Annotated in this window: 115 protein-coding genes, 1 tRNA gene and 1 pseudogene (2 of these 117 only partly in view); 46 read left to right on the top strand and 71 right to left on the bottom strand. The window is 45.5% G+C overall.

What is annotated here, in order from left to right:
• Positions 1-144, top strand: the final stretch of a protein-coding gene (locus F551_RS0113100; RefSeq protein ID WP_018997975.1) for a TorF family putative porin. The gene continues 528 nt to the left of window position 1, outside the view; the window shows 144 of its 672 coding nt (coding positions 529-672); its start codon lies off the left edge, out of view; its stop codon occupies positions 142-144.
• A 232-nt stretch (positions 145-376) separates the two neighbouring features.
• Complete coding sequence (locus tag F551_RS0113095; protein WP_018997974.1) at positions 377-1048, top strand: TorF family putative porin; 672 nt, start codon at positions 377-379, stop codon at positions 1046-1048.
• A gap of 42 nt (positions 1049-1090) precedes the next feature.
• Here F551_RS0113095 and F551_RS0113090 read toward each other — a convergent pair whose 3' ends face one another.
• A complete protein-coding gene (locus F551_RS0113090; protein WP_018997973.1) occupies positions 1091-1540 on the bottom strand; it encodes an Lrp/AsnC family transcriptional regulator in 450 nt (149 codons plus the stop codon).
• Between the two features lie 117 nt (positions 1541-1657).
• On the opposite strand from F551_RS0113090, the gene ald reads away from it, so the two are divergent.
• Positions 1658-2773, top strand: coding sequence for an alanine dehydrogenase (gene ald / locus F551_RS0113085; RefSeq protein ID WP_018997972.1), 1116 nt, complete (start codon positions 1658-1660; stop codon positions 2771-2773).
• 119 nt (positions 2774-2892) lie between these two features.
• Here the strand turns inward: ald and F551_RS0113080 are convergent, their stop codons facing one another.
• The 17 genes from F551_RS0113080 to F551_RS0113000 form a co-directional block, all read right to left on the bottom strand.
• A complete protein-coding gene (locus F551_RS0113080) occupies positions 2893-5103 on the bottom strand; it encodes a TonB-dependent receptor (protein WP_018997971.1) in 2211 nt (736 codons plus the stop codon).
• Positions 5104-5265: 162 nt separating this feature from the next.
• A complete protein-coding gene (locus tag F551_RS0113075) occupies positions 5266-6678 on the bottom strand; it encodes a M28 family metallopeptidase (RefSeq protein ID WP_018997970.1) in 1413 nt (470 codons plus the stop codon).
• A 114-nt stretch (positions 6679-6792) separates the two neighbouring features.
• Entirely contained in the window at positions 6793-8487 is a 1695-nt protein-coding gene (locus tag F551_RS16735; RefSeq protein ID WP_018997969.1) for a methyl-accepting chemotaxis protein, read from the bottom strand.
• Between the two features lie 112 nt (positions 8488-8599).
• A complete protein-coding gene (locus F551_RS0113065) occupies positions 8600-10654 on the bottom strand; it encodes a TonB-dependent receptor plug domain-containing protein (protein ID WP_018997968.1) in 2055 nt (684 codons plus the stop codon).
• A 48-nt stretch (positions 10655-10702) separates the two neighbouring features.
• Positions 10703-11209: a hypothetical protein gene (locus F551_RS0113060; RefSeq protein ID WP_018997967.1), complete on the bottom strand. Its 507-nt coding sequence runs from the start codon at positions 11207-11209 to the stop codon at positions 10703-10705.
• Between the two features lie 479 nt (positions 11210-11688).
• A complete protein-coding gene (locus tag F551_RS0113055) occupies positions 11689-12375 on the bottom strand; it encodes an HTTM domain-containing protein (RefSeq protein ID WP_018997966.1) in 687 nt (228 codons plus the stop codon).
• Positions 12365-12814 (bottom strand): hypothetical protein, encoded by a 450-nt coding sequence (locus F551_RS0113050; protein ID WP_018997965.1) that lies wholly within the window; start codon positions 12812-12814, stop codon positions 12365-12367. The genes F551_RS0113055 and F551_RS0113050 overlap by 11 nt, the downstream gene beginning before the upstream one ends.
• Positions 12815-13061: 247 nt before the next feature.
• Positions 13062-15716 carry a 2-hydroxyacyl-CoA dehydratase family protein gene (locus F551_RS0113045; RefSeq protein WP_018997964.1) on the bottom strand — a complete coding sequence of 885 codons (2655 nt, stop codon included), beginning with the start codon at positions 15714-15716 and terminating at the stop codon, positions 13062-13064.
• Positions 15709-17478 carry a DNA methyltransferase gene (locus tag F551_RS0113040; RefSeq protein WP_018997963.1) on the bottom strand — a complete coding sequence of 590 codons (1770 nt, stop codon included), beginning with the start codon at positions 17476-17478 and terminating at the stop codon, positions 15709-15711. The genes F551_RS0113045 and F551_RS0113040 overlap by 8 nt, the downstream gene beginning before the upstream one ends.
• Positions 17478-20363 carry an ATP-dependent helicase gene (locus F551_RS0113035; RefSeq protein WP_018997962.1) on the bottom strand — a complete coding sequence of 962 codons (2886 nt, stop codon included), beginning with the start codon at positions 20361-20363 and terminating at the stop codon, positions 17478-17480. The genes F551_RS0113040 and F551_RS0113035 overlap by 1 nt, the downstream gene beginning before the upstream one ends.
• A 70-nt stretch (positions 20364-20433) precedes the next feature.
• Positions 20434-20997 carry a hypothetical protein gene (locus F551_RS0113030; RefSeq protein ID WP_018997961.1) on the bottom strand — a complete coding sequence of 188 codons (564 nt, stop codon included), beginning with the start codon at positions 20995-20997 and terminating at the stop codon, positions 20434-20436.
• A gap of 189 nt (positions 20998-21186) precedes the next feature.
• Positions 21187-21591 carry a helix-turn-helix domain-containing protein gene (locus F551_RS0113025; protein ID WP_018997960.1) on the bottom strand — a complete coding sequence of 135 codons (405 nt, stop codon included), beginning with the start codon at positions 21589-21591 and terminating at the stop codon, positions 21187-21189.
• Between the two features lie 21 nt (positions 21592-21612).
• Positions 21613-21822, bottom strand: coding sequence for a helix-turn-helix transcriptional regulator (locus tag F551_RS0113020; protein ID WP_018997959.1), 210 nt, complete (start codon positions 21820-21822; stop codon positions 21613-21615).
• Positions 21823-22190: 368 nt separating this feature from the next.
• Positions 22191-23378: a tyrosine-type recombinase/integrase gene (locus tag F551_RS0113015; RefSeq protein WP_018997958.1), complete on the bottom strand. Its 1188-nt coding sequence runs from the start codon at positions 23376-23378 to the stop codon at positions 22191-22193.
• A 187-nt stretch (positions 23379-23565) separates the two neighbouring features.
• Positions 23566-23652: transfer RNA gene (locus F551_RS0113010), tRNA-Leu, on the bottom strand.
• A 96-nt stretch (positions 23653-23748) separates the two neighbouring features.
• The gene (locus tag F551_RS0113005; protein WP_018997957.1) at positions 23749-24792 is read right to left on the bottom strand and encodes a cupin-like domain-containing protein; all 1044 of its coding nucleotides are present in this window, start codon (positions 24790-24792) and stop codon (positions 23749-23751) included.
• Positions 24793-24859: 67 nt separating this feature from the next.
• Complete coding sequence (locus F551_RS0113000) at positions 24860-25618, bottom strand: competence/damage-inducible protein A (RefSeq protein WP_018997956.1); 759 nt, start codon at positions 25616-25618, stop codon at positions 24860-24862.
• 232 nt (positions 25619-25850) lie between these two features.
• Here F551_RS0113000 and map point away from each other — a divergent pair, with 232 nt between their 5' ends.
• The 3 genes from map to F551_RS0112985 all read left to right on the top strand — a co-directional run bounded on the left by map (position 25851) and on the right by F551_RS0112985 (position 28934).
• On the top strand, positions 25851-26675 hold the full coding sequence (map, locus tag F551_RS0112995) for a type I methionyl aminopeptidase (protein WP_018997955.1): 825 nt from the start codon (positions 25851-25853) through the stop codon (positions 26673-26675).
• A gap of 21 nt (positions 26676-26696) precedes the next feature.
• Positions 26697-27509 carry a RadC family protein gene (gene radC, locus F551_RS0112990; RefSeq protein WP_018997954.1) on the top strand — a complete coding sequence of 271 codons (813 nt, stop codon included), beginning with the start codon at positions 26697-26699 and terminating at the stop codon, positions 27507-27509.
• 273 nt (positions 27510-27782) lie between these two features.
• Positions 27783-28934: an ATP-binding protein gene (locus F551_RS0112985; protein ID WP_233355254.1), complete on the top strand. Its 1152-nt coding sequence runs from the start codon at positions 27783-27785 to the stop codon at positions 28932-28934.
• Positions 28935-29028: 94 nt separating this feature from the next.
• Here F551_RS0112985 and F551_RS0112980 read toward each other — a convergent pair whose 3' ends face one another.
• Positions 29029-29994 carry a peptidoglycan-binding domain-containing protein gene (locus F551_RS0112980; protein WP_018997952.1) on the bottom strand — a complete coding sequence of 322 codons (966 nt, stop codon included), beginning with the start codon at positions 29992-29994 and terminating at the stop codon, positions 29029-29031.
• Positions 29995-30352: 358 nt separating this feature from the next.
• On the opposite strand from F551_RS0112980, the gene purB reads away from it, so the two are divergent.
• Complete coding sequence (purB, locus tag F551_RS0112975) at positions 30353-31657, top strand: adenylosuccinate lyase (RefSeq protein WP_018997951.1); 1305 nt, start codon at positions 30353-30355, stop codon at positions 31655-31657.
• 202 nt (positions 31658-31859) lie between these two features.
• Complete coding sequence (locus F551_RS0112970; protein ID WP_018997950.1) at positions 31860-32342, top strand: thioredoxin family protein; 483 nt, start codon at positions 31860-31862, stop codon at positions 32340-32342.
• 49 nt (positions 32343-32391) lie between these two features.
• On the opposite strand, the gene F551_RS0112965 is transcribed toward F551_RS0112970, so the two are convergent.
• Positions 32392-32706 (bottom strand): ATPase inhibitor subunit zeta, encoded by a 315-nt coding sequence (locus tag F551_RS0112965; RefSeq protein WP_018997949.1) that lies wholly within the window; start codon positions 32704-32706, stop codon positions 32392-32394.
• A gap of 301 nt (positions 32707-33007) precedes the next feature.
• Here F551_RS0112965 and F551_RS0112955 point away from each other — a divergent pair, with 301 nt between their 5' ends.
• Positions 33008-33451 carry a thioredoxin domain-containing protein gene (locus F551_RS0112955; RefSeq protein ID WP_018997947.1) on the top strand — a complete coding sequence of 148 codons (444 nt, stop codon included), beginning with the start codon at positions 33008-33010 and terminating at the stop codon, positions 33449-33451.
• An 83-nt stretch (positions 33452-33534) separates the two neighbouring features.
• On the opposite strand, the gene F551_RS0112950 is transcribed toward F551_RS0112955, so the two are convergent.
• On the bottom strand, positions 33535-33861 hold the full coding sequence (locus tag F551_RS0112950) for a DUF1476 domain-containing protein (RefSeq protein ID WP_018997946.1): 327 nt from the start codon (positions 33859-33861) through the stop codon (positions 33535-33537).
• A gap of 290 nt (positions 33862-34151) precedes the next feature.
• Here F551_RS0112950 and purC point away from each other — a divergent pair, with 290 nt between their 5' ends.
• The 4 genes from purC to F551_RS0112930 are packed head-to-tail and all read left to right on the top strand — an operon-like array spanning position 34152 to position 36542.
• Positions 34152-34934 (top strand): phosphoribosylaminoimidazolesuccinocarboxamide synthase, encoded by a 783-nt coding sequence (gene purC / locus F551_RS0112945; protein ID WP_018997945.1) that lies wholly within the window; start codon positions 34152-34154, stop codon positions 34932-34934.
• Positions 34935-35177: a phosphoribosylformylglycinamidine synthase subunit PurS gene (gene purS / locus F551_RS0112940; RefSeq protein WP_018997944.1), complete on the top strand. Its 243-nt coding sequence runs from the start codon at positions 34935-34937 to the stop codon at positions 35175-35177.
• Positions 35178-35222: 45 nt separating this feature from the next.
• Entirely contained in the window at positions 35223-35897 is a 675-nt protein-coding gene (gene purQ / locus F551_RS0112935; RefSeq protein ID WP_018997943.1) for a phosphoribosylformylglycinamidine synthase subunit PurQ, read from the top strand.
• A 36-nt stretch (positions 35898-35933) separates the two neighbouring features.
• Positions 35934-36542: a hypothetical protein gene (locus F551_RS0112930; protein ID WP_018997942.1), complete on the top strand. Its 609-nt coding sequence runs from the start codon at positions 35934-35936 to the stop codon at positions 36540-36542.
• Here the strand turns inward: F551_RS0112930 and F551_RS0112925 are convergent, their stop codons facing one another.
• Positions 36543-36932 (bottom strand): BRCT domain-containing protein, encoded by a 390-nt coding sequence (locus tag F551_RS0112925; protein ID WP_018997941.1) that lies wholly within the window; start codon positions 36930-36932, stop codon positions 36543-36545.
• A gap of 155 nt (positions 36933-37087) precedes the next feature.
• Between F551_RS0112925 and purL the strand changes: the two genes are divergently transcribed.
• Positions 37088-39358: a phosphoribosylformylglycinamidine synthase subunit PurL gene (gene purL / locus F551_RS0112920; protein ID WP_018997940.1), complete on the top strand. Its 2271-nt coding sequence runs from the start codon at positions 37088-37090 to the stop codon at positions 39356-39358.
• 1 nt (position 39359) lies between these two features.
• Here purL and F551_RS17200 read toward each other — a convergent pair whose 3' ends face one another.
• Positions 39360-40160 (bottom strand): ORF6N domain-containing protein, encoded by an 801-nt coding sequence (locus F551_RS17200; RefSeq protein WP_018997939.1) that lies wholly within the window; start codon positions 40158-40160, stop codon positions 39360-39362.
• Positions 40161-40172: 12 nt separating this feature from the next.
• Here F551_RS17200 and F551_RS0112910 point away from each other — a divergent pair, with 12 nt between their 5' ends.
• Positions 40173-40658, top strand: coding sequence for a thiol-disulfide oxidoreductase DCC family protein (locus tag F551_RS0112910; RefSeq protein ID WP_018997938.1), 486 nt, complete (start codon positions 40173-40175; stop codon positions 40656-40658).
• Positions 40659-40718: 60 nt separating this feature from the next.
• Here F551_RS0112910 and F551_RS0112905 read toward each other — a convergent pair whose 3' ends face one another.
• Together F551_RS0112905 and F551_RS0112900 are read right to left on the bottom strand one after the other, a co-directional pair.
• A complete protein-coding gene (locus F551_RS0112905; protein WP_026296830.1) occupies positions 40719-41159 on the bottom strand; it encodes a hotdog fold domain-containing protein in 441 nt (146 codons plus the stop codon).
• A gap of 169 nt (positions 41160-41328) precedes the next feature.
• Positions 41329-41619 carry a putative quinol monooxygenase gene (locus F551_RS0112900; protein ID WP_018997936.1) on the bottom strand — a complete coding sequence of 97 codons (291 nt, stop codon included), beginning with the start codon at positions 41617-41619 and terminating at the stop codon, positions 41329-41331.
• A 203-nt stretch (positions 41620-41822) separates the two neighbouring features.
• Here F551_RS0112900 and F551_RS0112895 point away from each other — a divergent pair, with 203 nt between their 5' ends.
• The 6 genes from F551_RS0112895 (at position 41823) to F551_RS0112870 (ending at position 48081) form a co-directional block, all read left to right on the top strand.
• The gene (locus F551_RS0112895) at positions 41823-42065 is read left to right on the top strand and encodes a BolA/IbaG family iron-sulfur metabolism protein (protein WP_018997935.1); all 243 of its coding nucleotides are present in this window, start codon (positions 41823-41825) and stop codon (positions 42063-42065) included.
• A 22-nt stretch (positions 42066-42087) separates the two neighbouring features.
• Positions 42088-42972: an aldo/keto reductase gene (locus F551_RS0112890; RefSeq protein WP_018997934.1), complete on the top strand. Its 885-nt coding sequence runs from the start codon at positions 42088-42090 to the stop codon at positions 42970-42972.
• Between the two features lie 43 nt (positions 42973-43015).
• Positions 43016-43351: a Grx4 family monothiol glutaredoxin gene (gene grxD / locus F551_RS0112885; RefSeq protein ID WP_026296829.1), complete on the top strand. Its 336-nt coding sequence runs from the start codon at positions 43016-43018 to the stop codon at positions 43349-43351.
• 241 nt (positions 43352-43592) lie between these two features.
• Positions 43593-43949, top strand: a complete 357-nt coding sequence (locus F551_RS0112880; protein WP_018997932.1) for a hypothetical protein — start codon at positions 43593-43595, stop codon at positions 43947-43949.
• 199 nt (positions 43950-44148) lie between these two features.
• Positions 44149-45498, top strand: coding sequence for a 30S ribosomal protein S12 methylthiotransferase RimO (rimO, locus tag F551_RS0112875; protein WP_026296828.1), 1350 nt, complete (start codon positions 44149-44151; stop codon positions 45496-45498).
• A 261-nt stretch (positions 45499-45759) separates the two neighbouring features.
• Complete coding sequence (locus F551_RS0112870; RefSeq protein WP_018997930.1) at positions 45760-48081, top strand: DUF4332 domain-containing protein; 2322 nt, start codon at positions 45760-45762, stop codon at positions 48079-48081.
• Positions 48082-48128: 47 nt separating this feature from the next.
• On the opposite strand, the gene F551_RS0112865 is transcribed toward F551_RS0112870, so the two are convergent.
• The 3 genes from F551_RS0112865 to F551_RS0112855 all read right to left on the bottom strand — a co-directional run bounded on the left by F551_RS0112865 (position 48129) and on the right by F551_RS0112855 (position 51057).
• Complete coding sequence (locus F551_RS0112865) at positions 48129-48497, bottom strand: hypothetical protein (protein ID WP_018997929.1); 369 nt, start codon at positions 48495-48497, stop codon at positions 48129-48131.
• A gap of 74 nt (positions 48498-48571) precedes the next feature.
• Positions 48572-49153 (bottom strand): uracil-DNA glycosylase family protein, encoded by a 582-nt coding sequence (locus F551_RS0112860; protein WP_018997928.1) that lies wholly within the window; start codon positions 49151-49153, stop codon positions 48572-48574.
• On the bottom strand, positions 49144-51057 hold the full coding sequence (locus F551_RS0112855) for a toll/interleukin-1 receptor domain-containing protein (RefSeq protein ID WP_026296827.1): 1914 nt from the start codon (positions 51055-51057) through the stop codon (positions 49144-49146). Before F551_RS0112855 ends, F551_RS0112860 begins: the two co-directional genes overlap by 10 nt.
• Before the next feature lie 242 nt (positions 51058-51299).
• On the opposite strand from F551_RS0112855, the gene F551_RS0112850 reads away from it, so the two are divergent.
• The gene (locus F551_RS0112850) at positions 51300-52415 is read left to right on the top strand and encodes an FRG domain-containing protein (RefSeq protein WP_018997927.1); all 1116 of its coding nucleotides are present in this window, start codon (positions 51300-51302) and stop codon (positions 52413-52415) included.
• Between the two features lie 11 nt (positions 52416-52426).
• Here the strand turns inward: F551_RS0112850 and F551_RS0112845 are convergent, their stop codons facing one another.
• The 3 genes from F551_RS0112845 to flgB are packed head-to-tail and all read right to left on the bottom strand — an operon-like array spanning position 52427 to position 53627.
• The gene (locus tag F551_RS0112845) at positions 52427-52738 is read right to left on the bottom strand and encodes a flagellar hook-basal body complex protein FliE (protein WP_018997926.1); all 312 of its coding nucleotides are present in this window, start codon (positions 52736-52738) and stop codon (positions 52427-52429) included.
• A gap of 11 nt (positions 52739-52749) precedes the next feature.
• Complete coding sequence (gene flgC / locus F551_RS0112840; RefSeq protein ID WP_018997925.1) at positions 52750-53166, bottom strand: flagellar basal body rod protein FlgC; 417 nt, start codon at positions 53164-53166, stop codon at positions 52750-52752.
• Positions 53167-53189: 23 nt separating this feature from the next.
• Entirely contained in the window at positions 53190-53627 is a 438-nt protein-coding gene (gene flgB, locus F551_RS0112835; RefSeq protein ID WP_155826019.1) for a flagellar basal body rod protein FlgB, read from the bottom strand.
• A 234-nt stretch (positions 53628-53861) separates the two neighbouring features.
• On the opposite strand from flgB, the gene F551_RS0112830 reads away from it, so the two are divergent.
• The 3 genes from F551_RS0112830 to F551_RS0112820 all read left to right on the top strand — a co-directional run bounded on the left by F551_RS0112830 (position 53862) and on the right by F551_RS0112820 (position 55975).
• Positions 53862-54248 (top strand): FliO/MopB family protein, encoded by a 387-nt coding sequence (locus F551_RS0112830; RefSeq protein WP_018997923.1) that lies wholly within the window; start codon positions 53862-53864, stop codon positions 54246-54248.
• Positions 54248-55015 (top strand): flagellar type III secretion system pore protein FliP, encoded by a 768-nt coding sequence (gene fliP, locus F551_RS0112825; protein ID WP_018997922.1) that lies wholly within the window; start codon positions 54248-54250, stop codon positions 55013-55015. Before F551_RS0112830 ends, fliP begins: the two co-directional genes overlap by 1 nt.
• A gap of 159 nt (positions 55016-55174) precedes the next feature.
• Complete coding sequence (locus F551_RS0112820; protein WP_155826016.1) at positions 55175-55975, top strand: DUF3800 domain-containing protein; 801 nt, start codon at positions 55175-55177, stop codon at positions 55973-55975.
• A 122-nt stretch (positions 55976-56097) separates the two neighbouring features.
• Here F551_RS0112820 and F551_RS0112815 read toward each other — a convergent pair whose 3' ends face one another.
• The 3 genes from F551_RS0112815 to F551_RS0112805 form a co-directional block, all read right to left on the bottom strand.
• Positions 56098-57540 (bottom strand): M20/M25/M40 family metallo-hydrolase, encoded by a 1443-nt coding sequence (locus F551_RS0112815; protein WP_033405095.1) that lies wholly within the window; start codon positions 57538-57540, stop codon positions 56098-56100.
• A 249-nt stretch (positions 57541-57789) separates the two neighbouring features.
• Positions 57790-58146: a hypothetical protein gene (locus F551_RS0112810; RefSeq protein ID WP_018997919.1), complete on the bottom strand. Its 357-nt coding sequence runs from the start codon at positions 58144-58146 to the stop codon at positions 57790-57792.
• 354 nt (positions 58147-58500) lie between these two features.
• Positions 58501-58914, bottom strand: a complete 414-nt coding sequence (locus F551_RS0112805) for a hypothetical protein (RefSeq protein WP_018997918.1) — start codon at positions 58912-58914, stop codon at positions 58501-58503.
• A gap of 216 nt (positions 58915-59130) precedes the next feature.
• Between F551_RS0112805 and ttcA the strand changes: the two genes are divergently transcribed.
• From ttcA to F551_RS17195, 4 genes are all read left to right on the top strand, one after another.
• The gene (gene ttcA, locus F551_RS0112800; protein ID WP_033405093.1) at positions 59131-60015 is read left to right on the top strand and encodes a tRNA 2-thiocytidine(32) synthetase TtcA; all 885 of its coding nucleotides are present in this window, start codon (positions 59131-59133) and stop codon (positions 60013-60015) included.
• A gap of 93 nt (positions 60016-60108) precedes the next feature.
• Complete coding sequence (locus tag F551_RS0112795) at positions 60109-61218, top strand: ParA family protein (RefSeq protein WP_018997916.1); 1110 nt, start codon at positions 60109-60111, stop codon at positions 61216-61218.
• A 173-nt stretch (positions 61219-61391) separates the two neighbouring features.
• Complete coding sequence (locus tag F551_RS0112790) at positions 61392-61784, top strand: hypothetical protein (protein ID WP_155826013.1); 393 nt, start codon at positions 61392-61394, stop codon at positions 61782-61784.
• A gap of 77 nt (positions 61785-61861) precedes the next feature.
• The gene (locus F551_RS17195; protein ID WP_018997914.1) at positions 61862-62350 is read left to right on the top strand and encodes a hypothetical protein; all 489 of its coding nucleotides are present in this window, start codon (positions 61862-61864) and stop codon (positions 62348-62350) included.
• A gap of 47 nt (positions 62351-62397) precedes the next feature.
• On the opposite strand, the gene F551_RS0112780 is transcribed toward F551_RS17195, so the two are convergent.
• The 6 genes from F551_RS0112780 to F551_RS0112755 all read right to left on the bottom strand — a co-directional run bounded on the left by F551_RS0112780 (position 62398) and on the right by F551_RS0112755 (position 69767).
• The gene (locus tag F551_RS0112780) at positions 62398-63234 is read right to left on the bottom strand and encodes a hypothetical protein (protein WP_018997913.1); all 837 of its coding nucleotides are present in this window, start codon (positions 63232-63234) and stop codon (positions 62398-62400) included.
• A 71-nt stretch (positions 63235-63305) separates the two neighbouring features.
• Positions 63306-66860 (bottom strand): tetratricopeptide repeat protein, encoded by a 3555-nt coding sequence (locus F551_RS0112775; protein ID WP_018997912.1) that lies wholly within the window; start codon positions 66858-66860, stop codon positions 63306-63308.
• A 5-nt stretch (positions 66861-66865) separates the two neighbouring features.
• The gene (locus tag F551_RS0112770; RefSeq protein WP_018997911.1) at positions 66866-67594 is read right to left on the bottom strand and encodes a MotE family protein; all 729 of its coding nucleotides are present in this window, start codon (positions 67592-67594) and stop codon (positions 66866-66868) included.
• Between the two features lie 12 nt (positions 67595-67606).
• Positions 67607-67924: a DUF6468 domain-containing protein gene (locus F551_RS0112765; RefSeq protein WP_018997910.1), complete on the bottom strand. Its 318-nt coding sequence runs from the start codon at positions 67922-67924 to the stop codon at positions 67607-67609.
• The gene (gene fliM, locus F551_RS0112760) at positions 67921-69054 is read right to left on the bottom strand and encodes a flagellar motor switch protein FliM (RefSeq protein ID WP_018997909.1); all 1134 of its coding nucleotides are present in this window, start codon (positions 69052-69054) and stop codon (positions 67921-67923) included. The genes F551_RS0112765 and fliM overlap by 4 nt, the downstream gene beginning before the upstream one ends.
• Positions 69055-69065: 11 nt before the next feature.
• Positions 69066-69767, bottom strand: coding sequence for a flagellar basal body-associated FliL family protein (locus F551_RS0112755; protein WP_018997908.1), 702 nt, complete (start codon positions 69765-69767; stop codon positions 69066-69068).
• Positions 69768-70069: 302 nt separating this feature from the next.
• Here F551_RS0112755 and F551_RS0112745 point away from each other — a divergent pair, with 302 nt between their 5' ends.
• The 4 genes from F551_RS0112745 to flgH are packed head-to-tail and all read left to right on the top strand — an operon-like array spanning position 70070 to position 73232.
• Complete coding sequence (locus F551_RS0112745; protein ID WP_018997906.1) at positions 70070-70840, top strand: flagellar hook-basal body complex protein; 771 nt, start codon at positions 70070-70072, stop codon at positions 70838-70840.
• A 57-nt stretch (positions 70841-70897) separates the two neighbouring features.
• A complete protein-coding gene (gene flgG / locus F551_RS0112740; protein WP_018997905.1) occupies positions 70898-71683 on the top strand; it encodes a flagellar basal-body rod protein FlgG in 786 nt (261 codons plus the stop codon).
• Positions 71684-71706: 23 nt separating this feature from the next.
• Positions 71707-72456, top strand: a complete 750-nt coding sequence (gene flgA / locus F551_RS0112735) for a flagellar basal body P-ring formation chaperone FlgA (RefSeq protein WP_018997904.1) — start codon at positions 71707-71709, stop codon at positions 72454-72456.
• 26 nt (positions 72457-72482) lie between these two features.
• A complete protein-coding gene (gene flgH / locus F551_RS0112730; protein WP_018997903.1) occupies positions 72483-73232 on the top strand; it encodes a flagellar basal body L-ring protein FlgH in 750 nt (249 codons plus the stop codon).
• A 4-nt stretch (positions 73233-73236) separates the two neighbouring features.
• Here flgH and F551_RS0112725 read toward each other — a convergent pair whose 3' ends face one another.
• The 3 genes from F551_RS0112725 to F551_RS0112715 all read right to left on the bottom strand — a co-directional run bounded on the left by F551_RS0112725 (position 73237) and on the right by F551_RS0112715 (position 75493).
• Entirely contained in the window at positions 73237-74334 is a 1098-nt protein-coding gene (locus F551_RS0112725; protein WP_018997902.1) for a threonine aldolase family protein, read from the bottom strand.
• A gap of 158 nt (positions 74335-74492) precedes the next feature.
• Positions 74493-74906: an RNA polymerase-binding protein DksA gene (gene dksA / locus F551_RS0112720; RefSeq protein ID WP_026296825.1), complete on the bottom strand. Its 414-nt coding sequence runs from the start codon at positions 74904-74906 to the stop codon at positions 74493-74495.
• 137 nt (positions 74907-75043) lie between these two features.
• A complete protein-coding gene (locus F551_RS0112715) occupies positions 75044-75493 on the bottom strand; it encodes a flagellar assembly protein FliX (RefSeq protein WP_018997900.1) in 450 nt (149 codons plus the stop codon).
• Positions 75494-75650: 157 nt separating this feature from the next.
• Between F551_RS0112715 and F551_RS0112710 the strand changes: the two genes are divergently transcribed.
• Genes F551_RS0112710 through F551_RS0112700 form a run of 3 tightly spaced genes read left to right on the top strand, consistent with a single transcriptional unit; the run spans position 75651 to position 77532 of the window.
• The gene (locus tag F551_RS0112710; protein WP_026296824.1) at positions 75651-76760 is read left to right on the top strand and encodes a flagellar basal body P-ring protein FlgI; all 1110 of its coding nucleotides are present in this window, start codon (positions 75651-75653) and stop codon (positions 76758-76760) included.
• A gap of 2 nt (positions 76761-76762) precedes the next feature.
• Positions 76763-77077: a rod-binding protein gene (locus F551_RS0112705; RefSeq protein ID WP_018997897.1), complete on the top strand. Its 315-nt coding sequence runs from the start codon at positions 76763-76765 to the stop codon at positions 77075-77077.
• Positions 77078-77079: 2 nt separating this feature from the next.
• Positions 77080-77532, top strand: coding sequence for a hypothetical protein (locus F551_RS0112700; protein ID WP_018997896.1), 453 nt, complete (start codon positions 77080-77082; stop codon positions 77530-77532).
• Here the strand turns inward: F551_RS0112700 and F551_RS0112695 are convergent.
• The 4 genes from F551_RS0112695 to trmD form a co-directional block, all read right to left on the bottom strand.
• A complete protein-coding gene (locus F551_RS0112695) occupies positions 77529-78017 on the bottom strand; it encodes a hypothetical protein (protein WP_155826010.1) in 489 nt (162 codons plus the stop codon). The genes F551_RS0112700 and F551_RS0112695 overlap by 4 nt on opposite strands.
• A 69-nt stretch (positions 78018-78086) precedes the next feature.
• The gene (locus tag F551_RS0112690) at positions 78087-79712 is read right to left on the bottom strand and encodes an AbgT family transporter (RefSeq protein WP_051089169.1); all 1626 of its coding nucleotides are present in this window, start codon (positions 79710-79712) and stop codon (positions 78087-78089) included.
• A 152-nt stretch (positions 79713-79864) separates the two neighbouring features.
• Complete coding sequence (rplS, locus tag F551_RS0112685) at positions 79865-80260, bottom strand: 50S ribosomal protein L19 (RefSeq protein ID WP_018997893.1); 396 nt, start codon at positions 80258-80260, stop codon at positions 79865-79867.
• Positions 80261-80264: 4 nt separating this feature from the next.
• A complete protein-coding gene (gene trmD / locus F551_RS0112680; RefSeq protein WP_018997892.1) occupies positions 80265-80987 on the bottom strand; it encodes a tRNA (guanosine(37)-N1)-methyltransferase TrmD in 723 nt (240 codons plus the stop codon).
• A gap of 359 nt (positions 80988-81346) precedes the next feature.
• Between trmD and F551_RS0112675 the strand changes: the two genes are divergently transcribed.
• From F551_RS0112675 to F551_RS0112665, 3 genes are all read left to right on the top strand, one after another.
• Positions 81347-83086, top strand: coding sequence for a toll/interleukin-1 receptor domain-containing protein (locus F551_RS0112675; protein ID WP_018997891.1), 1740 nt, complete (start codon positions 81347-81349; stop codon positions 83084-83086).
• Between the two features lie 167 nt (positions 83087-83253).
• Positions 83254-84009 (top strand): glycosyltransferase family 2 protein, encoded by a 756-nt coding sequence (locus F551_RS0112670; protein ID WP_018997890.1) that lies wholly within the window; start codon positions 83254-83256, stop codon positions 84007-84009.
• A 12-nt stretch (positions 84010-84021) separates the two neighbouring features.
• Complete coding sequence (locus tag F551_RS0112665; RefSeq protein WP_018997889.1) at positions 84022-85722, top strand: hypothetical protein; 1701 nt, start codon at positions 84022-84024, stop codon at positions 85720-85722.
• A gap of 2 nt (positions 85723-85724) precedes the next feature.
• Here the strand turns inward: F551_RS0112665 and rimM are convergent, their stop codons facing one another.
• From rimM to F551_RS0112625, 7 genes are all read right to left on the bottom strand, one after another.
• Positions 85725-86297, bottom strand: coding sequence for a ribosome maturation factor RimM (gene rimM / locus F551_RS0112660; RefSeq protein ID WP_018997888.1), 573 nt, complete (start codon positions 86295-86297; stop codon positions 85725-85727).
• Positions 86297-86812 (bottom strand): GNAT family N-acetyltransferase, encoded by a 516-nt coding sequence (locus F551_RS0112655; RefSeq protein ID WP_018997887.1) that lies wholly within the window; start codon positions 86810-86812, stop codon positions 86297-86299. The genes rimM and F551_RS0112655 overlap by 1 nt, the downstream gene beginning before the upstream one ends.
• A 126-nt stretch (positions 86813-86938) precedes the next feature.
• Entirely contained in the window at positions 86939-87364 is a 426-nt protein-coding gene (rpsP, locus tag F551_RS17640; RefSeq protein ID WP_018997886.1) for a 30S ribosomal protein S16, read from the bottom strand.
• A 57-nt stretch (positions 87365-87421) separates the two neighbouring features.
• On the bottom strand, positions 87422-87724 hold the full coding sequence (locus F551_RS0112645) for a chorismate mutase (protein ID WP_018997885.1): 303 nt from the start codon (positions 87722-87724) through the stop codon (positions 87422-87424).
• Positions 87717-88025: a hypothetical protein gene (locus tag F551_RS0112640; protein WP_018997884.1), complete on the bottom strand. Its 309-nt coding sequence runs from the start codon at positions 88023-88025 to the stop codon at positions 87717-87719. The genes F551_RS0112645 and F551_RS0112640 overlap by 8 nt, the downstream gene beginning before the upstream one ends.
• Before the next feature lie 391 nt (positions 88026-88416).
• The gene (gene ffh / locus F551_RS0112630; RefSeq protein ID WP_018997882.1) at positions 88417-89919 is read right to left on the bottom strand and encodes a signal recognition particle protein; all 1503 of its coding nucleotides are present in this window, start codon (positions 89917-89919) and stop codon (positions 88417-88419) included.
• Positions 89920-90211: 292 nt separating this feature from the next.
• Positions 90212-90763: a TIR domain-containing protein gene (locus tag F551_RS0112625; protein ID WP_018997881.1), complete on the bottom strand. Its 552-nt coding sequence runs from the start codon at positions 90761-90763 to the stop codon at positions 90212-90214.
• 641 nt (positions 90764-91404) lie between these two features.
• Here F551_RS0112625 and F551_RS0112615 point away from each other — a divergent pair.
• A complete protein-coding gene (locus tag F551_RS0112615; RefSeq protein WP_018997879.1) occupies positions 91405-91821 on the top strand; it encodes a TerB family tellurite resistance protein in 417 nt (138 codons plus the stop codon).
• Positions 91822-91909: 88 nt separating this feature from the next.
• On the opposite strand, the gene F551_RS0112610 is transcribed toward F551_RS0112615, so the two are convergent.
• The 7 genes from F551_RS0112610 to cobA all read right to left on the bottom strand — a co-directional run bounded on the left by F551_RS0112610 (position 91910) and on the right by cobA (position 97636).
• Positions 91910-92635 (bottom strand): hypothetical protein, encoded by a 726-nt coding sequence (locus F551_RS0112610; protein ID WP_018997878.1) that lies wholly within the window; start codon positions 92633-92635, stop codon positions 91910-91912.
• A gap of 270 nt (positions 92636-92905) precedes the next feature.
• Positions 92906-93649, bottom strand: a complete 744-nt coding sequence (locus tag F551_RS0112605) for a phosphoadenylyl-sulfate reductase (protein WP_018997877.1) — start codon at positions 93647-93649, stop codon at positions 92906-92908.
• Positions 93650-93660: 11 nt separating this feature from the next.
• A complete protein-coding gene (locus F551_RS0112600) occupies positions 93661-94182 on the bottom strand; it encodes a DUF934 domain-containing protein (protein ID WP_018997876.1) in 522 nt (173 codons plus the stop codon).
• Entirely contained in the window at positions 94169-95824 is a 1656-nt protein-coding gene (locus F551_RS0112595; RefSeq protein WP_018997875.1) for a nitrite/sulfite reductase, read from the bottom strand. Before F551_RS0112595 ends, F551_RS0112600 begins: the two co-directional genes overlap by 14 nt.
• Positions 95825-95826: 2 nt before the next feature.
• Complete coding sequence (locus tag F551_RS0112590; RefSeq protein ID WP_018997874.1) at positions 95827-96471, bottom strand: glutathione S-transferase family protein; 645 nt, start codon at positions 96469-96471, stop codon at positions 95827-95829.
• Positions 96471-96791 (bottom strand): DUF2849 domain-containing protein, encoded by a 321-nt coding sequence (locus F551_RS0112585; protein ID WP_018997873.1) that lies wholly within the window; start codon positions 96789-96791, stop codon positions 96471-96473. The genes F551_RS0112590 and F551_RS0112585 overlap by 1 nt, the downstream gene beginning before the upstream one ends.
• Positions 96788-97636, bottom strand: a complete 849-nt coding sequence (cobA, locus tag F551_RS0112580) for a uroporphyrinogen-III C-methyltransferase (RefSeq protein WP_018997872.1) — start codon at positions 97634-97636, stop codon at positions 96788-96790. The genes F551_RS0112585 and cobA overlap by 4 nt, the downstream gene beginning before the upstream one ends.
• Before the next feature lie 170 nt (positions 97637-97806).
• On the opposite strand from cobA, the gene gcvA reads away from it, so the two are divergent.
• The 3 genes from gcvA to F551_RS0112565 all read left to right on the top strand — a co-directional run bounded on the left by gcvA (position 97807) and on the right by F551_RS0112565 (position 102813).
• Complete coding sequence (gene gcvA, locus F551_RS0112575; RefSeq protein WP_018997871.1) at positions 97807-98748, top strand: transcriptional regulator GcvA; 942 nt, start codon at positions 97807-97809, stop codon at positions 98746-98748.
• Between the two features lie 151 nt (positions 98749-98899).
• On the top strand, positions 98900-102271 hold the full coding sequence (locus F551_RS0112570; protein WP_018997870.1) for a superantigen-like protein SSL4: 3372 nt from the start codon (positions 98900-98902) through the stop codon (positions 102269-102271).
• A gap of 155 nt (positions 102272-102426) precedes the next feature.
• Positions 102427-102813, top strand: a complete 387-nt coding sequence (locus F551_RS0112565) for a chorismate mutase (RefSeq protein ID WP_018997869.1) — start codon at positions 102427-102429, stop codon at positions 102811-102813.
• On the opposite strand, the gene F551_RS0112560 is transcribed toward F551_RS0112565, so the two are convergent.
• The gene (locus tag F551_RS0112560) at positions 102777-103148 is read right to left on the bottom strand and encodes an Hpt domain-containing protein (protein WP_018997868.1); all 372 of its coding nucleotides are present in this window, start codon (positions 103146-103148) and stop codon (positions 102777-102779) included. The two genes, F551_RS0112565 and F551_RS0112560, sit on opposite strands and share 37 nt — an antisense overlap.
• Positions 103149-103510: 362 nt before the next feature.
• On the opposite strand from F551_RS0112560, the gene F551_RS17405 reads away from it, so the two are divergent.
• Positions 103511-103648 (top strand): hypothetical protein, encoded by a 138-nt coding sequence (locus F551_RS17405; protein WP_155826004.1) that lies wholly within the window; start codon positions 103511-103513, stop codon positions 103646-103648.
• A gap of 176 nt (positions 103649-103824) precedes the next feature.
• Positions 103825-105741 carry a coiled-coil domain-containing protein gene (locus F551_RS0112550; RefSeq protein WP_018997866.1) on the top strand — a complete coding sequence of 639 codons (1917 nt, stop codon included), beginning with the start codon at positions 103825-103827 and terminating at the stop codon, positions 105739-105741.
• Positions 105742-105800: 59 nt separating this feature from the next.
• Here the strand turns inward: F551_RS0112550 and F551_RS0112545 are convergent, their stop codons facing one another.
• The 7 genes from F551_RS0112545 to F551_RS0112515 form a co-directional block, all read right to left on the bottom strand.
• Complete coding sequence (locus F551_RS0112545) at positions 105801-106175, bottom strand: VOC family protein (RefSeq protein ID WP_018997865.1); 375 nt, start codon at positions 106173-106175, stop codon at positions 105801-105803.
• A 133-nt stretch (positions 106176-106308) separates the two neighbouring features.
• Positions 106309-107067: an ABC-type transport auxiliary lipoprotein family protein gene (locus F551_RS0112540; protein WP_018997864.1), complete on the bottom strand. Its 759-nt coding sequence runs from the start codon at positions 107065-107067 to the stop codon at positions 106309-106311.
• 15 nt (positions 107068-107082) lie between these two features.
• A complete protein-coding gene (locus F551_RS0112535; RefSeq protein WP_018997863.1) occupies positions 107083-108027 on the bottom strand; it encodes an MlaD family protein in 945 nt (314 codons plus the stop codon).
• A 14-nt stretch (positions 108028-108041) separates the two neighbouring features.
• Positions 108042-108821, bottom strand: coding sequence for an ABC transporter ATP-binding protein (locus tag F551_RS0112530; RefSeq protein ID WP_018997862.1), 780 nt, complete (start codon positions 108819-108821; stop codon positions 108042-108044).
• Positions 108818-109960: an MlaE family ABC transporter permease gene (locus tag F551_RS0112525; protein WP_033405036.1), complete on the bottom strand. Its 1143-nt coding sequence runs from the start codon at positions 109958-109960 to the stop codon at positions 108818-108820. The genes F551_RS0112530 and F551_RS0112525 overlap by 4 nt, the downstream gene beginning before the upstream one ends.
• A gap of 71 nt (positions 109961-110031) precedes the next feature.
• Positions 110032-111189 carry an MFS transporter gene (locus F551_RS0112520; RefSeq protein ID WP_018997860.1) on the bottom strand — a complete coding sequence of 386 codons (1158 nt, stop codon included), beginning with the start codon at positions 111187-111189 and terminating at the stop codon, positions 110032-110034.
• 43 nt (positions 111190-111232) lie between these two features.
• Positions 111233-111874: a hypothetical protein gene (locus tag F551_RS0112515; protein WP_018997859.1), complete on the bottom strand. Its 642-nt coding sequence runs from the start codon at positions 111872-111874 to the stop codon at positions 111233-111235.
• Positions 111875-111997: 123 nt separating this feature from the next.
• Here F551_RS0112515 and pip point away from each other — a divergent pair, with 123 nt between their 5' ends.
• Entirely contained in the window at positions 111998-112969 is a 972-nt protein-coding gene (gene pip, locus F551_RS0112510) for a prolyl aminopeptidase (protein WP_018997858.1), read from the top strand.
• Positions 112970-113044: 75 nt separating this feature from the next.
• Here the strand turns inward: pip and F551_RS16715 are convergent.
• Together F551_RS16715 and rodA are read right to left on the bottom strand one after the other, a co-directional pair.
• A pseudogene (locus F551_RS16715) lies at positions 113045-114391 on the bottom strand (sodium-dependent transporter); the annotation flags it as partial.
• 145 nt (positions 114392-114536) lie between these two features.
• Positions 114537-115343, bottom strand: partial view of a rod shape-determining protein RodA gene (gene rodA / locus F551_RS0112500; RefSeq protein ID WP_018997856.1) — the 3' portion only. Its footprint extends 336 nt past the window's final position; the window shows 807 of its 1143 coding nt (coding positions 337-1143); its start codon lies beyond the right edge, outside the window; the stop codon is at positions 114537-114539.

Raw genomic sequence — 115343 nt, 5'->3', positions numbered from 1 at the left:
CTTGATGGTTTCGATGAGTACACAAACTACAACATCGGTGGAACATTCTCTGTTGAAGGTTTCGACCTAGACCTTCGTTGGTATGACAACGACTCTGATGGCGCAGACGACAACATCGTTTTCTCTATCGCAAAATCTCTATAATTCAGGGGTTTTAGAGGCTTAACGTCTCTATATCGGGGAATTAAGGGCACAACATTCATTGTTGTGCCCTTTTCATTTATTAACAAAACACAACCACAAATTTACCGTTCTTTATGATAGTAAGTTCTTCTTAATCATAAAAAGCGAACATGCGCCCACCTTTCAATGATTATCAGTTGGCAATCAAACCGTGGCCACCATAATGCCACTTACTCTATGGAGTGCAGTTCGCATGAGTAAATTTTTTACATTAGGTGCATTTGCGCTTGTTGCAGCAACAACCAATTCCAATGCATTGGCTGAAGAAAGCCAATCTGGTGTTTCTCTTTCGGGAAATGTTGCACTGACAACTGATTATCACTGGCGTGGTGTAACTCAATCAAACCAAGACATCGCAATTCAAGGCGGTTTTGATCTAGCAACAGACGTTGGGTTCTATGCTGGAGTATGGGCATCCTCTGTGGACTTTAATGATTCATCTGACACAAATGTAGAAGTTGACTTCTACGCTGGATATGCCGGCGAATTTGGAGAAGGCTTTGGATTTGATGTCGGTGTCGTCAACTACCAATACCCTGATGCTGATAACGAAGATCTAGATTTTACTGAAGTTTACGCTGGTGTTTCCAAGTCTGCTGGCATCGCAGACTTTGGCGCAACAGGTTACTATGACGTCGACAACGAAACTTTCTACCTAGATACTTCAGCTGGTATTTCTTTTAACGAACACCTCAGCGCGAGTGTAGGTGTCGGAAAGTATCTCGATGGTGCCGGTGAATACACAAACTACAATATCGGTGGAACATTTACTGTTGAAGGTTTCGATTTAGACCTTCGCTGGTACGACAACGACACTGACGCTGCAGACGACAACATCGTATTCACTATCGCTAAGTCACTTTAAAATACGTTCCGTAATAAAGCATTTTCTTCATTGTGATGCCTCTTACAATCCCGATTTTTGAAAAACGCGGCGAATGGTGAATTGCGACATCACTCGCTCCACACCAGGCAATTGAGTCAGTGTTTCATGGTGAACACGTTCATAATCCGCTGCGTCTTGCACGACTACGCGTAATAAATAGTCCATTTCTCCAGTCATCAAAAAGCAATCAACCACCTCTGGAGTTGTGGCTACTGCTCGCTCAAATTCATCCAACTGGGGCTTACGCTGGGTTTTGAGTGTCACCTGAACAAACACACTCGCTCCCTTCCCCATTTTCTTACCGTCCAAAACAGCTGCATACCCAGAAATCACGCCGTCTTGTTCCAAAATCTTGATGCGTCGGTTCACAGCAGACGTCGATAATCCAATCTTTTCTCCTATTTCCGCATGACTAACGCGCGCATTGGATTGCAAAATAGACAAAATTTTTCGATCTGTAATATCAACCATTATTTACACCAAAATTCGGTAAAATTCCCATTTTATCTACAATATACGCTTATTTTCGTGAGATTTACAACCAATATTAGTATATATTATCATACATGAAATCAGGGAGAAATAATCATGATCATCGGGGTTCCAAAGGAAATTAAAGTCGAAGAATACCGAGTAGGTATGACACCAGAAGCCGTTGCAGAAACAGTCCGCAATGGACATGAAGTCATTGTTGAAACCAATGCAGGGATTGGTATCGAAGCTTCTGATGCTGACTATGAAGCTGCTGGTGCAAAGATTATTGCAACCGCTGAAGAAGTTTTCGAAAATGCCGAACTGATTGTAAAAGTAAAAGAGCCTCAAGCTATTGAGTGCGCTCGCTTAAAGCCTCACCAAACACTTTTCACTTATCTTCACCTTGCCGCAGACAAGCCTCAGGCTGAAGCTCTCATGAAATCTGGCGCGACATGTATCGCTTATGAAACAGTGACAGACCATCAAGGTCGCTTACCACTGCTTATGCCTATGTCACAGGTTGCAGGTCGTATGGCCACACAAGCTGCAGCGACAGCTCTACAGCGGAGTGAATATGGTGGACGCGGCACACTTATGGGCGGCGTGCCCGGTGTGCGCCCGGCAAAAGTCATTATTCTAGGTGGTGGTGTATCTGGTACACATGCTGCTGAAATGGCCATAGGTATGCGCGCTGATGTTACGGTGTTCGACAAATACATGCCACGCCTTGCAGAACTTGATGTTCAGTTTTCTGGCGCACTTAAAACAGCCTACTCACTTCCTTCATACATTGAAAAAGAAGTAGCTGAAGCGGATGTTGTTATAGGTGCTGTACTTATCCCAGGGGCTTCTGCGCCTAAGCTTGTTACCAAAGACATGCTCAAAACAATGAAGCCAGGTGCCGTATTGATCGACATCGCGATCGACCAAGGTGGTTGTTTTGAAACATCACGCCCAACCACGCACCAAGATCCTATTTTCGTTGAAGATGGCATTCTGCACTATTGTGTAGCTAACATGCCAGGTGCTGTACCTCGTACATCTACGTACGCGCTCAACAACATGACACTTCCATTCATTCTAAATCTTGCAAACAAAGGCAGCAAGAAAGCACTGAATGACGATAGGCATTTGGCTGAAGGTCTTAATGTTGCTGATGGTTTCATTACGTATGAAACAGTCGCAAATGACCTAGACCTGCCATACAAAAAGCCTGAATGGCTTAACTAGCAGACACTCTTCCCCCCGAAACGTCGAATAATAATGCCCACCTAAGAATGTTCGATGTTTAAGAAAAAAGGCGGTTGATCTTATGATCAACCGCCTTTTTGTATTCTGGTTAGAACAAACTAGAATTGCGTTTTGAGAGTCGCACCAATAATGCGTGGCTCATTCACAAACGCAGTATTGTTGTTGAAGTCGATACCACCTTTGATGTTCTCTTCATCAGTAATATTGCGCGCAAATACAGCAAACTCCCAAGAACCATCATCTTGAGCGTAACCAAGCTTCAAACCACCTTCAAACTGACCATCTGTTTGATATTCAGTTGATTCATATAAGAAAATATTTGTTTCACCTTGGTAAGCCCAATCGGTAAACGCAAAGAATTCTCCATCACCAAACGGGATTGAATAGCGCGCAGTGAAGTTTGCAATGGTTTCAGGTGCGTTCGGGAATGGGTTGCCATCCACTAGCGCAAATCCATTCGCATTTAGAGGATCAAGAACGCTACATTGTGCACATGTTCCTACAGCAAGATCTGAATCTTTCAATTCTGTGTCTGTATAGCTAAAACCAGCTGTCAAAAGCAGGTTCTCAACAGGCAGATATTCAACATCCATTTCAAATCCGGTTGCCGTCGCTTCATCTGCGTTGATCAATTGAACTGAATTTCCAGCTCCACCCACAGCAGTTAGCTGCATGCCGTCTACAGTATACGTGTATACAGCTCCATTTAAGCGCATTCTGTTGTCGATCAAAGTTGCTTTCCACCCTGCTTCAAAAGACAGGATTGTTTCGGAATCTGCAACTGAAGGATCTGCAAAGAATGCAACGTCACGTCCTTGAATAGAAGGACCGCGGAAACCATCAGCAACACGCCCATAAACGCTGAAGTCTGGCGTAATGTCGTAAAGCGCGCTCAATTCCCAGCTAAGGTATTCGTCAGATACATTGCGCGCCTGAGCTGCATTGGCAAAAACAGTCAAATCTTTTTCGTCAGACGTATAGCGCAATCCACCAGTCAGTTTAAACTTGTCTGTAACCTGATAGCTCGTTTGTCCATAAACAGCCCACGCTATGTTTTCATGTTCAAGCGTTGAAGCTGGCGGGAATGGGAAACCTCCAATTCCTTTAGTGGTCACTGTAAATGCACCATCGAAGTAGTACACACCTGCCTGCCAAAATAATTTGCCATCTGAATTCGAGGCTAACCGCACTTCTTGCGTAAGCTGCGTTAATTCATCGATTGCATCTTGCGTAGCTGATGCGAATGGAAGCTCAGGATAAGTAAAAGGACCGGCGAAGTTGAAAGTATATGGTCCCGCACCGCCATCAATATCTCCACCTGAGAACCCGTTTAGAGACTCATATCCTGTGATAGATGTTAGGGTTACTGGACCGAAATTATACTCCAAAGTCGCGGAACTACCCCAACCGTTATAACCTTGTTGATTGTCATTTCCTTCATCGAAGGAAACTCTATCACGATCGAAATTCTCATTTAATTCATTGGATCCAGGCGTCAGAACATTCGCGCGGAAAATGGCTGATGTACCCTCAAGATCGCGAGTGCGCACATTGAGAAGCGCAGAGAAGTCATCATTGGGTGTGTAGAGTAATTGCACACGGCCTGCGAGTTCTGTGAACTCTCCTAGATCATCGCTACCCGGGTTTTCTGTGTTATCAATCCAATCTTCACGGCGTTGCCCCAATGCAGACACGCGCACAGCAAGAACATCTTCAATCAATGATCCGCCCACTGCACCTTCAAGATTGACAGTCCCATACGAACCTACTGTCGCATTGGCATATCCGCCAAATTCATGCGTTGGACGCGCAGTGGAGATTTTGATGATACCCGCAGTTGTGTTGCGACCAAACAGTGTTCCTTGCGGACCACGCGATATTTCAATTTGCTCAACATCAAAAAGCGGGAAACTTTTCAACGCGACGTTTTCCATCACCACATCATCCATGATGACCGAAACCGGTTGTGACGCTGCGAGATCAAAGTCTGTGTTTCCTAGTCCACGTATGTAAAAACGTGGAGCTGCGCGACCATTAGAAGATTCCGCATATAACCCTGGCACACGTGCACCAAGAGCCAGAATGTCTTCTCCGTTTGCAAACATAGAATCCAGAAGACCATCTGGAAGCGTTGCCACCGAAATCGGCACATCTTGAAGATCTTCATCTCTTTGCTGTGCTGTCACGGTGATTGTTCCCAAGGTTAGAGAATTTTCACCATTTTCCTGAGCAGTTGCTGTGTAAGACGCGCTAGCCATCAGTGCGAGCGCACTAACGGCCATTGTTTTCAAACCAATGTTGGATGACATGTCAGATCCTGAATTTTTCGCTGATAGACTTTGTGGCGAAAATAGTCAGAATGATCCTTGCAGCAACATTGCAATTCACATTTCGATAATCAAATCCCTGATTACTTCACTTGTGAAACATTTATGACACGCCTTGCCCAACAATTTGGCTATTGTGTCCAATCATTCTCCAAAATTGCCGGCATACCCCGGAAAAACAACCGGGCTTTCTGCCCCATTTTTTGCAACAGATGCCACACCGAAAAGATAGTTATCAATTACAACTCCTTTCAGCGTGTAATTATCTACTTTCCCAACATAGCGCGACCATTGCCATTGCGATTGATCCGTGAGGCGCCAATAAACTTTATATCCAGCCAGATTTTGAGCTTCTGGCCCTTCGGCTTTCGTCCATGAGAGTGTTGTATGCGGCTTGACCGCTCCCTCCACTTTCACCCCTTTGGGAAAAGGAGGTGCCGCAGCCAAATTTGCAAGTGAAGCAATGTTCAAGCTTGTGAGCTTGGCGGCGTAATCAAAATTCACACCTTCCACAACGTCCCCATATTCAATTCCTTCTTCAGTACGAATATCTTGGTGCTGCCTATTATAGTTTTCATGAGTTTCCATGATCCGCACTCCCGGAATACGAAAATCATTGAATGGCCTGTGATGACCACCGCGTCCAAAACGATCGAGACGATAAATCATCATCACATCCAGATTTGAAATGAATAGATCCGCCATTTTATCTACGTAACGCGCAAGATTGCGAGAGGCTGAATCCACTTCACCACCGCGGAAACGGCGAAACCTTGCTTCTTCGGCCGTTTCATCAACCAACGTACCTTCGGAAAAAACACGTGCTGTTGAATTGTCTATAACACCGTCAACACCTTCTATGTTTCCGATCATGTCGTTGTTAAGAATAGCCTTTACGCGCCACCCCTGTTCGATTGCATATTCGGCTAAAATACGACCACCAAACAACCCCTGCTCTTCGCCAGACAAACCAGCATAAACAACAGTACCTGGGAATTCGTGCTGACACATCACACGAGCGGCTTCCATCGTGCCAGCCATGCCCGATGCATTGTCATTTGCTCCAGGATTATCATCGACTGCGTTCATAACGTCAGAAATACGGCTATCGATATCACCAGACATTATCACGACCCGGTCTGGATCGATGGAACCGCGTTGTATTGCAATCACATTCACGATTTCAGTATCTTCCGGAATACGAAAGTCTGGCCGCACAATGTCTGACACAGTAACAACATCGAGCTTCGTTTTACATTCTTTGGAGATTTCTTTGAACTCAGCTTCAATCCAGCGACGCGCAGCTCCAATACCTCTGGTGTCACTCTCTGTATCTGACAATGTGTGACGCGTTCCAAAGCCCGCCAGTTTACGAATATCGTGTTCTATTCGATCAGCGGAGGTCGCCGCCACCATATCATGCGTCTCAGAGTACTCACTCGCAGGATTGATAAACTCGGTATCTGATTTCTCGATCGTTTGTGGTTTATCAACGCGATCCGCAAACGCACATGATGGAAACATTACACCGGCAAACAAAGCAGCTAAAATACGCATAAAACCCTCCAGACTTTCATCTAGAGGGTTGCAGAGAATTTTCGATTAATAAAGACTATCAGCCAATATATTCCAATTTAGCGAAATCAATTAAAATTGATATCGGCCTATTGGTTATGCTGCGCGAATTCCTTGCAAGAAACGATCAACGCTTGCTCTCATGTGTTCCGCTTGGTCTTGCAGTTCTGAAGCAGCATTCAAAACATCATCAGCAGATTGCCCCGTGCTAGTCGCTGATGACTTCACTTCTGTCATTGTGTCAGAGATGCTTCCAGTACCAGCTGAAACTCTCGTCACACTTTCCGAAATCTCTTGTGTTGCTTGCCCTTGCTGCTGCACTGACATCGCAACTTCTTGTGAGATAGTATTCACACTAGAGATTGTTTCAATGATGTTCGACATAGCTTTGGCTACATGGTTCGTGACACTTTGAATATCGCGCACACTTGCTGCCACTTGATTAGTTGCTTGCGAAGTTTGGTTGGCCAATGTTTTCACTTCCGATGCAACAACTGCAAACCCTTTACCGGCATCACCAGCGCGCGCTGCCTCAATAGTTGCATTCAAGGCAAGCAAGTTTGTTTGTTCAGCAATATCATTGATGAGCTTCACAACATTATCGATTTGCTGAGCGCTCGCAGTTAACTCAGCCATAGTTGAATTTGCTCTGTCAGCAGTCTCCGCTGCATCCGTCACGGCGTTCATCGATGTATCGACAGAGTTTGAAATCTCTTGAATTGAACATGACAACTCTTCTGATGCAGCTGCAACAGCTTGAACATCATGTGCAGCTTGACCTAGCGCATTTGCCGCCACTTCAGATTGGGATGTTGTACCTTCTGCATTCTGGCGCATTCCTTCTGCAGTCGACTTCATCTGTGAAGAAGCGCTCGATACCAACTCCAAAAGGTGACCGCTATCTTTTTCAAACTGATGAATCAATTTTTCGATCTGAGCAGTACGTTTCTCGCGAGCTTCTAGATCTGCATTTTGTTTTGCAGCCAGTCGAACCTTTTCTAGACCATTCCCGCGGAAAGTCTCCAAAGCTTTTACGATTGCACCTAATTCATCTTTGCGCTGCATGCTAGTCATGTCTACGTCAAAATCGCCGGCAGCCAAACGTTCAGTTGTTTCAGAAATACGACGTATGGACCCCGTTGTTGCATTTCCGACCAAGAAAGCAAAAATACCTGCTCCCGATAACCCGAGAACTGCAGCAGCCATCAAAATCAACCCGGATCTTGATGCAGCACGCGCACCAGCTTCCGCACTTGCTTGAGAAGCTGCAACGGTAGCGTTTACAAGACCATCAAACTGGCTTTTTAAGTTATCATAGTTTTGCTCAAACGGCTCAGCGAACGAAACGGCAGATGCGAAATCAATTTCCATCATTGAAGCAACGACTTCAATTGTCTCTTTGTATGTTGTTAATTCCGCTTCAATCGCTTCAACGGCGTTGATTTTACTCTGTTCTGACAGGCTCGACTTAAAGCTCGCTAATTCAGCTAGCACCGCATCAACTTGCCCGCTCAATCCCGCAACATTCGTGGCTGCTTCGGCGGCATCCACACTCCCTGCACCTTGCGCGGTCAGGAACTTGTACAAACTACCATTTATATTTTGAATATCGCTGTTTGCTCGCGTCAATCGCAGAGCCGCATCGACGTCTACCTCTACAATTTGCTCAGTTCGTTCTGTCGCACTTTGCAAAGACACGTGACTTATTCCGGTAAGCGCAGCAATTACAGTGAGAGAAACTGCTGTGGGTACACCAAACTTTGTTGCAAATGACCAATTCCGGATTTCCATAACGTCGTCCTGTCTAAAACTTACGTGTTCACTCCATGGGAACACGTAAAGCTTAAAAAAAATCTATCAAAACCGGCGACCATTTATTGAAAATGACCGCCGATTTTCTATTCTAAAAGTCTACCGATAAACCAACGCGGTAACGTGTTTCCATGCCACCACCTGGCACTTCAATTTCACCGTCGTTTGTTATGTTATCGGCGCTAAAGGTTAGTCGTGCTTTGTCCGTCATTTTGTATGAAACATGTGCATCCATAGCGACGTGTGCATCGATATCGAAGAATTCATATTGAACCGCCCCAGCATCCTGCGTCCAAAGTGTTTGAATGTCCGAAACATAGCGTGCATTAGCACCAATTTGCCAATCACCAATCGTATACTTACCATTGAACTTCAATTCGTGTTCTGGCGTCGAATTTTCATAATCAAGCACTGTATTTGTTAGCAATCCACCGAAGTGAACTCCTTGGATGAGTTCATCCTCAACACTCAAATAAGTGTATGATGCATCCCAATCAAAACGATCGCTCACCAAACCAGAGACTGCCAGTTCAAATCCTGACATTTTAGACTCACCAAAAGTTTGAGCATTTGCAAGCTCTAGCCCAGGCATAATCCCTCGATTGTAGGTGCTGTGAATATCTTCATTTACCTGATGAAATACGCTTGCACGGAAACTACCATTGGTGGCTTCCAGTGGGCGGTCATAATCCACGCCATAATTTTGCACATATCCAGACTCGATTGCAGGATTCAGCCAGAATTCAATCAAACTTGGTGTTTGAACACCGCGTGCGACTTGAAAGCGAACAGTATCTTGGTCTGTTACACTCCAAACTAATCCGGCATTGTAACTAAACTCTGTCGTATCGCCATCGATATTTGGTGCTCCAAAGTAAGCATTACCTAGCGAATCACCTTCATATTCCATTTTGTCAGCTCGCAGAGCCAAGGTCGTAGAAACAGCATCTGATACAGACCAATTCCACATTCCTGATGCCGAAAGAACAGTGTATTCAACATCAAAAGCAAGCGGCCCAACATTCGTGCTCATTGCACTTTTGCGATATTCACCGGCTACACGAAAAGTATTTTTTGTTCCTACTTTAAAGAGGTTCTCCGCCATAAAAGTAGTTAAATCAGCTTCAACATCAAAAGGATTTACAGTTGCTGTCGCAGGTGACTCCAACGTCACTTCATTTCTGTAAAGAGTTGCCTTAAATAGCCCGAACAGGTCTTCCGATTCCACAGACCCGCGATAACTTGTATTCTCGAAATTATCTTCATGGTATTCAGTAACCGGATAACGCTCGAACAAACTGTTTTCAGAGTATGTTGCTTCAAACGTAGCTTGTGTTTTTTGTGTCGCCTGAACTCTTACCTCACCCACATATGCCATGCGTGTGTTTTCTGCGCCTGGGCCACGCGGATCACGTGTTACATTTGAGTATTCATCCTTTGTGTATCCACCCGCAGACAGGCGCACGCCCATTTTCTCATGAGGTTTAAAAGACACAACGGCTGAAGCTTGGTTTCCGCCTTCATTATCTACTGAAACAGAAACCGTATCAGCATCATCATAAAGCGGATTAAAGGTAATAATGTTTACAACACCACCAACAGCATTGAACCCGAAGAGCGCTGTGTTTGGCCCTTTAACAACTTCAATCTGACGAATTTCTTCAAGTTGAACAGGAATTGAATCCCACTGCGTCAAACCATAAAAATCTTGATAAACCTGACGTCCATTCACCAACACTAGTAGACGTGGTGACATTGTCTGATTGTATCCGCGAACCGCGACATCAGATGATCCTGAACCGATTTCTTGTACGTTCACACCTGAAACACGAGACAGAAGAGAAGATAGGTTACGCGCACCAGACGATTTGATCTCGTCTGCTGAAATAATCTCCATTGTCACAGGTGCTTCCGTGGACCGTTGAGGCGCTCCTGTAGCACTCGTTGTAACGGGTTCACCAAACAACATTTCCAATGAACCGTAATCAATTGACTGCGCTTCAGCAGCGCCAGTCATAACAATTGCTGCTGGTGTAGTGACCGCGGCAGCTGCAATGGCTTTTTTCAGACTGGCTGAAGAGTTGAGTTTTTTCTCTTCCTGAATTTCAGTGGCGATTGCTTTAAAATCTGGTTTTATATATTTCATTTTTTTATTCCCTATGAGGAGGTGTTAGGCGCTTAGAGCTGCCCTCTCCTAAACTTCCTTGATCATCATTCTGAAAGCTGCTGCGAATGAAACTGATGAGGCTGCTGCTGCTGCTTGGCTCACCAGAATTTCAACTTTGGGGCTGCTTTGAACGAACACGACGCATGCTCCATCTTGCACACAAGCTTTGTCTGTTGTGGCAGTTAGCTTTCCTGAGCCTTTAATCGCGTCATAGTGAGAAGCCATTCCCGATGGGACGAATACAGCGGCTGCGTCTCCCGCAGAACCTAGTTCAGAAACTGAGATCAATTTAGCTGACATATTCACTTTACCAGCTTTGATGCCGCCATCCATCAATGCGACCACAGATTCAGCTTCAGCTTTATTTCCATCATCATAAACAACTGCGACTGTGATATCTCCGGTTGCCCCGCCTTCAACAAATGAAAGCGCTCGGCCTATCACCTGAAGATCTTTTGCGTCGGTTGCATGAGCTTGGGGTGCAATCAAACACGCACTGGCCATGAGAGCCGTTGCTAGAAATTTGAACTTCATTTTCGAAAACCTTGCCTGACTTACTTTTACTCTTTTACTTTAATTTAAGGTGTTGGGAGCCACCTCAAATTTGATTTCAAAGTTAAAACTAAGTGCCAAAAGTTAATGAAATTCGGCCAAAAATTCGTTTTCAATCTTTACAATCTGGAAAACATCTAAAGTAAGTTGTGACGTTAACACATTACCCTGCGACGGCTTAATCACGTAGTTTTGAGCTCACAAACAATGTTCAGCCATGCAATTTATTCGGCAATGTAAAAAACAACACGATTTCAATTCTATAAATGCACAGACATTGTAAACTACATTTTTTCTACTACTAACTTCCTCAAAAATTAAGTTAAGACTCATTTGCAGGTAGCCTATTTTGTTAACAAAAAAAATTTTGCACAAAAATGCTTATTTTTGAAAGACAATCCACACAAACTCGCTCTGGTTGCACGAATACATTCTATAATTGTAGCAAATACGCAGCTCCATCAGCCCAAGACAAACCTATCCTGAAACCAAATTAAAGATGGATATGAAGCAATCCAAACCCATACAAATCTGTTCAATCCCCAAAAACAAGCATTCATAAGATGAAAGAATGCTGTGCAAACCAGCCCAAACAATAAGGCACTCTTCGAGAGCAGCAGGAAGGGAAATATCAACTCGAGTAACATTACCCCCCAAGAAGCAGATAACAATAACTTGGGGCGATTGGCGAAACCTCGCAAATCTTCACTTACCGGATAAGCAGAAAACAAAAACACATCCTGCAATGCTCTGCCATTTCGCCAATCCGGATTTACTATTTTCACCCAACCGGAGACAAAATATGACAACACAACTTGCAAGGCCAAATATCCAAATGCCAACTCTTTAAAGGGGCTAGCCGGAAGAACATGAAACGCTGCGAGGCAGTACAAAATCAAAAGCCCCATACGATCGCTACCGCCATTATAGGGACCTTGAAATGCCTTAAGTAGGATTAGAGATACCCCTACCAACCCAAGCAACACCCATTGCGTCGCTACACCAACCATCAGCAAAACACTCAACGCTAACCGGCTTACAAATAGCAAACGCAATTGACGGATTGAACTGAGGGATTCCAAACTCTGCTGAATTAAGGCTATAGCCAACAAAATTTCAGTCCAACGAACTGCAGCTTCAATCGACATCTGCATCACCCAAAAGAACTTTATGCTTTTCGGAAAGGAAGTGCTGTTCTCTGACAACTTGATTTTGTTCGCGTTTCACAAACATCAATCGAAACTGCACTAAACATATCTGATTACCTTTCTGCCCTCCCTCAATTAAATCATACTGAATGCGCTGAATGATTTCACCTTCACTGTGAAATGTCGGATTAGCGGCATGCCGCTCGGCAAGGCTGACGAGATACAAGTTTTCATTCCATCGCGGGTTCCAAAGCAGTCGCCTTGTCATTGTGAAAATTGAAATTGATTGAGGACGTGGCCTCAGTTCCTGCCAATCTTGCACCGGTTTTTCATCGATATCCCAACAGGCAAACTCAATCCGCGGAGATGGAGCAATAATATCAAAAAAATTCCACGATGGTATAATCGCAGGCAAGGCCAATTTCAAAACATTGAACATAAAAGACGACCTGACAGACTAAGAATCGCCTCGATTCAATCCGGTTTCAGTTCCAAAAGCAATTGGCACTTTATTCACGCATTGAGTTTCACAGAAAATTCGATGGTACGACGGCCGGAATCGAAATGCATATCAAGAGTGTTGATTTAATTAATTATTTATCAAGAAAAAATTCTACATACCAACAAATATACCAACACTTTGTTTTGATCATAATTGTAATCTATATAAACAAAAATCAAGAAAATCACTGCACCAAAAATTTAGTATTATGAATATCGGCATCGCTACTTCTTACTATTCTGTATTCCATGCCAGATGCTCCCGCCATTTGCTCAGCATATTCACGCTTTGCCTGCACGATTGGATCATCGATCATGTTGTCACCCTTCACCTCAACAATCACGTAAGTCCCGTCGTTCTTTTCAAACAAAAAATCAGGATAATAACTTCTAACCATTCTTGATTCCGGGTCTACATACTGGATGAAAAACTCAGACTGGCCATGGGTGAGCATCCCGGTGAAGTACAGTTTTTTAACGGCTCCTTCCCGGATCAAATCCCAAAAGAGCGTCTGCTCCGGTCGCGAGTCAAAAGCATATGTGTCAAGGTGAAATGATTTCGAGGAAACAAGCTCATCGTCGACGTCGTCATCTCTCACTACCAGCTTTGGATCAGCCAATACGGAGTAAGAGCCGCACTCTGGCACACGCACGAGTTCAACTTCATGCTCTTCCGTGATCTCGTGCTGCTCCAAATCATACAGTAACCCAAAGAGACGCGGGATCACCACGTCACAGAGCAATTCGTTATACTCATTGATCGCGTCGAGGATATTTTGGATGCCTTCACCGGTGGATTGTAGAATAGCTTCGATTTCCAACGGGCTGCGTCCCAAATACCTAGCAACTTCGGAAACAAGCATGATCTCTGAGAATTCGACTTTCTGCCTCAGTTCCGTCCGGTCGATGGTTTTGGAGGAAGCCGTTTTACCAATCTGAGAGGGTTCGATGCCGCTTTGTACGGTCTCGAGAAGGTTGTACTTCCCGGTCAGCATTTGCCAAGCGCTCTTATCAGTACGATTGATTCCAAGTTCCTGATTTGGAAGCAATTCCTTTTCGATCAGTTCAAACGAACGGCGAACGCGTTGCAGCTTGATCCGCTCAACGGGTTCCTTGACCAGGATGTAGTACCGTTGCTTGTGGCTGTTTGCATTGTTCAGGTCGTCCGCAGAAAGCCTGAAGTTTTGGCTGAGCTCATCGTTCAGAATCTGAAGGTTGTCAGCGGAAAGATATACGTGAGCAGTATGCTGGGTTTCGCCGATTGCACGAAAACAGCGCATCGTTGCCTGCAGGACAAAGACCTTCGACTTTGGTGTGCGGAACATCGCGACGCTGAATAGCGAACGACAGTTCCAACCCTCGCGCCCCTTGTTTACCAGTAGGATGAACTGCTTCTTGGAACCCGGCGTATCAAGACGAATGAACTCGCGAATATCGTCGTTCGTTGTCTTATCGTCTCCGAGGTTCACCAGGATGCTGTCCGTCGGGAGCCCTTTCTCTTCAAGAATTTTTGCGACAAGCGGTTGGAGTTCGTTGCGTACCTCGTCAATGGTGGTGGCAAAGATCGCCATCTTTGGGAGCAAGCCTTCAGGTCGCAATCCGTCGGTTTTCTTCAGAAAGTCATCGATGGCAATGCGCAAGAACTCTTCAGACTTGGTGTTCGAATAGCCGTGCAAATCAGCCTTCTTTAGGTACTCGTTGGCGATCGCGTCACTCAAACCGTAGGCATAAACAACTTCGGGCAGCACAGTTTGACCGATATACGGCGTGCCGGTGTAGTTGAAACAAGCAACAACGCGCGTACCCGCCCGCTCGAGGCGAGAGGCCAGCTTGTCGATGGTCGTGCGCAAGCTGTTATCGGTTTCCTTCGCGCCGATACCCATGTCCTTGGCCAGCTTCTTGCCGAAGGCGTGGTGAGCCTCGTCCACGTAGATGCCAAGCTGGCCAAGGCGCGTGAGCTTCTCAAACCGTTGGTTGGTGGTCAGCTCGCCTTCTTCTTCCGGCGTGTCGAAATCGTATAAGTCGGCGGCGTCGGCGTAGACGCTCCCGCTTTCCTCGAACGTGTCCGGCGTTGCGCCAAATAGATCGTCAATCGCGGTCTTTTCCTTGTTCTTCCGCTTCAGAATGATCTTCTGCGTGTTGGACACGATGACGTTGAACATGGACTGGTCGAGTGTGTCGAGCGACGTGCCTGCCTCTTCGAGGAAGTGGAACCGAATGTGGGACGTCAGAAAGTTCACGTATTCCGGCGGCACGACCTTGGACAGATCAAAGGTCTCAAGCTCACGGAGCGACAACAGAACCGTCTTGTCAGGCGAAAACACCAGCGCGTTGTGGCAGTATTTCGGGTCCTTCTTCCATTTGTTGGCCAAGATGAACTCGTAGAAGATACAAGTTGCCATCAGGATGGTTTTGCCGGTGCCCATAGTCAGCGCGAAGATGTAGTTCGGATAGGCCCGCGCGTTCTTGCGCATGGCCTTGAACACGTCCTCATATTGCTTTTGCGAGAAGTCCTCGAAGAGGCTGATTTGCCCGTCGTCCCTGGCCACGCCACCCTCGGCGCGGTCGGCGAAAACGCCCCCTTTCTCGTACCAGTCCTTGAAAATCTGTTCGATGCGCTTGTTGTCGAGGAACTCTTTCAGAAAGACGTAAATCTCGAGCGCCTCAAACTGGGGCGTGCGTAAGAAAGAGTGCGCATTTTCGGGATCGTTGAAGTCGAGGAACTTCTTCGACAGGTCGCGATAGCTGATCCTGATCCGCTTCTTGTTCTGTTGGTAGAACGTCAGAAGGAACTTGAAGAAGGCGAATTCGCCAAGGGCGGCGTCGGTCTTTTTAGGCATCGATGCTGCCTTCCCAGGATTCCGACAACAGGTCGGTGATCTTTACGCGCACCGTGCCTGCGTCCTCGGGCACCTTGTAGCGGCCGCTGACCAACTCGTTCTTTTCGGGCACGTCCAACTCAACCGGCTGCAAGATCGCGCCGTCGTAGTTCCAATCCACAATGATGCTTTCCACCATCTCGCGCCAATCGCTGACTTGTTCCTTCTGGAGCGAGAGCTTTTGCAACAGGTTCATCGGGTAGAAGCGTTCGATTTCCAGATGGCCGTCTTTGATGGCCAAGCGCGCCTCGGAGTCGCGCTTGAATTCGAGCTGGGATTTGTCGCGCAGGATGTCCACGACCTCCACATCAATTTTGTGGGGCTTCACTTCGAGTTCAAGCTGCGCCTTCAGATCGGGCTCGTGGCCCATGCAGACGAGAAGGATTTTTTCGACCGGCTGGTTCGGGCTCGCGTTTTGGCGGCGATCAAAGGCCTTGTAGTCAAAGCCCGCGATCAGTTCAGACAAGTCTGCCTTGGTTGCAATGCGATTGACCGGCATGATCTTGACCATGCGCCCGTCTTTTTCGCCGTCATAGATGGAGCTGGTTTCGATTTTCTGGATTTCGAGAGCATCAATCAAAAGGTCTTTTGCCTGAACTGGGTTATGGAAAACGTCATAATTATTAACGTTGTATACTTCGAAGCCAGGAACAGGTTTTTTGCCCAGTTCGGGTGTTTTTTCGAGGATGTTAATCAAACGCTTGGTCGTAGTTTGCACAGCTCCAAGATTGATGTCTGCACCAATAAAACGCCGATCCAATTTCGCCGAAACTGCCTGCGTCGTTCCCGATCCCATAAAGCAGTCCAGCACCAGATCGCCAGGGTTTGTGAGCACCTCCACAAATCGGGTGATCAATTTTTCGGGTTTCTGAGTCGGGTATCCCACACGTTCATTTCCTGAGGGTGCAACGATGGGGAAGTTCCAGATGCAGTTTAGAGGGCTGCCCTTACTTTCGTCTCCACCATAGTCCGAAGGCACTCGCGCCCCTGTTTCATCGTGGCTGGCCACGATAGCTTGCCCTTTCCAGCGGCGCTCTGTTGCCTCAGAACGTTCCATGTATTGCTTATTAAACGTGTGTTTACCTTTGTTTTGGCAATACAAGTAGATGTTGTCGTGCATCTTCTGAAACTCTGCAGCCGGTGTTGGCCAGCGCCGATAATCCCATATCACTTCGTTGAGGAAATTTTTCGCACCGAAAATTTCGTCAAGCAGTGCCCGAAGCATATGACCTTTAGTTGTGTCGCAATGCAGAGCAATCACGCCATTCTCAGACAAAAGCTCACGCATTAGCACTAGGCGCTCGTACATGAACTGTAGGTATTCGTCGTTCGACCAAATGTCTGTGTACTGTTTCTCTTCAAAAACTGCCTGGTCCGACTGGTACTTCTTACCTCTCACCTTGATTTTTTTCCGGTAATCCGCTCCAGAGTCGAATGGCGGATCGATGTAAATGAAGTCGACTTCACCTCGGAATGTCTTCAGCAAATGTGCGAGCACCTGAAGGTTGTCCCCCCAGAAGATCTTGTTGCGCCAACCGTCCACCTCTTCGCCATAGGTTTCCTTCAGCTGCGCCGGATAGAACTGGGTCGAGGTAAAGGGCCGCTTGCCGCGCCAGTTGATCATTGGGTAGCCCTTGATCGGCTGGAACTTGTACCCCTCGACCGAAGAGACCTCTCCCGCCGCGACGGCACCCAAATCCATGTCTTTTTGTTCGTCAGCCATCACACACCGCCCGCCTTAAATTTCCAGTTCTTCATATCGCAATAGGCCCGCATATCGCAGTTCTCACACAGCTTTGCGGGACGTGCCTTGATCGCATAGTCGCGACCTTCAATCCGGTCCACGACGGCATCAAACGATGCGATAGTTTTGCCTATAGCCTTACCGTCCTTTTCGAACGAAATAAACGGGTTACTGTCCTGTTCACCGGTATAGTAGAGATGCGTCTTGCTGACCGTCTCGCCCGTCCGCTCCTCGACCAAGTGGGCGTAAACCTCAAGCTGACGCTGATATTGGCGCAATCGGCTACGGTCCTTTTCCATGTCCGGCTTGCGTTCAGACTTGAAGTCTATCAGCTCGACCGTACCGCCTTCACCCCTGATCAGGTCCACGCTGCCCTTGAGGATGTAGCTGTCCTTGACCAGCGAAATATCGACCTCGGCCTCTTTCAGCCGGTCAAAGTGCTTCCGCTCGCGGTCGACATACCGCTCAACATGGCTTTGCGCCGCCCTGAGCGATTGAGGGGCCAGATATTGCCGCTCGCGCTTGGACAAATAGTGGTAGTTCGTGTCGAACCACCCTTTGATCTGATCCTCGGTGACGAGATGCGGTTCGCCGCGCAAGACAGCCTTGTGAACGTCCTCAATTGTCTGGTGCACCAACGTACCAAAGAGCTGCGCCCCTGCGCGGATCGGCTGGAACTCAAGCTCTTTGAAGAAACGGTACTGCTCGGCACAGTTTTCGAACAAGGTGATGTGCGAGGTGAAGGAATACTCCCGCTTGAGGTTCACGTCCTTGACCTGCTCCAAGTCGAAGTTCTCGAACACAAATTTCGGATCACGCCAATGGGGCAGATCGTGGAAGAAGTCGTCGAAGTACCGCGACGGAGACCGCCCGCGTCCTTTTTTAACTTCGGTGGCCAGCACCAAGAGGTTCTGCGCTCGCGAAAAGGCTGTGTAGTAAAGCCGCCGGAAGTCAAAAAACTTTGTCCGCTCTATCGGCTCGAAAGGCGGTTTGTTCAGGTATGGCTCAAGAAGCTCATCAATGTCCGTCCACTGTTTGCGCGGCGTGGCCTCGAGCGATCCGCAGATCACAATCGGGAACTCGAGCCCCTTGGACTGGTGGATGGTCAGGAAGGAGACGCACCCACTGGGCGCGTATTCGCTGTCGTCCTCGAATTCGTTGATCCCGCCCTCGTGCAAAAACTTGAAGTAACGGTTGAACAGATCCCGGATGTTCTGATCCAAGAAGCGCGGGTTCAGAACCGTGATGTAGTGAAGGTATTCAAACTTCACCAAAAGCTGGGAAAACGTCGCAAGGTTGCGCGCCGCGCGGCCTTTGTCGACGCCGGTCAGTTGGTCTTCTTCCAGAAACCTGCTGAAGAGAGGGAACTGGAGAAGCTGATAGAACAGCCCGGAAAACGCATAGTCAGCGTCCACGGTTAGGTTCAAATGCCGCTTGGCCAGAGGTCGCGCCCATTCCAGCAACCGCTTGTTCTCGAGTTTTCGTAGTTCCTGAACGAACAGCTTGAAACACTGCTCATCATAGTATTCCCAAACACGCATCTCGAGGTCTACACGCTCTTGCCGAACGTCAGCAAACTGCGGGAACAAGAAGATCAGCGCACCGATCATCAACCTGACCTCTTCGCGTTCAAAATAGAGGTTGGAGCGCGGCGAGTAGACGGGGATGCCGTTGCTCTCAAGGTGCCGGGCAAGCGCAAGCACTTTGCCGTTTTTCACAGACCTGAACAGAAATGCGACTTGGTTCCAGTCTGTCAGTTCGCCTGACGCCTCGAGATGGCGCAAAAACTCGTACACTTCGTCCTGAAAGTCATTGTCGTCAGTTTGTGTGATTTTCAGAACCGAGCTGACGTCCGCAAAATCGTCGGGGCGCGGTTCAATAACCTTGTCATATCTGTATTGCGCATCCTCATCGCTCCATTCTTCATCCGCGATCCAAGAGTTGTAGAAGTCGATAATTTTGGAATCCGAGCGATAGTTGACCGTAAGGGATACTTGTTCGCACTCGCCCTTCACGAAATTTCTGGGGTACTCCAGAATATTTCGAATGGTCGCACCTCGAAACCGGTACAAGCCCTGATCATCGTCGCCCACGACGCACAGATTTTTCGTGTCACCGGCCAGGAGAAAGAGTATCTGCTCCTGAATTGTGTTCGTGTCCTGGTATTCATCGACCATCAAGTGGGAGAACTTCGATTTCAAGCTTTCCAAGACATCGGGGTTTTCCCTCAACAACCGCAAAGCTTCGAACTGAATTCCCGAAAAATCCAGCGAATTCGCGTCTTCCAGCAGGTTCTGATAAATCGTGAAACACTCAGCAATCGCCTGAAGTGACGCTTGTTCTGAGCCCTCGAGCGCGTTGAGGTCCAGCGTCTCCTCTGTGACTTTGTTCAGCCACTTTAAAAGCTGCGTCGATTGATACCAACGCCCAGAGCGGTCTTCGCCGATCAGTTCGGTTATTCCTTCGATGCCTTTGAACTCATTTAGACGTTGATAGAGGAAGTATTGCTGATCGAATTGGTCGAGAAGATTGAAGCTGCGCTTTAACCTAGTGTACTCACTGTGATCTTTTAGGATGCGAAGACATAGAGAATGAAAAGTACCAATGTACATCTCGTTGACATTGAAACTAAGCCCGGCAGAAATCAATCGGTTTGAAATTCTGGTTGTTAGCTCGTGAGCCGCTTTTTCTGTAAAAGTGACCACCAAAAGAGATTCAGCCGTAGATTTTCCAGCTTTGATCAACGCCACAACGCGCTCCACAAGGGTGTACGTCTTACCTGAGCCCGGCCCAGCTATTATCAATACTGGCCCATCGGTAGTGCCGATCGCTTTGCGTTGGCTCTCATTTGCAGACAAATACACTGATACCCCCAACACAAAATAGAATTTCTAATTTTTCTAGTTAATACGAGTCGTGGAACAATTCACCCCCTCATACAAACCTTTGAATCAAAGCCCAATACGTTCGGTCCTCCGCTTCCTCATACATTCGCTCCCAGCGTCGATAGGTGTTCCAGTGCATGCCTTTAGGTTTGTTGGGAAACGGATAGGCAAACCCCGATTCACCGCCTAATTTGTCCTTTAAGGAAGTTGCTGTACTAAGGCCCGGGACGCGAATGTCCTCATACTGACTTGGATAGGTTAGCTCATAACATTTTCTGCATCTAAAGAGTTTAGCGCCATATAGCACACGGCACCGCCGCTCACATCCTCTACATATGATCCAGCGACGCTTTCCTCCAAAGTGCTGCTTTGTCATCTCGAAAGCAAAAGTTTCATTAACGGCTTCTCCCCCGCTAGAATAGCTTAGGCATAAAAACTTCGGCGAGAGACGATATCCAATGCTTCCCGTTGTACAACCTGCTTTTGACCAAGTGACAGTGCCTGACCAATTACGTTCAAACCATTCCGATTTGAAAGAAGCCAAATCAAGCTTGTGAAACTCATCTGACTGAGCTGCCGCTCTATAACGTCTTCCCGAACCAAGACAGCCCATCGAAAGAATTCCTTTTTCGCAATCATGTGGAAAGTGGACGATATGCTATCAATTCACACTAACTATATACGGGTGGTCGTGAGTCTTTCTGATTTCAGTTCCCTCCTCCTTAACACCTGTTTCCACACAGAATATTTTGCTTTACGTATTTGAAAATCTTTTTCCACACGCCATAAATTCAGGGCGTGATTAGCTCTTATCTAGGGCGTGCTTTTCACGCCAAACCATCAATGGCAAGTCTGGGTCACCTGTACATGTAACTGTATCAAATCTGGTCAACGACACAACGCGTTCACGCGTCCGGCTATCCCCGAAAGGACGTCCTTTACGTTCAAGCTTCAAATGCCCTTTTTCAATCAGTTCATCTATTGCGTTTTTCACAGAGGCGCGGCCAACTCCGCAAGCCTCACTTAGCCGCCGCTCTCCAACAGGAAAAAAATTACCTTTTGTTGGTCGATAACTCGCGAACAAAAAGAAGATGATTTTGAACGCAACTGCTGACAATTCAATCCACGCGGCATGTTTACAATGATGATCATAGCATCGCCCATGGGGTCTATCATGTTGACTGTTGGGATAAAGTGTTTGAGACATAAGCTCATGCCCTCTCTCACACTAATCTTGCGAAACCGATTCATACAAAGCACGGATATCTTCAACCCGCCAAACAGTGACTCGACTCCCTAATTTGCGGGGCTTTGGAAAGCGACCATCTTTCACACCTGCCCACCAAGTCGATTTAGAAATGGGTATAGGACCATGAGGCGCGATGATTTGTTTAAGGCGTACAAAGCCAGTTTGTGGGAATTCATCATAATCGGACATAATGTGTCTCCATTAGTCCCTGCTACAAAAGAAAACTATGCGCACAGAATGCGCAATTCTATCGCCAAAGTTTCACCCCTATTGATTAAGGAGCTTTGGCTTTCTCGGTATACGATTTCTGTTTTCTTGGTCAGGAACTTCGCTGTTATACAGCGCTCGGTTCAACCTTTTCTACCAAGAGTTATAACTCTTAGTGACGATTTGATCTTCCGTGTATTTTAACACAGAAAATCTATACATAGAGCGATAATTCGCTCACAAGCTTGTCATAAAATGGTTCGAGCCAATTTGTACAGCATAAAACTTAAAAAAACTGCATTGAACAAATTTAGCCTCCTCTTTGTCGTGCCGAAACTTGAAATTTACAGTTACAACAATATGTTAGAGATCTCTCCAGCCCACCAATTAGACATATTTACACGTTCGTCCCAATATTTTCCGCGATGATAGGCGCGGCGGATTTCGTCTGAACCGACATGCGCTAACTCGGCTTCAATTGCGTCAGCATCCCAATTGCCGCTTTCGTTTAGCAATGTCGACGCAGTGGCTCTAAAGCCATGAGATACCATTTCAGTTGAGCCATAGCCCAACCGCCGCAAGGCTTGGTTCATCGTATTTTCACTTATCGGCTTACCGCGCCCAATATCAGATTTGAAAGGCAGCTCACAATCGCCCGACCATTCGTGAAGTTCTTTGAGGATAGTTATTGCAAGCGGCGGTAAGGGCTTTTGATGAGGCCGCCGCATTTTCGTGCGTTCTTTGGGTATTTCCCAAACGCCTCTGTCCAGATCAAATTCATCCCAACGCGATAAACGCAACTCACCTGGGCGCGGGTATAGAATAGCCATGAGCTTTAAAGCAGCGCGTGTTGCAGGCGATGCACCTTCATATGACCAAACGGCACTCAACAGCTCTTTAAACGCCTTCCAATCGGTAACCGCCGCCCTATGCGTCACCGGCACCGCAACCAAAGCGCCTTTTAGAGCAAATGTAGGATCATAGTCCGCCCGCCCCGTTGCAATGGCATAGCGAAACACTTCACCGATTAGGCCGCGCACACGATGCGCCGTCTCATAGTTTCCCTTAGCTTCGATAACGCGCAAAGCGTCTAACACTTCCGGCGACTTTATTTCAGCAACCGCTCTTTGGCCTAAAGCATCATCAACCAGACTAAAGCACCATTTGATCTTGGTAATCGTTGAAGCCGCGCGCCCCTCTTTAATCTTCTTTTCGATAAGCTCGTTCTTTAAATTACTAAAGGTATTTTGGGTTTCAGCGATTGCCTGCTTACGCTCTTCGTTCTTCTTCGCTTGTGGATCAACTCCATCCGCAAGCAGCGTCTTTGCATCTAAACGTTTTTGACGCGCTTTCGCCAATGAGACTTCAGGATACTTTCCAAAAGATAAAAGCTTTTGCTTGCCTTCAAATCGGTAAGCCATACGCCAAAGCTTGGAACCATTGGGTTTAACTTCGATATATAATCCCTCACCATCCGACTTTTTGATGGGTTTCTCACCTGCGCGCAAGCTTTTGATTCGCAAATCATTTAGTGGCATTTGTTGGTATCACTTTGTCTAGAAAGGCAGCAATTCGTCCCCGATACCAAGAATTCTACCAACAAATGAGCTGGATACCAACACTCTTTGCCGGATGGCATCGGACTAAGAATTTCTTATTTTAGGGTGTAATTTATTGTTTTTTATAGTATTTTTAGATCGTCTCGGATCAAGAAAAACAATTAAATGGTACGGACGGCCGGAATCGAACCGGCACGGCCTTACGGCCAACAGATTTTAAGTCTGGCGCGTCTACCAATTCCGCCACGCCCGCACATCGAGCGGCATTGTTACCCAAACCTTCACATAAAATGCAAGTTGTTTGTGAAGTAAATCTCAAAAAAAGTTGATTTAGGTATCTGTGCTCGTTTTAAACCTGCTCATAAGTCGAATACATGCTGTAAAAATCATTATCGACGACAAAGTTTGTGAATGACATCCCAAAGGTCATGTCCAGTCCTTTGACATAATGCCACCATCCAACTGGAATGAAGAGAACATCACCGGGTTCAATCACACATTCAACCAATCCTGGACGACGATTCATCTCGGCACGTCCGGCCGCTTCTACATCAATACTCCAGTCCGAAAAGCAATGCCTAGAATTGCGCATTCGATCAACTTCGAACCCAGGAGACAGAAACACTTGTTTTCGGCCGACAATTTGAAGCAAAAAGTTATTCGTTAGGTCATGATGAAATGGGGTGAGTGTCCCCTTTGGCCCCATCCATAAAAAGCCAGGTGTTTTCTCTTTTGTCAGATAGCCTTGCATATGCTCGGTATCGTCCCAAAGCCTGGAGAGAGCTTGTGCATTCGTATTGCCGTTATTTGCTGTCACATAATAATTATTGGTTTCTTCGCCTTTACGCAGCAGCGAAATATATTCCCCAAACGACATCACTTTTTTATGCTTGATGCTATCCAGCTCATACTTACTATTTGAATCACGATCGAATTGAACCTCAATTTTGGCATCACCCAAATTTTCTTCAAAATAATCCAAATTCCATCGCCTCATTGCTGGCCAATGTGACACCATATTTTTGATGAGTACCGGAGTATTATTCGCGTAAAATTCTTCAAAGAACCTCTTAGAGTTCATATCTTTGCTATCAATTATTGGAATCGCTTTTGAAGCCTCTTTGTTTCGCCAAAGCTTAGCTTGAATTTCCAAAAACCAACTTCTTTTCTTTGCACGATTTACATATCGATGCCCTGCCTGAAGGTATGGACTGGATGATGCTTTATTGACTTCCGATCTGGCGACAGGCAACCCAAAACCTCGATCCACCAATATTTGGATCACTTGCTCTGGCGCATATCCACTTAGCAGGTATTCCGCGATTTGTTCGCGAACAGCTTTATCAAGCTTTGGCTTTGCTCGACCGCCCATGTTTTGAGGAATACGCGCCACAATATCACCTGTTTTTCAATTAGTTTTTAAGTTGTCTTATACAAAGTGAACGAAAATTTATACAGCACTAATTTCGTGTGATTTCAGGTATCATTCCTTGGTTTTGAGCCAACTCAATAAGAGCTGTTTCGGCTTCTGCCAATCGATCACTATCGCTTCCCCGCACAACCAAAGCAACTCCAACATTGTCCTCTAAATACCAAGGATAGGAACCAAAGCTCAAATCGGGCATTTTCTCAGCCAATTCTCCCAAGGGTTGGGCTATATCGCCTTCTTTTAAACCTGCTGCGCGAAGTGTTCTACTTTGAACAACCGATCCACCTTTTAGTGTCGGACCAATATTATGTAGCATCGCATTCATAATACGTGGAACGCCTGCCATGACATGCACATTTTGTATGATGAAACCCGGTGCTCCGGACACTGGATTGTCAATCAATGTCGCGCCGTCAGGAATTCGCGCCATACGCAACCTCGCTTCAGTAACTTCTCTATCTGTTTGAGCATACCAATCTTCCAACACTTTACGCGCATCATCGCGAATCGAAATTGGAGTATTGAAAGCTTTGGCTACACATTCGGCGGTAATATCGTCATGCGTCGGGCCAATCCCTCCCGTGGTGAACACATAATCATAAGCTTCTGACAGTGTGCGCACAGCATCTATGATCGTACCCTCTTCATCAGCGATGATCCGTGCTTGCGCCACACTAATTCCTATTGGTGCTAGGAACTTGGCTATTGTTTGGAGGTTAGTATCCTGAGTCCGGCCAGATAAAATTTCATCTCCGATTAGCAATACACCTGCTGTAACTGTCTTTTCCATATTCTCTGTAATCCTAGCACCTAAATATCACTTTGTCTCAACCGATTCCTACATTGAATTCTAGTTAAGTCTTCACAAAGCTTGAACTTGGATGATAAGCCTACAATCAAGAAACTTGAAAAGCTTTGCCTTTGATCAATAAAGTATTATTTTTACGTTATAGATCCTACTGATCTACGTTTTTTACTGATTAAATGAGCATAGCTCAACACCGCATCGGAATACATTAAGAATGAACTATATCGACGCCAACACAATGCCTCTTCGTAACACCGGCGCAATCAGATTGCACGGACCAGAAGGTTTTGAGGGCATGCGAAAAGCTGGCAACCTTTCTGCGCGCTGCTTGGATATGCTCGTCGATGAAGTTAAACCAGGTGTCACAACAGGATATCTAGACGACCTTGCACGTGAATTCTTATTTGATCACGATTCCTACGCTGCAACCATGTTGTATCGCGGATATCGCCACTCTTTATGTACATCAATCAATCATGTGGTCTGCCACGGCATCCCAACTCACAAAAAGCCGCTGAAAGATGGTGATATTCTAAATATAGATATCACATCAATGGTGGATGGTTGGCATGGCGACACTTCTCGCATGTTCGTAGCCGGAGAAGCCAAACGTAAGGCATCTCGTCTTATGGATATTACCTATGAATGCCTCATGCGCGGTATTGCTGAAGTAAAACCCGGTGCGACCACAGGCGATATCGGTGCAGCTATTCAGGAGTATGCAGAATCCCAACGATGTTCAGTTGTTGAAGCCTTCTGTGGCCATGGCCTAGGAAAGCTTTTTCACGATGCGCCTAACATTCTGCACTATGGAAAACGTGGAACCGGCCCTGAGTTAAAAGCCGGCATGATTTTCACAATCGAGCCAATGATTAATCTAGGCAAAAAAGATGTGGCTCTTCTACCGGATGGATGGACAGCCGTAACACGAGACCGTTCCCTCACTGCTCAATTTGAACATTCAATTGGTGTGACAGAAGATGGATGTGAGATATTCACTAAATCGCCCACAGGGATAGATACTCCACACACAGTTTAACTTTTCGCAATCGGGGGATGCATGAAAAAAGGAAAACCAAGCTCAGACTCTGCCGTTCAAAGAGACAGAAAGCCAACCGGCGTAGAAGATAGCCTCAATGGGTTGTTCTCTTCATCCAGATTGGAAAAAACAACACCATCAAAGCCGCCCCCAAAACCTACGGCCAAACACTATCATGGGCACCGCGACCGCCTGAGAGAAAAAGTTGCCAATAGGCATGGTGAAACTCTGCAAGATTATGAATTGCTAGAACTTTTGTTGTTTGCATTTATTCCACGCCGCGACGTTAAACCAATCGCAAAAGAACTAATTGAGAAATTTGGCGGCATTTCGGGCGTCATGGCAGCACCAATAAAAAGGCTATTGGAAGTCAATGGTGTTGGAGAGAACTGCGCCACATATATTCATACAACGCATCTGCTCAATCAGCGTTGCTCCCTTGAGGAAGTAAAATCTCGTCCAGTAATATCAAATTGGGGCGCTTTGCTTTCACATGTCAGGCTTTCATTGCAGCACGAAACCGAAGAGCAATTTCGAGTATTATTTCTAGATCATAAAAACCAATTAATTGCTGATGAGCGTCAATCTCAAGGTACTATAAATCATGCTCCGGTTTATCCAAGAGAACTGGCTAAACGTGCACTAGAATTGTCAGCATCGGCCCTCATTCTCGTGCACAACCACCCATCGGGCGATCCCACCCCTTCACGTGCAGATATTGATGTTACGCGGGAAATAATGGATGCATTTGAGCCATTAGAGATCGCTATTCACGATCATCTCATTGTTGGCAAAAACGGCATAACCAGCCTCAAAGCCAAGAAACTCATATAGCTAAGATTCAGAACTCGACATCCTTCAAGGAATTTTTGAGCCTATTTGTGATTATAAGCTTTTACTTATCATGACAATTTATTGACAAATCAAAATACAAAGTAAAACCCGATTGCTATAGTCTTAATCAAGAACAAGAAACTACAATCAACTTCAAATCTATATTTAATGTGTTTATTCTACACTGTACTTTGGTTTAAAAGCAGATAATCTGAATACTCGTATATGACTACTCGTAAGAAACATACCATTTTGCTTATCGGCGATTCTCGCATGGCATTTCCTGTAGCCAAAGCGATGAGTAAAGCTGGACATGAAGTACATGCGGGCGTTTCTCTTTATAGTAATTACCTTGAATGGTCGCGATACGTTTCAAAATATTATCGTCATGAGCCATTGGAACCCGGCACCGATGAAGCCTTTCCAACCATCCAAAAATGGATAGAAGATCATCCTGAAATAGACACCATTCAGCCAGTTGGTGAAGCGTCAGCTCGGTTTGTCGCAAAGCATGATGCGTATTTGAGCAGTAAAGCTCAAATCATTTCGCCCGGTAAAAACATTGTCGATCTTGTTTATGACAAAAGCAGAATGTTTGAAATTTGTGAGTCTATAGGCACACCCGTGGCGAACTTTAAAGCCATTGGAAACATGAAAGAATTAGAGGAAGCTATTCCAGAGATTGGCTACCCTTTCATTTTAAAACCTTCAAAAGTCGATGCTTATATATTCAATGAAAAAGCTCTAATTATCCGCACTAAGCAGGATTTAGACAGGCTGTTTCCCGAATGGCCAGAAATTCATCCCGAACTCATCATCCAACGGTATGTCACTGGGCCTCGTCACAGTATTATTTATTCAGCCCATAAGGGCCACCTGCTGGGAGCCATCGAGGTCTGTGCAGCAAGAACTCATATAAATAATGGAACCGGTAATACGACCTACGGAATCACGGTAAAGCCAAACAAAAAACTCAAATCATCCACCGAAAAAATTGTGCGTTCTCTGGGCTATTCTTCAACAGGGTGCATTCAATACATCGTCGACCCAATCACTGGTGAAATCACATTCATGGAGCTGAACCCAAGAATAAGTTTAGCTAGAATAGCTGAAGCTGCCGGACTGAATCACAGTAAGCTGGGGCTTTCAATTGCACACAACGAGCCAATCAAAATACCATCAGACCCTTGGGATTTAAAACTTGGGGTTCAATATGTTTGGACCAAAGGTGAGTTGGACCTTCTTCTGAAACTCATAAAAAACAACGATATTTCGAAATCAGAATTTTGCACCCGTTTGAGGCAATCTCTAGCGGATTTATTCGTATCTCATCACGCAATATTTGACCTTACTGACCCCCTACCGGCTGTAGGGGTGTACGCAAATAAGCTAATCAAAATGATTAATCCCAAAATTGCCCACTAATCTTACAAATCAAACCGCAAAAGAAAAAGCCCCGCTATGTTTCCATAACGAGGCTTAAACATTTTCACCTTAGATAAGGCTTATTCAAAAAGTCTTAGAAAGAAAGACCTAGAGACTCAACAGTGCTCATTGTTAGGTAACCAACTGGCAAACCGTTTGAACGCTGGTATGACTCCATTGCATTCAATGTAGCTGGACCGAACTCACCATCAGCAGGAACAGAGTAACCTGCAGCTGTTAGAGCGCGTTGAACAGCAGCAATTTCAGTTGCAGATGTGTTAGTGTCACAAAGAACTTCGCGCCACTCGATACCACCGCCACCAGTTACCTGACGCTTTTCGATAGTTTTGTAAGTTGCAGGAATAGCGATCACTTCTTCACGAGCTGGTGATACCATTTTGCGAACTTGAACTGTTTCTGTCACAGCTGGGATAACTTGCTCAACAACTTGAGCAGGCTGAGCAACAACTTGCTTAGTTACTGTTTCATAACGAGCAGGAATAACGCGAACGTCTGTTGTTTCAGGTGAAGCAACACGTGTGCGAGTCACAGTTGTGTATTCAGCTGGAACTTCAACCTTACAAAGTAGCTCACCAGTTGAAGCTGTTGTTACAGCACCTGGTCCGAAACCAGCGTTTCCACGACCAAACAAACCAGCACCTGGTTTCCAAGTTGTGTAAGCAGGACGAACTAGAACTTGCTCTGTGTAAGTTTCGATTTGAGCTGGGATAACAATTGTTTCTGTTTTCTCTGGCTCAACAATAACTTGCTCAGTCACTGTTTCATATGTTGCAGGAACAACATTGAATTGAGTCGTAGCTTCTTTAACAACAACTGTTTCAGTAACAGTTTCGTATTGAGCTTGAATAACTTTGATTTCAGAACGCTCTGGTTGGTCAACAACTTGCTCTGTTACGATTTCAGTTGTTTCTGGAATCAACACACGAGCAAAACATTCGCCCGGCTGAGCTTCTGGTGGGTAACCAGCGTTTTGCGCTTGCGCGACACCAGTTAGACCTGCAACTGCAGCTGCAGAAAGCATAAGAGTTTTGGTAGCCATCTAGACTTCTCCCCTAGTTTAAAAGCAGCACGCGCTGCGTTCTACCCATTAGCTAATACCCGTTTCCTGTATGAACACAGACTGAACAGGACTATCGTCAGCACGGCACGCACTAAGCTCAATGCCCCCAAAGCCGACTCTAAGCTCCGGCAATATTAACTATATTGTTGAGCCTCACCAGTGTTTTTAGCAGCTTTTTTGCAAATTTTATTAAAATTCATCTGAAATTTCATAAAAATTTCCGATGCATAAAATTTTTCTGACAATTTTTATTCATCGACACTTGATAGCTGGCCATATCTCTTGTTTTACAACAATCAACTAATTCAAACTCGCCTTTATTCAGGATGAATCCCTCATGATCCCTCGTTATGCTCGCCCAGAAATGACAGCCATATGGACCCCAAAAGCGCGTTATGGTGTGTGGTTGGAAATTGAAACACTCGCAGCCGAAGCTATGGCTGAGCTAGATATAATCCCGAAAGAAGCAGCTAAAGCCGCACGTGAACGTGGTGATTTTGATGTCGATCGTGTGGATGAAATCGAACGCGAAGTTAAACACGATGTTATCGCCTTCCTCACATCAGTTGCTGAACATGTAGGTGAAGAAGCTCGTTTCCTTCACAAAGGGATGACATCTTCAGATGTATTGGACACATGCCTAGCTGTGCAACTTAAGCAAGCGTCAGATGTTCTTATGACTGGTGTAGACCGTGTTCTTGCAGCTTTAGAAAAACGCGCCAAAGAGCACAAACTTACTCCAACTATCGGTCGTAGCCACGGTATCCACGCTGAGCCAACAACATTCGGCCTCAAGCTCGCTGGCTATCACGCGCAAATGCAACGTAATAAAGAGCGCCTAGAAGCTGCCAAAGCTGAAATCTCTACATGTGCAATTTCAGGTGCTGTGGGAACTTTTGCAAACATTGATCCTCGTATCGAAGAAATGGTTGCAGAGAAATTAGGCATGGTTGCTGAACCAGTTTCAACACAGGTTATCCCTCGCGACCGCCACGCAGCATTCTTCTCTGCACTTGGTGTCATCGCATCCACAATTGAGAACATTGCCGTTGAAGTGCGTCACCTACAACGAACGGAAGTTTTGGAAGCCGAAGAGTTCTTCTCAGCTGGCCAAAAAGGTTCTTCAGCAATGCCGCACAAACGCAACCCTGTTCTAACTGAAAATCTGACAGGTCTTGCGCGCTTGGTTCGTTCCGCTGTAACGCCAGCCATGGAAAACGTCGCTCTATGGCATGAACGTGATATCTCACACTCTTCAGTTGAGCGTGGTATTGGCCCAGACGCTACAATTCACCTAGACTTTGCACTTCACAGATTAGCCGGTGTAATTGAAAACTTGGTCATCTATCCTGAAAACATGTTGGCAAACTTAAATCGCTTGGGCGGCTTACACAATTCGCAGCGTGTTTTACTTGCACTTGTTGAAGCTGGAACGTCTCGTGAAGACGCCTACCGCCTCGTACAACGCAATGCAATGAAAGTTTGGGACAATCCAAATCGCACTGAAGGCGATTTCATGAATTACCTGAAGGAAGACGCTGAAGTATCCAGCAACCTTTCCGATGAGAAAATCGAAAGCCTATTTGATTTGGACTACCACTTCAAAAATGTGGACCACATTTTCAAACGTGTTTTTGGTTAAACCCAATTATAAAACCAATAACTTAATGTACGAAACCCGCCTGTTAACTGGCGGGTTTCTTCGTAAATAGAACATTACTTCCTCTGAAAAACATTCTTGAACACATTCATCCTGCATTCTACTTTCATGTGTAATAAGAGTTCAAAAGGCGCAAATAATGCATGCGCTCATAAGTATAGTTTAAACGTGAGGGCGTACGTTTATGAAGAACATCAAATTATCTGCTGTCGCTGCGACCGGCATGATAGCGGCATCCATCATGGCGCTAATATCACCCACTGCTGAAGCGCAGGAAGTCTATCTTGTAAACCTCACTGCTGAATGGTGTCCAAATTGCAAAATATTGGACCCACGCATAAATGAAGCTTCGCAACGTTTCAACGACGGTTCGATCGAACGCGTTGAACTGGATTTCACAAACAACACAACAATGAGTGATGCATTTCAAAAAGTGAATGGCACCTTCATGGCCGGCGTATTTGCCGATTATGCAGGCTTAACTGGTCTTGCTGTTCTCGTCTCTGCTGATTCTGGAGAAAAAATTGACTGCATCAATCGTACAATGACAACTGATGCAATCGAGATGCAGATCGTTGCGGCGAGAGAGATTGTCCGCACGACCCCAATTGGTAAAAGAGAAACTGGTTCTATTCTATGTCCCGCGCCAAATAAGCGCGTCCAGTGAAGAACGATCAAAGCTCACTCATTTCACCTAATGCTGCAAACTGTAATAGTTAGTAAGCGTTTGCTTCTGCGCGAGCGTCTGCAACGTATTTTTGGAAACGTTTCGGTACTTCAGCACTAGAATCATCATGTCCAGCAAGACGAAGGTCGTCTTCGACATTTTTAAATGCGTCACTTCCTGCAATTCCAGAACGTACAAGCGCTTCAGCATAAGTTTTAATGCCAGGTGCATCTTCACCCATCATTTCTTTTGCTGCCCACTCACCCAGCTGGCGAAGGCCTTTAGCTTGAACTAAAAATTCTGTCTTCTGTTTGTTTGCATATACTGCTGCTTCAGCAAGTGCGCGTGCGTGTAATTGTTTCATTGGGCTGGTCTCCCTCGAATGGTTATTTGTTTTCACCGCCACCTCTTTCTTGGGTGGCTCGATAACTTCACAATAGCGCAATAAAATTTAGACCACGTTTGAATAAACAGAAATTTTGCCTGCGACATCGGCATAGTTTTTTAACCATAACTCACTCAAAAAACGGAGTTTTGTGCCATATTCACACAGTTTTGATCGCAAGTGACCTAAAGTTTGAATGATCACATGTGTCTGAGGCAGTAGTCTTATGAAAATTGCTTCAATGCTGAACAATTCGGCCTCCTAAACATCAAGGTACAAAATGAAAAAAGCTCTGACTTACTCACTCGCAGCCATATCAACGACTGCAGCAATTGCGCTCTCTCCTATTGCAGCACATGCGGGACATCATGAAAAAGCAGAAGCTGCTCACGAGCACACAACACTTAAAGCAGTGAAACTTGACGCTGAATGGTGTGGCTCCTGTAAAGCCATCACCCCCAAAATGGCAGAAGCAAAAGCAAACAATGATTTTGAAAACGTACACTTCGCCACGATCGACTACACAAACAAAGATAAAAAGGCGTTCTGGGCCGAAGCGGACGCATTGGGGATGAAAACTCAACTCAAAGAATTTTTAGACGGCAAACCTAAAACGGGCCTTGTGATCTTATTCGACACTCAATCAAACCAAATTGTTGATGTGATAACGAAAGCAGACAGCCCCGAAGAAATGGCGAATAAACTGATGGCGGCATCCGCCTAAATCAATCTGAATGTGCTGAATAAAAAAGCCTCTCATATTACTAGAGAGGCTTTTCTTTTTTTTCTTACAAATATCGGAAGATGTTATTCATCTTCTCCCATGAGTTGGGATTTTGCGACGCCCATCAACTCATCCATTTGTTTTCTGATCTGCGCATCGGTGCGGTCAACTTTCTTTGTGTCGAAGTCACCACGGATTTTGCGGAACACATCATCATCTCCAACTTCTTCAAAGTCAGACTTAATCACTTCTTTTGCATAGGCATCTGCATCAGCACCAACAATGCCCATGAGCTCAGCTGCCCACAACCCAAGTAGTTTGTTGCGGCGGGCAGACGCTTTGAAGCGAAGGCTTTCATCTTGTGCAAACTTTGCTTCAAAAGCCTGTTCACGCTTTTCAAATGTTGTCATTGCGGTTCTCCGAATATTGTAGGCGCAAATAAATTTTGGCTATTAACTAGCTATATCCTACTCAATAGCCTTGGTAGCCGCGACATAAAAGCAAGAATTTCTGCTAAAATGGCACATTTTTCAGTGAATTTATGAAATGGGGTACGTTTCAAACAGAAAATGCGTGATATAGAGCGCGACTCTACACATGCTATCCAATATTAGATTTTGTCTGTATGGGGATATTGCATTCTCAGAATTGACACGGTGAGCCCATATTCAGATGGGCAACTATCAGGAGCTAGACACGTATGGCGCGCGGCCGGAAATTATACGAAGGTAAGGCAAAGGTTCTCTATGAAGGACCTGAACCAGGCACACTCATCCAGTATTTCAAAGATGATGCAACTGCCAACAACGCTGAAAAACGTGCTGTACTAGATGGTAAGGGCGTTCTCAACAATCGCATCTCAGAGCTTGTTTTTACGCGCCTTGCAGGCATTGGAATTCCAACGCATTTCCTGAAACGCATTAATATGCGCGAACAACTGATCAAAAAAGTGGATGTGATTCCGCTTGAAGTTGTTGTTCGCAATGTAGCAGCAGGTTCGATTGCTAAACGCCTTGGCTTAGAAGAAGGCACGCAACTTCCCCGCTCTCTTGTTGAATTTTATTATAAGAAAGACGAGTTGGGCGACCCACTTGTTTCCGAGGAGCACATTGGTGCTTTTGGATGGGCAACTTCTCAAGAGATTGATGACATGGTCTCCATGGGCCTGCGCATCAATGACTTTATGGCTGGTATGTTCGCCGCCATCGGTATTCGTCTTGTAGACTTCAAGGTAGAATTTGGACGTCACTATGAAGGTGATACGGTTCGTACAATCCTTGCCGATGAAATTAGTCCAGATTCCTGCCGCCTGTGGGATATCGAAACAAACGAAAAACTAGACAAAGATCGCTTCAGAAGAGATATGGGCGGTGTAACCGAAGCCTATGCTGAAGTGGCCCGTCGCCTTGGTATTATCAAAGAAAACGACGGTGAAAACGGAAGCGGTGGCGCTGAAATTGTGCCAATCAAAGGAGATAAGTAGATGAAAGCACGTGTACATGTAAGCCTAAAGCCTGGCGTGCTTGATCCTCAAGGTAAGACTGTTGGTGACACATTGTCTCGCATGGGTTTTTCTGAAGTCGGTGAAGTTCGAGTTGGTAAAGTAATAGAATTAGAACTCGAAGATGGCCTAGAACCATCTGCAGCTGAAGCACGTGTGAAAGACATGTGCGAAAAACTGCTCGCCAACACAGTCATTGAAAAATACGAAATCGAGCTAGCTTAGTTTAGCTCGTTTCCTCCAACCTAAATCAACAAGGTTATCCAAGATATGAAATCCGCCGTAATTGTATTTCCAGGTTCAAACTGTGACCGCGACGCTCAAATGGCTCTTCGCAAAGTTTCGGGTCAAGAACCAGAAATGGTTTGGCACAAGGATGCAAACATACCCAACGGTACAGACATCGTTATGGTGCCAGGCGGGTTCTCTTATGGTGATCACCTGCGTTGCGGCGCAATGGCGGGTAACTCCCCTATCATTGACGCCCTAAAAGCTCATGCCGATCGCGGCGGTTATATCTTGGGCGTGTGTAACGGATTTCAAATCCTAACAGAAACGGGACTACTGCCGGGCGCTCTAATGCGCAATGCAAGCCTACACTTTGTTTGCAAACAACAAACGCTACGTGTTGAAAATGCAAATACAGGCTTTACGAGCGCATATAAATCCGGACAAGAAATATCAATTCCCGTCGCCCATCATGACGGAAACTATTTTGCTGACGAGAAAACACTCGACACTCTGGAAGCTGATGGTCGAATTCCATTTAAATATGTAGGCAACCCAAATGGTTCCGCCAAAGACATTGCTGGAATCACATCTGCAAATGGTCGCGTGCTTGGTATGATGCCCCACCCTGAACGTGCAATTGGCGGACACGAGGGCGGTTCAGACGGAATCGGGATGTTTGAGAGCCTATTACAAGCATTGACCGTCAACGCATAAATAAATTTCAACAAACGACTTTATTTGGAGTTCGTCATGAGTGCACTTGCAGAGCTTTTGGACATTTCAACACCTGCTCTAGGCCCCGACACCGCCGCCCATGACATTCAAAATGAAGAGCTCCAAAACCTTCTAAAAAAACGAAATGGCTTTTTCGCACTGGAAAATGCCCTTTGGGTATTCGCCGACGAAAGCCTCCTAAACTTACCAGGCCAAAACCATCCAACAATCAAAACTTGGTCTCGCCAATATCCCAAAACTGGTGGTGTGACTTATGCGTTCGCTGTTGATGCTATTGGTTATCCGTTTTTTGTGTCCAACCAAGGTATATTAAAAATGGACCTTGAAACAGGTAAATTTGTACGCGTCGCGCACGATCTTGAGGGCTGGGCAACGCGTTTACTCAAAGACTATTCAAACATGACTGGTTGGCGCTTATGTCATGATTGGCAAGATGCAAATGGTGCCCTACCAATGGGTCACCGCCTCTTCCCGCAAATGCCATTTGTTGGCGGCGGTCAAGAAACCGTTGAGAACATGACGTCAGTTCCCATCACCGAACTTGTTCCGTTTTATGTGGACCTAGCCGGACAAATTCGTGACATGCCAGAAGGTGGAACAATCGAAATTCGATTGGGTGAGTAATCACTCCCTAATGGGCAGCTCACCAGTATCTTTAAACTCATGAAATTCATGCTCGAGCAGTATTTCAACACCGTATTTTTCAGCGGCTTTGATTTTAGAGGCTGGCGATGTGGGACCGCACACCAGAAAATCAAGTTTCTTAGTCAGCCCATTGTCCACCAGAAAACCAAGCTCAAAAGCTTCATCGCCAAGTTTTTCTTTGAGTTCTGGGCTAAAACCGACAAAACACATGCGTAATCTGCGAATGTCTGGATCATGCCTTTCATTTCGCATATCTCGCCATTCATAAATGGCCTGCCAAGCTTCATCAGACATCATCGAATCAATCTCGTCATTAGAGAGATCCGATTTCATTTTCAGAATGTGCCACGGGTCAGGCATATAAGACATGTGCGCTCCTTTATGAGAAAAGCAGCCTTAAATCAAAGAAATTGATCTGTCTCGCAAAATCGATAACCCGCCACATCAGTTAGCAATCAATTTTGTTGTAAAACTCACGAACAGATATCTAGCATCGGCTTGCAGTTAATGCTAAACGGCGCTTCATGAGCACGACCAAACAAAAACTCCCCGCCCGCGATCTTCAGTTAAAAATTCTTGAAGCAATGACAGCTGTTCAAAATGAACAGGATGCTGCTGAAAGAGGTGTTAACGCCGAAGAGTATAAAGTGATGCTAGATCGCCTTGGCCGCGCGCCAAACCGCGTTGAGTTGGGCGTGATTGGTGAGATGTGGTCAGAGCACTGCTCCTACAAATCATCCCGTATGCATTTGGCTAAATTTCCAACCAAGGGTGATCGCGTCATTCAAGGCCCGGGTGAAAACGCTGGTGTCGTAGATATTGATGATGGTCAGGCTTGTATCTTTAAGATGGAAAGCCACAACCACCCTTCATTCATTGAACCTTATCAAGGGGCGGCAACAGGTGTTGGTGGTATCCTACGCGATGTTTTCACCATGGGTGCACGCCCTGTCGCGCTCGTAAACGCCCTACGTTTTGGTGAGCCAAGCCATCAGAAAACACGCTCTTTGGTCGAAGGTGTTGTGGCTGGTATCGGTGGATATGGAAACTGTGTTGGGGTTCCTACAGTTGCCGGTGAAACACAATTCCACAAAGGCTATAATGGCAACATCCTCGTGAATGCGATGGCGGTTGGTCTAGCTGACCAAGACAAGATTTTCTACGCCAAAGGTGCCGTGCCGGGCCGCTCTGTTATGTATGTGGGTGCCAAAACCGGACGTGATGGTATCGGTGGCGCGTCTATGTCGTCTGCTGAATTTGCTGAAGGCGATGAAGAGAAACGCCCAACAGTTCAGGTAGGTGCGCCTTTCACTGAAAAGCTATTGATCGAAGCATGTCTTGAACTCATGGCAACTGACGCCATTGAATCAATCCAAGATATGGGAGCTGCAGGCCTAACCTCTTCAGCAGTGGAGATCGCCGATAAAGGTGGCATTGGTATCGAGATGGATATGGATGCCGTACCACAGCGTGAAACCAACATGACGGCATTTGAAATCATGCTGTCAGAATCGCAAGAACGCATGTTGATGATCCTGAAACCAGGCCGTGAAGATGTTGCAAAAGCCATTTTCAAGAAATGGGATCTTGATGCAGAGGTTATCGGTAAAACAACGGATACTGGTCGCTTTGTATTAACTCAGTTTGGTGAAACTGTATGTGACATCCCCGTTCCACCATTGGCTGAAGATGCACCGAAATACGATTTACCTTGGAACGAACCTACTCCTGCTCCAGCAGTTGCTCGCGAAGATATTCCAACACCTGCCAATTATGCCGAAACATTAAAAACAATGCTTGCTTTGCCAAACATGGCATCCAAGCGCTGGGTATGGGAACAGTATGATCGCCACGTGATGGGCGATACTGTTGATTCATCAGAATCTGGCGGAAACGCAGCTCTTGTTCGCGTTCATGGCACTGATAAAGCTCTGGCCATCTGTTCAGACTGTAACCCACAATATGTGGCGGCCGATCCGTTTGAAGGTGGAAAGCAAGCTGTTGCAGAAGCTTACAGAAACCTGTCTTCTGTTGGTGCAGAACCTGTTTCGATTACAAACAACCTAAACTTTGGTAGCCCAAACCAGCCCGACACAATGGGCTATATCGTCAAAGCAATCGAAGGTATGGCGCAGGCTTGTAAAGAGCTCGATTTCCCTGTTGTTTCAGGAAACGTATCTCTAAACAACCAAACAGATGGTGTTCCAATTCCACCTACGCCTGTGTGCGGGGGTATTGGTCTTGTCAAAAATATTGAAGAGACAACCACTTCCTCCAAAGCACGTCTTGGCGATGTGTTGATGTTGGTGGGTGATGCAGGCACGCATCTGAATGCTAGCCTCTATCTGCGTGAAGTCGTTGGCCGCGAAGAAGGTCCACCACCAAGTGTTGACCTTGCCACTGAAAAACGCCGTGGTGAATTTGTACGCTCATTGATCAAAGCGCGTTTAGTAACAGCTTGTCACGATGTTTCTGATGGTGGCCTTGCATGCGCTGCTGCTGAAATGGGCCTTGGCGCAAATGTAGGTGTGGCAATCAACAATGCTGCCTTTGCTGATGATCTTGATCTATTGGCACACTATTTTGGTGAAGACCAAGGCCGGTACCTTGTCGCAGTTTCACCAGGTAATGTTGCCGATGCGATGGCTAAAGCAGGCGAAGCAAACATCCCATTTGCTCCAATTGGTGAATTTGGCGGAGACAGCATTCAACTAGCTGATCAATCAATATCCATTGCTGAACTACGCCAAGCCCATGAAGACTGGATGCCAGAATACATGACTAGCTTAGACTAGGCTAAATCTCATCGATCTTGCCATTTAGACCATCCATCATTTCGATAAATGCATAAGGCTCCATTTCACGATGGAGCTTTTGCAAACGCTCAACGAGTTCTATCTTCTTTTGAAGATTATCTAATTCCTTGCCATCGGCTTGAATATTGATTTCTCTAGCTTGCGCTAACACCAAGTGCGTATCCGCTACTATACGTCCATTTTCTAGCGGCTTGGTTTTAAATCTCGCAATTATATCTTCTCCAATCGCTGACACAGCAGCCTGCCCATATTGTTTAAGATTTGCCTCGTCGAGCTCAAAAAGACTGTCAATTAAACCTGAGACTGCTTTGGCCAGTTTTAGCCTTATTTTTTGCGCTGCTTCAGCCTCTTCTGCTGAGACCTCAAAGCGAGATGGCTTTGACACTTTCACCATCGCTTGACCGCTTTTCAACTGACCATAAACTTCCAAAAAAGTATCAAGGATAAGGTCACTGGCAGCCAATGCTTCCGGTGTATCTAGAATCATTGCCAATCGTCCTACCCCTTTAACAGTATACACCCAAGGTAAAGTACGACGTCCGCCTCTTCCTGTTTTTGAGGTCGCTTTCAGCGACTTCAAATATTCAGCTTCTTCCATATTCAGTTGAAAAGCATGATTATCGGTGAACTTTTTACTGTTCCGGTTGCGAGCCTCATTTACTCTTTTCGTAACACTCCCGAAGGCCTTGGCAACATCAGAGTCCAGCATTACCTGCATCTGACGAAATTCATATATCAGGTCAGTTGGCATCGAAACTAAATCATGTTTCTTTGTTGTCATTAACATCCCCCCATGTTTGAAGTCGCGATATGCGACCTCAAAAGATTCAAGCAAACATTCACAAATTTGACTAGTAAATTATCTCATCAGACCCCACCCATCTACGTATATGACGGCGAATGCGTGATCTGTTCACGCACAGTTAGATATGTGTTCAAGCACGACAAATCTGACCCGCCCATTCATTTTGTGGCGATTAAATCTAGCAAGGGCCGTGAAATCGCATCAAGGCATGGTATCGATCCCGACGCCCCTAAAACCTTCATTTATATTGAAAACGACAAGGCGTTCTTTTCATCAGATGCAGCTTTTGCTTTGTTCAATCGTGCCGGCGGCCCAGCGAGACACTTGCAAGTTTTCAGGTTCATTCCCCAAAAAATTAGAGACTGGTTATATAGCATTGTCGCGAGCAATCGATATTCATTATTTGGCAAATTAGACAAATGCTATTTGCCACCTGAAGAACTACGCAATCGCTTTGTTTTAGATGATGAGTAAAAAAGCACCAGAAAGCTCAAAAGAGCTTTCTGGCGTGAGTTCCTATTGGAAAATTTAATACTAAGCGTGTTTTACATTCATGGTGATTAGAGCTGAGAAACATTCAGTTCCTTCATCATCAATCGCAGATACTGGCACTATGATTTCACCTGCTTGAGTGAAATCAACATCTTTGGCATCACATACAACTTTCAAATCTGTCTTAGCTTTCGCTAGATATTTGACTGTCATGCCCTGCGGAATCCACCGCGCTCCAGCGGGAATAGAGACATCAGTTGTCACTCCTCCAACTAGCTCAGCAGCATTACACATCGCAATCGCATGTATGGTTCCAAGATGATTATGAACCTTTTTCTGATTTCTCAGAACAAGCTCACAATAGCCCGGCTTTAGTTCAACGACTTCGGGATCAATTGTTGAGAAATAAGGTGCCATTTGCCCCACTCCTTGAGAGAAGGCTTTAGCTCCCATTTGCTCAAACATCATCAATGATTGACTCATCTCAAATTCCCTGTCCGCAAAAACTCAGTATATTAGTTCGCAAATGAACTAAATATACTTCATATTCGAACTAATACGATTGTCAATTCATTTCGTCGCGTCAGCGTTATCACTTTTTTTGAGCACAAAAAAAACGGAGGCCAAAGAGACCTCCGAATAAATTTTGGCTTTACCCTACCAAATTATGCATTTCGATAACCGGTGGAGCAGTTAGCAGTGGCCCTAACTTTTGCTGTGCAGCCAAAAAATATTCTGTTTTTCCATGAGCCAATATTGAATCCATGGTTTTATATTGCTCCATAAAAACGTAACTCGTATCAGATTTGTCTGTTTTAAAGCACTGATACAAAATGCAATCTTCTTCATTTGCATTTACTTTCGCAACAAGCTCTTTGCAAACCGCTTCAAATTCACTTTGCTTGCCATCCTGAATCTCTAGTTTCGCAGTGACGCCAATCATACTAATAACCTCCCTATTTAATTGAACTCACTCTAGAGAATAGTCGACAAGCAGCAAGCTGTGACGTAGCGCCAACTTGCGACACTAAATTTGGTCAACTGCACTAAGTATGCTTGCATTCTCATGCTCGAAACACCTACATATGGAGCTAGAAATGAAGAATGCTCATTTGCATTTAATAACTAGAAGTAGGAATCCTTCACATGGCAATGTCATACGATGAGCTCTTGACCCACCTAACCGAGGGTTTTCCTGAAGCCGAAATCACCATAACTGACTTGGCTGGCGATAATAATCACTGGCAAGCAGAGATTGTTTCCGAACAATTTCGGGGCAAAACACGCGTTGCCCAACACCAGATGGTTTATTCTGCTTTGAAAGGTGCAATGGATGGCGCAGACGGAAAACTCCACGCTTTAGCGCTCAAAACACGCGCTCCAAAGTAGATTGTCTCAAATCTAAATTGTAATGGATAATCCACTTTCATCACTTCCCAATAAGACCATTCCAGCTCGTGCTTTAGGGGCTACAGGAAAAGTATTGCCTCTGCTGGGGTTTGGAATATCTGGAGCACTATCAGCTCCTATCATTAGTGATGACAAAGTTATAAAGCTCGTCGCTCAAGCACGCCATTTGGGGATCAGCGTTTTTGATACTGCTCCTTTTTATGGAAACGGGCTGGCGGAAGACCGACTAGCTATGGGACTTGAGAGCACCGCGTCTCAGTCTCATTTACCTCCGCCATTCATTATCACAAAAGGCGGTACTTTTCGAAACGGACGCCAGCTTCATAAAGATTTTAGTTTCGATGCGCTGAAGCAACAATTGATTGAAAGTAGCTCTAGGCTTGGCTCAATTGATGCCTTCTTTCTTCATGGCCCTGGGATGCATGATTTAAATGACCAATTGTTCAATGACCTTTCGCGGTTAAAAGAAGAAGGCTTATTCAAATTTGCCGGGATTGCCGGACGCGGTAGTGAGCTAGATAAAGCGATAGAAAGCGAAGCTTTTGATATAATAATGGCTCCGCTACATGCTGAACTGCCAGCGCAAGATCTAGATCGTCTTGAATTTGCTCGCAGTAGGAATATCGGGATAATAGGCATTGAAGCACTCGCGCCTGCCGCAAAAGGTATCCGATTATCATTGAAACCAACGGATATTTGGTATTCTGCGCGAGCGATGTTCAGACGAAAACCGTTTCTTAGGCAAAGTCTAACAGCTGATGAATGTCTGCAATGGGTTTCACAGTCAGGGCTCGCAGATATCATCTTGACGACAACAACGCGTCCAGAAAATCTAAGAGCAAATATCATATCATGTTCGGAAAAGCTTGAAATTCCTTCGCTTTAGACTTAGCTCTGCAATAACTGTAAAAAAAGCCAGGACTGCTCATATGTCAGCTCAAGAAACAATCAAAAACGCCATCGATACAAATGATGTAATGCTATTCATGAAAGGCACGCCTGTCTTCCCACAATGCGGCTTCTCATCAACTGTAACTCAAATCCTGAATTATATCGGAGTTGAATATAACTCTTTGAACGTTCTAGAAGACCAAGATATACGCCAAGGGATCAAAGACTTCTCCAATTGGCCAACTATTCCCCAGCTTTATGTAAAGGGAGAGTTCGTTGGTGGATGTGACATTGTTAAGGATATGTTCGAACAAGGTGAATTGCGCGAATTCTTTGAAGAAAATGGGATAGAACTGGCAGCTGCTGAAGAATAACACTTCTTCATCATCATAAATTTACTGGCAGTTTTACTTCAAAACTCGCCAGTAATTTTTCATTACGTAAATATTCACAGTACAGCTCAACCAGAAAATTCATTTAATACTAAAACAACTTCACAAACTCACCTTTTTACTTTGAATTCATAAATCTAGCGATTTCTACTTACTTTTTGTTAGTAGCTTCAGCATAATTTACCCGCGAAGTTACAACACTGGTGAGACACGGTTACAAGAAATGGGTATCCTGGATATTCTAAAGCGCGGTTCCAAGAAAAATGATGAGGTCGAAGAGATCGTCGAAGAAGGACCAGTGGAACATCGCACCGATGACAGACTTTCCACGTATCGCGACTCCCGCGTCTACTATAAGAGCGGTGGTAGCGACCCATGTATCATCAATGATGTCAGTGAGACTGGCCTAAGAATATCTTGCCAAGGTGCCAAGTCTTTTCCTGAGCAGATAAGAATTCAATACGCTGGGAAGCGTCGCCTCTGCCGCGTCATCTGGAATGATGGTATTGTCGCCGGGTTGGAATTTGAACCGGGTGAAGGTCCAAACGATACCAACGAGTCTAGCTCAGACGTCGTTTAAAATCCCTCCAAAATCCAAACTTCACTGTAGAACAAAAGTATCACTTTTAGTTCTCTGTTTTGCTTTTTTTGAATAAGACTTGCTAAACCGTGCTGTTTTCAAGTATGGCACACCCTCTTTGCGTTCGGTTGCAAAGACAGCTGGAGCGTACTATCTGCCTCTAGCACTCAAACTTATTTCTTCAACAAGGACACTATCAATGCAAACCGATCAGGCACCAATTCGTGGGGTTGCTCCAAAAATCGGAATTGTTTCTTTGGGTTGCCCCAAAGCATTGGTGGATTCCGAGCGTATCATTACGCGTTTACGTGCTGAAGGATATGAAATCTCACCCGACTACAAAGGTGCAAACTTAGTGTTGGTGAATACGTGTGGTTTCTTGGATTCTGCACGTGATGAAAGCCTCGATGCAATCGGAGAGGCGCTAGAAGAAAACGGACGCGTTATCGTTACAGGGTGTTTGGGTGCGGAGCCCGAAGTTATTGAAGCACAATACGACAAGGTTTTAGCTATCTCCGGTCCAGCTCAATATGAGCAAGTGATGGAGTCGGTACACAAACATTGCCCTCCTCCTTCAGGTGCATTTCAAAGTTTGGTGCCAGAAAGCGGTATTCGCCTAACGCCTCGCCACTATGCGTATTTGAAAATTTCTGAAGGTTGTTCCAACCGGTGTACATTCTGCATCATTCCAGCATTGCGCGGAGACCTTGCTTCTCGCCCGATTGATCGCGTTTTGCGCGAAGCTGAACAACTGCAGGCAGCTGGTGTAAATGAACTCCTTGTGATTTCACAAGATACTTCTGCATACGGAATGGATATCAAATACGAGCCACGTACTTGGAAAGATAAAGAATACGAAACTCGCTTCCAAGACCTGTGTGAAGGTCTCGGTGACATGGGCATGTGGACACGCTTGCACTATGTTTATCCGTATCCACACGTTGATAAAATCATCCCGTTAATGGCGGAAGGCAAAATTCTTCCCTATATCGACATTCCATTCCAGCATGCGTCACCAAATGTTCTTCGCAACATGAAACGCCCGGCAAAACAAGACAAAGTGCTCGAACGTATCCAGCAATGGCGCCGGGATGTTCCTGATATTGCCATTCGATCGACATTCATTGTTGGTTTCCCAGGAGAAACCGACGATGATTTTGAAACGCTTATGGACTTCATGCGCGAAGCCAAAATCGATAGAGCTGGTTGCTTTAAATACGAAGATGTTAAGGGTGCAGTATCTCACGACCTTCCAGACCATGTTCCCGAGGAAGTGAAAGAAGAGCGTTGGCACCGCTTTATGCAGCTACAGCAAGAAATCTCTCATGAACGTTCTGAAGCACAAATTGGACGCGTCCTTGATGTGATAATTGACGATTCAAATGGGGAATCGGCCGTAGGACGCACAAAAGCAGATGCACCTGAAATTGACGGACTTGTTCACCTGGAAAACTATCCAGACCTCGAAGCAGGTGACATAGTGAAGGCTGAAATCACCGATGCAGATTGCTATGATTTGTGGGCGAAAGTTCCCGGCTCAGATAGCTAATCGATTCCACCAATTCCACTACGCCTTAAGGTAGGACAACAATGGTGTCCTACCTAAGCTGATTAACTACCCCCAAGTTAGCTTTTAACCGCAATATTCCTGCATGCTGAGTGCGATCATCTTAAATATTTTTATACAATTACTAACACTGCGTTTACTGTTCAGTAACCAAATCCCCCGAAAAATAGTGAATTAGAATAGGCCGATCCAGTTTTACTAGGCCGTTTTGGACTTTCAGGACTCAAATTCAGGGAAGCCAACATGACTTCGCTTCTTTTTCGCGTCATTACTGCGCATCGCTGCCGCTCTACGCACCATCACATAGCTATTGGTGCCCTCACCCTACTAAAGGGTGAACATGCTGAACGCTGGCACGATTTGCTACTCGTTATGCATGACGACCTTCTAAAAGGTGCCAAAGCACCTGATGCAGAATTTAAAGACTTCAAAAATCATGTTCTTCACATTGAAGAAGGTGAATGGGGTGGCGCTCGAGATGCAGCATTGGAATGGTACGCCAAATCTGTGATGGCTCTTAAAGCTAAAAAGTGGTCAGACGCCGCTTATGCGCTTGGGGTTATGAGTCATTATTATGCCGACCCGATCCAACCTTTCCACACAGGACAGACTGAAGAAGAAGGCGCTATCCACCGCGCTGTTGAATGGTCGATTGCCAAATCTCGTAGCGAAATCGCTCGGCGAATTGAGGCCAAAGGATATCCTACTGTAGCGACTGGCGATGGCCCTGGGTTCGTTTCCGAAATGGTGCGTGCAGGTGCAGAAAAGTCTCACCCACATTACAATACACTGATCGACCACTACAATGTTGATGCAGGGGTAAAAGTCCCTGAAGACGGACTAGATGAAACCCTTCTAGACGTCATTTCGGATCTCGTTGCATATGCGACCTCAGGCCTAGCCGCCATCTATATGCGCGCATTTGAAGAAGCTGATGTTGTACCACCCAAATCCAACATGACGATAAATGGCTTCCTATCTACTTTGGACATCCCTATTCGCTGGATCACAAGCAAACTAGACGACGTAAATGACCGCCGCATTGTAACGGCGATGTATCAAGAACTTCGTAAAACTGGGAAAGTCATTAAAAAGCTTCCGGATGACGATAAACAAATCCGCAAAATGCACGCCCAACAGGTTCTTCGCAAACCACTCAAGGAGCTAGATGCTCAGCGGATGCGCAAAATCGGTCAAAAGCACATTGCCCGCACGGGCACAGCCCCAGTCTCAACTAGAGACACCGCGCAAGCGCAGGAAGCGTCTATTGCTTCTGCAACCGCAGCTCCAGTGTTAGACAAAAAAGCAGATCAATTAGCAGCCAAAGAGGCAAGAAAAGCAGAAAAGCAGAAACTTGCTGAGGAAAAAGCGAACGCTAAGCAACGTGCTAAAGATGAAAAAGCAGCTGCTGCAAGAGCCAAACAGGAAGAAGCTGCCAACGCCAAAGCAGCAAAACTCGCGGAACGACAAGCCAAAGAAGATGAAGCAGCACGCTTAAAAGCTGAAGAAAAGGCCAGAACTGAACAAGCAGCTCAAGAAAAAGCAGATGCTGTCGAACGCGAACGCGCAGAAATAGCCGCCAAAAAAGAAGCTGAAATTCAAGCTGCCGAACAAGCAAAGCTTGAAAAGCAACGCGCTGCAGATGAAGCCAAAGCTGCAAAGCTCGCTGAGAAAGAAGCTAAACGCAAAGATCGCAACCAATCTGATTGCAAAGAAACAGCCGAAGCCGCCGCCCTACTTTCAGCTGCTCATCAAACAGCCGAAGAACGAGAAACTCAACAGCGCCGCGAGCTTGCCGAACAACAGGCTGCTGAACGCCGCGCTGCCGCCGAAAACGCTGCTAAGAAAGCTGAAAAACCAAAATTCCGTGTCAAAGCAAATAGTGAGGCTACAACCCTCAAACCCGAACAACAGGAAGCCGCCGAAACAGCATTTGCAGCTCAACTAAAAGATATTGCTCTCGGAGCTGATACTGATCCTTCTACAGCCGACCTTTCTGATGAAGAGCTCGACGTCGAATCTTATGATGCCATGATCGATGCTATGGATGATGATGAACTCGTTGAAGACAGTATTCCATTTGAAACAGCAGACGAAGAGATTGAGGAAGAACCTACACCTTCTCCCAAACGCTCTGGTCGTCGTGACCCGTTGAGCATGGCTTCTGAAATCGTAGACGCTCCATCAATCGGCAAAAAAACTGCCGCTAGATTGAATGAAGTTGGCATCTACACTGTTGGAGATCTGGTCCAATCCAAAGCTAAAGAATTGTCCGCAAAACTTGACGTTGGATACATGACGCCCGCAACGATCATTGACTGGCAAGATCAATCCTTGATGATGATCGACATGCCCTCTTTGCGAGTTCACGATGCTCAGATACTAGTAGGTGCTGGTGTTCGTTGTGTAGAAGACTTAGCGGAAAGTTCATCTCGCGATTTATTCCAAGCTGCCACCAACTTCCTAAAAACAAAGGATGGTGCACGTATCGCACAGAACAGCTCTCCATTAGATCATGAAGAAGTTTATGATTGGATTGAAGAAGCTCAAGCTGCCTTTGAATAGAGGCCATTTCTCAATGGCAGCTTGATAGTTATTAAGCGACTAGAAATCTAACCGCGAACCTGATTTTCGATTTCAACAGTTGAGCCTGCGGGAATCCCCAATTCTTGGAAGGTGTAAACGAGTGTTACACCATCTGGTTTGTATGCTTTGCAGTGATCCGTGCGAACACGCTCAAATTCCACCTCAAAATGACTGCGGCCATCTTTTTCGACTTCTGCATCAATGAAGTCCTTATCCGTACAACCATTAGATGAGACAGTTACGGCGATCTCACCGTTTTGCACAGATACGCCCTTTACAGATGCCGCATCATAATAGTTAAAATCACCGTGCCCACGTGAACCCGTTTGCACATTGATACACCCAGTCACCAACACTCCCAGTGACACAATTCCAGCAATTTTTAAAACACTCATAGCCGATCCTTATTGAAATTCGATAATTTTATATATCGTTTTTCAATAATTAGTCAAGATGAAGATCTCGATTTCTATTCATCCAACATGACACGGACCCGCTCCTGTAGTCGTGGAACAACTTCTTGCTCAAACCAAGGATTGTTTTTTAGCCATCGATTATTGCGCGGACTTGGATGGGGCGTAGGCAAACACTCTGGAAGCAGCACCTGCCAATCTGACACCGTCTGGGTAATGCTTTCTTTAATGCGATCTGGCAGATGCCAATCACGTGCATATTTTCCTATAATTATCGTCAGCTCCACATGAGGCATGACATCCAACATTTGCCTACGCCAGTTTTGTTCGCATTCTGCACGAGGGGGTAGATCACCTCCCTTTCCAGTACCCGGAAAACAAAACCCCATCGGCAATATCCCTATGCGGGGATCATTGTAGAAAGTATCATCATCTACCCCTAACCACTCTCTCAGCCTTACACCTGACGCATCCAGAAATGGCCTTCCAGCCTCGTGCGTTTTGCGTCCTGGAGCTTGCCCCACAATCAAAATTTTTACTTGGCCATGAATTTTAAAAAGTGGCTTTGGACCAAGCGGTAAGTCCTTACAGATTGTGCAAGCGCGGACCTGTCTTGATAACTCGTCGATTAGAACCAAATTTCTGCTCTATTTAAAGGTAGCTTTCCATAACGCCCCGCCAGAGACATGACCTTATAGCTTTCTACTTCGCTCCACGAATCACGGTCAGTTTCCATTGCAAACTCTGCGCACATCTCTGCAATTTTAGCAGATTGTCCAGCTTGAGGACCATAATAATACCGAACCGATCTCGCTTTAGACGGATCGTATTCTACAACATCAATCCCCAATACTTTAAAGCCCTCGCGAGACAATTGCTTGGCCACAATCTCTGCGTCTCTATATTGGCTTTTGTCTGAAATGTGCAGATAGAGCTCCCTGATTTCAAACTCTTTATCAATTGCCGCAAACTGTGGCTCTTTACTTACAACATCTCTGCTCACGCGACTGGGTGTTTTCTTAACGGAACCACGCGCAGGAGGTGGTGCCGGAGAAGACACAATTGGTTCAACCGCCCCATCAGACTCTTCATCCACATCATCTTCAAACACGGGCTCAGGCATGACGATCGGTGCAGGCATTGGTAGCTCTACAATTTCCTCTGGCATTTCAGCCATTGCTATTTGATCAAACTCATTTTCGATAAAGTCACAAGATTGCCCTATCGCGCAAATTGCACTTCTGGCCTCTTCACAAACTGCTCCTGATTTTTCTCGCGCCAGCGCGTCACTCCAGCTGATAAATTTACGGACATCTTCAGGTGCTCCATTCAACTCAGCTTCAATACCACCCACTCTATCTTGTTGCAGGCAAGAATATATTGCACGGGAAACATAATCTTCAGCCAAGATCTGGCGGTAATCCACAAAGCGTTCGATCCGCTCGTCATCAAATGCCGTCAACTCTGCGATATTCTCATCAATCGGCGCAACGGCGCTTTCATCTCCATTATAAAAACGCGCTTTGGCCAAATCCCTTCGCACAGATTGACGAATAAACACGACATGATCCGCTTCACTTTTTTCAATCGATGAACGTGATTTTAAATGCTGATACGCTTCTTCAAGCATACGTCCTGAAACCCGAGTTGCATTTTCAGACTGACTTTCATAGTCCTCTGGAATTTCGTGCTTATTCAAAGCTAGGTTCTGACGTCCACTAGCCCATTGCTCCGCCGCACCGACAATCACTTTCATATCGTCAGTCTGAACATCCAATTCAGCCATAGCTCTCGTGGCTTCACCTCTAGTGAGATACGCGCCATACCCAATGACGATCGCCGCAATTGTTGCAACAGCGGAAGCAATTGATAATCCGCCCAATAATCTAGCTCGGCTACGTTCTCTTTTTACGCGTTGATTATGCGCTGTTTTACTTGCCGCGATGTATTCGAGCACATCTTTGGGAACACTATCTTGCTTTTCAGTTTCCGTTTTCCAACTTGCGGCCTGAACGAGTTGCTCGCCAGATAATAATTCACCGTCTCCGGTTTTCCATTCCTTGGCGCGTTCTTCAAAACGCCTCAATAAACGCAGACGTTCTAAATCATGACGCAATGCTCTTTGGAGTGATTTAAAGCCGTTGTAAAAACCAGTCCCATCACCAGCTTTTAAATTGAAAAAATAGATATAGTTGAGCCGCGATAATTCCAGCGGCACGTCTCCCGTTATCGGACGAGGCACTAAAGGAATAAGACGCTTTTTTCGCGCGACGGCTTCTTTTATCTCCCAAGCACAATTTTCAGAGGCTAAATAGGCATCTGACAGCACAAAAACAACGGTATCACTGCTGGATATCAGCTCACGCAAACGCGCTTCCCATTGCTCCGTAGCAGCAATATCATCGCGGTCGATTTTGGGATCGTAGCCTTCATCTTCAAGCATGGAGACTATCTGATTGGCAAAATCCATATCCTGACGCGAATAGGATACAAAGACATTGCTGCCTGCCACGCTGCCTTCAGATTTTAAATCCTCAGCCATCCCTCACCTCACGACCACTGCCACATCGCAGAAATACGGTTAGCCTAGCCTATCATGAGGATTTCAAACTGAGAACTGGAATCTATGAATATTAAAATCAACTTAAGCATGTTGCATTTTCTACATCGACATTTCACATCAATTCAAAATTTTATAGAATAAACGAAACACTTAAAGTTGAAGAAAACATCTCCCGTTACCATATACTTGTAAATGCCCCCACTCAGGAGACATACTGTAATATGCAAGGCCAATGGATGGGAAGAAATGAAGGCAACAATGACGCCTTTATTATCTTAGACCTAGACAAACAAGACAACAATTTTGTCGGACATTTTTACTTTTATGATGATGACTACTTGATGCCAGGGATGGTAGGCAGATTGGAACTATCCCCACCATACCTTCCCCATGAAGGAATACTCAAAGTCCGCCCACTTCACCCCCAAACTGGGTACCCAGTTTCCAAACAAGATCTACAATCAGAATATCCAGACATCACATTTCCTAACGAAATCTATATCAAATTAAACAGCAATGCACGTCACGAAATAATTGTTGATTGGTATAGTCAGAACAATGTCGAAAAGAACTCTGGACAAATAAAACTCATCCACTTCCCCAAAAACACTTCGTCCATACTGGTTCCCAATCCAACTATTACTGATTGGGATTCATTCAAACATACAGTTTTGCAATATGAACCCGAAACTTTCATATTTAGAGGTCAATCAAATCACAAATGGCCTTTGCAAACATCTTTTCATAGATCTAACAGAACTGACCTAATTCCATTTATTGAAAAAGATATCCCCCGCCTATTTCAAAGACTATCCGCTCACCTGAAATTTCAATACGACCTAAGAAACGCTGAGCAATATGCAGCTTTTTTAAATCTTCTCCAACACCACGGCTATCCAACTCCTCTACTAGATTGGACGTATTCTCCATTTGTAGCTGCATATTTCGCTTATAGGAACCTAACCAAAGCGAACTTCACCGATGATTTTGTCCGTATTTTTCTATTCGATATAAAACTTTGGAAGAAGGAGTTTATGCAATTGGATAGAATAACATACACCCGTCCACACTTTTCCATTTTTCAGCCACTTAGCTATGATAATCATAGGGCTGGCCCGCAACAATCCGTATTGTCAGCCACCAACATCGTTAATATTGAGCAATATATCCAAGTTTGTGAGCAAGACACACACAAGACTTTTTTACAGGCAATAGACCTACCGTCGAGTGAGTATAAAAAAGCTCTCAGAGAATTATCCATGATGGGGATCAGTGAAGCCACCCTATTTCCAAGTATCGACGGAATATGTGAAGAAATGCGACAGAAATTGTTCTAATACATAGCCCCCTATATCGGCATTCTCATGACTTCTTGGTAGGCTGAGATGACTTGATCGCGCACGGCTACAACTGTTTCCAGCGTTGCTTCAGCCGCGGCGATAGATGTCACAACATCCACTAAGTCGGCATTGCCCATAGTAGCGGAAGCCACTGCATTTTCAGCTGTTGCAGCAGCTTCAGTCGTTTTGGACAAAGCAGCATCCAGCATTTGACCAAAAGGCGCACCTGAAATTGCGCCCGCATCTTGCGTATCTTGTGGTTTAACGGCTGCTTGAGCGGCCTTTAAATATGCATTGGTTGCTGCTGCACCGATTTCCATATCGCTCTACCTTATGCCTTTAAAATATCTACAGCGGCCAGAAGCATGGAACGGCTTGCTTCAACCACATTCAAATTTGCTTCATAGGCGCGCTGCGCTTCGCGCATGTCTGTCATTTCCACGAGAGATGACACGTTTGAATATTTCACCATGCCGCTCTCATCTGCTGCGGGGTGGGATGGATCAAACTTGATCGTAAAAGGCGATGTATCGGCATGCACACCTGATACTTTCACACGCTCTGCGCCACTATCACGGTCGAGATAGCTCTTAAACACTGGCACTTTACGTTGATAAGGGTCTGCACCAGGTGCATCGCCAGTGGAGTTTGCATTTGCGAGGTTTTCAGCTGACACACGAATACGCACTGTTTGCGCACGCAAACCAGAAGCAGCCGAGGACATTGCAGACATTAAATCGTTAGACATGCTCTAAATCCTATTGCGTGAGATTAGCGCGGCGCTTTTGCGGCCAGCTTCATCATATTCAGGCTCTTATTGTAGAGCCCAACGAGAGTTTCAAATTCCATGCGGGTCTCAGCGATTTTCATCATCTGATCTTCGACAACTACTGAATTGCCATCGAGTGTTGTTTCTGAATCAGGTGATTTTTGAACATGCGCACCAACCGCCATAGGCGCACGGCTTGCTCCCGCTATGTGCCCGGGGTGCGTAACAGCCATTGCTGATGATCCCGTGGAGGCAGAAGACACACCCACCTTACCCTTTGCCATCGCAGCATTGAACGCTTCTTTATCAATGTCCTTTGGCGTGTATCCGGGGGTGGATACATTGGATACGTTTTGAGAAAGGAGTTTCTGGCGCTCACCCAGCATATCCATGCGCGCTTTCATCATTCCGAAGATCGGCATGTCCATTGGGCTAGTCACGATTGAAACTCTCCTAAATCCGAATTGAAAATCAAATCCACCTCAACTGGGCAAATTCGATCCGTCTGCTAGGCAGTTTCCACCCTTAAAGTTAAGGAGTTTTTAAAATTGTGTTCAGTGAAATTAACCACTCATTTACCTTCAAGACCGAAAAGTTAATAAAGCCGTTTAAATTTGACGGTTTGAATGCATCTGAGCAGCAGAATGCCGCTCGCTTTAAGACTGGTCAGACTCATGGAAGAACTCATCCGCGCAACTGGCGCGCTTATCTTTGTGTTGTCCATTATTCTCGGCATGGGTTGGGTTTTCCGTCGCTATGCCAACCAGCGCGCAAACTTAACAAACCAAACCTCCGATCTTCGTATTGTTGAATGGCGCGGAATGGATTCGCGACGCAAACTGGCCGTCGTCCATTGGGATGGTCGCGAACATTTATTATGCCTAAGCCAAACTGATCAATGCGTTGTCGCCAGTCGTGATGCATCTACCCCAGCAGAGGGAGATCAGCAGGCAAGCATAACCACACCAGCTAGCGTGCAAACGCCCCCCAAGCTAGTCGCACAGGTAAGTCAGGCCATAAGCAAGGTGACATCATCTATCAAACCTAAGGAGAAATCATAATGCGCTCGCAAAACCGTTTCTCCAAATTAATAGGACGCGTCACCCTTTTATTAGTGGGCACCTTCCTTATGGCCCCAGCAGGAATGGCTCAGGAATTTTCTTTCGACCTTGGCACAGGCGCGGGATTAACGAGCGGCATTGTCGAGATGATTGGTGTCATCACCATTTTATCTCTTGCGCCTTCAATTCTTGTGATGACGACCAGTTTTGTACGTATTGTTGTGGTGTTCTCACTCTTGCGGACAGCTTTAGGGCTGCAACAAAGTCCACCAAATGCAGTGATAATTTCTCTATCACTATTCCTCACTGCATTCATCATGGCTCCAACCTTCGAGACAGCCTATGAAGACGCGATAGCCCCTTTTATGGCAGAAGCCATTGAATTAGACGATGCATTGCCCCGTGCTGCTGCACCAATGAAAGAATTCATGGCCAAACATGTGCAAGATGATGATCTCGCCCTCTTCATGGATATGGCCAATATCGAAACACTTGAAAGCGCAGAACAGGCACCATTTCATGTACTCGCCCCCGCCTTCATGATTTCAGAATTGAAGCGCGCATTTGAGATCGGGTTTATGATCTTTCTGCCCTTCCTCATCATCGACCTCGTGGTGGCCTCTATCCTTATGAGCATGGGTATGATGATGCTACCGCCGGTCACCATCTCCATGCCATTTAAGCTAATCTTCTTCGTCCTCGTGGACGGCTGGAGATTGCTATCTGGCTCACTGGTAGAAAGCTTCGTCACTGGCCCGCCTGGTTAGATGTAGATGGGGCATTTTTTCGCCAAAAGCGGACAGTTCACGTAAAATGTCAATCTCTTTCAAAACAAACTAAAGCGTCCTATTTGCGCCACATAAAATTGCATAAATATCCTACTAGTTGAAAAAACAAGCACGCCCTACCAGCTTTATGGAACTCTCATGATGGATATTACCTGCTACTTAGATGACAGCGCTGATGGAGGAAGTATTAGTTCTTTAGGAGGGTACTTCACAAAAACGGAATGCTGGCAAAAGTTCGAACGGCTTGCCTCTGACACATACGAAAGGTTTGGCCTAATAACACTGCATACCAAGGACTTACAACGAGGTAAGGGTGAGTTTTCTGGTTGGTCTTTAGAAAAAAAACGTAATTTTGTAGAAGAACTCTTTGATGCAGCAAAAATATGCGAAGTTGTTGGAATATCCGTTAGTATTCGTAACTCTTTAGGTAAAAAATTTAATCAGCAAAACAAACACACAGCGCGGCTATCAAGTCTTGGTTTGCTGTTTGCGAGAATCATAATGTCGCTGGAAAAAGATGCCAACCTTAAGCAAAATGAAGGTGCTATCCGATTAATAATTGAAACTGGAAATAAAAATAACAATGGGTTACTTACTCATTTTAAAGAAGTTCGCGAAAAAGGCAGTGGGTTTGATCACATTAAATCATTAGATTTCGTTCGTAAGCAAGATTGTTATGCCATCCAACTAGCTGACTTCATGGCTTATTATGGACGTCGTCATGCATCAAATACGCTAAATGGAAAAAACACTCCGCTAGAAATTAATCAAGCCGAGGTTATCCAACAAAGCACCGAAGACCTATTCGCCATCGCAGGATACCGCTGCCTTCATCATCTAAAAATTGTAAGTAGTGTGGAGAAATGCGTCGACACTGGAGGAGTATTCACTCTTGCAGATGCATATACGTTGGACCCTGACGACTTTATGTACGTTTAGCCTTACGCCATGATAATAAAAGGTGAACGTCCGTTTCGGGCCATAAACAGCCGCAACAAAAAAGCGCTCAGTCATTCAACTGAGCGCTTTCCTTAGTCTAGTAATCTAGAGGCTTACACAACCTACTCTTCTTCGCGTCCGGCGCGGTAGTCCACGTCCAGCTCAGCGGCGAGGTATGTAAACATTGCCCAAGCAGCGACATTCTGTTGAAGCTCGCTTTTTTCGATTTTATCCACCGTGTCATTTGGAGTGTGGTGGAATTCAAAATAATCTTCACCATTTTGATCCAACCGCCCCATAGGCACTCCAGCAGCTTGCAGCGGCATCATATCTGGTCCGCCACCACTTTTATTGTTGCCGCGAATAATGCCTAGAGGCGCAAGTTCACGCCCAATCGCATCCATAGCTGAAAGAGCATCAGCGCCAACATTTGATCCAAAACGCCAAACTTCTCCAGCTCCAAAGTCGGATTCTGATCCGATGACGTGATTATCAAGCGTTTCATCTTCCATACGCTCTTTTGCATAAGCCCGCGCACCAACAAGCCCTACTTCTTCAGCGCCAAACAACACAACACGAATCGTACGACGGGGCTTTTCTGGCAGATCAGCAATCAATTTTGCGGCTGCCATTGTGATACCAACGCCTGCGCCATCATCCAGCGCCCCCGTGCCTGTGTCCCAGCTATCAAGGTGCCCGCCGATTATCACAATCTCTTCTGGGTTTTCACGGCCTACAATTTCACCGATCACATTCCCAGACATGGATTTTCCGCGCCATCCTGCAAATGTTTTCAAACGAATTTTCATATCTTCGCCTGTTGCTGAAATACGTTCGATTTGGTCAGCATCTGGATTAGAAACAGATAAAGCCGGAATATTTGGACGGCGACCTTCTGGAAAACTCATCATACCCGTGTGCGCGAAACGATTGGAGGACGTTCCAACTGAACGAATAAACAGAGCTACTGCACCACGATCTTCTGCCATAATCCATGCATCGCGACGCTTGCGGTTTGCCCAACCATATCCTTCACCCGTCCGAGCAGCCGTCATACGGTCACCCACAAAGACGATTTTGCCTGTAACATCAGTTTCAGTGTTGGCCTTAAATGCATCATAACTTTTGAAATACGCAACAGACGCTTCAGTCCCCTCTTCAGGAGTCGCGGCTCCTCCACCAAGGGAAATCGCATAAAGAGGCTGTGGATAAGGAGCTGTCAGTGTCACTTCTTCGTAGACAGACCTGCCACGTGTCCAAAGATCGAGTTCAAAAGGCTCAACACGGACGTTTTCAAAGCCAAGTTCTTTGAATTTCTCAACACCCCAAGTGCGTGCTTTTTCTTCTTGCGGTGTGCCAGCCAAACGAGGACCAACTTTAGTTGTGAGGTCCGTGATAATATCAAGTGCCAGATCACTTTTCAGAGCCGTTTCTTTTAACGCCTGTGAAGTCGCAATGTTTTCAGCAGGTATCACGAACGGCGTTGGCGGTACGTCTTCTTTTTGAGCATGAGCACAAGCAACACTTGCCAATCCCATCGCACCTATAAGCAATGAACGTATCATAAAATTCCCCTCAAGAATTGTATTTTCCTGCACAATACGGAACATACGCAAAGACACAATCATTTCTTGATGGTTTATAAAACATACAGCCCCAAACAATAAGGCAGTGTGCAATCTTCTTGCACACTGCCTTATCGCTGCTTCACACCATAATTCATCTGGATTGAGGAGATAAATCAGGCGTATTTTTGTGGCTCTCGTTTAATTCCTTATTATTATCAAGCCGCGTTCCAAATCTTTTACAGGACCCTAGTCGTCCATTGTCCACTCAATGCGAAGTGGGAGAATATCCGCTACTTCTACATTTTCATCAGAAGCAACTAATTTACCTGCTTCTTCAGCGAAATCGTCTGATGAACATGCATCCACGCTTACTGCGCCAATATTTCCTCTATCGTCCACTTTCACGGACAGATCACATGAACCTGCACGACTCTTTACACCCGCTAAATAAGGGTAACTGAGTTGGTGCAAACCTGAAGGAGCAACTGCACCTTCGACTTTAATTTCAAACGCTCGTGCCGGTATGTCTCCAGCTGATTGCGCATTAGCGACCGGCATAACGCCAGCGGCCAGCACGCACAGAATGATTGATGCGTGTTTCATGACACTTTTATGACATAGACCGTCACGTTTGTCACTACACAGACTATAGTAAATTTGGCGTTATGTATTTATCTATTTGTTTTCATTAAAAATAAAAGTGTATACATTGACATTACATACACCAAAAACTGCTCAAATCTTATGTTATTTGTCCGTCACATATGCATATCAACTATGTTTTTATGGGTGAATTTTCGCTCGGTAGGCAAATTTTACACTTTCTAGATGTAAAAAATCAACAAAATCCACCCAAAATTTGACCTTATCAGTCAAAACCAAAGTTCAACTAAGGAATCAACTGGACATTAACTGCAGAAACATCGGTCGTTTTGCGACAAGATTAAATATAGAGAGTTATTGCTGCACAAACCAACGCAACGCACGGTCGCCGTTAGTAGCGAACACTGTCAGCCAATTTTGTCCTTCTTCCGCCAATTCAATGTTGGGTGGTGAACGCGAAGGTCTTTGTCCTCTAATTTCAAATATCTGAGCAAATACTTCACCGTCAATTATCGTGAGAAAGTAACCATCTGTTACATGATCGACATAAGAACCAGACCAACCCACTCGCACAGGTTTTCCAGCTTGAATTGCATTGATTAGATCTTCTTTGGCTCCCGATATGGTTTCACCCGTTTCAGTATGAGCATAGACCAATTGCCAGCCATAAACGGGTGTTTCGAGTTGATTTTCCTTGGATTGCAAAATTCCAAAAGTAACCAATCCACCTAAAATCAATCCTAGTAAGCCAAACAACCACACTTTCATCTTTTCATACTCTTTCTCAAGTGATCTCCAATTATTTCAACTTAATTCAGAATTACTTGGATTCAACATAGGTAAAGCTTGCCTTCAATGACAAATACGTTATCGCTGCATTCCATGAGTAACAATACACACAACCTCATCAATAAAGTATCGTCCGCTTCTTCTCCTTCAAATTCTGAAGTACAAGCGGAGACTGCTACTGCTCATACGCATTCAATGTCAGGCAAAGCAAAAGAAGAACACTTGTTTGAGCCCTATCATCCGATATTCGCCAATGCACCCAAGTCGGTAAACTTCAAAAAAGTACGCAAGACCATCGTACGTCAAACAAAAGAAGTTCTAGACGAATTCAAGCTCATCCCGAGTGATGCAAAAACACGTGAGACACCCTATAAATGGATGGTGTGTTTATCTGGTGGAAAAGACAGCTACACACTCATGGCTGCTTTACTTGATTTGAAATGGCAAGGTGCACTTCCTATTGATCTGATATTTGTAAACCTGGATCAGGGACAACCGGGATTTCCAAAACACATACTGCCAGAATACCTTTCTGGCTTAGGTGTCGAGTACCGAATTATAACTGAAGACACCTACTCGATCGTCAAAGAGAAAACGCCGCAGAACGCAACTTACTGTGCGATGTGTTCACGCCTGCGTCGAGGCATCTTATACAATGCAGCCCGCGCTGAAGAGTGTGATGCCATTGTATTAGGCCACCACCGCGATGATGCTCTTGAAACATTCATGATGAATTTATTCCATGGTGGACGCTTGGCAGCTATGCCCCCCACATTGTTAAATGATGAAGGCGATATCAAAGTGCATCGCCCTCTTCTACATTGTGCAGAGGCCGATATTGAGCGCTTTGCTAAGGCAATGGAATTTCCAATTATTCCTTGTAATCTTTGTGGCACGCAAGAAGGTCTACAACGCGCTGCCATGAAAGACATGCTCAATGAATGGGAAAAGCGCGCGCCTGGCCGCCGCCAGACCATGTTCCGCGCCCTCAAAAATGTCCGCCCAAGCCATCTGGCCGACAAGTCCATATTCGACTTTATGGATTTAAAGCCAACACCTCCCAATGAGGATGGGCTTTAACAATAGCTCCATTTTACATTGTAATACTGGTAAATTTCTGCCAACCTTATCACCACAAGTAGAACAGGTTTTTTAAAAAGGGGGAGGAATACCATGTTTTCTGAATATTCTGATAATTTAGGACTGATTGCTAGTGTTCTTGGAATATTTGGTGCTGGAGTTGCTACACATTCTTTTTTAAATTCACGTAAAACAGACCACTTAAAACAAGAGCTTGAACAATACAAAGAGGAAATAGACCGATTAAGTTCGAATTTGGAAGCAGAAAGTGGGGCTACACAGGACTCATTCACTCAGTCCTCAGAAGTCTGGCTAAAAAACAATAAAAATCCAGTAACTTTCCCAGATTATGCATCTAGGAAACACAAGTACAGTATTCCAACTATAGTAATCAGCAACCTCAAAGGGGGAGTTGGTAAAACAACTGTTTCAACCAACCTCGCAACGACAATTGCATCAAAGGGAAAAAGAGTATTATTTCTTGATTTGGATTGGCAAGGTTCAGCAACGAGAGCCTTTAGCACACTAGGCAGATTAACAGAGAGAAGATCAGATATTGATCAAGTGTTTGCCGAAACTGCCAATGGTATATTGATTAAGTCACTCGCAAGAACAGGTTATGATTTACCACAAGGTTTATCATTTGTTCCCACGTACAAACAATTCGCAGCTAAAGAAAATGAGTGTATGATAAAATGGCTCAAGGGTAGTTACGAGTTCGACGCACATTATCTTCTATCAAAAGCACTTCTCGACCCCGTCATTCACGAGGAATACGACGCAATAGTAATTGATACACCACCCAGAATTACGACCGGGTTAGTTAATGCGTTAACCTGTGCTACCCACCTAATTATCCCGACAATTTTAGATGATATTTCGGCTGAAGCAGCTGAGTCTTATATTTCATCCATAGAACGCTTCAAAGTCTACAACTCTTCACTACGCATCTCCAAAATCATTGGATGCATGACATACAACGGCACAAAGCTTAATCAAACCGAAGAAAACGCAAGAAAGTCAATTATTAGACGCGCCAAGTCAGAAAACCTTCAAACAAATACACTAATTGCAAATCAATGGATCCCTAGACGGTCAGCAATACAACAAGCTGCTGGTAATCATTTAGCTGTAATGAGAAATAAAGAAATTCGAGAAATTTTCGATAACATTTATCAAGAACTGGACTTGTTTCCGCAATGAAATCAGGCAACTTACTTAAAATTCTAATCCCATTAGAACAAGTCGTCGAATGCTTCTCCGGCGAAACAAAAACCTTATCTTCCCTAATTAAAGCTTTATCAACAAAGAAAACACTAAACTTACTCAGCGTAGTCTTAACTTCACACAAGCACCCTATGTTGAGGAAAAATTCTTTGAATTTTGAAAAGCTATTAACAACTGTTGGTATTCTTCAACAAGCAACTGGAACTAAACAGTCTGCCAAAGCGATCAATGAATTAACTCAAGCTTTGAAAGAGCACAAAAACGACAATTATTCACTGGAAGACATTGCGCATCTAATCTCCGAGTTCGATCCTGTGACTTCATTTTTAGATGCGCTTAAAAATTCTGAGCACAACTCGGAGTATTTTTATTCGATCATCGAACATATGGGACGACGTGGAGTATTAACAAAAGCCCAAATTAGCAAAATCTCGAATTTGTATACAGACCAAAATAGATCTTACAAATCAGCTAAAGATGCGATCCATGAGATCAAAGCAAGATATACAGCTGATCAACTGTACAATTCTCAATCTGCTTAGAAGCAGTCTCTTTCCTTCTCCATAATTTGGTGCCTACACTCATCTTTAGGGTCAGGGAGCAATGAGGGATTAGGATAATGAAGCTTTCCAAATGGATTATTTCGAGTGTTGCAGCCATTGCCGCTGCAACTAGCTTTTCAGCACATGCAGATGAAGTCTGGGCGACCGAGATTGGCGAAGTTTACTACGCTGACGAAATCAACGGCTATGCGGTTTTCCACTATCCAACGATGCGCGATGGTGTCGAAGGGATAGCTTATTTCAAAGACCTTGCAGGCAATTATGATAATCGCAGCGGTACTTTTGAGGGGTATTGGGTTGAGCCTATATCTGGTTCTAGCGCTGCCTGTGACATCGCGATCGTGGATGAAAAAGGTGATACATACACCAGCTGGGGCCGCCTAAAAATCATGTTCACAGAAACCGCATTCCCTTCTGGCTGGGTAGCTCTTCGAGGTGATTGTTTCGATGAGCCAAATGATGCACTTGTGGGCAAACCAATGACAGCAGATTCACACCCTGAATATTTTGATGCAAAAGATAAAGCCGCCGCCACGTCTGAATGATATTGCGCGGGCCTCCTTCCAAGAGGCCCTCCTGCACTTCAAACTCTTCAAAGAAGCTTCTTGATAAAGTTCGATACAGGGATGTAAAAATCATCATCTCGCCAATAGGCATTGTGTGATGCTGGGTTCCAAGAACTCAACCAACTTCCAGCATTTATCGCTTTTTCACGCAACTCCTTGGCATCCGCCATCGCTTTGTATCTCGGTCCAATCTCAGCCAATGGAAAGCCAAGCACATCATCCTTGTCATAGAAATTTAGCCACCATGGTTTTACCTGCTTGGCCTTAGAAAGTTCAGTGCCCGGAAAAGCGATCGGCGTGACGTGTTCAGGAGCATAGCTGAATGTGAATAATGGAATATTGCACCCAAAGGTTACAAAGCCTGCCATTGTCTTCAAGCGACAAAATGTAGAGCAATCATCATCGCTCTTCTTCGTCGCATCATAAATATAATTGGACATGATATGCCCGCCCATTGAATGGGCTAAAACAATAAGCGGCGCGCCTTCCGATACATCATTTTCCAATTCGCTAATCGTTTGAAAAACACGGTTGTGAATTAGCGAATACGTGTTGTCGTTTGAATCATTGGGATTGTATCGATAAGCCGACGCATCTGATAAATTACACAGTACAAATTCACGCAATTCGTCAAATCTGGTCTTGCGTTTTATTTTCCGTAAATAGGTGTCTTGCCGAGATTGCAAAATGTCAGCCCAGAATATCTCTCGCCACGCAATTTTTGAAGATTTAGTATTTCCCAATTTGGAATAGACCCGCTTTTGCAGTTCTTTTGAGAAAGTAGGTTCGTCACTATTTTGCGGCCGATTAGCCCCCTGACTGCCTATTCCATGAATAACCGCTATCGCCAATTCCTTGGACATACCACTTCTCCCTCAATCTCGAATAAAAGATTAGAGTACAAGCAACATGGAATATGAGGATAACTTGGAAGTTATCCTTCTCCGTCAAAACGTTGTTTTATACTAGCTGCAAAAGCATCTACGCGCGGCGCATCAGCGCGTCGTCGCACTGCTTCGGATAAAGCAGCACCCGAAATATCGGTTTGCGACGTAATCAGCGCAAAGCTCTGTTCGTTGGCTGTGTTCTCAAACAGCGTCGCATAGCCTTGGTTCAAACGATCCAACAACCCCATATTTTTTGCCAAACGTCCAGCAATTGCAGCTTTTAGTGCAAGATCAACATCAGACTTTTGAGCATTTTCAGGCGTTGGCAACATTGAGGCTAGCTGGATTGCGGCATCTCCCCATTGTTCACTTTTCCAATAAGAGTCCGCGCGAATAGAAGCTGCTTCTAATCCCTCTACGCCCTCCAACAACTCGATAGCGTGATCTGTCCGCCCCATATCACGATAGGCTGCAGCCTCCAGCAAACGGCGCTGCAAAGCTAACTCTTTAGGTAAACGTGGTTGACGAGAGGCTGCGATGGCTGCAAGCGCGCGGTCAGGTTGACGGTCCATGAGATAGATAGACGCAAGGTCCACGGCGATAACGGCCTTACCGCGTCCCCGCACACGATTATCCACCTGGTGCTGAAGTAATTCAGTGGCAGGGTCGAGCAAGTCAAAAGCAACCAATCGACGCGCCAGTTTACGGATCATTCTATCCCCATCTTGGCCGATTGGGGTCAAATCTCTAAATTCATAAAACAGTGCAAGTGCTTGAATTGGGTCTAAGCGTTCCGCTTCACCATCCAAATAGAGTTTACGGAAAAACTCCACTAGACGAATTCGCAATTCACGCGCACCCGGCTCATTAGGGCTTCGTAAAGCAGCAGACTGAACCAGAAGTAACGCTTCTCTAAACCGACCAAGGCTCATGTATTGATCAGCAAGAATACCTACTGTTTCCATTTCAACGGAGTCACCGCGCCAACGATAACGTAGCGTATCCAAATGGTCTGCCGCTTCAGAAGGAGTAATCTTGTCAATCTTGGCCCCTAAATCGAGGCGACGTAATTCAGCGCGTACAGCGACTGGTTCACTTCCATCGACAGTTAAAGCAACATATTGCTTGTAAGCTTTTTCCAACTCACCTTTTGTCTCATCAATGCGGGCAATCAATAGAGATGCTGATTCAGCGGATTCACGGTAACTCGTACCGGCTGCGCGACCTGCCAATTGGCGGGCTCTATCCAACTCATTTGCTTTTAAGGCTGCTTCAGCAGCAACGTTATAAAACTCTGCTGCCCAACGTCCAGAATAGGCAAAAATAAGTTCTTCAGCTTGACGGAAAAAGTCGTTTGACCTTTCCCATTGGCCTAGTTTTGCAGCCACATATCCGCGCCACAACATAGCGGATTTATCAGCGCGCAAAGGCCCTTTAGAAAGATCTTTTTCAGCTTCTTCATAGCGTTGCATCATCACAAGTGCAGCACCGCGAAGCCCTAAAAAAGCTGCTTCTTGCTCTAAGAGTGGACGGCCATCTAAAGCCGTTTCTAATACACCTGTCGCTTCGGCACCGAAATCATGTCCGATGTAAAAACGAGCAAGATCAACTAAAACATCAGTCCCAGCCTTTGATGCAGGATCACGCGCTGCCGCTGCTCTGGCCAACTCACCTTTTCTGGCAAAGAAATTATTCCCATAAAGGCCACCCCAAGCATCAAAATCAATGAATGCAGGCGTCGGCGTATCTGTCTTCATCTTTGCGTAAGCAGCTGTTGTACCACCAGAAGCATCCGACATTGCCATCCCTCTGGACGATGTCACCACGACACGTTCATCATTGAGTTTCACAGAAACATCATCAGAATTTGGAATAATCGCCAAACCATGTGCCGTAGAAGGCATTTCAGCTTCCACAAATCTTCTTGGTGTCGTCGATGCTGAAGCAGGTCCAAACGCAACTGCAGCTGCTATTTCATCACCCACCATGGGGTCAGTAAACCACACAATCCCCGCAGCACCGATTAGTGTTGTTTCAATACTAAAGCGCCCCGTATCGGACACTTCTCTAACAGGCTTTAGAAAGCGATCAGGCTGTACGGCTGCAGGTGCAAATGTAATCGTCCAAGTCGTTCCGACCGACTGCGCCGACGCGACCATCCCTTCAGGAGCTTCAACGCGCAAAAACACAGCTTCTTCCTGCCGTATTGTTTCCACTGTGTAGCGTGAAGGAACTTTAGATTGATCAATTTCGATATCTGAATCAGTTGCAAACACAATCCAGTTGGCTGGTTGACGTGTAAACACTGCGGCTGGTGCCGGCGCTTGCCAAGGCACTGAGATAGTCAACCCATTTGGTAATGACTTAATCTCAGCTTTCACCTTTTTGGAAACAGGAGAAGGATCCGCCCATTCACCTCGAAAAAAAGTCTCTCGCGGTCCCAATTTTTCATTTTTGACTTGCTGGGTTGGAGTAATCTTAGGTGATTGTACCGCTTCGGAATTGCCGCCTCGATCCACATCTATATCGCGAGACAATCCAACTGCCTGTGAAGATGAACCAAAAACCGCCTCTTTGGGTTCTGGAGGCTTAGGCAATGCCAATTCTACAGGCTGGTTTGGCTCTTGGTACGCCGTATTTTGGATCGGATTTTCTTTTGGTTCAGGCACAGAGGCATTTGAAGCAGGTTGTGCAGGCTCGTTTGCTTTTCGCTCGGCAGCAGCTGCTGCTTCAGCTACAGCTTTTTCTTGCGCCGCCTTTTCCTTTTTTGCCGCCTCAATTGCTTCTTTAGACGCCAAATCGACGACGACGATGTTCCCCTCTTTATAGGCAGTTGGCGTCACACCTGAGGGCAGTTCCAGCCTAAACAACATGCCCAAATCGTCATTTTCAAAACGCGCACCTTCCAGCTGACCATAAGGATCGATGTTCAATCGAGCTATATCTGGCTTTGCACGGTGATCAAACTTCAGGGAAAATAAACCATTTTCAAAATCAGTCGTGTATTCAACGCTCTGCGGCCAATAAAATGCCACACGTGTGCGACCACCAGCATCAGATGCACGAACCTCGAGGCCATCAATAAAATCAACTGGCGGCGGTATTTCAGCGATTTTTGCTGCCGCGGCTTGAGCTCTTCTAGCAGCGACTAGAGGCGAGATGATATCTCGCGGATCAGCTTCAGTTTCTTCTGGCAGAATATCTATAGCTGTCAGATCAATCGACTTGGACAAATGCAGACGTGTATCTTGCTTTTTTAAAGCAATTCGCGCTGTCAATCCATCACCGTCAAGGCGCGCTAAAGCCACCCACGCTGGCAAATTCTCACGCACTGGTTCCAAATCCAAAGACACCGGTTCAGGAAATTTCAACACCAACACTCGGCTTTGAATACTGGCATCTATTTTAGGCGCGGTTTCATCACCATCAGACCATTTCGCGACCAATCGAGCATGTCCACCTGCGTCGTCAGCTGTCAAAGATACACCGCGCTGAGCGAATGCATCTTGCCCCCATAAGAAAGGCAAAGCTGTGGTCGCAATACCCAATGATAGTGCTGCTTTGGTGAGTTTACTCTGCGATTTGGTCCGAAGCTTTTTCAATGTTTTTACCCAGCTTCTGCCCTAGCCAACAAATCATCAGCCGTACTTGGTAGTTCGGCTCGCTCCGCTAGCATTCGTGTCAGCTGCTCTGCTCTCTTGGACGACATGGCAGACATAACAGCACCTAGCTGAGCGTGTTTCATCCGTTGGGATACTTCCAACAACACATCATCACCAAGCGTTTCAAAAATACGGGCTGCATCTTTGGGTTTCATACTTTGATAAACGCTAACCAAACCATCTAAACGTTCGTCACGCTTTTGTTCCATAGTGACCAATAGATTTTGGACACCCGCTTCAAGCTCTTTCAATTCCGCTATCTGCTCGTCCAAGCGCGCTTCGGCTGCTGCGGTCATTTGTTCGCGTGTATCAATTTTTTCAGCGCGTTCATCCAGCTCCATGCGGCGATCAGCTAGAGAACGAAGCACTTCAATTTCATACTGAGAAAGACCTGTTTCAGCCGTAAAATCTGGCACGGCCATACAGGTATCATCTCTAGAATCTTCTATTTCTGAAAAATCAACATCAGTCATGCCGTCAAAGTCATCTTCATGACCAGTATCATCCACTACTTCAGGCGCATCATACCCATCATTTTCGGCATTTTCCTGACCTTCAGTGTAATCATCCGTAGCGGGCTCTGTTGCAGCCTCAGCTATATCGACCGCCTTCAATGCAATGGAGCCAACTGAAACAGCGATAAGAGCTGGCATGAGACGAATTGTTTTTGTCATGTTTACTAGCTCCTAAAATGTGTTCCGGCGACGCAACCCTGCATCACCCTGTGAGACGGAAATCTCTTGATTACGCGTATGCAATGCACGCGCTTCATCAATTTGAATTTGAAGTTTTTGACCAACATCAGTTGAAGTGGATTTCAAATCTCCAATAGTCGCTTGAGCCTGGTTTATGGTCAGTGCCAGCTCCTTAGTCGCTTCCAGCATACTATCGCGACCTGACTTGATGGCTTTCAAACGATTATCTAATCGCCAAAAATAAGCGATCGCGATGACCAACAAAACGATAAGAAAAACATCAATTATAATAGATGGTGAAACAGTCATTGTTGGCTCTCCACAAGTGCCTTTTTGGCAACCCCTTCAAGAGGCGCGTCGACACGCACCGCAACTTTTTTTCCAATGCGGCCAATTTGGCCCTCGGTTAGATAAATATCACCACAACGCAATGATACTTTTGAATTTTGTCCAGCATTCATGAGGAGCGTATCACCCACTTCAAGGCTCATCATACGGCCTAGCGGTTGTTCAAACTCGTCCATCACCACACGAACATTGGTTGGAGCGGTCCAAATCTCAGTCGCGAGGTGACCTTCCCAAATATTGTCGTTACCAAACTTCTCACCCATGAAGTTCTGCAAAAGCATTTTCCGGATCGGCTCTAGCGTTGCATAAGGCAACATCAGCTCACAGCGTCCACCACGGTCTTCCATATCAACACGCAAGCGCACAAGAATGGCGGCATTAGCGGGTTGAGCGATTGCAGCAAAACGAGGGTTTGTTTCAATCCGGTCGAGATCAAAATCAACCTCGGTTAGTGGGTCAAAAGCTTTCTTCGCGTCCCCAAGGATCACTTCCACAAGACGTGTAACCAGCATGCGCTCAATAGTGGTGTAAGGACGGCCTTCCACACGCATAGCAGCAGTACCGCGACGACCGCCTAACAGCACATCCACAATTGAATAAATTAGGTTTGAATCAACAGTCACCAAACCATAATTGTCGAGTTGTCGTGCTCTAAACACAGCAAGAATAGCAGGCAATGGAATTGAATTCAGATAGTCTCCAAAACGCATGCTTGCAATGGAATCCAAAGAAACCTCAACGTTATCAGAAGTGAAGTTACGAAGACTTGTCGTCAGCAAACGAACAAGGCGATCAAAAACCACCTCGAGCATTGGCAAACGTTCATAAGAAACATGCGCTGAGTTAATGATGGAACGGATACCCGACCCTTTTCCATCATCATCTTCTTCAAGCGAGAAACCAAGAAGAGAGTCAATCTCATCCTGGTTTAGAATACGTTCCGACCCAGCCGAGTTACTAGCTGATGTGGAGGTATCAAGGTCAGCTTCAGCTTCATTGGCAAGCTCAGCTTCCCAAGCCGCAGCCATATCCTCGTCGAAGTTACCTTCTTCGCCGCCGTCTACGCTCCAGTCTTCATCTTCTGCTGTCATGCTCTAATTCCTTATTGCACCAGCATTTCTTCGATCAACACAGCATCCACTCGCGAAGGAGCGATTGCTATATTAATACGGCGCAAGAGCTCCAACCGAAGGCGATACCCACCAGCAGAACCATTTAAGTCATCAACTCTCAATTCACGTAAGAACATTTGATATTGATCAGTAATACGCGGGAGCATTTTCGGAATATCTGAAAACATTTCTGGATCTTCAGCTTCCAAAGTCAGCTTTAATTTCAAGAATAATTGACGATCGCCATCCTGACTGGCCAAGTTCACCAAAAGGTCTGGCATTATGTAATAGGAAGGATCTCCGGCATTTCCGACTTGTAAAGTTCCGGTATCACGCACCGGACCTTTTTTTCCGCCTTTATCATCGCCATAGCCGGCTTTTTTATCTTTGCCGCCTTTATCCTTCTTTTCGTCCTTTTTTTCCTTGTCGCCGTCTTTTTTATCGTAATCATCGCCTTTTTTATCCGAACCATCTTCAGACTTTTCATAGTCTCCTTTGGCTTCGGCATACTCTTTGGAGGTATCTTCTTTCCCTCCTCCAGCGAGCATCATCCCCACAGCGACACCACCTGCGAGGATAAGGAATGCTGGAAGAACTATGAATAAAATCATAGTCTTACCAGCAAGTTTCTTTTTCGCTGGCTTTTCTTCCTCAGCGGTTTCTTCTTCAGGTTTTGTTTCTTCTTCAGCCATGGGACCTGCTCAAATTAAATCGCGCGTGTGTTTCTATTATTAGGCAAAATCGTTCTACTTCGTTAACGATTCATGGAGATCGGCAAAATCTGCCGATTTAATACGGAAAAATTTTCACCTCAATGCAGTTATCTCAACATGGTGTTAACCATCTTCGGGCCATTTTGTATTTTGAAAACTGATATGTTCAGCGCAAAATAGCGCAGGACGCTGATGAATTTGTTGAGCAGGTATAACTGACAAATCATCTTCCGCGGTCTCTAGTAAAATAGCAGAGTCCAGCGTTGGGTTTATGTGGTCCAATGGACAATTCTTTAGCGATTGGTCTGTCGACGCAACAATTATTGCGTCAGAAAATGGATGTTACTGCGAACAACCTCGCAAACATGAACACGACCGGATTCAAAGTTGAACACCTAGTTAATCACGAAATTACAGAACGTCCTGCCCGCGCAACAGAAAACCCACACGACATTACTTTTACCCAAGGTTGGCAACTTCAACGTGATATGAGTGTGGGCACAATCGTTCAAACGGGAAACCCACTAGACATCGCGATTGATGGCATTGGCTTTTTTGAGGTTGAATCTCCAAACGGTGATATTTTTTATACACGCGATGGCGAATTTTCTATGGGCATTGATGGCCAATTGCTCACTCGCAATGGTGAACACTTGCGAAATTCCCGCGATGTTTATGAAGGCGAATCCATAATTATTGCAGCTGGAGGCCCGATTACAGCTAACCCTGAAGGCGGGCAGATTACCATCAATCAGGATGGGTCCATTGTTCAAGATGGCGGTACAATCGGAAATCTGGGTGTCAAAACCTTCGAAGTTCCAGAAGCCTTAGAAAAAGTTGGAAACAACCTCTACATTAGGGGCGATCAAGAACCCATAGATACACAAGTTCGCCTACAACAAGGTTTTGTCGAAAGTTCGAATGTCTCGCCAATTGTTGAAATGACACAAATGATTGAGATTTCACGCGCTTATCAAAGCGTCGCAAAACTCATTACCAATACAAATGATATGCGCGAGCAAGCTATCAGCAAGCTCGCAAAAGTCCGTTAGCCCACAGTCAGAAACATAAGTCTGGCTTCACGCTAGCAAGATAAGAAGGAAGAATTCATGCGCGCACTCAGTACAGCAGCCACAGGTATGCAAGCGCAACAGCTTAATGTTGAGGTGATATCAAACAATATCGCCAACATGAATACGACTGGATACAAGCGTCAACGCGCTGAATTTCAAGACCTTCTCTACACCAATCAGGTTAAAATGGGTGTTTCCTCATCTGATGCCAACACTGTGGTACCGACAGGTGTTCAGGTAGGTACCGGTGTGAAAACTGGGTCTGTCTACCGGATTACTGAGCAAGGAAACATCCAACAGACTGGGAACTCCTATGACATCGCCATGCAAGGTGATGGATATTTCATGGTCCAAATGCCAGATGGAAATACCGCATACACAAGAGCCGGGAATTTTTCTGTCAATGGAGACGGTCAAATCGTGACAGAAGACGGGTACACTGTATCACCCGGTATCACTGTGCCAGCTGATACACTAGAAGTCAGTATCAATGCCCAAGGAACTGTCCAAGCAACAACTGCTGGGGCAACAGAACCATCAAACCTTGGTTCCCTTGAAATAGCACGCTTCATCAATCCAGCTGGTCTTGATGCAATCGGAGACAACCTTTTGCTCGAAACTGTGGCTTCTGGTGCAGCCAATGTAGGTCAGGCAGGTGCTGTCGGGTTTGGAACGGTTCTTCAAGGCTTCCTTGAAACATCAAACGTGAATGCTGTGACGGAAATCTCCGCACTGATCAATGCACAGCGGGCCTATGAAATGAACTCTAAAGTCATCACATCCACCGATGAGATGCTTCAAACGACAGCTCAATTGAAATAATGAGCAAATAGGAAATAAGCTCTATGCGTAATCTTCTATTCCACCTGACATTTCTCGCTGCGATGATCGCCTGTGCGCCTATCGCAAGAGCTGATACGGATGCTCAGCCAATAAGTGTTTCAGGTCCTTGGATTACGCTCGGAGATGTTGCTGATGCCTCTGGGCCACTCGCAAAAGTACGTGTCGCGCCCTCACCTGACCCGGGTCAATCCATGAAGCTTGACCCTCAATTTGTCGGAAAAATTGCAAGAGAAAATGGCGTATATTTTCCTTCGAATGCGACAGCGCCCATTACAGTTGCGAGATATTCGTCGCAAGAAGTAACAAAGGCAAAGCAAGCTGCTGCACGGGCTAAACTTCCAAGCAATAATGCGCCTCCTAAAGCTGACTTCCTACTGGCATTTTCAAAAGACATGAAACGCGGGGACGTTATTCTAGCTGATGATTTGGTTTGGATTGCTCCCCCCAAGAACAGACTACGCCCAACAGGTACACCATCAACAAAGGACAGTGTTGTCGGCAAAGAACTGAAACGTTCTGTCCGCGCGCAACAGTCATTTCGTCTGAGTGATGCCCACACACCAGCGCTCATCCGCAAAGGTGACCCTGTGACACTCACCTACTTAAAAGGCGGACTACGTTTAACGGTAGATGGAAAAGCCTTGATGGACGCGGCGCAAGGAGCGCCGGTTCGCGTGTTAAACAATTATTCGAAAAAAACGATCGACGCTGTCGTATCGGGCGCAGGTGAAGCCCGTGTTCTCGGCCGTTAATCAAGCTATATGAATTGAGAAGACATATGAGCGATCTAAACAAAATCAAAGTAGCCACAACACTTGCAGCAGCAACAGCAATGAGCGCATGTTCTGCAACTGGCATTTCCGACCGCATGGCGTCTCCAGAGCTGACACCAATTCAAAATCCGGCAACTGTGGCTGGCCCTACTCCAGTTTCTATTCCACAACCCGCCCCAGTCGTCCAAGACTACACACAAAATTCACTGTGGCGCACAGGAGCGCGCTCCTTCTTCGACGATCAGCGTGCTGGTGATATTGGTGACATCCTAACCGTAAACATCGCTATTTCCGACCAAGCTCAAGTTAATAACACAACATCTCGCAGCCGTTCAGGAAATACGTCTGCATCAGTGAACGCAATGTTTGGTCTAGATCAACTCATTGATCGCAATATTCCCGGCGGTGTTGGTATTTCTCCGGGTGCTGATTTTGGATCTTCTTCTACGTCAAATGGCGCAGGAACTGTAAATCGCGCTGAGACAATCAATCTAACCGTTGCTGCCGTGATCACCCAAAGACTGCCAAACGGAAACTTGGTTATTGCTGGTTCACAAGAAGTGAAAGTAAATCACGAAGTGCGCGAGCTTGTTGTTGGTGGCATTATTCGTCCAGAAGACATTTCAGCTACAAACACAATCTCCCACACACAAATTGCGCAAGCGCGTATTTCTTATGGTGGTCGCGGCGATCTTTCCAACCTGCAACGCGCAAGCACAACAGCCCGCGCTGTAGATGCAATCAATCCGTTTTAATTCTTCACGCCAATTCGCCAGAAAGAATATTGATCGCTGACTTGATTAAATCGTCTGGAGTGGCAATTGCCACTTCACCAATGTGCATCTCCATGGCGCACGCATTGGGGTTGTGATGTATTCCCCAGAAACGACCACTTAGTTTCAAATCTAGGCTCTCGACAATAATATTTTGAATTTGTTCTGCTTTTTCTATATTGCAGGGCAAATGTACATGAAATAAATTTGTATGAGGTACTTCTGGTAAAACAGATAAAGCCGACCCACTGCTTATAAAAGAAGCTATTTCTCGCGCACGGATCACACACGCTTCCATGCGCTCGATTCTCTCGTCCATAAGACGTAACGCATCTACAACTAGCACCCAAGGCTGTACCATCAAGCCACCTAAACGTTCACGCCAGATTTTAGCCTCGTCGATGAAATCCTTATCTCCTATAAGTAATGCTCCCCCCATTGCCCCAATGTCTTTGTACAAAGATACATATACCGACGAAAAACCATCTACAATTTGAGCATAACTTCTATTCTCATAGATAGGTCGACATGACCAAATACGAGCGCCATCAACGTGCAATGGCATTTCTAATTCATGGGCACGATTCTTTATTTGGCCTAGCTCATCCCAAGATGGCACCATACCACCTGTGTGGCGTTGGGATAATTCAATAAACGCACATGCCGCTTTTTGATTAAAGTCATCAGGTGAAAGAACTGATGAAAAGTCTCCAATTTCTTGAGCGCTCAGATTGTGCGCATATCGATAGCCTTCACTTTCATGCAATAATAAATGAGATGTAGGATGCAAAAGTATATCTCTGCGCTTATGGCGAGATGCATATATCTGGGCCGCAACTCCTTGGGCCATTGTTCCAGTTGAGAACCATAACGCAGCTTGTTTTCCAAACAATTTCGCTACTTTTTCTTCCAATCGCGTATTCACTTGTCCAGAATTTAGAAATTCTTCTGAAAACCCTTGTTCCTCAATGTAATTTGATACTCCTTGCAACCGGGATTTTGAGCTTTCAAGTCCATGAATTGGGAAACCAAGTTGATATCGCGCATGCTGTTTACTCAATTTTCCGGCCATTGAATTAGGCATGTATAATATCTCCCAACACTTCAGAAACTTACAAGTATTCCTCGTTACTTTATAACGTGCATTTGATGCCAAAACTACGTTAATCACAAGTATCAAAACAAAAAGGCAACCTCATATTTGAAGCTGCCTTTTTTAAATTCTATCATGAATGAACAGTTTTAATCGTCGCGGATAGTGCGTTCTTTCTTTTCGTGTCTTTCTTGAGCTTCCAGACACAAAGTCGCTGTTGGGCGGGCATTCAATCGACCAAGCCCGATTGGCTCACCTGTGTGTTCACAAAAGCCGTATTCGTCAGACTCAATTCTACGCAAAGCAGAATCAATCTTTGATACCAATTTACGTTGGCGATCACGGGTTCTTAACTCTAAGGCTCTGTCTGCTTCGTTTGATGCACGATCTACCAAGTCTGGCAAATTCGAAGCATCTTCCTGCATTGTTTCGATTGTTTCTTTCGCACCGTCTAGAATATCTTGTTTCCAAGCTTCCAGCTTAGCTTTAAAATAAGCTTTCTGGCGCTCACACATGTATTCTTCGTTCTCTAACGGTGTGTATTCTTCAAGACTTACGCTCATTCGGCACACTCCTGTTCACTACCCTTGTCATTGCAGATCCAACTACAATGCCTCCTTCGGGCACGGCTCGTATAGCGAACATTCAGCTATGGGACAACTCAGAAATTTTCACACTTTTGAGATATCTCAAACCACTATTAGCGCTGCTCTTTTTTTTGTCTTTCAAGCTTGGCTATTTCTACAGCTGTTCGCACTTCAATGTGGCTTAATGCATTATCTAGGCCATCATCGCCTGATTCTTCACGCAATTCACCTAAAGCACGCTGTAACAAACCTAGATGTGCGGTTGTTGTACTGCCATCAAGAACAGATATTTGCAGGCGGTCCAATGCATCCATCATGCGTCGCCCTTTGCGCAATGCTTTGTTGCGTTTCTCTGTTGAGTTGTCCAAGCCTTGCAGCGCCATAATGGAATCAATTCCGCCAACTCCGGCAACGCCGCCAGCCGCTGCATTAGGCGCAGCTTGTTCAACATCTGAATCAGAATTCGAGTTTGAAACAAGTTTTGAAAAACCACTACTGGCTGGTGCCTTCGACTTAGACACACCATTGCTTGGTTTACCTGAAACTGGACGTGAAACGCGCATTGATTTGGAGCTCCCGCATAGATCTTTAGAATCCTACCAAAGGGTTAATGCCATCCTAATACAAACTTAAAAAAATTCTTGAATATTAAGCCTTTGTTTTGGGTTCTGCCTGAAAATATAGGTAACAGAATTTTTTCTACGCGTAAGGAAGCCACATATGAGCCGCATTATCTGCGCTTTATTCCTAGGAATTGCCTTCTCACTCCACAGCATGAGTGCGTTTGCAGGCTCTCGTCTTAAAGATATAGTTGATATTGAAGGCGTCAGAGACAACCAGCTTATCGGCTATGGAATCGTGGTTGGTTTAAACGGTTCTGGTGACAGTTTACGTAATTCTCCCATGACCCGCCAAAGCTTAGAGGCTATGCTGGAACGTCTAGGAGTGAACACGCGGGAAGAGACCTTAAACACGAAAAACGTTGCCGCTGTTATGGTCACAGCAAGTCTTCCTCCCTTTGCCACGGCAGGGTCTCGCATCGATGTCACAGTATCTGCAATGGGAGATGCCAAAAGCCTAGAAGGTGGAACATTGCTTGTTACCCCTCTTCTTGGTGCAAACGGAGATGTGTATGCAGTCGGCCAAGGCTCAATTGCAGTTGGTGGATTTGCGGCCGGAGGTGATTCTGGATCTGCACTCGTTCGCAATGTTCCTACAAATGGTCGTATCCCAAACGGCGCGTTGGTCGAACTTGAAGTACCGTTCGAATTGAACAATCAGAACAAACTTCGATTATCTCTTCGCAATCCTGATTTTACGACTGCAACACGTATTTCATCAGTCATCAATGCATATCTGGGTACAACTGCTGCAATAGCTACGGACCACGCAACAGTGGCGCTAAACCGCCCACCAAATTTCCAAGGTGGCATGTCCATGTTGTTGGCAGAGATTGAACGTTTGGAAGTTGAACCAGACCAACCTGCTCGCATCATCATCAATGAAACAACTGGTATCATTGTTATGGGCGAAAATGTCCGCGTTTCAGAGGTTGCAATTGCCCAAGGAAACCTAACTATATCGGTAGCGGAGCAACCTGCTGTATCTCAACCAAATGCGTTTGGTGAAGGCGAAACAGTTGTGGTTCCGCAAACGGATATTGAAGCAAATGAAGATATTGCAGACCTTGCGGTGATCGGTGGCAGTGTGCCTCTAAATGATCTGGTGAACGGTCTGAACGCTCTAGGTGTTAGCCCGCGTGACATGATCTCCATCTTGCAAGCTCTGAAAGCCTCAGGTGCTCTCCAAGCTGATATCGAGGTAATGTAATCATGAGCAATCCAGTTGATATCGGCGCACTTAATGCCATGGGCGTTGCTCGCGACTTTCGATTCTCCGAAGCGCAAACGCGAGAAAAAGCTGAAGAAATGGCGCAAGAATTTGAATCCATGTTCTTATCCGAAATGCTTCAGCCTATATTCAACCAGATTAAAACCGACGGCCCTTTTGGCGGCGGACAAGCGGAAGATGCATTTCGTCCAATGCTAACTGAAGAATACGCCAAGGCTTTGTCAGCTAATGGCGGCGTGGGCATTGCGGACCAAGTGCTTACGGAAATATTACGCATGCAAGGATTGGAAGAATAACCATGGCTATAGCAGCACATGATGGTGCCGACCGCGCCGACCAGTTGATCGCAATCACTGACCGCCTCAGCGTTCTAATTTCTCAGGAAATCGAAGCTCACCGAGAAAACCGTTTAGATGCCTCTTCTCAGGACTGGGCAGAGAAGGAAAAACTAGCTCACGCCTATCGGATCGAGATTTCCAATATTAGAACAAATCCCGCACTTTTAGCCGAGGCAAGTGACACTCAAAAAAACGAGCTTAAATCAAAAGTAGAAGCCTTTGCATTACTTACAGAGCGCCATGCCAAAGCACTTGAAGCATCTAAAGATGTGACTGAAGGCCTTGTGCGCGCAATGACAGAAGAAGTTGCTTCTACACGTGCCGCACCTGCAGGATATGGAAGCGCCGGAGCAATGAATTCCTCAAAAGGCAGCGCCGCCCATTCTGGAATAGCGGCAAATTTGAAGATTTAATCGTAAGATAAATTTCTATCAGCCAACCAATTGCATACGCCGATATCACCTCGCCTGCACGCTAGTTTTATGGAATTCAATATGTCAGGCGCGTATTCAATTTGGTCTTGTTCTTTTAGCGCCTGGTAATACGCTATAGAGAAAGCAGTTTCTGCAGAATTTGTTTTGCATTCACAAGCAGCTTGTAGAACAACACGCGCTTTCTTTTCGTCTTTAGGAAGTTCATCGTTTCCATAAAAATAAAGACTTCCCAACAAGGCACATGCAGTGCGTTCTGCGCCTGTCATGTCATATGATTTGGATAAACAATCATCGACTTGGAGAGGGGTATAATCAGAACTTCCAACCAAAACACCTCTCTCAGCTTTCCCTACCCTATCGATATTTGAATTTTGAGATGAGTTTTGCTGGAGCAGCTTCATTCCTCCAGCCCCAATAAGTAATCCAATAACAACAAGCAGAATTCGTTCGATCCATTGGTCCATATTTCCCCCACCAATAATAGCGCCGCAACCAAAATTGCGACGCCATATTTCATTCAAATGATCAATACCTTATTTTGGCAAAGCATAGGCTGTTGGTGCACCTGGCCCCATATCGATGCCTAAGAATACCCAAAGGACAACAAGAAGCAGTCCTGTGATAAGCATCCAGATCGAATACGGGATCATCATAGCTGTGAGCGACCCAAGACCGAAGTCTTTGTTCCAACGCTGCGCAAATACCAGCACAAGCGGGAAATAGACCATTAGCGGTGTTATGATGTTGGTCGCCCCATCACCCACACGATAGATAGCTGTTGCACCTTCTGGGCTGATTCCCAGCAACATCAGCATCGGCACCAACACTGGAGCCAACAGAGCCCATTTAGCACTTGCTGACCCTACAAAGAGGTTTAGTGTTGCCGAAAGGAGTACGATTAGCCCCATCGCGATAGGAAGCGGCAATCCAGATGCTTCAATACCTGCGGCACCGTGAATTGCAAAAATCAAACCCAGATTTGACCAGTTGAATAGAGCTACAAAGTGAGCTGCGGCAAAGGCAAGAACGAGGTAATACCCCATATCTTTCATTCCCTCTGCCATCATCGCAACAAGGTCCTTGTGATTTTTCACCGTACCTACTGCGCTACCATATGCCCAACCGGCAGCTAAGAAGAGCACCATAAATCCACCGACGAGAGACTTAAAGAATGGTGCTAAACGTTGGACGCCTGCACATTCTCCTGCTTGTTCTGCTTCAACCGTACAGGCTGCCTCGTTGATCAATGGCGTGCCGGGCGCGAACGTCATAAGTAACCACACACCAACGACTGCTAGGAGCGCAAAACCAGCACGGCCCAGTCCTTTTTTCTCTTCAGATTTTAGCTCTGTTGATGGATCCGCCTCTTGCTCATCTTCATTCGCATTATTGAAGAAAGGTGTATTTGCTAGGCGTGGCTCAACAATTTTGTCCGTTACAAACCAAATGACAGGAAGGTAAATAAAGGTGAGTGCAAATATGAACCACCAATTCCCTGCAACATTCATTGTCCAACTTGCATCTAATGCGCTGCCGTCTACGGCTGTCTCTGTGATACCAAATAGCAGCACATCAAGTTGACCAGGAAGAATGTTGGCAGAAAAACCACCAGACACACCAGCAAATGCCGCAGCAATACCTGCTACTGGATGACGCCCTACCGCATGGAACATGATCCCAGCTAGAGGAATCATGACAACATACGCCGCATCCGCCGCGTGGTTTGCAATCATAGCAATCAACGCAACCATTGGCGTTAGAATGAGTTTAGGCGCATTCCCCAAGGCCGCACGCATTGCAGCACCAAAAAGCCCCGAACGCTCAGCAACACCCGCGCCAAGCATCACTACCAAAACATATCCTAGAGGATGGAAGTGTGAGAATGTCTTAGTCATCTCCACCCAAAATTTCGCGATATTATCACCTGACAGCAGACTTTCAGAAACGATGACAATGGGATTACCATCAGAATCCACTTGCGTTGGATGCAAAGCAGACAATCCACTCAAAGCTGCAACAACCGATATCGCGATCAACACGATTGCCAAATAGAAGAATATCACAACTGGATCAGGTAATTTATTTCCCGTTCGTTCTACCCAGCCGAGGATTCCTCCTACTTTTCCGTCTTCTTTAGCTTCTCCCACGCATGCCTCCATCAGAACCTAACATTTATTTTCTGCAAGGTTAGACGTGGATTTCCCAAAGAGGCAACAGAAAGATTTTCGCTAAGCATAAAAAAAAACGCCGCAACTTACATTGCGACGTCTTTTAAAACTCGATTTGGAAGAAATTCTTCCGAAAAGCTGAATTAAGCTTTCTTCTCGCGACGCTGAATACCGTGACCTGTAGTACGCTCAGCAATACGAGCAGCTTTACCTGTACGTCCACGTAGGTAGTACAGTTTCGCACGTCTTACTTTACCACGACGCTTAACTTCAATGCTTTCCAACATTGGAGAAACAACAGGGAATACACGTTCAACACCTTCACCAAATGAAAGCTTACGAACTGTGAAGTTCTCCTGAATGCCGCCGCCTGCGCGAGCAATACACACACCTTCGAACGCCTGAACACGTTCACGGTCACCTTCTTTAATCTTCACGCTAACACGTAGAGTGTCACCTGGAGAAAATTCAGGAATTGTTTTGTCGCCGAGAACGCGTTGCATCTCTTCAGCTTCGAGAGTTTGAATAATGTTGGCCATGATATTAGCTCTTATCTTTCAGTCGCGCGTTCGTCGCTAGATTTAACTTGAAGGAGGCGTATAAATCCGGTCTTCGAGCTTTTGTCAACGCTAAAGACTCCTCCAAACGCCATTTGTCTATCTTTTTATGGTCTCCAGACAATAAAACGTCCGGTGTTGGCCTATTTTTCCATGTTCTTGGCTTTGTATAATGCGGATGCTCAAGCAATCCTGTCTCGAAGCTTTCGTGTTCAAGACTTTCTTCATTTCCTGCTACATCTGGCAAAAGGCGGATACAGGCTTCAGCCATTGTTTGAGCTGCAACCTCGCCACCAGCGAGAATAAAGTCCCCAATGGAAATTTCTTCAATCTCATATTCATCGATGACGCGCTGATCCAAACCTTCAAAACGACCGCACAAAATGATCATTCCAGGCCCCGACACAAGTTCTCGTACTTTTTCCTGTTTCAAGGTCGGCCCACGCGGCGACATATAAATGAGCGGTCGCTTCTTTCGGTCCACTGAATCTATCGCTTTAGCCATAATGTCCGGCCGCAATACCATACCTGCACCACCTCCTGCCGGAGTGTCATCAACTTGGCGATGCTTACCTTCACCAAACTCGCGAATGTCTACAGTCTCGCATGACCAGATGCCCTGCTTTCTCGCACGCCCAATAATCGAGACGTCCAATATCCCAGGGAAAGCCTCTGGGAACAGGGTCAAAAATGTTACGTCAAAGCTCATATTAGTCTTTCAATTTCGATGATCGTAATCTTGTGAGGCACTAACACTTATTTCTCGATTGGGTGTCTGACATAAACCTGTCCTCAGCACAAATTCCTTGTTGCCTAAAACCAGTCTTTCGCGTTCGCGCAAAAAACGTTCGTTCACCAACATATTCTCGATCTAGTTGAAACCACTATGGCATTGCGCAATCTGCGATATATTCTCGCATGTTGTATTTGCGCAATGCTTACAAAAATTCGCTTAAAGTAACATTAACTTTCAAGCGTAACTCATTGTGTTTATTATATTCTGAGCGTATCATCGTTCAAATTTGAAGTTAGCAAAACTAGGTTTTAAGAGCCTATCTTGGGGGTCAAATGCCACACGATCCCAATAGCGCGTTACGCGTTTATATCTGTTGTACGCGAGCCGATACGGGTTTCGCGACCGAGTTGCTGACTTGCCTCAAAACATATGGTTTTGATCCTTTTTTCTCTCTAGAAGACCCAAATCTTCCACAACCGCCAAAAGAAATAGTGGACGATCAAATTTCCGATTCTGATACTGTTTTATTCATTCTTACACCTGATGCACTGAATGATGCGCGCGCCACGGGTGAATTGGAAACGGCCTATTTGCAAGGTAAAAGGATCTACCTTATACCCATAAAGCAGATATCCGCATCAGAAGCTCCAGATGCATTGCTTGAACTCCCGTTTATCAGTTTTCACAGCAATACAAGCTTTGCCTCCAACCTCGACACGCTAGTAAACAAACTCAACGCAAATAGAGAATGGATTCAAGAACATACTCGCTTGCATAGATTGGCAAGCAATTGGCAAAAGAACCGAAAATCGCGATCGCTATTGTTATTTGGTCGTGAACTGGACGCGGCGTCTCAGTGGCGCAAAAACAAACCAGAAAACGCACTTAGAATTACCAGCCTTCAGGATAGCTTTATTGCGGCAAGTCTAGAAACCTTTCACAATTCCGCCGCTAGAAGAAAATCCGGTGCCCCGTCTCTTTTAAAAACGTTTTTGACTGCCGCCTCTATCTGCGTGATGGCCTTTTTGGGCATTCAATGGCACTCAAGCGAAAAAGAAAACACTCGTTTGATTGGTGAATTAGAAAACACAAACAAAACAAAAACCCATCTAGAAGCAGTTCAAACTCGGCTTTATGCTGATGTCCGACTAGCTCCCACACCAGGCACAAGTGAATTGCTTACTCGCATTCCAGGTTGGTATCCCCGAACCACAAGCCATCTGGGTTCTATTGCGCGCATACAATTATTCAATTCCAACAACTTATCTGATGAATACACCGGCCTCATTCTCTCCGGAGAACTTTTAGGTGAAGCCTATAAAGATAAGGCTTACATTTTAACACCTACGTTCAACAGATCAGATGCTTCCCAATTAATCGCGAGTTCTGAGCCCGAAAATTCAAATATTCACAACGCAGTTGCAAATCAAGAATTTCAAATTATTGCAGCGGAAAATAGTGAGCAAATTTTGACTGCAGTCGTCGATTCATCTCCAGCTCGCGACTACCCGGTTAATCTTCCTGCACTATATGGCGACACGGAATTCCTAGCCCACGGTACGCTGTGGCAGTCTCAAATTAAAAACCATGATCAGGCGGCATTCAGCCTTCATGAAATAACTTCACCTTTACCACCAGGTGGACGCCCTCTTTCATTTAGCGACATTGATTGTCAGAAGTTCTCTCGCATTAAATCCTTGGGAAGACAGCAGAATATCAGCGCAAGCAAAATGCTTGATCCCATTGGCATAATCACTCTCGCCCCCAAATTAGAAAATGTGTCAAACGAAACACGTGCTTCTAAATTGGGGTATGCAACACTAGCGACGTCTCGTCTATCAAGTGAAGACCAGCTTAGTTACATCACTTATGAGAAAGATGTAATTTTGCCGGAGACAGGATCTGCAGTGTTCAATCTAGTTACTGGAAAAATCATGGCCTTGCATATTGGATCAACTGCTTCGACAGATGGACCCTTTGAAGGCGTTTCACTTGTCAGCCTTTTAAATGAAGTAAGAGCTGATTTGTCAGTCCCCACTTCAAATCTCAATTCCGTTTGTGAGAGTGAATAACCGCATTCAACTGTGAATTTTTATTCTCAAAGTTGTATTTCACATCAATTTTACAATTTTTCTTTCCAAACTCCACGATTTGAAGCTCAACTCACTTCCAGTCGTCTTCAAATATGTTAATGCTTTGCAATGAGGTGGAGTTTCCACAGTGAAATGAATGGACAATCGTGAACTCTACAGAGCAAAAACTGTCGGTACTTATTCCCTTTTTCAATGAAGAAGGAAATGTTCTTCCACTTTTGGACGAAATTCACGACACATTGAATGGCATTTCTTTTGAAGTTGTTTGCGTCAATGATGCCTCTGATGATGCTACAGCAAATGAACTAAGTGAAGCTCAAAAAAAATATGCAGATACAGTTATTGTTCTGTCCCACATTCAAAGAAGCGGAAAATCAGCTGCCCTATTTACGGGCCTGAAGTCTGTTACTGGAGATTGGGTTCAATTATTGGATGGTGATGGTCAAAATGACCCTGCCGATTCAAGACGTTTGTGGGATGAAATTATCGTCCCCGGCGCTCCCGCTCAATTGGGGATTATTGCAGGTCGTCGAACAAGCCGAAATGACAGTGGCTTCAAATGGCTTCAATCTCGTATTGCAAATGGCGTGAGACGCTTTTGTCTCAAAGACGATGCAAAAGATACAGGTTGCGGGTTCAAATTAATTCGCACTTCTGCTTTCAGAGATCTTCCTTTTTTTGCAAGCATGCACCGCTTTTTCCCAGCCCTCATTAAACGAGCTGGCTGGGAAGTACGAGAAGAATATGTAAATGACCGCGAACGCTGGCATGGATCCTCAAAGTATGGGTTTATTTCGCGCTTGGGCGCAGGCATTGTCGATCTGTTAGGAATGATCTGGTTGGTTAGGCGCGGTGGCCAAGGTATTGCCGCCGAATGGAATGACCCTCGAGTAAACAAGTAAGGCGGACAACCGGTGGAACAATATTCTTCGACTGATATGAGTTTTGATACTCAAAACAGCGAAAATGATCCGGTAAGATCAGCAAGCTATGGCCGTTTTCCCAAACAAAAACTTATTTACGCGTCAATATTAGGATATTGTGTTGTTCATTTCATCATCCGGATATTTACATCCCCTATCCTCACAATAGATGAAGCCAATTTCGCACTATTGGGACAGTCCTTTCAGCTTGGATATGGCAGTGATCATCCTCCACTTTTATCTTGGATTTTCATAACACTAAGCGCACCGTTAGGAATAAATATATATATTGTAGCCGGCCTGAAATACATCCTCATGGGTATAGGGCTATGTGCTTTTTATAAATCCACTCTCACCATTTATGAATGGATGGATGAAACAGGGATTTTGCACAAACGCCTGGATTTAGCTGCTGCTGCGACGGGTAGCTGGGCACTCATCTTTATGGTTGGTTGGTCTAGCCACGAAGATCAACTTCCTCAAATTCTAGATTTCACTCTGCTTTCGATAACCCTTCTCAGCTTAACGCTGGCTCTCACCAATAAAGGTTTTTTATGGTGGGCCGTTTTTGGAATCTCCATCGGATTGAGCCTTTTAAGCCATCTACATCTCGTTCTTTTCCCGTTTAGCCTCATCTGCGCGGCAATGGGAATGAAATCGCTCACACGTCCTCATTATGACGCCAATGGCGACACGCTGACACCTCCAGCAATCACATGGATCCACGTTGGTATCGCGATGGCTACAGCTATGCTGGTTGTAACGCCTCACGCAATGTGGTTACTCCAAAATGGCGGACCAGCTAGTCAGCTTACTCTCGCTGATTTTGGATTTTCTGCAGACATTGACCTCAAATCCCAACAAGGCCTCTCGGCTTTTGCCATGGATCGTGGCCTAGCACTCAGGTCTCAAGCTATTTCGGCGATCCAATACATTATGCCTCTTGGCGTCATCTTCATAATGCTTTTTTGGCCGATGTGGATTTCATATGTTTATCCATTTTTCCCAAAACGAGATGTAGATGAAGGCCCATTTGAACGCACTTGGCGCAGGCTTTTTTCAAATACAATTCGATTGTCGATCCTCTTTGTTGCTCTTTCCGCACTTGTGACAGGAAGTCTATTAGGCACACGTTGGATGCTCCCCGTCTTTTTTGCGCTACCTATTTGGTTGTTCTTTCAAGTGCAGCGTTCTGGCCCCTATTTCATTTCAATGCGCGGGCTAGCAACCATCATAGTTTGCACACTCATCATAGTTCCAATCGCGCGTGTAGTTGTTTGGAGTGAAGACATAATGAGCTGCAAAGAAACACGTTGCCGTGCATATCTACCAGTTCAAGATTTCTCCGACAGCCTCACCCTAGAAGGCTTTGCGAATGGAACAATTGTTGGAGAAGAGCCTCATTTAACGGGTAATTTCAGAACACATTATCCAGATGCTCGCATTCTTGATGCTAACTATCCCGCTGCAGCCTTCCCTCAATCATCATCAGGTCGCGGCACCTGCATTGCTATATGGCGCGATAATGCTGAAATGCCAGACAAACTCGCGTTGTACTTGAGAGACCAGATTGGAATTCGGGACATCAATCGTAGCCCTGGCGGTGCGATACGGAAAAACCTAATCAACAGCTTAGATAAGCACTCGGTTCTCTACTATCGCTTTCTAAAACCCAACAAGAATTGCCGCTAAAGCTAATCTTCTTGATCTTGTTCTTCAGGGTCATCAATCCGCAATGCATCTGGCAAATATTGCTCTTCCGGTTTAGCGGTAAGAATACGTGCTTTTACATCGACCTGAGGAACAACCTCCATCGTAAATGGCAACATATAGTCTGTTCCTAGCGGACTTTTTAATTCGATAAGATCATCTGCACCAAAGTTGTGAACATGGGTCACTTCTCCAAGCTCACGCCCATCTTCATGTTTTACGTTACATCCAATAAGGTCCGCAAAGTAGAACTCATCTTCCTCAGGCTCTGGCAATTCTTCACGTGGCACATATAGAAGCTGCCCCTTCATCGCCATCCACTCTTCTCGCTGGCGTGGCTCATGCGGCCAAACCACAAAACCATCTTTATTCACTTGCACACTTTTAGGCGTAAAAACTAACTCGCCATGCTCGTCTAATAATGGTCCATAAGCAAAGCAGTCTTCCTCATATTCAGTGAAAGAACGCACTCGCACATGTCCCCGAACACCGTGGGCTCCGCCCAGCTGAGCGACTACGACAAGATCAGAATTCGCACTTGAAGGACGCTTACTCATCAAGTTTGTTTTTCTGGATTTAGAGTGGAGCGAACTAACATAGAAACTGTTTTACCTTGGTCTTCATGTGTTAGTTGCGCGACTTCTTCAAAGCCCAATCTTTTGTGGAAATTCATTGAAACCTCATTCATCGGTTTCACATTCACTTCTGCGACTAGCTTCTCTGCACCTTGTGCCTCGGCCATGTCCAGTGCCTCTGAATAGAGCGCTAGGCCTACGCCCTTGCCACGCCCTGCCTCTGACACGGCTATGCGGTCTACATAAAGAAAGCTATCAAAATTCTCTTCAAACCAGCGGTAATTAGGACTTGAATAATCTCGTCCTTTCGCAATGAGCATAATAAACCCACAACGTTCACCAGTTTCATCTTCTACCACGAGAACACCATGGCACTGTTTTTCCAGCGCCTCATACTCATCACGAGTGAGACTTCCAACTGCGGGAATATTTGCCTGGTTTAGGTCGACAATCCAATCAATGTCTTCCAATTGCGCTTCGCGGATATTCAGATCCATTTAAGGACTCCAATGAACTGAATACTCCTCTCCCTCATGAAAGAGGAAGAGGAGTACAGTGCCAAATAGATATTTCAAAAATAAGCCAACTCACTAAATATCGCGAATGGCTTATCTAATTTGGTTTTACTCAGAAGCTTCTTCTGTTGCTTCAGCAGCTGCAGCTTTTGCTGCTTTAGCAGCTTCTTTAGCTTCTTCTTCAGCAGCTTTACGAGCTTCTTCTTTTTCTTTCTTCTCTTCGATGCGCTCTAGAGCTTTTTCACCCGGCTTAGCTTTGTTCGGGTTGTTTCCGTGTTTCCACTCAACAAGACCAGCTTCAGAGATAAAACGAGCGACACGATCAGTTGGCTTAGCGCCTTTACCCATCCACTCTTTGATTTTGTCAGCATCAAAGCCAACACGGTTTTCATCATCTTTAGCCAATAGAGGGTTGTAGTGGCCTACTTTTTCAATGAAACGACCATCACGTGGCATGCGGGAGTCAGCAACAACGATGCGGTAATAAGGACGTTTTTTAGAACCACCACGGGCTAGACGAATTTTAAGAGCCATGAATTATCTCCTGATTTGGCAATTTTATGTGGTCAACAACTGACCGATTTTTGTTCGCTATTTGCGAAACTGTTCGTGGTGACGGATCACTTCCGTCACGATGAAATTTAGAAACTTTTCAGCAAATTCCGGATCAAGGTCCGCATCTTTTGCCATTTGACGAAGACGCTCAATTTGCGCTGCTTCGCGAGTTTTATCTGCTGGTGGAAGATCGTGCTCGGCCTTCAAACGACCAACAGCTTGTGTACATTTAAAACGTTCGGCCAACATGTGGATAATCGCATTATCTATGTTGTCGATCGAAGCGCGCATTTTCAATAATTCTTGAAGACCGTCTGTAACTTGTTTTTCCTCAGACATTTCCGCCCTCCCAATCATGCTTAAGTGCACGAAGCGATAAAGAACCCAATACAAGCACTGCCGAAATCGATGCCATTATGCCAATCGCCATGCCCGCGAACGATTGCGGGTCAATTCCATTGCGCATGGCCAAAGGTGTGATCACCAATGGACCAAACATAAATCCGAAAAAGATCGCCCCAAATATAAATAGCTTAGACGTCAAAGTCGCTTTAAAGCTCGCACCGCAATTGGGGCATTTCCCTTTTAGCGCTGCACCGCCTAAATCATGATTACATTTCTGGCAGAGGAATTGGGTCATAATTTAGGCTCCTGCCACTTGAACGAACAGTTATTCCAATGGCGTCTAATCAATTTAGGCATGCCGACCAACAGCCAAAACCACCCCAAAGCGACGAATAAAATTACCGGAATTTGACTGTAGCTTGATGTAAAAAAAGCTTCACTCTCAACAAGTTTTGCTTTTGCTATCAAGACCCCTACAGGACACGCAACGACGAAAAATGGCAAATAAAAATACCTCGTCACTACAGCTAAACGAGCATCTAATGTAGGTGAAAAAACGGCTTTACAATTTTGACACTCCGCTTTCGAGGTCCAATTAGAAAAAAACATGAACGGCTTTTTCTCAAGTTCTGAATTACAAAACTTGCAGTAAAAAGGAGCTGAATTGTCGACGAACAATTGAGCGATCACTTCTTCTTGCCTCCGCGAGGACCGCCGAGGCCTGGAAGGCCGCCCATTCCGCCAGGCATACCAGGGCCACCAAGACCGGGTAAGCCGCCGCCCATTTTGCCTGCCATGTCTTGCAATGCTGCTGGGTCCATCGATTGCCCACCGGGCAAACCACCTTGGCCCATAGCGCCCATGGCTTTAGCCATTTGCTTCATGCCGCCCTTGCCCATTTTCTTCATCATGCCAGCCATTTGCTTGTGCATTTTGAGAACTTTGTTCACTTCAGACACTTCAACGCCAGCACCAGCGGCGATACGCTTTTTACGAGACGCATTTAACAAAGCAGGCTTGGCACGCTCTTTTGGTGTCATGGACATAATAACTGCATGCTGACGCTTGAGCACTCTATCATCGAGACCTTGAGCATCCATTGCTTGCTTTGCTTTTTTTGCCCCTGGCAACATACCCATGAGGCCACCAAGACCTCCCATACGCTCCATCTGCTTAAATTGCTCGGCCAAATCTTCCAGATCGAAAATACCTTTGGCCATTTTCTTGGCCATCTTTTCGGCTTTTTCCTGATCGATCTCAGCGGCTGCTTTTTCAACAAGGGAAACAACATCACCCTGCCCAAGAATACGGCCAGCAATACGCGTCGCATCAAAGACCTCTAGGCCGTCAGATTTTTCACCAGTACCTAGGAATTTAATTGGAAGGCCAGTTACAGCTCGCATGGAAAGCGCCGCACCGCCACGTCCATCACCGTCCATGCGTGTGAGGATAAGACCTGTCAGTTTGAGACGTTCATCAAAACGACGAGCTGTTTCAACAGCGTCCTGCCCCGTTAGCGCATCAGCAACAAGAATTGTTTCAGATGGGTTTGATACATCAGCCACTGAAGCTGCTTCACCCATCATTTGTTCATCCAGCGTCGTACGACCCGCTGTATCGAGGATTACCACATCATAGCCGCCGAGCTTTGCTGCATTAACTGCGCGCTTAGCAATGTCGACAGGCATTTGCCCATCCATGATGGGTAGAGAATCTACGCCGACTTGTCCGGCAAGGATTTCAAGCTGCTTCATCGCGGCTGGACGATACACATCCAGAGACGCAATTAGCACTTTCTTGCGTTCGTGCTCTTTTAAACGTTTAGCCAGCTTACCTGTTGTGGTGGTTTTACCGGAACCTTGAAGACCAGCCATCATGATAACAGCTGGAACGTTATCAATACGCAGCCCTTGAGCTTCTTCGCCACCGCCCAGCATTTCCACCAGACCATCGTGAACGATCTTGATAACTTGCTGGCCCGGCTTCACCGAACGGATAACGCTTTCACCAACAGCTTTTGGCTTAATGTCAGCTATAAACTGCTTGACGACATCCAAAGCCACATCGGCTTCAAGCAAAGCAACACGAATTTCGCGCAATGCAGACGACACGTCTTTCTCAGAAAGGGAACCCTTTCCGGTCAGGCCATCAAATACGCCCGAAAGTCTGTCTGTCAGCGCGTCAAACATGCGCAATCTCCTTATAATTCCGTGTTGAGTGGTGCATTTTACCTATAAGGCCAAAATGGCGTCACTCGCCTCTCCTTGCAAGCTATTCCGCCTTAATCGCGTTTAGAAAAACGCGCACAAAGCAATTCTACCCCGCTGGGCGCTATGCGCTGAGCGAGGGTGCTTCTGCTGGGCTCATCCGCTTCTACGGGATCGTCCCAGATCAAGGCGCAGTTTTAGCTACGCGGAAAGATGGGGGTGTATATGCTTGGAATAGAGACGGAGTCAAGGAAAGCAACCAACTACAGTGGACTTAATGTAGTTTATCAAGGAAAATTTCATTGATAGTTTTTGCTAGATTCAATGGATCCGTCGTTGCATGATAAATCAAATTGGTATGTTCTTTAAGTTCATCTATCAAAGCAGTGTGAACTTGCTGGTCCTCTAAGTGATCAACAAATACAATAGGTTTCTTCAGAAAAAACGCAGCAACTTCCAACTCTGTTCTTACCCATTCACTTGGTTTCATTGTGCGCTTACTGGGAGCCACAACAAGATCGCACTGTTCCATATTCTGAATAATCTTATTCAATATAGTTGAACGCGACACATCTCCACCACGCGGGCCTTCAATGGGATCATCTTCGGTAAACGAAAAATTTTCTACAATTTTAATACCAGCTTCGCGAGACTCAAATTCAGTAATCTGAGCGAGCACTTTTGTGTCATAGTCCCAACGATGACTGATAAAAACTTTTAGTGTCGCCAGCATCTCTGCCCGTTCTCTAAACCGAGCTTCAGAACCCTCAAAAGTTAGCCCACCGGCCTGCACTCTCTGCTTCTTCGTTTTAAATAGCCCGAACATTTCAGCACCCCATTTTGCGCATTAACCTTTTATTAACCAACAAAAACAGAAACGCAAGCCAAACTGGAATGAGAGTTGCTTTAACGGCCTTAGGTTGTAGGGGAATAAAACATCATGGCGCTCAATCGCTTATTCGCAATTTTCATTATTATCGGTACTTTTTTGATATTTCATCCGGCTCGAATGCAATACACTTTACCGTATGCAGTTCAGTCACTTTTCAAAAACTCAACATACACTCGTTCATTCAATGCCAATCATTTAAAGCACGTCACGACCAGCCCATTTTTTGCGAAAGGGTCTGTCATCGCTACGGAAGTCCGCGAAACAAATGGCGGACGACTTAAAGTGATAAACCATTTTGCAGACAAAAGCGTCATGAACAATTATATTTGCCACAAAAATGTGTGCTCAAATGCTCATAGTAGTGAGATAATGGGCTCAATACTATTTGTGCTGCTTCTGATATACGGATTTAGCACATTAATTAGAGGTCGGTCGGTATTACTCGAATAGTCAAATTTCCTAGTTTTGAAATTTCTTCGATTTTTTTCAGACTCTTTTTCCATCGATTAAGCGTGCATTAAATACTCTGGTGCAAATTGACCCTATTGGAACACACACCATTGAGGGTCCATTAGATGCTACCATCTAAATTTCGTATGTCTGCCGCAACCCTTCTCATGGGGTTGATCAAAGCTGATCAACAAATCAATGATGAAGAAGTGAATGCAGCATATGACTATCTAAATAACTTGGGTTCTGACGAACCTGAGCGCCCTTGGGCTCCCGGCGACAATGCCGCTATGGGACGCACATCGGGCAATCGCCTTAACGAAGCCTTGGGTGCTTTGCGCTTTTCTCCAGAAGAAGACCGCATGGACCTAATGGAAGCGCTTTGGCACGTAGCAGCAGCTGACGGAGATATCCACGACGCTGAAGAGGAATTTGTCGCTAGTGCTGCAGAGGCACTCGACCTTCCAAGATCTGTGGTTCAAATTATTCGTCCATCCATGGGTGATGCTAACTTTGAAATCGCACCTCGTCTTAGCGCATAAATTTCTAGCGCAAATTCGAACACAAAAACGCCGCTCTGATAAATATCAAGAGCGGCGTTTTTTTCATTTGAGTTTGATTAATTCCAAACTATTCCAAGCTGGGCGTTTTCAAAGCTGTAGGCGCGCCCCATTGCAATGCAGCTTCTTTTGCAACTGCATTTTTGGGACGTGGCACCAATCCAGACTGTGTCGCCACAACTTCAAAAACAGCACCATCTACCATAGGTGCGTATGCGCCATTTCCATAAATAGCATCAACGGCCCTTAGGTTTTTAAACAACTCATTTTTCCGAGACAACTGATAGATATCCAAAGCAGCAGATGTACCTTTTGGAGCTAAATCAAAAGCTTGTGGAGGCGTTGCATTTTCTTGTTCCACCTCATCAAAACGCCCTTGAAGGCGATCTAATCGATAGATTGCGTCATAACCTGTGACATTTGCCCATGGTTGCCATTTTAGGAAACGGGCATCGACACGAAAGGCATCGCCTGTAAGATCATAAACCACAGGCTCGCCAAAATCCTCATCCGGACCGGTTGGGATACGCATAGTCGCCGTATATGCTTGTGGTCCGGTTTGCGCAAATGTCACTTCCGCAGCGGGACGCTCATAAGTTAGACGCGCATATGTTTGCAAATTCAATCCTGCCAGTGCTGCAACTGCTGCACCAGATAAGAACACACCACCAAACAGAAAACGGCTTAATCCTGAGAACATTCTAAAGCGAAATAGCCGCCCTATTCCACCACCAACCATCAGCACGCCTACTAGTGCGGTGATTGCTGGAATTGCCCACCAAATCGAAAAATTCATATCAGTCTCACCCCTTCACTTCGCCTAACGCCACCCCCAGCGAACAATAACACATACAGGAAAGCTGCATTTACTTTCCATTAACCTGCTAGATATGCTCTTAACACGCGATGAATGGTTTAGAATAGTCAGATTCATCGAATGAGCGAATTTCAGGGCATAAAAAGAAAAGGTGCGTGTCTCGTTATAAAGAAACACGCACCTAATTTTTCAGTATTTCTCCACACAATATTGGAGCCACAAAATATTGGAGATTGTGTCGTCTTGAAATCAGAAAGCGCGACGACGTCCACCACCTTTTTCAATGTGAAGACCACATTCAGTCTTATTCATTCCAGCCCAGCGCCCTGAACGAAGATCGTTGGGATCTTCGGCGGGCTGAGTACATGGCCAACACCCGATGGATGGGTAACCTTGCTCAAGCAATGGGTGACGCGGCAAATTACGCGCTTTGAAGAATAACTTCACATCTTCTGGTGTCCAAGATGCCAACGGATTCACTTTGTAGCGCCCTGCAGCGAATTCAAATACAGGCAATTGCATACGCTCTCCGCCATGGAAACGCTTACGCCCCGTAATCCATGCATCAAAACCATGCAAAGCTGGCTCCAAAGGACGTACTTTTCGAATTTCACAACAAACATCTGGATCTGTTTTGTATAGATCATTTTTAGGATCTTCGATCATGCGCTCTTCTTCGTCCGGGTGAATGGTTTTCACGCCGGTCAGTCCGAGAAACTCGATCAAATCATCACGATATTGCAATGTTTGATGGAAGTGCATGCCTGTATCGATGAACAGCACGGGAAATGAAGGATCAACATCAGCGATCAGCGCCAACATAACGGCACTTTCAGCTCCGAATGAAGAAACGTAACAAATACGATCACCAAATTCACGCTTGCGTGCAGCTCGAATAATCGTTTGTGCAGATGCATCGCGCAATTCTTTATTCAAACGAAATAAACGCTCTTCACGTGTTTCATTTGAAGGTTGGGTTTCAGTGTCAGCCATCTAAAACCTCCCTATATATTTTTCGATGCTACATGACGGCGTGCAAAAATCGGTGTTTGAGCACCAGACGTGCGTTGATAGGCGTATGCAAAATCAGCTATCGCGTTTTCGACAACATCCGGCGCTTCACCTGAAGTTGGCTCAAAAACAAAACCATCAATTCCACAACGTGCCATCTGATCCATCTGATCACGTAAAACCTGACCGATAGCGCGCACTTCACCTTTAAACTGAAGACGACGACGCAATAATTGAGCTTGCGAAAAAGCACGACCATCTGTGTATTTGGGAAATGTCACCTCAACGAGAGACAAACGATCAATCACATCAGTAAGCTCAAGTGCGTCGTCATCGGGAACTAAACGTACTCCGATATCACCGTTACGTGCCAAAATGGCTTCTTTATCCGTTTTGAAGCGCTCCAGAGAAACGCACACCGCACCCTCTGTTGGAATTGGTTGATCATCTTCAACACACGCAAATGCATCTTCAATAATAGCTGCCTTGCCGTTCTCAAATTTAACTGTCGGCATAAAGAGCCTCCTTGAATGGCTCAGCGCCAAGGCGCTCTAGTGTAGAAATGAACTTCTCATCGGAGTTCTGACGAATTTCGAGATATTTCTGAGCAACGCGCTCAAGAGCAGGTGTAACTTCTTCCTGACGCAAACCAGGACCTTGGATATCACCAATGCGTGCTTTCTCATCAGCACGACCACCAAATGTAATTTGGTAGAATTCTTCACCCTTCTTATCGACACCCAAAATTCCAATGTTTCCAACATGGTGGTGTCCACACGCGTTGATACAACCAGAAATATTGATGTGGAGCTTGCCCAGATCACGGTCATACTTGGAAAACATGTTCTGAATTTCCATAGCAACTGGAATTGAACGCGCGTTAGCGAGATTACAATAATCCAGACCAGGACAACAAATTAGATCTGAAGCTAGATCTACATTATCGGCCCCCAGCCCTGCATCATCCAAGGCTAGATATACATTATACAATTCATCCAGTTTAATGTGAGGCAACACAATGTTCTGAATGTGAGTAACGCGAAGATCATCAAAGGAATAAGCTTTTGCAATATCGGCCAAAACACGCATTTGAGCAGACGTTGCATCACCAGGAGCCACATTTAACGGCTTCAAAGAGACTGTCACAGAGGTATATCCATCGACTTTGTGAGCAGATAGATTTGTCTCAGTCCATTTTGCAAAGCCTTCATCATTTGCTTTGGCTTCTTCATAAGCAGCGGAAGTCGCTGGTAATGTTTCAAAAGCTGGTGCTTTAAAGTAGTCGGAAATACGGTCTACTTCTTCTTGCGGCAGGCGCACTTTTTCTTCATCGCGCTGCGCTTCAAACTCTGCATCAACTTGTTTTGTAAACACCTCAGGCGTCAGCTCAGTTACCAAGATTTTGATACGTGCTTTGTATTTATTGTCGCGGCGACCATGCAAATTGTAGACACGCATGATAGCTTCAAGCCAATCAAGGATGTCGTCTTTGGCAACCCAATCTTTGACAGTCGTACCAACGATTGGCGTACGACCTAGACCACCGCCAACGATAATTTCAAATCCAACTTCACCAGCCGCATTATGTTTCATGTGCAATCCAATGTCATGCACGCGAATAGCTGCTCGGTCGGTTTCTGCTGCTGTCACAGCAATTTTAAACTTACGTGGAAGGTGCGCGAATTCTGGGTGGAAAGTAGACCACTGACGAATAATCTCACACCAAGGACGAGGATCTTCAATCTCCTCAGCTGTCGCACCAGCAAACTGATCAGTCGTCACGTTGCGAATACAGTTTCCTGATGTCTGGATAGCATGCATTTCAACGTTTGCGAGCTCTTCAAGAACTGTTGGAATGTCCTTCAAGGCTATCCAGTTAAACTGAATATTCTGGCGCGTTGTGAAGTGGCCATAACCTTTGTCATATTTCTCACCAACATCGGCTAGTGTACGCATTTGCTTTGAAGACAATTGCCCATATGGAATAGCAATACGAAGCATATACGCGTGCATTTGCAGATACACACCATTTTGCAAACGCAACGGCTTGAAGTGATCTTCGTCTAATTCACCAGATAAACGACGCTCAACCTGCCCTCGAAATTGGGCCACGCGGTCACGCACCATTTGTTCGTCAAATTCATCATAACGGTACATATTTAGTCGTCTCCGTGGGATAGTTCAGGATGGGCATGTTCTAGCCCTAAGTCTGTTTCGATACGTGCTACCCATCGGCGCACAGCAGGAAATTCATTGATGTCAAAACCGCCTTCATGCGCCCAACGCGTGTAAGCGACACAAGCGATATCAGCGAGAGAAAGTTTATCTCCAACGAGATAATCAGAATAATTCAGCAGCATTTCCATTGTGCCCAGAGCACGGCGGCCCTTTGCCATCAATTCTGGATCAATATCTTCATCGGCAAGCTTCAAATAATGCTTCTTAAAACGGCGCACAGCGATTGCTGGCTCATGGGTATACTGTTCCCAGAACAACCATGACTGCATTTGTGCACGCTGGAATGCATCATCAGGGATTAGATCAGCGCCTGTTTGCTCCGCGAGATACAACATAATTGCATTCGACTGAGGCAAAACGCGCCCATCGGGCCATCGCGCTAAAGGAACCTGTCCGACAGGATTTATCGCAAGGAACTCTTCAGTTTGCGTGTCACCTTTGAGCAGGTCCATCTCAACCCAGTCATAGGATGTGTTAGTGTACTTAGCGACCCATAGTGCTTTCAGACAGTTTCCACTGATACTATCCCCATAAAGCGTGAGCTGTGAAATTTCTCTTTTAGGCATTAATTCACCTCCGCCTGACGCCCGTAATTCGGGTGACATGTCGGGCCTTCTGCGCGGATGCTTTCACGCAAAGTCTCACGCCCTGTCACTTTCCCATCTTCTGTGACTTCCATCAAATATGGGTCCGTTGCACGTGTTTGGTCTTTTTTTGCTGCTTCAAGAGCTTCATCTGCAGCTTCATGTGTTAGCACCTCAGCCTCAGCAACATTTTGTGTCCAGTCGCCCGATGGAGTGCGATAGGTAGTAAACCCATTTGATGCATCCCAAGCTGTAACAACTTTAGGCGTGGCAGGTTTTAGTTTTGGACGTACAGAACTCATTGAGCTGCCTCCCCAGCAAGAATTTCAGATTGAGTTTTAGCGATTTCTTTTAAACCAAGCGCAGAAACTTCACCGATAATAAGAAGCGCTGGCCCAGCAATGTTGTGAATTTCGAGAAGATCCGGCAGAGATTGCAGATCTCCATATACGACTTTCTCATTGTCTCGTGTGCCGTTTTCTATGATGGCGACAGGTGTATCCCCAAGACGTCCTGCATCAATTAACCGGTCCGTGATGGCTGGCGCAGTTCCAACTCCCATATAAACTACAACAGTTTGGTTTGTTCGGGCCAATGCGCTCCAATCAAGATCTGGTATTTCACCCAATTTCGCATGACCAGTCACAAAAGTAACAGACTGAGCATGATCTCGATGCGTCAATGGGATTTGGTGAGAGGCAGCACATCCAAGAGCTGACGAAATGCCCGGAACCACTTCAGAACATATTCCTGCGGTGCGTAGAGCTTCCACTTCTTCTCCACCTCGGCCAAAAATAAAGGGATCGCCTCCCTTTAGACGCACAACACGAAGATTTCTTTGAGCGGCTTCGATTAGTTTTTCATGTATCTGTTTTTGCGGGACAGAATGATCGCCTTTAGATTTTCCAACAGGTATCAATTCAACGCCAGCCGGAATTAAGTCCATAATATCTGAACTCACGAGACGGTCATAAAAAACAATCTGAGCCTGCTGCAATCGCTTCAAGGCTTTAATCGTAAGTAATTCAACATCGCCCGGACCAGCACCGATAAGGCACACCGATCCAGCAGGAAAGCTATTTTCAGCATTTGTCTTTTGCGTTAGCTCAACTAAATGAGACTTGCTCGACTTTGCAGAATGCGCCATAGATAAACCCTTTAGTTTTACTCAAGATAACAAAGTCAGTCTTTTGTAAAACTCTCAACTAATTTGATAGACGGATTTATGCCGTTCTATCGCTACCGAACATAAGTGGCGCCTCAAGCGCTGAGTTACAATGTAATTGAGCTAAGCTGAAACTTTAGAGCAACTTCACAATGAATGATTCTGGCAACCCAATCGACCGTCTCCCTCCCTTAAATGCGCTTCGAGCATTTGAAGCAGCAGCAAGACGATTATCATTCACAAAAGCTGCAGAAGAGCTCAATGTAACACCGGGTGCGATCTCACAACAGATCCGTCATTTGGAGGAGTTTGCTGGTGCTCCTCTTTTTCGCCGCACGGGCCGCCAAGTCCTTTTAACCGATGTGGGAGAAGCTACTCTACCTCTTCTTACCAATGCATTTGAACAATTGGCAGAGGCTGCTCATGTGCTTCGCACACCCAAACGTCGCAACAGATTAATGATATCATGTGCCCCGTCTTTTGCTGCAAAATGGTTAGCTCACCGACTGGACAAATTTCAAGCGTTACATCCAGAAGCAGAGGTATGGGTTTCTTCAGACATTGCCATCGTCGATTTTGCAGGACCTGAAATTGATTTAGCGATAAGGTATGGCGGCGGTAATTACGATGGTCTACGTGTTGAAAAACTAATGTCAGAGACGGTTTTGCCAGTTTGCTCCCCTTCTCTTCTTGAAGGCCCGACACCTCTTCGCTCCCCGAGTGACTTAAGACACCACACCCTACTTCACGATGAAAGTCCTGAAAACGATCCCTCTTGTCCTGATTGGTCTAGTTGGCTGGCCGCCAGAGATATTTCAGATGTAGAAGCTTCAAGAGGGCCGCGTTTTAATCAATCCTCTATTGTCGTCGAAGCCGCCGCGTCCGGTCGCGGCATTGCATTGGCCAAAAAAGCCATCGCAGCGAATGATCTTGAAAGCGGGCGTCTGGTTGCCCCATTCGCTGATGGAACTAATGAGATTGATTTTGCGTATTGGACTGTTTGGCCTAGAGGCCGCACACAATCGCCTATTGCACGTGAATTTATCAAGTGGATAAAAGAAGAAGCCCAAGCAGAACAAGTCGTTGGGGTATAGCTGAAATTAAGTCGCTAGGTAATTGAATCTCATAGACTCTCGACATTTTACGTGAAATCCGCTTGAATGGCTTAACTATTTATTAGGATTAACGTTAAGCGCACTTCATGCTAGTCATTGAGAGTGTTTAGATTCTGTTGGGCGAGTAATCATGACCTTTTGGCGTCAAGGAAGCAATGATTCATTGAGTGACAAGCTAGTGCGGCCACGCAGTAGCGGGTCTTATTGGGACCGTAAACCCACTCCAAAGAATACTGAAACCGCTGAGACTCCTCTGCGGGATGCAGCGGATGTTTTTTCAGATGTTACCGATGATATTGGTGACAAAACTGAAGCGGCATTGGAAAGCTCCAAAGACGAAATCACAAAAGCTGTCGAGACAATTTTCCCTGAAGAATCAGAGGCATTAGATGAGGCATCGCTAGATGCAGCCGATGATCTGCCCGAACTTCCAGATGCTCCATCTTTAGATGAGACTCTAGATAATGTTGATTTGGATGATGTACTCGCTACTCCGCCGTCCTTAGATGAGTTGGATGACAATATTGATTTACCCGATGCGCCAAGTGAATCTTCACTCCAGTCTCTTTCTCTAGATCAGGAAAACGAATCCGACTTAGACGATGATAGCGGTTTGGGAATCCCTCCAACTCATTTTGAGAGTGAAACAGAGACTCTCGAAGTTAACGAGGATTTAGAAATCCCTGACATCGACGTTAAGGAATTAGAAACCCAGAGTTTGGAAGATCAAGACTTAGATATTCCAGAACTGGAAGAAATTGACCTTAACTCAACTTCTTCTGATGAAGGCAAAATGCCGCCGGTTCTTCCGGTTAGCGGACACGCATCTGGAAACGCAGCTCACAAGTTTGATGAGGAAGAGTTTCAGAATGATGATGACAATAAAGATCCAGAAAGTGAATCTGTAGCCGTGGCTGATGCGGTCAAAGATAATCAAGACAACGACATTGAAGAAAATGTCGACACTGGAAATGAGTCTGGCCAAATCATTGAATTCCGCCCTAATGGAGGTCGCGGAGATATAGCTGCATCTGCTGACAATAGCGACGACTTAACCGAAGAAGAACGCTTAGCAGTATCTCTTTCAGAAGGCGAAAGTGATGTTAATGCTTCGGATTCAAAATTCAGCACGCGTATAACTAAGCCCAAAAGCGATGGGCCCATTGTAACACCTCGCCAAACAGCTGCTTCTTATTACGACACTGATGAGCAAGTGTATGAAGCGGGCTTCGACCATGATGATGGATACTACGTTCCAGCTCACGAGTCTGACGGTAGCGGCAAAAAAGTAGCGCTTTACCTCGCCGGGGCCGCATCCATTTCAGCTATTTGTGCTGCAGTATACTTTATGCTTCCCAAAGGAAGCGATGAAACTATACAAACTGCTGATGCGGGTAGCGATGCAACACCATCTCTGCCTCAAATCACCACAAGAGATGCTTCAACCACATCCGCAGCCACTACGAACGCAGCGACTGCGACTGATGCTGCTCTTGATGATTCTCGCGTATTTTCAGACCTAGAAGCTACGGGTACTGAAGAAGCAACCACAGCCATCAGTGAGCCGGTTGGTGAATTGTTTGCTTCGACTACCGAAGCTGCAGATGATATCGCCAAAGCTCCTTCGACAGAAAGAAACCTTTCTTCAAACACAACGACTTTATCTACTCCTGAGCTAAAAACACCAGAAGTATCAACTCCTAAAGTCACCGAAAAAGCGCCTGAGCTCACTCTATCTGCTCCAAAGGTAAGTGAACCAACTACACCCACGATAGCCGCTCCGGTTGTTGAAACTAAAACTGTAGAACCTCCACCTGTTGCGAAAATAGAGACGCCAAAACCCAGCTATTCCGGCCCAAGCTTTGGTTCCACAACAGATAACGCTACACCTAAAACAGCTCCCAAAATTGCTAAACGTAAGTTGTTTGGCAGCAACCGTAGCGAAAATAGGCCAGCTAAAATCCTTCGCACCAATACTACGAGATCGGTTGCTCCGATCGCGGTATCTGTCGGTGAACGCGTTTATGATGGTGTGCTGAGAGCCGGAAGCATGCCGCAGACAATCATTGATGCATTGTTTGCAAACGGCACTTACCTCGCTGGCAATGAACAAAAGCAATTTGCCTACAATGTACGACACGCAGCTAAAACAACAGCAGATGGTGAGATAAACACCGTTGTTACACAAAATGGTACACGAGTTGATCTTCACTTCTTATCGACCCAGAACGAAGTACGTCCTACATTTATAACTCGCTCTGATAAGGTTGAGCCACTTCCGCGTTATATGCTGTTGCAGGATGATTGGGTTCGCGTAGCAAACCCTACTAAGCTATATGCAGCGCCAACTCAGTTTGACCAGACTGTACTGAGAAGCCTGTCTCTTAGCACTTCAATGGAACGCATGGGTGTTGTTACTGACTCTTCTGGTGAACAATGGTCTCTAATTGGTCAAAATGGCGTTGCAATCGGATATGTTCCAAGTGCAGACCTCACCAGCCTTTCAGGAACCGGTACAACTTCAGTCAACGCATTCAAGACGAACATTTCTAGCAGCGTAATTGAACGCATAGATGTGAGCGTACCGTGTCGTGACTATGCGATGACCGTGAATGGCACGGGCTCAATGCATTCAGCATGCATGACTCCCGATGGCGACTGGATGTCTAAAGAAGGTGCAGCAAGCGGGCTATCATACACAACCGCGCCACCAACAACATCTTTCACATCTTCAACGCCTACGATTGTAAGTGATCTCGCATATAGGCCTCCAGCTCCAGAGCGCACTGAATTGTCTGAAGATGCTGAGGCTATCTTGTTCAAACAGGAGACATTGCGCCGTGATGCTCGTCATGGACAAGGTTCAGCCAGTCAACGTATTGGATCATTGTTTGGTCAAGTTGATGCAAAATCAGCCGTCAGCATTTCTTCACCAGATGGGCGTATTGGCGAATTAGAGTTTGAAGCAAATCCTGAACTTCAGAAAATTAGCAGCTCAACTTCGCAAGTGACTCTGAAAACCGGTCTTGTGCAGCTTGATAAACAAGTCCGCCTTATGAATGCTCCAGCAGGAACAATTGTTCCTGAAGCTGAAACTGTCATGCGCGGCGATGTGCTTGAAGCAATATCCGTTTCAACCACGCCAACTGGTGAAAGCTGGACTCTTGTGGGCGAAAATGGTGTTGGATATGGATATGTGCGCACCGATTATACGTCATCGATGTCGACACAAAATGTAGAATCAACAAGGCTCTATGACGGTTTCAACGCCGCTCAGGCATTGGGTGGTGCACCAGCTGTTAGCGATGCTGTTGAAGTTAACTTTCAGCCTGCTGCGCCAGAATGTCAGACTGCTGTTTACGATGCAGGTGGAGAATCTGGAACTTTGAAGGCTTGTTTGCAGCCAAACGGTACTTGGACAGCTGAAATTATCCCAAACTCAGGTTATGAAATCAGATCAGCTGCAACAGACAATTCTCTGCTGGGTGGACCATCATTCTAATATAAAGTCTCTAATTCCTTGAGAGATATCTATTTTATAAAAACAGGCTGCGTAAAAACGTCGCCTGTTTTTCTTTGCCTTCTTGTCAGACAGTTCAACTCATCCTAACTCTGTCGAATAGATTTATCAGCATCTGAACAGAACGAGAATTAAATATGCCGGCCTCCCCGAACTCGAAAGAACAATCAAGCGGTGTTGCCAGCGAAACATACACTTCCGATGCACGCAAAAATACTGGCCCAGAATGCCAGGATATGACGGATGTACGCTATGAAATCGATCGGATCGATCGTCTTCTCGTGGAAATTATCGCTGAACGAACAACATATATAAAAGCTGCTTCTCGCATTAAGCCGGATCGTGACATGGTACGTGATGTACCTCGCATAGAAGATGTTGTGTCCAAAGTACTCAAACAAGCAGAATTACATAATCTTCCCAAAGAGGTTGCAGAACCAGTTTGGCGTCTTCTGATTGAACGCTCTATTGCTTATGAATTTGAAGCCTATGATTCCTTGAACGCTTCAGACATCGATAATTGATGCTCTACTTGCGCAAGCGCTTCTGAAACTTCAATCATTCGGTCTTTGATCTGGCTAATTAATACTCCGGCTTCAGCTTTTGGCACATCGCCCTCTCGGCCTCGCGTTTCAGCCTGACCACAAGCTTCTCCCAAATCCATAGCACCAATGCTTTTTGCTGCACCTTTAATTGAGTGTGCAGCATCAGCCCACTGCTCACACGGCGCATCTGCATCCAACATTCGTCCCCAAATCTCACACTGGTGTTTGAATATTTCCAATACTTCCCGAGCTAGTTCGATGTCACCACCCGTCATACTACTCAAATGATCTAGATCAATTACATTCTGGGTCATGCTGTTTTCATCTTTCAGATTGAATTTGGAACCGCACCATACAGACAAGCATAATTATAAATTTCTGGTAAAATCATGCACCGGACAATCATTCATTTTAGTTTCAGAAATCGATTGTTAGACTCTGTTTCCATTGAACACTTGATTTGTTTCAAAATGAAACATCAACGCCTTTTTGCTTCATACAGAAACACTTAGATGAGCAATTTTACTTCAATCCCAGACTACTTTCTACATGGTCATTCTTTTTTATTCTGATTTCACCAAAATTAATTCTGTATCGTTTTTCGATATTTTTAATAAGTTTAACTTGATTTTTAGTGTTTTTCGATTAATGCTTCTGCTAAGCTTTGGAGGCAATCATGCTGGGTCTATTAATTCTAATACGCGATTCTTTGCTAGTAATACTAATGTCTTGGGCAGGTATAGACGCTGCGCCAGAGAAACAAGACGACAAAAGTTCTGCGCCAGCTTCATCAAGCTTTTCGCGCTTATTCTAGCGAATAAAAACGATCTATATAAAAATATAAGTATTATGCTAGTGGCGCTTTTCAGCGCCATTATTCACTTAAAACGTGAGCAGACACTCCAAAAATTCACTTGGTTGGCTATTTTGACATGTAATGGCCCAGATCTTGACTGTATAATGTCAGAGTCATCTGTATAGTTGTATGCCATGAACCAAGTAACAAGACCAATTAAGAGTAAAAAAGACCTAGAGCTACGCCTTGCCCATGCGCGCAAAGCTGGAAGCTGGATGCCATGGGCCACAACAGCCCTCGCCTTCACATGGTGGGGTGGCGCAGCTGCTTATTCTCTTGGGAAGTATGGAATTGAAGCATTACAAATAATGCCTCCGGCTGAATTGGGCGGAGCAATTGCTATGGCCGCAGGACCTGGCCTAGCATTGATTATGTCTGGCTTTATGGCCCGAGAGTCTACACGCTCAGCTCGCGCAAATGAACTTGTGCTAGCAGCATCTCAAGAATTATTATCTCCGGCATCTGCTCTGTCAGAAGAGGTCCAAACACTTGGAGCAGTCATCGCAAAACGTTCTGACGAAATTCAGGACACATTAAACGAAACCGAAGCGCGCGTTCAAGTCATTCGAGATGACATGAAAGAAAGCTCTGATTCAGCTATGAAAGCTGCAGAGGTTGTTCGAGCGGATTCAGAAGCGTTGAAGTTCAAACTTGCTGCTGAACGCGATGAATTGCTAAGCCTTTCAAATTCCATTCGCTCTCAGGCCGCATCATTGGCAGAAGCCATTCCTATGCACGCCGAAAAAATGGTTCGCGCAGCCTCAATGGCCCAATCCGAAGTCCAGAAAGCCGGAAAGCAGTTGGACGACCGCCTAAACACTATTGAAGTAACAGGCAAAAATTTATCAGCATCCGCAGCGAACTTAGATCACATGACAGCAGAGAGCCGCAAACGTGCTCAACAGCTTGTTCAATCTCTCATGTCGATCAATGAGAACCTACTTGGATCCTCAAGAACAGTCGACAATGCTCTTAAAGCAGGTGACATGGCCGTTGAAGCTTCAAAAGCGACAGCTCACGCAATACGAGATGCCATGGACACCGCATTGGATGGTGCTCGCCTGACTTCTGAAAAAGTTGCGCAACAAGCTTCGAAAACAAATACTGAAGCTGAAGATGCAATGAAACGCCTCATTGAAACAGCTGCTCGTGCCGAAGGCCTTGTTAAACAGGCTATGGAAACCACGAACGCACATGTTGAAGAAACAGAAAAACGCATGGATCGCATGGGTGATCACATGTACCAAGCAGCATCAAAGGCAACTCATGCAGCTGAAGCTGGTCTTGATCGCGCACGAATGCGTATTGAACGTGCGTCACAGCTCCTCAATGATGGCTTAGATGAAACTGTAAGCAATGCTCAGGTTGAAGACAGACCGATCGAAGTGCAAAAACCTCGTGTCGCTGCGCCTTCACCTCGACCATCTTATAGGGATCAATCTTCTGCAAAGCCAGCTCCAGATTTGTCTCCCTTTGACCCGCTGGAAATAGAAGAAATAGATAACGCCTCTCAAACACCAGAGTATTCTCGCAATTTATCGAAACCGACTGCATCAGCTGAGCCTTCGAGCCCTACTGCGGCAGCAGCTCATGAAGTGCAACAGCTTTCAAAAGAGAGACAACGCGAAGCTCAAGCAAAGAGAGACGCTCAATCTGGCATGTCATGGAAGGATCTTCTCTCCAATATTGGAACAGAAGGCAATTCAGATGTTCACAACGAAACAGCTTTGGCCTTTGTGGAACAATTAGATCGATCAGGCATTCGATTAAAGCGCGCCATCCGGTCTTCAGACTTGCGCCGGATTGCAGCTGCTACCGCTCGCGGTGAACGCCAACGTCGCCGTGCTACAAAACAAGCTGCACCCGGTGAATTGACTCAAATCCAACGCCTTCTAACTCAAGATGAAGATTTACGGATTGCAGCGGAAAGCTATCTTGCACTTGAAGAAGAAGAAGCAATCAAATTCCTTAACAACGCTGAGCGTTCCCGCGAAGATGCTGGCCCTCGTCTAGCTGCATATCTATTGCTCGATGCAGCGCTGACTAAATAGTTTTTTTCAAGAAAAACAAAGCCCGCTAAAGACGAAGTCAGCGGGCTTTTTTATTGCTCTTATTTTTTCATGATACAAAAAGCATTCAACTTATTTCCATCAAGATCACGGAAATATCCAACATAGAAAGTGTCACCGCGCGGCCCAGGCTCTCCCTCGCAAGTTCCACCGAGTTCGATAGCTTTGTTGTAAAATGCTTTCACTGCGTCTTCATTTTCCATTTCCAACGCAATCATAACGCCATTTCCAACTGTCGCCTCTTTACCATCATGAGGACGAACTAGAGAAAAGGCTGTAGTCTCCATGCTTTCTGCCCAAACCAAATAGTTTTCAGCTTCCATGGTTCTTTTTATGCCGCGAGACTCAAAAAGAGCATCATAAAATGCTGCAGCCTTGTCAAAATCGTTTGTGCCAACCGTTGTGTAACCAATCATAAGATCGTCCCTCTAAATCAAACTGGAAGATGGACAATTCATACACACGCTACTGACACAATACTGACAGTAGTCACGAAAAAGCGCCTCGAAATATCTTTCAAGACGCTCTACAAAATCTCTGAAAAGGAGATCAAATTTCCGGTGTAAGTTCTTCTACCAATTCATCAGTAGATGATTCAGGAGCTTCTTGCTCTCTTTCAGCTTGGCTTTCTTCACGTTGTTTAAGAAGTTTTGCCCTCTTCGCAGCCCGCTTTGCATCACGTTCAGCCACGAGATCATACGGGATGGAGTGTTTTGCAACCAAATCAGCAGCATTTTCAGCCGCGCCTTTTATTGCACGCGCTAACGCTTCGGCGCGAACAACAGAATTTCTACCATCAACGGCTTCAATAGCTTGAACGACTTCCGACGCGATAATTTTTTTATCGCCTGTGCGAGTTATAACCATGCGAAATTTACACACAGCCTGCTCTGATGAATTATCTACAGTGAGATCCAACAAGCTAAGTTTTAAATCATAGTCACCGCGGGCACCCACTTGCACAGGCACTGCCAATCCATCACCATCGGATACTGTCAAAGATTCAACAATAGCGGCTTGCAATAAGCGAGCAGGAGAATCTGCCCATTTGACATCTTTTATATAGCGAATTCGTTGGTTTTCTGATGCTGCAATTTCAGCTCCAGCAAATGCGCCCATCGCATCTGGGATGTGAACCACGACATTCGTTTTCAACGGCAAGCTAGCGCCTTGAAATCCACTCGTCGGCAACCGCACTAACGCTTCAGGTGTTTGAGGCTCAGGTAAAACTGAAACACATCCAGACAAAGCCATTCCACTCACGATTAGCGGCAAGAAAAGACGTTTTCTTAATTCACGTTTCAACATGATTTCTACCACTCTCTATTCATATGGTTTCACATCACCCAACACAAACTCGCGTGGGTCACGTTCTAATTCAGCGACGACGCCATCCAAACGCTGCATCAACAATTGAACATCTTGCAATGTCGTAGATAACTCATTCATAACTTCTTGGGCATCAGGTGCCAATTCATCCGTGATGACACCTTCTACTGAAACAATGGTTTTATCAGCAGTTTTAACAACACCCTGCATATCTTCCAGCAAGAGCATGGTGTCTTTCGTCATCATTGCAACATTGGCATCAAACTGCACACTAGCCGCATCTACAGCTACTGCAGCTTCATTCATTGCCGCACCAGCCCCTTCCATTGCACGGATGGCACGACGCGCATCAGCCGCAAGGCCTTTCTCACCGCTAGTCATAGCCGTCAATTCTTCAATATTTGCCAAAATATTGGAAATGCGGTCGACATTTTCCGGACGAAACAGTGTGTTCACGCGATTAAGCGTGTCTGTTCCTGTAGTGATTAAGCCTTCTCCTTCCGAGAAGATTTGTTCCAACTGCGTCTTATCTGTCTTAATCCTTGGAGGATATGGCCGCACACCTTTGCTCAACAATGGTTCATCGGGACTTCCAGCTTTAATCTGAATAAATGTCATTCCAGTGATACCCAGCAAACCTAGCTCAGCTCGGGAATCTGATTTTACAGGCGTATTTGAGTCGACACGGATGCGGGCTATCACATTGTTAGGGTCTGTGGAATCAAGACCAAGGTTTGTGACTTCACCAACCTTAATCCCGTTGAAACGTACTTCTCCACCTTCGGACAACCCATTTACAGCTCCCTCAAAGACCACATCAAAAATTGCATATTCTTTGGAGAATTGAACCTTGGATATCCAAACCGCAAACAATACGAAAGCGACCATCGCCATCATAACGAATGCACCGATCAACCCATAATTTGCGCGCGTTTCCATTCGAACCGCCCTTTCTAACTAATACCCAAGGCAGCGCGTCCACGCGGCCCGGAAAAGTATTCTTGTATCCAAGGGTGAGGATTTGCCCGTACCTCATCCATTGTACCCACGGCTAGCACTTGGCCAGCATTTAAAACTGCAATCCGGTCACAAACCGCATGCAGAGAATCCAAATCATGCGTCACCAAAAACACAGTTAGCCCCAAGGCATCACAAAGCGACCGCAGTAATATATCAAAATTGCCAGCCCCAATCGGGTCCAGCCCCGCTGTTGGTTCATCTAAGAAAAGCAATTTTGGGTCCAATGCCATAGCACGCGCCAGTGCTGCTCTTTTACGCATGCCCCCCGACAGATCAGATGGACGTTTGGGCGCAGCATCAGCCTCCAACCCCACCATTCGAACTTTCATACACGCTAATTCCTGCATGAGAGAAATCGGCATATCCAAGTGCTCGCGCATGGGTGCCATAATGTTTTCTTGAACGCTCAACGTTGAAAACAACGCCCCATCCTGAAACATCACTCCCCATTTTTGTTCAATCTGACGACGCTCTTCGCGCCCAAGTGAAGTAAGGTCCTCACCAAAGACTTCTATATCGGCATGTTTTGGTTGGATTAGCCCAACGATAGATCGCAGAAGAACGGACTTACCTGTTCCTGATGGACCAATAACGCCCATAATCTCGCCTGCGCGGACATCAAGATCGAGATCTTTGTGGACAACCTTAGACCCAAATTGATTGGTGAGATTGCGTACTTTAATTGCAAGCTTGTTTTCGGGTTCTTGCATCATAATCCCATCTCCATATAGAGCATGGCAAAAATCGCATCGATTACGATAACCAAGAAAATAGCTTGAACCACGGATGAAGTTGTGCGCTGCCCAAGTGATTGGACATCACCCGACACAAGCATTCCCTGTCGGCATCCAACTAGCGCGATTACTGTAGCAAATACGGGAGCCTTGACCATCCCAACCCAAAAATTCTGACCAGGTACCGTGTCCTGAATGCGTTGAATAAACATGGCCGGCGAAATATCCATCACGCCCCACATCACCAATAATCCACCAACTAAGCCAGACATCATTGCAAAGAAAGACAAAAACGGCGTCATTACCCAAAGTGCTATAAGGCGAGGCGCGACGAGCACTTCCATGGGGTTTAATCCCATAACGCGCATTGCATCGACTTCTTCACGCATGCGCATAGCTCCAATTTCGGCAGTGAAAGAACTATCAGTTCGTCCAGCTAACAAAATAGCGGTAAGCACGAGACCAAACTCTCGGAGCATCAGGAAGCCAACCATCTCAACGGTGAAAACTTGGGCGCCAAAGGACTGAAGTAAATTTACCCCCAAGAATGCGATCACCAATCCAATAAAGAATGAAAGCATGGACACAATCGGAAGCGCGTTTAGTCCAGCCTCTTCCATCACCGAAACCACGGATGTCCAACGAATTCTTTTAGGATTGAGCATCAATGAAAACACTGTTGAAAAAGCTTCACCGATAAACTCAAGAATACCCCAGCCTTCTTTCAATGCATCGACAAGGCCATGTCCAAGGTTCTCAGCTAACTCATGCAAACCATGTTTCTTTTTAGGTGGCATGGTATGCTCAGGCTTGGCGTCGTTCACTGTTTTCAGCAATGATCTTACACTTAAGGTGTCGCCAACTATTTTGGCCCGCTCTCCAGAAACTGCTCCAATTTTGCGTAGAGTGCGATCAACAACATATGCACCCGCAGTATCAAAATCTTCTAGCTGGGAAACATCCAATGATAATTCTGAGCTAACCTCTTTCGCGCTTAGACTTCGAAGCGCTTGATCAATTGCACCAACTGTAAACGCAGTCCACACGCCCTCGAGCACCATTACGGGATTCCCCGAAAGGTCTGTGGTAATATCAAAACGGGCTTGGGCCTGAGCCAAGAAACGCTCCTTCTGCGCTTTTTCTCTTGTCTCTAAAGTCGCCTAAATAGCTTTAAAAATCACCTACATTATCATTCAAGGCGAGTTGATATCCTTAACATCATCAGGCAGGCGAATATTGCACCGATTAAGGATAACCCAGCCATGTACCAGTACCCTTGAGCACCAATCTGCTCGTATAGAAAGCCAGATGAAATGCCTGCTACCCCAGTAATTGCGCCGGTAACGGCAGCTAAAAGTGTAAAAGCCAAAGTTTGATCTTCTTTCGCTATATCACGATGAATGACTCTTACGCCTCCAAGATAAGTCGCAGCAAAAGTTAATGCATGCAAATTTTGAAGAATAAAAGTGCTAACAAGGTCAGGTACAAAACCATAAATAGACCAGCGTATTATGGAACCTAAAGCTCCAACCAACACTAACCTTTGCGGTGTTACCCAATTTGGTAATTTGACAGCCAACGCCAAAAAGGCGATTTCCAACACAACACCTGTAACCCACAGATAGCTAATAACACTGCCTGAAAATCCTTGTTTTTCCCAGATGACAGATGAAAAACCATAGTAGAATCCGTGAGCAGCTTGCACACATGCAGTACTTATCATCAAAAGGTACAGTGTTGGTCGCTTGTAAAGTCTGAACCCACGCACAATTCTCTGATAAAAACCCATTGGAGCGTTGTCTTTTCCCAATGGGATGGCTGGCATCAAATATCCCGTCACGATTAAACCAAGCAATAAGGCTGTGATAATGGGGACAAGACTCTCAATTCCAATAGTATCAATCAGCGCACCACCGAGAAAAACACCAATTACAAACAACCCAGAAGCAATGGCTCGCCCTTGCCCAAAACTGGGCTTCCTATCGTCAACCACCAATAGCAGGCTTGCTTCGCCTAAGGGAATAATTGCGTGAATTACCGACATGAGAAAAAAACCGACGATTGCGAGCAATATCGGCTGGTGCGTAAAATTAAGTGCTAAATACCCAGCCCATGCCAAGAGGGCCAAAATCAATGAAGCTATTTTGGCAGTGCGCGCATCTGCCCAAGCGGAAATTAGAGGGCCAACAAAGATTCTAGCTAGCAGCGCCCCAAACAGCACAAAGCTAATTTGTGGACCATTTAACTGCCTTGCCTCTTCCAACCAAACAGGAAGATATGGCAATTGAAATCCAAAGATAAAATAGAAAAGACTAAGGTGTAGAGTTGCTCGCCATGAATTATTCATGACGAGCTGTATCCTCTAAATTGAGAAGAAAGTCCAAACTTAATTAAGACGTAGGTTCTTCCAACAACGCCAAGACTTCAGACATACGCGCAGCTGCCAAACCATCTGCAATCAAACGCGCCAATTCGAGGCTCTCATCCAGCGGTTTTAAAACTTCTACCGGATTAATGTCTTCCAATGCCGCCCTGTCAGTTTGCTTCAACTTCAAGAATGAAGCAGCAAATGTTTCTCTAGCTTGCCCCGCATGAATGAGAACACGCTCAAATTCTCGTACATCCGCATTGCGAGGTTTTCTGTCAGCTCCGTGAGAAGGCAATAACGCTTGAGCAAGGGCGTTGACATCATTCAAGTGCCCCGCTGCACGTGTCACATCGAAACTGACTTGTTCGACAATTTCACTGGAAGTTGGCTCGAAAGCTGTGAGATGAGTCCAGTATTCTTCACCGATCTCATTCGTACCGCCCCAGATTTTCATGAGAGTAGAAAAATTGCTTTCTCCGCTCGCCCATCTGGAATCGCGACTGGTTTCACAAAAAGCTGCAGTCGCTTTGTGAAGCTCTGATTGAGGTTTTGATAGTTGAATTTCTGTTTCAGCAACAGTTTCCAGAACGGCCACAGTAGCACAACCAGAAGACAAAAATGCCGACCCAACAGCTAATCCAACGAAAAATCTACGCAACAACACCTATTCCCCGCTTTACATCGTTCCACCTACCCGTATTGCATATAACAACAAAAAACGAGAAACGTGAACATCTTTTAACGAGTGTTTTTCGATTCTTTATAAAACAACAATAGTGAAGCAGTCATGAACAACACGAGAAATCGAAAATTTCTTTTCCCACGGATCGATTCAAACAAAGCCGGCCGGCTTCAAGTCTCAGATTTGCATGAAATTTATTGGGAAGAATCTGGCAATCCAGACGGTGTACCAATTGTTGCCCTTCATGGTGGTCCAGGCGGTGGGTCAAACCCTGATATGCGCCGTTTCTTTAACCCAGAAAAGTACAGGATTATAATATTCGACCAGCGTGGATGTGGTCGGTCCTCTCCATTCTCTGAACTTAAAGAAAACACCACATGGGACTTAGTTTCCGACATGGAAAAACTAAGAGAACATTTGGATATTGAGAAATGGATCGTGTTCGGTGGCTCGTGGGGTTCGACACTTTCACTATCCTACGCCGCCAAACATCGCTCGAAAACACTTGCCCTCATTTTGAGAGGAATTTTTTTGATCACTCACGCTGAAATTCAGTGGTTTTATCAAAAAGGTGCCAGTAATCTCTTCCCCGATGCTTACGATCGATACATTTCTCCGATCCCGAAAAGCGAAAGAGATGACCTCGTTTCAGCATTTTACAAACGTTTGACCGGTGACAATGCCGAAGAACGCGCCAACGCAGCTAAAGCATGGTCTCAATGGGAAGGTGAAACACTCTCTATTCGTGGCCCCTCCATGTTGCCAAGTAAATTTCAAGAGCAAGACTTTCTGGATGCATTTGCGCGAATCGAGTGTCACTACTTCATCAATAAAGGCTTTTTTGAAACGGACGGCTGGCTTCTAGAGCAAGCTCAAAAGTTTGGTGACTTACCCGGTGTCATCGTTCATGGACGATATGATGTGGTGACACCACTTTCCTCAGCTTGGGCATTGAAAAAAGCTTGGCCTAAAGCGGACCTCAGAATAGTTGGCGATGCAGGTCACTCTAGTATGGAACCCGGCATTATCGATGAATTGATCTCCGCCACAGAGATGATGGCTGACAAATTCAGCTAAAATGTAGACTTCACCCCAAAACAAAAAAGCCGCCTTCAATTGAAAGGCGGCTTTTTCATTTAGCAAATACTGGTTCTAACTATTGGGCCCAATCAAAGCCTCAATGAAGACAGGCATTTGCACGCCAAAGGTCGTCTGCAAACCAGTGATAAATCCAAACACCAAAATAATACCGATGAAAATTGGTGCGAAATATCTAAGAAGACCATACCAGATTTTGTGAAGTGAATTGTTATCAATCTCGTCAATCATAGCGGTCTTAGGTAAAACCCAACCAATGAAAATAGCGACCAGTAGCGCCCCAAGAGGCAACAACAGGTTACCTGTCACGAAATCGATAAAATCCAGATAGTTTGTGGAGTAGATGTATGAAACACCCACAAGAAATAGAATGAACCCCATCCCTAAGGCTGCGCCCATTCTATTTATTCCGCGTCTTTCCTCAAACCAGGACACAGACACTTCAAACAGAGAGATAGAAGATGTGAAAGCTGCAAACAGCGCCAGTGCGAAAAATATCATCGCGATGATGTTTCCGCCCGGAATTGAACCAAAAGCTACCGGCAAAGAAACGAAAAACAACCCTGGCCCACCAGCAGGATCTAGGCCTGCTTGGAATACGATTGGAAAAATCGCCAATCCAGCAATAATCGCAACAAATGTATCTGCACCTGCAATCACGAAGGAAGAACGAGGAATGTTTGTATCGCTAGATAGGTATGAACCATACGTCATCATCAATACCGAACCAATTCCAAGTGAGAAACAAGCTTGTCCTAGCGCAGCCAAGAACGTGCTGAAATTCACTTTGGAAAAGTCTGGTGAAAACAAGAACGACAAAGACTTGCTCAAATCACCTGTCATCATAGAAAACGCGACAACACCCATAAGCATAATGAAGAATGCAGGCATCAAAATGCTTGCAACTTTTTCAATTCCGCCTTTTACGCCGCGGCCAACAACAATGGCATTGGCAAGTACAAAAAGGAACAATAGCCCAATCATTGTACCTTCATTCGAGATTGTATTATTGAAATTTTCACCCGACTTTTCTGGTGTAATTCCTTCAAACTGTCCGCCAAATGCTTGAAGGACAAAGTCCAAAATCCAGACAGATATCACCATATAGAATGATACAATAAAGGTAGATGCAAATAGACCTAACCAGCCCATTACTCCCCATTTATTCGATTTGCCTGCATCTTGAGCTAACGTTTGTAGGCCTTCCACAGATGACATACCCGCTTTGCGTCCAAGGGATAATTCTCCCATTAGCACGGGCAAACCAATACACAGCACACAAACCAAATAGATTAGAATAAAGGCACCGCCCCCATTCTCACCTGCCGTATAAGGAAAACGCCAAAAATTACCTAAACCGACGGAAGAACCTACCGCCGCCATTATGAAACCGAAACGTGATCCCCATGTATCACTTTTCCGATTAAAATCCCCCGCAGGACTTCACGCCATCGATTATTGCTCCATTATTATATTATTGCGCACTCTTTTACCCCGTATTTCACAGAAATGCGCATAAACGTCAACAATTTTAATGATAATCGGGTTAAATAATCCCCTTAAGTACCATGCTTTGATCACGATGAATGTGCACCATTAAGAGGATAGAAAAACCTAACATAACGGTCATCATGGCGGTTCCGCCGTGAGAAATCAATGGCAAAGGTACACCTACGACAGGCATAAGCCCCATTACCATGCCAATATTTACAACAACATAGAATGCAAGCGTAGCTACAACCCCCGCAGCCGCCAGCCCTCCAAACACAGTGGTGGACCTATTTGCAATCAACAACCCAAAGATCAAAGCAATAGCCCATGCAGTTAACAAAGCCATAGAGCCCATAAATCCAAACTCTTCAGCTATGATGGTGAAAATGAAATCAGTATGCTGCTCAGGAATATAATTATTCTGTGACTGGGTTCCCTGCATGAACCCCTTACCTTCAACTCCACCTGAACCAATTGCGATCTTTGCCTGCTGCAGTTGATAGCCTGCTCCGAGAGGGTCACGAGAAGGATCCAAAAAAGTATAGACGCGCTCTTTTTGGTAATCTTTTAATCCAAATTGATAGATTGGCCATATGGAGATAACAACGGCCAACGTACCTGCAAAAATCACTCGCCATGGCAAACCGGCAAAGAAAATAACAACTCCGCCTGTGGCAGCAAGCATGAGTGACGTTCCAAGATCAGGTTGGCGCAAAACCAGCATTGTGGGCACACCGATAATCAATGCAGCGATAATGTGATTACCCAAATTTGGCGTTCTATTGTTTTCACTTGCCTGATGATAGTATCTCGCTAGTGCTAGCAATATAGCGATCTTCATAAATTCTGACGGTTGAATAAG

The organism is Hirschia maritima DSM 19733, assembly GCF_000378345.1.
GTDB classification, from domain to species: domain Bacteria; phylum Pseudomonadota; class Alphaproteobacteria; order Caulobacterales; family Hyphomonadaceae; genus Hirschia; species Hirschia maritima.
The sequence above is the reverse complement of the archived record's forward strand: the minus strand, read 5'-3'. Positions and strand labels throughout refer to the sequence as shown.

Bases quoted from the DNA above. Each gene is read 5' to 3' on its own strand.
- F551_RS0113095 (WP_018997974.1), top strand. From the start codon at position 377: ATGAGTAAATTTTTTACATTAGGTGCATTTGCGCTTGTTGCAGCAACA.
- F551_RS0113090 (WP_018997973.1), bottom strand. From the start codon at position 1,540: ATGGTTGATATTACAGATCGAAAAATTTTGTCTATTTTGCAATCCAAT.
- ald (WP_018997972.1), top strand. From the start codon at position 1,658: ATGATCATCGGGGTTCCAAAGGAAATTAAAGTCGAAGAATACCGAGTA.
- F551_RS0113080 (WP_018997971.1), bottom strand. From the start codon at position 5,103: ATGTCATCCAACATTGGTTTGAAAACAATGGCCGTTAGTGCGCTCGCA.
- F551_RS0113075 (WP_018997970.1), bottom strand. From the start codon at position 6,678: ATGCGTATTTTAGCTGCTTTGTTTGCCGGTGTAATGTTTCCATCATGT.
- F551_RS16735 (WP_018997969.1), bottom strand. From the start codon at position 8,487: ATGGAAATCCGGAATTGGTCATTTGCAACAAAGTTTGGTGTACCCACA.
- F551_RS0113065 (WP_018997968.1), bottom strand. From the start codon at position 10,654: ATGAAATATATAAAACCAGATTTTAAAGCAATCGCCACTGAAATTCAG.
- F551_RS0113060 (WP_018997967.1), bottom strand. From the start codon at position 11,209: ATGAAGTTCAAATTTCTAGCAACGGCTCTCATGGCCAGTGCGTGTTTG.
- F551_RS0113055 (WP_018997966.1), bottom strand. From the start codon at position 12,375: ATGTCGATTGAAGCTGCAGTTCGTTGGACTGAAATTTTGTTGGCTATA.
- F551_RS0113050 (WP_018997965.1), bottom strand. From the start codon at position 12,814: ATGTTCAATGTTTTGAAATTGGCCTTGCCTGCGATTATACCATCGTGG.
- F551_RS0113045 (WP_018997964.1), bottom strand. From the start codon at position 15,716: ATGCCTAAAAAGACCGACGCCGCCCTTGGCGAATTCGCCTTCTTCAAG.
- F551_RS0113040 (WP_018997963.1), bottom strand. From the start codon at position 17,478: ATGGCTGACGAACAAAAAGACATGGATTTGGGTGCCGTCGCGGCGGGA.
- F551_RS0113030 (WP_018997961.1), bottom strand. From the start codon at position 20,997: ATGGGCTGTCTTGGTTCGGGAAGACGTTATAGAGCGGCAGCTCAGTCA.
- F551_RS0113025 (WP_018997960.1), bottom strand. From the start codon at position 21,591: ATGTCTCAAACACTTTATCCCAACAGTCAACATGATAGACCCCATGGG.
- F551_RS0113020 (WP_018997959.1), bottom strand. From the start codon at position 21,822: ATGTCCGATTATGATGAATTCCCACAAACTGGCTTTGTACGCCTTAAA.
- F551_RS0113015 (WP_018997958.1), bottom strand. From the start codon at position 23,378: ATGCCACTAAATGATTTGCGAATCAAAAGCTTGCGCGCAGGTGAGAAA.
- F551_RS0113000 (WP_018997956.1), bottom strand. From the start codon at position 25,618: ATGGAAAAGACAGTTACAGCAGGTGTATTGCTAATCGGAGATGAAATT.
- map (WP_018997955.1), top strand. From the start codon at position 25,851: ATGAACTATATCGACGCCAACACAATGCCTCTTCGTAACACCGGCGCA.
- radC (WP_018997954.1), top strand. From the start codon at position 26,697: ATGAAAAAAGGAAAACCAAGCTCAGACTCTGCCGTTCAAAGAGACAGA.
- F551_RS0112985 (WP_233355254.1), top strand. From the start codon at position 27,783: ATGGCATTTCCTGTAGCCAAAGCGATGAGTAAAGCTGGACATGAAGTA.
- F551_RS0112980 (WP_018997952.1), bottom strand. From the start codon at position 29,994: ATGGCTACCAAAACTCTTATGCTTTCTGCAGCTGCAGTTGCAGGTCTA.
- purB (WP_018997951.1), top strand. From the start codon at position 30,353: ATGATCCCTCGTTATGCTCGCCCAGAAATGACAGCCATATGGACCCCA.
- F551_RS0112970 (WP_018997950.1), top strand. From the start codon at position 31,860: ATGAAGAACATCAAATTATCTGCTGTCGCTGCGACCGGCATGATAGCG.
- F551_RS0112965 (WP_018997949.1), bottom strand. From the start codon at position 32,706: ATGAAACAATTACACGCACGCGCACTTGCTGAAGCAGCAGTATATGCA.
- F551_RS0112955 (WP_018997947.1), top strand. From the start codon at position 33,008: ATGAAAAAAGCTCTGACTTACTCACTCGCAGCCATATCAACGACTGCA.
- F551_RS0112950 (WP_018997946.1), bottom strand. From the start codon at position 33,861: ATGACAACATTTGAAAAGCGTGAACAGGCTTTTGAAGCAAAGTTTGCA.
- purC (WP_018997945.1), top strand. From the start codon at position 34,152: ATGGCGCGCGGCCGGAAATTATACGAAGGTAAGGCAAAGGTTCTCTAT.
- purS (WP_018997944.1), top strand. From the start codon at position 34,935: ATGAAAGCACGTGTACATGTAAGCCTAAAGCCTGGCGTGCTTGATCCT.
- purQ (WP_018997943.1), top strand. From the start codon at position 35,223: ATGAAATCCGCCGTAATTGTATTTCCAGGTTCAAACTGTGACCGCGAC.
- F551_RS0112930 (WP_018997942.1), top strand. From the start codon at position 35,934: ATGAGTGCACTTGCAGAGCTTTTGGACATTTCAACACCTGCTCTAGGC.
- F551_RS0112925 (WP_018997941.1), bottom strand. From the start codon at position 36,932: ATGTCTTATATGCCTGACCCGTGGCACATTCTGAAAATGAAATCGGAT.
- purL (WP_018997940.1), top strand. From the start codon at position 37,088: ATGAGCACGACCAAACAAAAACTCCCCGCCCGCGATCTTCAGTTAAAA.
- F551_RS17200 (WP_018997939.1), bottom strand. From the start codon at position 40,160: ATGACAACAAAGAAACATGATTTAGTTTCGATGCCAACTGACCTGATA.
- F551_RS0112910 (WP_018997938.1), top strand. From the start codon at position 40,173: ATGTTTGAAGTCGCGATATGCGACCTCAAAAGATTCAAGCAAACATTC.
- F551_RS0112905 (WP_026296830.1), bottom strand. From the start codon at position 41,159: ATGAGTCAATCATTGATGATGTTTGAGCAAATGGGAGCTAAAGCCTTC.
- F551_RS0112900 (WP_018997936.1), bottom strand. From the start codon at position 41,619: ATGATTGGCGTCACTGCGAAACTAGAGATTCAGGATGGCAAGCAAAGT.
- F551_RS0112895 (WP_018997935.1), top strand. From the start codon at position 41,823: ATGGCAATGTCATACGATGAGCTCTTGACCCACCTAACCGAGGGTTTT.
- F551_RS0112890 (WP_018997934.1), top strand. From the start codon at position 42,088: ATGGATAATCCACTTTCATCACTTCCCAATAAGACCATTCCAGCTCGT.
- grxD (WP_026296829.1), top strand. From the start codon at position 43,016: ATGTCAGCTCAAGAAACAATCAAAAACGCCATCGATACAAATGATGTA.
- F551_RS0112880 (WP_018997932.1), top strand. From the start codon at position 43,593: ATGGGTATCCTGGATATTCTAAAGCGCGGTTCCAAGAAAAATGATGAG.
- rimO (WP_026296828.1), top strand. From the start codon at position 44,149: ATGCAAACCGATCAGGCACCAATTCGTGGGGTTGCTCCAAAAATCGGA.
- F551_RS0112870 (WP_018997930.1), top strand. From the start codon at position 45,760: ATGACTTCGCTTCTTTTTCGCGTCATTACTGCGCATCGCTGCCGCTCT.
- F551_RS0112865 (WP_018997929.1), bottom strand. From the start codon at position 48,497: ATGAGTGTTTTAAAAATTGCTGGAATTGTGTCACTGGGAGTGTTGGTG.
- F551_RS0112855 (WP_026296827.1), bottom strand. From the start codon at position 51,057: ATGGCTGAGGATTTAAAATCTGAAGGCAGCGTGGCAGGCAGCAATGTC.
- F551_RS0112850 (WP_018997927.1), top strand. From the start codon at position 51,300: ATGCAAGGCCAATGGATGGGAAGAAATGAAGGCAACAATGACGCCTTT.
- F551_RS0112845 (WP_018997926.1), bottom strand. From the start codon at position 52,738: ATGGAAATCGGTGCAGCAGCAACCAATGCATATTTAAAGGCCGCTCAA.
- flgC (WP_018997925.1), bottom strand. From the start codon at position 53,166: ATGTCTAACGATTTAATGTCTGCAATGTCCTCGGCTGCTTCTGGTTTG.
- F551_RS0112830 (WP_018997923.1), top strand. From the start codon at position 53,862: ATGGAAGAACTCATCCGCGCAACTGGCGCGCTTATCTTTGTGTTGTCC.
- fliP (WP_018997922.1), top strand. From the start codon at position 54,248: ATGCGCTCGCAAAACCGTTTCTCCAAATTAATAGGACGCGTCACCCTT.
- F551_RS0112820 (WP_155826016.1), top strand. From the start codon at position 55,175: ATGATGGATATTACCTGCTACTTAGATGACAGCGCTGATGGAGGAAGT.
- F551_RS0112815 (WP_033405095.1), bottom strand. From the start codon at position 57,540: ATGATACGTTCATTGCTTATAGGTGCGATGGGATTGGCAAGTGTTGCT.
- F551_RS0112810 (WP_018997919.1), bottom strand. From the start codon at position 58,146: ATGAAACACGCATCAATCATTCTGTGCGTGCTGGCCGCTGGCGTTATG.
- F551_RS0112805 (WP_018997918.1), bottom strand. From the start codon at position 58,914: ATGAAAGTGTGGTTGTTTGGCTTACTAGGATTGATTTTAGGTGGATTG.
- ttcA (WP_033405093.1), top strand. From the start codon at position 59,131: ATGTCAGGCAAAGCAAAAGAAGAACACTTGTTTGAGCCCTATCATCCG.
- F551_RS0112795 (WP_018997916.1), top strand. From the start codon at position 60,109: ATGTTTTCTGAATATTCTGATAATTTAGGACTGATTGCTAGTGTTCTT.
- F551_RS17195 (WP_018997914.1), top strand. From the start codon at position 61,862: ATGAAGCTTTCCAAATGGATTATTTCGAGTGTTGCAGCCATTGCCGCT.
- F551_RS0112780 (WP_018997913.1), bottom strand. From the start codon at position 63,234: ATGTCCAAGGAATTGGCGATAGCGGTTATTCATGGAATAGGCAGTCAG.
- F551_RS0112770 (WP_018997911.1), bottom strand. From the start codon at position 67,594: ATGACAAAAACAATTCGTCTCATGCCAGCTCTTATCGCTGTTTCAGTT.
- F551_RS0112765 (WP_018997910.1), bottom strand. From the start codon at position 67,924: ATGACTGTTTCACCATCTATTATAATTGATGTTTTTCTTATCGTTTTG.
- fliM (WP_018997909.1), bottom strand. From the start codon at position 69,054: ATGACAGCAGAAGATGAAGACTGGAGCGTAGACGGCGGCGAAGAAGGT.
- F551_RS0112755 (WP_018997908.1), bottom strand. From the start codon at position 69,767: ATGGCTGAAGAAGAAACAAAACCTGAAGAAGAAACCGCTGAGGAAGAA.
- F551_RS0112745 (WP_018997906.1), top strand. From the start codon at position 70,070: ATGGACAATTCTTTAGCGATTGGTCTGTCGACGCAACAATTATTGCGT.
- flgG (WP_018997905.1), top strand. From the start codon at position 70,898: ATGCGCGCACTCAGTACAGCAGCCACAGGTATGCAAGCGCAACAGCTT.
- flgA (WP_018997904.1), top strand. From the start codon at position 71,707: ATGCGTAATCTTCTATTCCACCTGACATTTCTCGCTGCGATGATCGCC.
- flgH (WP_018997903.1), top strand. From the start codon at position 72,483: ATGAGCGATCTAAACAAAATCAAAGTAGCCACAACACTTGCAGCAGCA.
- F551_RS0112725 (WP_018997902.1), bottom strand. From the start codon at position 74,334: ATGCCTAATTCAATGGCCGGAAAATTGAGTAAACAGCATGCGCGATAT.
- dksA (WP_026296825.1), bottom strand. From the start codon at position 74,906: ATGAGCGTAAGTCTTGAAGAATACACACCGTTAGAGAACGAAGAATAC.
- F551_RS0112715 (WP_018997900.1), bottom strand. From the start codon at position 75,493: ATGCGCGTTTCACGTCCAGTTTCAGGTAAACCAAGCAATGGTGTGTCT.
- F551_RS0112710 (WP_026296824.1), top strand. From the start codon at position 75,651: ATGAGCCGCATTATCTGCGCTTTATTCCTAGGAATTGCCTTCTCACTC.
- F551_RS0112705 (WP_018997897.1), top strand. From the start codon at position 76,763: ATGAGCAATCCAGTTGATATCGGCGCACTTAATGCCATGGGCGTTGCT.
- F551_RS0112700 (WP_018997896.1), top strand. From the start codon at position 77,080: ATGGCTATAGCAGCACATGATGGTGCCGACCGCGCCGACCAGTTGATC.
- F551_RS0112695 (WP_155826010.1), bottom strand. From the start codon at position 78,017: ATGGACCAATGGATCGAACGAATTCTGCTTGTTGTTATTGGATTACTT.
- F551_RS0112690 (WP_051089169.1), bottom strand. From the start codon at position 79,712: ATGGAGGCATGCGTGGGAGAAGCTAAAGAAGACGGAAAAGTAGGAGGA.
- rplS (WP_018997893.1), bottom strand. From the start codon at position 80,260: ATGGCCAACATTATTCAAACTCTCGAAGCTGAAGAGATGCAACGCGTT.
- trmD (WP_018997892.1), bottom strand. From the start codon at position 80,987: ATGAGCTTTGACGTAACATTTTTGACCCTGTTCCCAGAGGCTTTCCCT.
- F551_RS0112675 (WP_018997891.1), top strand. From the start codon at position 81,347: ATGCCACACGATCCCAATAGCGCGTTACGCGTTTATATCTGTTGTACG.
- rimM (WP_018997888.1), bottom strand. From the start codon at position 86,297: ATGAGTAAGCGTCCTTCAAGTGCGAATTCTGATCTTGTCGTAGTCGCT.
- F551_RS0112655 (WP_018997887.1), bottom strand. From the start codon at position 86,812: ATGGATCTGAATATCCGCGAAGCGCAATTGGAAGACATTGATTGGATT.
- rpsP (WP_018997886.1), bottom strand. From the start codon at position 87,364: ATGGCTCTTAAAATTCGTCTAGCCCGTGGTGGTTCTAAAAAACGTCCT.
- F551_RS0112645 (WP_018997885.1), bottom strand. From the start codon at position 87,724: ATGTCTGAGGAAAAACAAGTTACAGACGGTCTTCAAGAATTATTGAAA.
- F551_RS0112640 (WP_018997884.1), bottom strand. From the start codon at position 88,025: ATGACCCAATTCCTCTGCCAGAAATGTAATCATGATTTAGGCGGTGCA.
- ffh (WP_018997882.1), bottom strand. From the start codon at position 89,919: ATGTTTGACGCGCTGACAGACAGACTTTCGGGCGTATTTGATGGCCTG.
- F551_RS0112625 (WP_018997881.1), bottom strand. From the start codon at position 90,763: ATGTTCGGGCTATTTAAAACGAAGAAGCAGAGAGTGCAGGCCGGTGGG.
- F551_RS0112615 (WP_018997879.1), top strand. From the start codon at position 91,405: ATGCTACCATCTAAATTTCGTATGTCTGCCGCAACCCTTCTCATGGGG.
- F551_RS0112610 (WP_018997878.1), bottom strand. From the start codon at position 92,635: ATGAATTTTTCGATTTGGTGGGCAATTCCAGCAATCACCGCACTAGTA.
- F551_RS0112605 (WP_018997877.1), bottom strand. From the start codon at position 93,649: ATGGCTGACACTGAAACCCAACCTTCAAATGAAACACGTGAAGAGCGT.
- F551_RS0112600 (WP_018997876.1), bottom strand. From the start codon at position 94,182: ATGCCGACAGTTAAATTTGAGAACGGCAAGGCAGCTATTATTGAAGAT.
- F551_RS0112595 (WP_018997875.1), bottom strand. From the start codon at position 95,824: ATGTACCGTTATGATGAATTTGACGAACAAATGGTGCGTGACCGCGTG.
- F551_RS0112590 (WP_018997874.1), bottom strand. From the start codon at position 96,471: ATGCCTAAAAGAGAAATTTCACAGCTCACGCTTTATGGGGATAGTATC.
- F551_RS0112585 (WP_018997873.1), bottom strand. From the start codon at position 96,791: ATGAGTTCTGTACGTCCAAAACTAAAACCTGCCACGCCTAAAGTTGTT.
- cobA (WP_018997872.1), bottom strand. From the start codon at position 97,636: ATGGCGCATTCTGCAAAGTCGAGCAAGTCTCATTTAGTTGAGCTAACG.
- gcvA (WP_018997871.1), top strand. From the start codon at position 97,807: ATGAATGATTCTGGCAACCCAATCGACCGTCTCCCTCCCTTAAATGCG.
- F551_RS0112570 (WP_018997870.1), top strand. From the start codon at position 98,900: ATGACCTTTTGGCGTCAAGGAAGCAATGATTCATTGAGTGACAAGCTA.
- F551_RS0112565 (WP_018997869.1), top strand. From the start codon at position 102,427: ATGCCGGCCTCCCCGAACTCGAAAGAACAATCAAGCGGTGTTGCCAGC.
- F551_RS0112560 (WP_018997868.1), bottom strand. From the start codon at position 103,148: ATGACCCAGAATGTAATTGATCTAGATCATTTGAGTAGTATGACGGGT.
- F551_RS17405 (WP_155826004.1), top strand. From the start codon at position 103,511: ATGCTGGGTCTATTAATTCTAATACGCGATTCTTTGCTAGTAATACTA.
- F551_RS0112550 (WP_018997866.1), top strand. From the start codon at position 103,825: ATGAACCAAGTAACAAGACCAATTAAGAGTAAAAAAGACCTAGAGCTA.
- F551_RS0112545 (WP_018997865.1), bottom strand. From the start codon at position 106,175: ATGATTGGTTACACAACGGTTGGCACAAACGATTTTGACAAGGCTGCA.
- F551_RS0112540 (WP_018997864.1), bottom strand. From the start codon at position 107,067: ATGTTGAAACGTGAATTAAGAAAACGTCTTTTCTTGCCGCTAATCGTG.
- F551_RS0112535 (WP_018997863.1), bottom strand. From the start codon at position 108,027: ATGGAAACGCGCGCAAATTATGGGTTGATCGGTGCATTCGTTATGATG.
- F551_RS0112530 (WP_018997862.1), bottom strand. From the start codon at position 108,821: ATGATGCAAGAACCCGAAAACAAGCTTGCAATTAAAGTACGCAATCTC.
- F551_RS0112520 (WP_018997860.1), bottom strand. From the start codon at position 111,189: ATGAATAATTCATGGCGAGCAACTCTACACCTTAGTCTTTTCTATTTT.
- pip (WP_018997858.1), top strand. From the start codon at position 111,998: ATGAACAACACGAGAAATCGAAAATTTCTTTTCCCACGGATCGATTCA.